This is a genomic window from Shewanella glacialimarina, from assembly GCF_020511155.1.
Taxonomy (GTDB): Bacteria; Pseudomonadota; Gammaproteobacteria; order Enterobacterales; family Shewanellaceae; genus Shewanella; species Shewanella glacialimarina.
Map to the genome: position 1 here is coordinate 3,690,971 of NZ_CP041216.1, position 115,343 is coordinate 3,806,313.

The 115,343-nt window shown below is 41.6% G+C and carries 94 protein-coding genes, 3 tRNA genes and 1 pseudogene (2 of these 98 running past the window's edge); 49 read left to right on the forward strand and 49 right to left on the reverse strand.

The window, feature by feature from the left end:
* The 3 genes from FJ709_RS16130 to FJ709_RS16140 form a co-directional block, all read left to right on the forward strand.
* Positions 1-72: the 3' end of a LytR/AlgR family response regulator transcription factor gene (locus FJ709_RS16130; protein ID WP_226411071.1), read on the forward strand. Its footprint begins 627 nt before the window's first position; only the last 72 of its 699 coding nucleotides appear in the window; its start codon lies beyond the left edge, outside the window; the stop codon is at positions 70-72.
* A 75-nt stretch (positions 73-147) separates the two neighbouring features.
* Positions 148-1,530, forward strand: a complete 1,383-nt coding sequence (locus FJ709_RS16135; protein WP_226411073.1) for an amidohydrolase family protein — start codon at positions 148-150, stop codon at positions 1,528-1,530.
* 503 nt (positions 1,531-2,033) lie between these two features.
* The gene (locus tag FJ709_RS16140; protein ID WP_226411075.1) at positions 2,034-4,025 is read left to right on the forward strand and encodes a methyl-accepting chemotaxis protein; all 1,992 of its coding nucleotides are present in this window, start codon (positions 2,034-2,036) and stop codon (positions 4,023-4,025) included.
* Between the two features lie 243 nt (positions 4,026-4,268).
* On the opposite strand, the gene FJ709_RS16145 is transcribed toward FJ709_RS16140, so the two are convergent.
* Entirely contained in the window at positions 4,269-4,529 is a 261-nt protein-coding gene (locus FJ709_RS16145; RefSeq protein WP_226411077.1) for a DUF5062 family protein, read from the reverse strand.
* Between the two features lie 288 nt (positions 4,530-4,817).
* On the opposite strand from FJ709_RS16145, the gene FJ709_RS16150 reads away from it, so the two are divergent.
* Positions 4,818-6,974 carry a M3 family metallopeptidase gene (locus FJ709_RS16150; RefSeq protein WP_226411079.1) on the forward strand — a complete coding sequence of 719 codons (2,157 nt, stop codon included), beginning with the start codon at positions 4,818-4,820 and terminating at the stop codon, positions 6,972-6,974.
* Between the two features lie 207 nt (positions 6,975-7,181).
* Here the strand turns inward: FJ709_RS16150 and FJ709_RS16155 are convergent, their stop codons facing one another.
* Entirely contained in the window at positions 7,182-8,900 is a 1,719-nt protein-coding gene (locus tag FJ709_RS16155; RefSeq protein ID WP_226411081.1) for a hypothetical protein, read from the reverse strand.
* Between the two features lie 562 nt (positions 8,901-9,462).
* On the opposite strand from FJ709_RS16155, the gene FJ709_RS16160 reads away from it, so the two are divergent.
* From FJ709_RS16160 to FJ709_RS16170, 3 genes are all read left to right on the forward strand, one after another.
* Positions 9,463-9,705: a type II toxin-antitoxin system RelB/DinJ family antitoxin gene (locus FJ709_RS16160; protein WP_226411083.1), complete on the forward strand. Its 243-nt coding sequence runs from the start codon at positions 9,463-9,465 to the stop codon at positions 9,703-9,705.
* Positions 9,695-9,979 carry a type II toxin-antitoxin system RelE family toxin gene (locus FJ709_RS16165; RefSeq protein ID WP_226411085.1) on the forward strand — a complete coding sequence of 95 codons (285 nt, stop codon included), beginning with the start codon at positions 9,695-9,697 and terminating at the stop codon, positions 9,977-9,979. The genes FJ709_RS16160 and FJ709_RS16165 overlap by 11 nt, the downstream gene beginning before the upstream one ends.
* 765 nt (positions 9,980-10,744) lie before the next feature.
* Positions 10,745-11,671 carry a restriction endonuclease gene (locus FJ709_RS16170; RefSeq protein ID WP_226411087.1) on the forward strand — a complete coding sequence of 309 codons (927 nt, stop codon included), beginning with the start codon at positions 10,745-10,747 and terminating at the stop codon, positions 11,669-11,671.
* 901 nt (positions 11,672-12,572) lie between these two features.
* Here the strand turns inward: FJ709_RS16170 and FJ709_RS16175 are convergent.
* The 3 genes from FJ709_RS16175 to FJ709_RS16185 form a co-directional block, all read right to left on the reverse strand.
* Entirely contained in the window at positions 12,573-13,325 is a 753-nt protein-coding gene (locus FJ709_RS16175; RefSeq protein ID WP_226411089.1) for a phosphoadenylyl-sulfate reductase, read from the reverse strand.
* Complete coding sequence (gene cysI, locus FJ709_RS16180) at positions 13,318-15,012, reverse strand: assimilatory sulfite reductase (NADPH) hemoprotein subunit (RefSeq protein ID WP_226411091.1); 1,695 nt, start codon at positions 15,010-15,012, stop codon at positions 13,318-13,320. The genes FJ709_RS16175 and cysI overlap by 8 nt, the downstream gene beginning before the upstream one ends.
* Positions 15,013-15,201: 189 nt before the next feature.
* Positions 15,202-16,995: an assimilatory sulfite reductase (NADPH) flavoprotein subunit gene (locus FJ709_RS16185; protein WP_226411093.1), complete on the reverse strand. Its 1,794-nt coding sequence runs from the start codon at positions 16,993-16,995 to the stop codon at positions 15,202-15,204.
* Between the two features lie 459 nt (positions 16,996-17,454).
* On the opposite strand from FJ709_RS16185, the gene FJ709_RS16190 reads away from it, so the two are divergent.
* Together FJ709_RS16190 and pntB are read left to right on the forward strand one after the other, a co-directional pair.
* Positions 17,455-18,981: a Re/Si-specific NAD(P)(+) transhydrogenase subunit alpha gene (locus FJ709_RS16190; protein WP_226411095.1), complete on the forward strand. Its 1,527-nt coding sequence runs from the start codon at positions 17,455-17,457 to the stop codon at positions 18,979-18,981.
* A gap of 11 nt (positions 18,982-18,992) precedes the next feature.
* Positions 18,993-20,480 carry a Re/Si-specific NAD(P)(+) transhydrogenase subunit beta gene (gene pntB, locus FJ709_RS16195; RefSeq protein WP_226411097.1) on the forward strand — a complete coding sequence of 496 codons (1,488 nt, stop codon included), beginning with the start codon at positions 18,993-18,995 and terminating at the stop codon, positions 20,478-20,480.
* Between the two features lie 146 nt (positions 20,481-20,626).
* On the opposite strand, the gene FJ709_RS16200 is transcribed toward pntB, so the two are convergent.
* Positions 20,627-20,851, reverse strand: a complete 225-nt coding sequence (locus FJ709_RS16200; protein WP_226411099.1) for an amphi-Trp domain-containing protein — start codon at positions 20,849-20,851, stop codon at positions 20,627-20,629.
* A gap of 169 nt (positions 20,852-21,020) precedes the next feature.
* Positions 21,021-23,225 (reverse strand): TonB-dependent receptor family protein, encoded by a 2,205-nt coding sequence (locus tag FJ709_RS16205; protein ID WP_226411101.1) that lies wholly within the window; start codon positions 23,223-23,225, stop codon positions 21,021-21,023.
* A gap of 309 nt (positions 23,226-23,534) precedes the next feature.
* On the opposite strand from FJ709_RS16205, the gene FJ709_RS16210 reads away from it, so the two are divergent.
* On the forward strand, positions 23,535-24,236 hold the full coding sequence (locus tag FJ709_RS16210; RefSeq protein ID WP_226411103.1) for a DUF3581 domain-containing protein: 702 nt from the start codon (positions 23,535-23,537) through the stop codon (positions 24,234-24,236).
* Between the two features lie 510 nt (positions 24,237-24,746).
* Here the strand turns inward: FJ709_RS16210 and FJ709_RS16215 are convergent.
* The 3 genes from FJ709_RS16215 to hldE all read right to left on the reverse strand — a co-directional run bounded on the left by FJ709_RS16215 (position 24,747) and on the right by hldE (position 27,957).
* Positions 24,747-25,226 (reverse strand): TetR family transcriptional regulator, encoded by a 480-nt coding sequence (locus tag FJ709_RS16215; protein ID WP_226411105.1) that lies wholly within the window; start codon positions 25,224-25,226, stop codon positions 24,747-24,749.
* A gap of 270 nt (positions 25,227-25,496) precedes the next feature.
* Entirely contained in the window at positions 25,497-26,432 is a 936-nt protein-coding gene (locus FJ709_RS16220; protein WP_226411107.1) for a hypothetical protein, read from the reverse strand.
* A gap of 94 nt (positions 26,433-26,526) precedes the next feature.
* On the reverse strand, positions 26,527-27,957 hold the full coding sequence (gene hldE / locus FJ709_RS16225; RefSeq protein ID WP_226411109.1) for a bifunctional D-glycero-beta-D-manno-heptose-7-phosphate kinase/D-glycero-beta-D-manno-heptose 1-phosphate adenylyltransferase HldE: 1,431 nt from the start codon (positions 27,955-27,957) through the stop codon (positions 26,527-26,529).
* Between the two features lie 103 nt (positions 27,958-28,060).
* On the opposite strand from hldE, the gene FJ709_RS16230 reads away from it, so the two are divergent.
* Both FJ709_RS16230 and FJ709_RS16235 read left to right on the forward strand, forming a co-directional pair.
* Entirely contained in the window at positions 28,061-28,987 is a 927-nt protein-coding gene (locus FJ709_RS16230; RefSeq protein WP_226411111.1) for an LpxL/LpxP family Kdo(2)-lipid IV(A) lauroyl/palmitoleoyl acyltransferase, read from the forward strand.
* A gap of 226 nt (positions 28,988-29,213) precedes the next feature.
* The gene (locus FJ709_RS16235; protein WP_404830064.1) at positions 29,214-30,092 is read left to right on the forward strand and encodes a L,D-transpeptidase family protein; all 879 of its coding nucleotides are present in this window, start codon (positions 29,214-29,216) and stop codon (positions 30,090-30,092) included.
* Positions 30,093-30,260: 168 nt separating this feature from the next.
* Here the strand turns inward: FJ709_RS16235 and FJ709_RS16240 are convergent, their stop codons facing one another.
* Positions 30,261-31,232 (reverse strand): bactofilin family protein, encoded by a 972-nt coding sequence (locus tag FJ709_RS16240; protein WP_226411115.1) that lies wholly within the window; start codon positions 31,230-31,232, stop codon positions 30,261-30,263.
* A gap of 118 nt (positions 31,233-31,350) precedes the next feature.
* Between FJ709_RS16240 and zapE the strand changes: the two genes are divergently transcribed.
* Positions 31,351-32,514, forward strand: coding sequence for a cell division protein ZapE (zapE, locus tag FJ709_RS16245; RefSeq protein ID WP_226411117.1), 1,164 nt, complete (start codon positions 31,351-31,353; stop codon positions 32,512-32,514).
* Position 32,515: 1 nt separating this feature from the next.
* Here zapE and FJ709_RS16250 read toward each other — a convergent pair whose 3' ends face one another.
* Positions 32,516-32,791, reverse strand: a complete 276-nt coding sequence (locus FJ709_RS16250; protein WP_226411119.1) for a DUF3081 domain-containing protein — start codon at positions 32,789-32,791, stop codon at positions 32,516-32,518.
* Between the two features lie 177 nt (positions 32,792-32,968).
* Here FJ709_RS16250 and FJ709_RS16255 point away from each other — a divergent pair, with 177 nt between their 5' ends.
* Positions 32,969-33,925 carry a sodium-dependent bicarbonate transport family permease gene (locus tag FJ709_RS16255; RefSeq protein WP_226411121.1) on the forward strand — a complete coding sequence of 319 codons (957 nt, stop codon included), beginning with the start codon at positions 32,969-32,971 and terminating at the stop codon, positions 33,923-33,925.
* 93 nt (positions 33,926-34,018) lie between these two features.
* Here the strand turns inward: FJ709_RS16255 and glnE are convergent, their stop codons facing one another.
* Positions 34,019-36,871, reverse strand: a complete 2,853-nt coding sequence (gene glnE / locus FJ709_RS16260; protein WP_226411123.1) for a bifunctional [glutamate--ammonia ligase]-adenylyl-L-tyrosine phosphorylase/[glutamate--ammonia-ligase] adenylyltransferase — start codon at positions 36,869-36,871, stop codon at positions 34,019-34,021.
* Positions 36,872-37,220: 349 nt separating this feature from the next.
* Between glnE and FJ709_RS16265 the strand changes: the two genes are divergently transcribed.
* The 9 genes from FJ709_RS16265 to FJ709_RS16305 all read left to right on the forward strand — a co-directional run bounded on the left by FJ709_RS16265 (position 37,221) and on the right by FJ709_RS16305 (position 45,514).
* Positions 37,221-38,186 (forward strand): hypothetical protein, encoded by a 966-nt coding sequence (locus FJ709_RS16265; protein WP_226411125.1) that lies wholly within the window; start codon positions 37,221-37,223, stop codon positions 38,184-38,186.
* 12 nt (positions 38,187-38,198) lie between these two features.
* Positions 38,199-39,098: a DUF350 domain-containing protein gene (locus FJ709_RS16270; RefSeq protein ID WP_226411127.1), complete on the forward strand. Its 900-nt coding sequence runs from the start codon at positions 38,199-38,201 to the stop codon at positions 39,096-39,098.
* A 5-nt stretch (positions 39,099-39,103) separates the two neighbouring features.
* Complete coding sequence (locus FJ709_RS16275) at positions 39,104-40,882, forward strand: polyamine aminopropyltransferase (RefSeq protein ID WP_226411129.1); 1,779 nt, start codon at positions 39,104-39,106, stop codon at positions 40,880-40,882.
* Between the two features lie 77 nt (positions 40,883-40,959).
* Positions 40,960-41,373 carry a YjfI family protein gene (locus tag FJ709_RS16280; protein WP_226411131.1) on the forward strand — a complete coding sequence of 138 codons (414 nt, stop codon included), beginning with the start codon at positions 40,960-40,962 and terminating at the stop codon, positions 41,371-41,373.
* 10 nt (positions 41,374-41,383) lie between these two features.
* Entirely contained in the window at positions 41,384-42,073 is a 690-nt protein-coding gene (locus FJ709_RS16285; protein WP_226411133.1) for a PspA/IM30 family protein, read from the forward strand.
* A 6-nt stretch (positions 42,074-42,079) separates the two neighbouring features.
* A complete protein-coding gene (locus tag FJ709_RS16290; protein WP_226411135.1) occupies positions 42,080-42,733 on the forward strand; it encodes a hypothetical protein in 654 nt (217 codons plus the stop codon).
* A gap of 18 nt (positions 42,734-42,751) precedes the next feature.
* Positions 42,752-43,078 carry a hypothetical protein gene (locus tag FJ709_RS16295; RefSeq protein WP_226411137.1) on the forward strand — a complete coding sequence of 109 codons (327 nt, stop codon included), beginning with the start codon at positions 42,752-42,754 and terminating at the stop codon, positions 43,076-43,078.
* A gap of 129 nt (positions 43,079-43,207) precedes the next feature.
* Positions 43,208-44,020 (forward strand): ion transporter, encoded by an 813-nt coding sequence (locus tag FJ709_RS16300; RefSeq protein ID WP_226411139.1) that lies wholly within the window; start codon positions 43,208-43,210, stop codon positions 44,018-44,020.
* Positions 44,021-44,326: 306 nt separating this feature from the next.
* Positions 44,327-45,514 (forward strand): HD-GYP domain-containing protein, encoded by a 1,188-nt coding sequence (locus tag FJ709_RS16305; protein WP_226411141.1) that lies wholly within the window; start codon positions 44,327-44,329, stop codon positions 45,512-45,514.
* A 156-nt stretch (positions 45,515-45,670) separates the two neighbouring features.
* On the opposite strand, the gene mrcB is transcribed toward FJ709_RS16305, so the two are convergent.
* The 3 genes from mrcB to FJ709_RS16320 form a co-directional block, all read right to left on the reverse strand.
* Positions 45,671-47,977 (reverse strand): penicillin-binding protein 1B, encoded by a 2,307-nt coding sequence (gene mrcB / locus FJ709_RS16310; protein ID WP_226411143.1) that lies wholly within the window; start codon positions 47,975-47,977, stop codon positions 45,671-45,673.
* A 45-nt stretch (positions 47,978-48,022) separates the two neighbouring features.
* Complete coding sequence (gene hrpB, locus FJ709_RS16315; protein WP_226411145.1) at positions 48,023-50,590, reverse strand: ATP-dependent helicase HrpB; 2,568 nt, start codon at positions 50,588-50,590, stop codon at positions 48,023-48,025.
* A gap of 255 nt (positions 50,591-50,845) precedes the next feature.
* Entirely contained in the window at positions 50,846-53,143 is a 2,298-nt protein-coding gene (locus FJ709_RS16320) for a putative bifunctional diguanylate cyclase/phosphodiesterase (RefSeq protein WP_226411147.1), read from the reverse strand.
* A gap of 261 nt (positions 53,144-53,404) precedes the next feature.
* On the opposite strand from FJ709_RS16320, the gene thpR reads away from it, so the two are divergent.
* A complete protein-coding gene (gene thpR / locus FJ709_RS16325; protein ID WP_226411149.1) occupies positions 53,405-53,974 on the forward strand; it encodes an RNA 2',3'-cyclic phosphodiesterase in 570 nt (189 codons plus the stop codon).
* Between the two features lie 97 nt (positions 53,975-54,071).
* On the opposite strand, the gene pepB is transcribed toward thpR, so the two are convergent.
* Positions 54,072-55,346, reverse strand: coding sequence for an aminopeptidase PepB (gene pepB / locus FJ709_RS16330; protein ID WP_226411151.1), 1,275 nt, complete (start codon positions 55,344-55,346; stop codon positions 54,072-54,074).
* A 153-nt stretch (positions 55,347-55,499) separates the two neighbouring features.
* Between pepB and sfsA the strand changes: the two genes are divergently transcribed.
* The 8 genes from sfsA (at position 55,500) to FJ709_RS16370 (ending at position 62,360) form a co-directional block, all read left to right on the forward strand.
* Entirely contained in the window at positions 55,500-56,204 is a 705-nt protein-coding gene (gene sfsA / locus FJ709_RS16335) for a DNA/RNA nuclease SfsA (protein ID WP_226411153.1), read from the forward strand.
* Between the two features lie 116 nt (positions 56,205-56,320).
* Complete coding sequence (gene dksA, locus FJ709_RS16340; protein WP_226411155.1) at positions 56,321-56,764, forward strand: RNA polymerase-binding protein DksA; 444 nt, start codon at positions 56,321-56,323, stop codon at positions 56,762-56,764.
* A gap of 69 nt (positions 56,765-56,833) precedes the next feature.
* The gene (gluQRS, locus tag FJ709_RS16345) at positions 56,834-57,721 is read left to right on the forward strand and encodes a tRNA glutamyl-Q(34) synthetase GluQRS (protein ID WP_226411157.1); all 888 of its coding nucleotides are present in this window, start codon (positions 56,834-56,836) and stop codon (positions 57,719-57,721) included.
* Between the two features lie 234 nt (positions 57,722-57,955).
* Entirely contained in the window at positions 57,956-59,266 is a 1,311-nt protein-coding gene (locus FJ709_RS16350; RefSeq protein WP_226416024.1) for a polynucleotide adenylyltransferase PcnB, read from the forward strand.
* A complete protein-coding gene (gene folK, locus FJ709_RS16355) occupies positions 59,266-59,754 on the forward strand; it encodes a 2-amino-4-hydroxy-6-hydroxymethyldihydropteridine diphosphokinase (protein WP_226411159.1) in 489 nt (162 codons plus the stop codon). Before FJ709_RS16350 ends, folK begins: the two co-directional genes overlap by 1 nt.
* A 62-nt stretch (positions 59,755-59,816) precedes the next feature.
* Positions 59,817-60,611, forward strand: coding sequence for a 3-methyl-2-oxobutanoate hydroxymethyltransferase (gene panB / locus FJ709_RS16360; protein WP_226411161.1), 795 nt, complete (start codon positions 59,817-59,819; stop codon positions 60,609-60,611).
* A 23-nt stretch (positions 60,612-60,634) separates the two neighbouring features.
* Positions 60,635-61,480 (forward strand): pantoate--beta-alanine ligase, encoded by an 846-nt coding sequence (panC, locus tag FJ709_RS16365; RefSeq protein WP_226411163.1) that lies wholly within the window; start codon positions 60,635-60,637, stop codon positions 61,478-61,480.
* Between the two features lie 355 nt (positions 61,481-61,835).
* A complete protein-coding gene (locus FJ709_RS16370) occupies positions 61,836-62,360 on the forward strand; it encodes a DUF4124 domain-containing protein (RefSeq protein ID WP_226411165.1) in 525 nt (174 codons plus the stop codon).
* Between the two features lie 241 nt (positions 62,361-62,601).
* Here the strand turns inward: FJ709_RS16370 and FJ709_RS16375 are convergent, their stop codons facing one another.
* Positions 62,602-62,799 carry a YheV family putative zinc ribbon protein gene (locus FJ709_RS16375; protein WP_226411167.1) on the reverse strand — a complete coding sequence of 66 codons (198 nt, stop codon included), beginning with the start codon at positions 62,797-62,799 and terminating at the stop codon, positions 62,602-62,604.
* A 140-nt stretch (positions 62,800-62,939) separates the two neighbouring features.
* On the opposite strand from FJ709_RS16375, the gene FJ709_RS16380 reads away from it, so the two are divergent.
* The gene (locus FJ709_RS16380) at positions 62,940-64,859 is read left to right on the forward strand and encodes an ABC transporter ATP-binding protein (RefSeq protein ID WP_226411169.1); all 1,920 of its coding nucleotides are present in this window, start codon (positions 62,940-62,942) and stop codon (positions 64,857-64,859) included.
* A gap of 119 nt (positions 64,860-64,978) precedes the next feature.
* Positions 64,979-65,464, forward strand: coding sequence for a TIGR02444 family protein (locus tag FJ709_RS16385; RefSeq protein ID WP_226411171.1), 486 nt, complete (start codon positions 64,979-64,981; stop codon positions 65,462-65,464).
* A gap of 60 nt (positions 65,465-65,524) precedes the next feature.
* On the opposite strand, the gene FJ709_RS16390 is transcribed toward FJ709_RS16385, so the two are convergent.
* Together FJ709_RS16390 and FJ709_RS16395 are read right to left on the reverse strand one after the other, a co-directional pair.
* Positions 65,525-67,111: a GMC family oxidoreductase gene (locus tag FJ709_RS16390; RefSeq protein ID WP_226411173.1), complete on the reverse strand. Its 1,587-nt coding sequence runs from the start codon at positions 67,109-67,111 to the stop codon at positions 65,525-65,527.
* 36 nt (positions 67,112-67,147) lie between these two features.
* A complete protein-coding gene (locus FJ709_RS16395; RefSeq protein ID WP_226411175.1) occupies positions 67,148-67,654 on the reverse strand; it encodes a TAT leader-containing periplasmic protein in 507 nt (168 codons plus the stop codon).
* 107 nt (positions 67,655-67,761) lie between these two features.
* Between FJ709_RS16395 and FJ709_RS16400 the strand changes: the two genes are divergently transcribed.
* From FJ709_RS16400 to FJ709_RS16410, 3 genes are all read left to right on the forward strand, one after another.
* Positions 67,762-68,766: a hydrolase gene (locus tag FJ709_RS16400; protein WP_404829971.1), complete on the forward strand. Its 1,005-nt coding sequence runs from the start codon at positions 67,762-67,764 to the stop codon at positions 68,764-68,766.
* On the forward strand, positions 68,763-69,005 hold the full coding sequence (locus tag FJ709_RS16405) for a YheU family protein (protein WP_226411177.1): 243 nt from the start codon (positions 68,763-68,765) through the stop codon (positions 69,003-69,005). Before FJ709_RS16400 ends, FJ709_RS16405 begins: the two co-directional genes overlap by 4 nt.
* 124 nt (positions 69,006-69,129) lie before the next feature.
* Positions 69,130-70,011, forward strand: coding sequence for a phosphoribulokinase (locus tag FJ709_RS16410; RefSeq protein ID WP_226411179.1), 882 nt, complete (start codon positions 69,130-69,132; stop codon positions 70,009-70,011).
* 275 nt (positions 70,012-70,286) lie between these two features.
* On the opposite strand, the gene FJ709_RS16415 is transcribed toward FJ709_RS16410, so the two are convergent.
* Entirely contained in the window at positions 70,287-70,976 is a 690-nt protein-coding gene (locus tag FJ709_RS16415; RefSeq protein ID WP_226416027.1) for a tetratricopeptide repeat protein, read from the reverse strand.
* Between the two features lie 441 nt (positions 70,977-71,417).
* Here FJ709_RS16415 and crp point away from each other — a divergent pair, with 441 nt between their 5' ends.
* The 4 genes from crp to FJ709_RS16435 all read left to right on the forward strand — a co-directional run bounded on the left by crp (position 71,418) and on the right by FJ709_RS16435 (position 74,491).
* Positions 71,418-72,053 carry a cAMP-activated global transcriptional regulator CRP gene (gene crp, locus FJ709_RS16420; protein ID WP_226411181.1) on the forward strand — a complete coding sequence of 212 codons (636 nt, stop codon included), beginning with the start codon at positions 71,418-71,420 and terminating at the stop codon, positions 72,051-72,053.
* 86 nt (positions 72,054-72,139) lie between these two features.
* Complete coding sequence (locus FJ709_RS16425; protein WP_226411183.1) at positions 72,140-72,487, forward strand: PepSY domain-containing protein; 348 nt, start codon at positions 72,140-72,142, stop codon at positions 72,485-72,487.
* Positions 72,468-73,145 (forward strand): response regulator transcription factor, encoded by a 678-nt coding sequence (locus FJ709_RS16430; RefSeq protein WP_226411185.1) that lies wholly within the window; start codon positions 72,468-72,470, stop codon positions 73,143-73,145. Before FJ709_RS16425 ends, FJ709_RS16430 begins: the two co-directional genes overlap by 20 nt.
* On the forward strand, positions 73,142-74,491 hold the full coding sequence (locus FJ709_RS16435) for an ATP-binding protein (protein ID WP_226411187.1): 1,350 nt from the start codon (positions 73,142-73,144) through the stop codon (positions 74,489-74,491). Before FJ709_RS16430 ends, FJ709_RS16435 begins: the two co-directional genes overlap by 4 nt.
* A 73-nt stretch (positions 74,492-74,564) precedes the next feature.
* Here FJ709_RS16435 and FJ709_RS16440 read toward each other — a convergent pair whose 3' ends face one another.
* The 26 genes from FJ709_RS16440 to orn all read right to left on the reverse strand — a co-directional run bounded on the left by FJ709_RS16440 (position 74,565) and on the right by orn (position 100,097).
* Positions 74,565-75,365: a DUF1338 domain-containing protein gene (locus tag FJ709_RS16440; RefSeq protein ID WP_226411189.1), complete on the reverse strand. Its 801-nt coding sequence runs from the start codon at positions 75,363-75,365 to the stop codon at positions 74,565-74,567.
* Between the two features lie 127 nt (positions 75,366-75,492).
* Positions 75,493-76,953: a succinylglutamate-semialdehyde dehydrogenase gene (gene astD, locus FJ709_RS16445; protein WP_226411192.1), complete on the reverse strand. Its 1,461-nt coding sequence runs from the start codon at positions 76,951-76,953 to the stop codon at positions 75,493-75,495.
* 9 nt (positions 76,954-76,962) lie between these two features.
* Entirely contained in the window at positions 76,963-77,982 is a 1,020-nt protein-coding gene (gene astA, locus FJ709_RS16450; protein WP_226411194.1) for an arginine N-succinyltransferase, read from the reverse strand.
* Between the two features lie 110 nt (positions 77,983-78,092).
* Positions 78,093-79,310 carry an aspartate aminotransferase family protein gene (locus tag FJ709_RS16455; protein WP_226411196.1) on the reverse strand — a complete coding sequence of 406 codons (1,218 nt, stop codon included), beginning with the start codon at positions 79,308-79,310 and terminating at the stop codon, positions 78,093-78,095.
* Between the two features lie 348 nt (positions 79,311-79,658).
* Positions 79,659-80,801, reverse strand: coding sequence for an HDOD domain-containing protein (locus FJ709_RS16460; protein ID WP_226411198.1), 1,143 nt, complete (start codon positions 80,799-80,801; stop codon positions 79,659-79,661).
* Positions 80,802-80,884: 83 nt separating this feature from the next.
* Positions 80,885-83,392, reverse strand: a complete 2,508-nt coding sequence (locus tag FJ709_RS16465; protein ID WP_226411200.1) for a S9 family peptidase — start codon at positions 83,390-83,392, stop codon at positions 80,885-80,887.
* Positions 83,393-83,527: 135 nt separating this feature from the next.
* On the reverse strand, positions 83,528-84,097 hold the full coding sequence (locus tag FJ709_RS16470) for an anthranilate synthase component II (RefSeq protein ID WP_226411202.1): 570 nt from the start codon (positions 84,095-84,097) through the stop codon (positions 83,528-83,530).
* A 77-nt stretch (positions 84,098-84,174) separates the two neighbouring features.
* Complete coding sequence (locus tag FJ709_RS16475; protein WP_226411204.1) at positions 84,175-84,627, reverse strand: ClpXP protease specificity-enhancing factor; 453 nt, start codon at positions 84,625-84,627, stop codon at positions 84,175-84,177.
* The gene (gene sspA / locus FJ709_RS16480; RefSeq protein WP_226411205.1) at positions 84,627-85,256 is read right to left on the reverse strand and encodes a stringent starvation protein SspA; all 630 of its coding nucleotides are present in this window, start codon (positions 85,254-85,256) and stop codon (positions 84,627-84,629) included. Before sspA ends, FJ709_RS16475 begins: the two co-directional genes overlap by 1 nt.
* Before the next feature lie 95 nt (positions 85,257-85,351).
* Positions 85,352-86,050, reverse strand: a complete 699-nt coding sequence (locus FJ709_RS16485; RefSeq protein WP_226411207.1) for a cytochrome c1 — start codon at positions 86,048-86,050, stop codon at positions 85,352-85,354.
* A complete protein-coding gene (locus FJ709_RS16490; RefSeq protein ID WP_226411209.1) occupies positions 86,050-87,264 on the reverse strand; it encodes a cytochrome b in 1,215 nt (404 codons plus the stop codon). The genes FJ709_RS16485 and FJ709_RS16490 overlap by 1 nt, the downstream gene beginning before the upstream one ends.
* Positions 87,264-87,854, reverse strand: a complete 591-nt coding sequence (petA, locus tag FJ709_RS16495; protein ID WP_226411210.1) for a ubiquinol-cytochrome c reductase iron-sulfur subunit — start codon at positions 87,852-87,854, stop codon at positions 87,264-87,266. The genes FJ709_RS16490 and petA overlap by 1 nt, the downstream gene beginning before the upstream one ends.
* A gap of 410 nt (positions 87,855-88,264) precedes the next feature.
* Positions 88,265-89,155 (reverse strand): protease modulator HflC, encoded by an 891-nt coding sequence (gene hflC / locus FJ709_RS16500; protein WP_226411212.1) that lies wholly within the window; start codon positions 89,153-89,155, stop codon positions 88,265-88,267.
* Positions 89,156-89,158: 3 nt separating this feature from the next.
* The gene (gene hflK / locus FJ709_RS16505; protein ID WP_226411214.1) at positions 89,159-90,316 is read right to left on the reverse strand and encodes an FtsH protease activity modulator HflK; all 1,158 of its coding nucleotides are present in this window, start codon (positions 90,314-90,316) and stop codon (positions 89,159-89,161) included.
* A gap of 33 nt (positions 90,317-90,349) precedes the next feature.
* A complete protein-coding gene (hflX, locus tag FJ709_RS16510; protein WP_226411216.1) occupies positions 90,350-91,657 on the reverse strand; it encodes a ribosome rescue GTPase HflX in 1,308 nt (435 codons plus the stop codon).
* A 24-nt stretch (positions 91,658-91,681) separates the two neighbouring features.
* On the reverse strand, positions 91,682-91,939 hold the full coding sequence (hfq, locus tag FJ709_RS16515) for an RNA chaperone Hfq (protein WP_226411218.1): 258 nt from the start codon (positions 91,937-91,939) through the stop codon (positions 91,682-91,684).
* 83 nt (positions 91,940-92,022) lie between these two features.
* The gene (miaA, locus tag FJ709_RS16520; RefSeq protein WP_226411220.1) at positions 92,023-92,949 is read right to left on the reverse strand and encodes a tRNA (adenosine(37)-N6)-dimethylallyltransferase MiaA; all 927 of its coding nucleotides are present in this window, start codon (positions 92,947-92,949) and stop codon (positions 92,023-92,025) included.
* Positions 92,946-94,886, reverse strand: coding sequence for a DNA mismatch repair endonuclease MutL (gene mutL / locus FJ709_RS16525; RefSeq protein ID WP_450103974.1), 1,941 nt, complete (start codon positions 94,884-94,886; stop codon positions 92,946-92,948). Before mutL ends, miaA begins: the two co-directional genes overlap by 4 nt.
* On the reverse strand, positions 94,886-96,208 hold the full coding sequence (locus FJ709_RS16530; protein ID WP_226411223.1) for an N-acetylmuramoyl-L-alanine amidase: 1,323 nt from the start codon (positions 96,206-96,208) through the stop codon (positions 94,886-94,888). Before FJ709_RS16530 ends, mutL begins: the two co-directional genes overlap by 1 nt.
* A 2-nt stretch (positions 96,209-96,210) precedes the next feature.
* Positions 96,211-96,669, reverse strand: a complete 459-nt coding sequence (gene tsaE, locus FJ709_RS16535; protein ID WP_226411225.1) for a tRNA (adenosine(37)-N6)-threonylcarbamoyltransferase complex ATPase subunit type 1 TsaE — start codon at positions 96,667-96,669, stop codon at positions 96,211-96,213.
* 164 nt (positions 96,670-96,833) lie between these two features.
* A complete protein-coding gene (locus tag FJ709_RS16540) occupies positions 96,834-97,289 on the reverse strand; it encodes a hypothetical protein (RefSeq protein WP_226411227.1) in 456 nt (151 codons plus the stop codon).
* A 382-nt stretch (positions 97,290-97,671) separates the two neighbouring features.
* Entirely contained in the window at positions 97,672-98,439 is a 768-nt protein-coding gene (locus FJ709_RS16545; RefSeq protein ID WP_226411228.1) for an EAL domain-containing protein, read from the reverse strand.
* Between the two features lie 619 nt (positions 98,440-99,058).
* Positions 99,059-99,134: transfer RNA gene (locus FJ709_RS16550), tRNA-Gly, on the reverse strand.
* 31 nt (positions 99,135-99,165) lie between these two features.
* Positions 99,166-99,241: transfer RNA gene (locus tag FJ709_RS16555), tRNA-Gly, on the reverse strand.
* Between the two features lie 31 nt (positions 99,242-99,272).
* Positions 99,273-99,348 (reverse strand) — tRNA-Gly (locus FJ709_RS16560).
* A gap of 203 nt (positions 99,349-99,551) precedes the next feature.
* The gene (gene orn / locus FJ709_RS16565) at positions 99,552-100,097 is read right to left on the reverse strand and encodes an oligoribonuclease (RefSeq protein ID WP_226411230.1); all 546 of its coding nucleotides are present in this window, start codon (positions 100,095-100,097) and stop codon (positions 99,552-99,554) included.
* A gap of 113 nt (positions 100,098-100,210) precedes the next feature.
* Between orn and rsgA the strand changes: the two genes are divergently transcribed.
* The 8 genes and pseudogenes from rsgA to FJ709_RS19705 all read left to right on the forward strand — a co-directional run.
* On the forward strand, positions 100,211-101,281 hold the full coding sequence (rsgA, locus tag FJ709_RS16570) for a small ribosomal subunit biogenesis GTPase RsgA (protein ID WP_226411232.1): 1,071 nt from the start codon (positions 100,211-100,213) through the stop codon (positions 101,279-101,281).
* A 97-nt stretch (positions 101,282-101,378) separates the two neighbouring features.
* Positions 101,379-102,245, forward strand: a complete 867-nt coding sequence (asd, locus tag FJ709_RS16575; protein WP_226411233.1) for an archaetidylserine decarboxylase — start codon at positions 101,379-101,381, stop codon at positions 102,243-102,245.
* Between the two features lie 9 nt (positions 102,246-102,254).
* Positions 102,255-103,127, forward strand: a complete 873-nt coding sequence (locus FJ709_RS16580; RefSeq protein WP_226411235.1) for a DMT family transporter — start codon at positions 102,255-102,257, stop codon at positions 103,125-103,127.
* 82 nt (positions 103,128-103,209) lie between these two features.
* Positions 103,210-103,929 carry a glycerophosphodiester phosphodiesterase gene (locus tag FJ709_RS16585; protein ID WP_226411237.1) on the forward strand — a complete coding sequence of 240 codons (720 nt, stop codon included), beginning with the start codon at positions 103,210-103,212 and terminating at the stop codon, positions 103,927-103,929.
* A 134-nt stretch (positions 103,930-104,063) separates the two neighbouring features.
* On the forward strand, positions 104,064-104,786 hold the full coding sequence (locus FJ709_RS16590) for an ABC transporter ATP-binding protein (protein ID WP_226411238.1): 723 nt from the start codon (positions 104,064-104,066) through the stop codon (positions 104,784-104,786).
* Positions 104,787-104,792: 6 nt separating this feature from the next.
* Positions 104,793-107,393 carry an ABC transporter permease gene (locus FJ709_RS16595; RefSeq protein ID WP_226411239.1) on the forward strand — a complete coding sequence of 867 codons (2,601 nt, stop codon included), beginning with the start codon at positions 104,793-104,795 and terminating at the stop codon, positions 107,391-107,393.
* Positions 107,393-108,574, forward strand: coding sequence for a lipocalin-like domain-containing protein (locus FJ709_RS16600; RefSeq protein ID WP_226411240.1), 1,182 nt, complete (start codon positions 107,393-107,395; stop codon positions 108,572-108,574). Before FJ709_RS16595 ends, FJ709_RS16600 begins: the two co-directional genes overlap by 1 nt.
* A 72-nt stretch (positions 108,575-108,646) precedes the next feature.
* A pseudogene (locus FJ709_RS19705) lies at positions 108,647-108,750 on the forward strand (molybdopterin dinucleotide binding domain-containing protein); the annotation flags it as partial.
* Positions 108,751-109,244: 494 nt separating this feature from the next.
* Here FJ709_RS19705 and fusA read toward each other — a convergent pair.
* Positions 109,245-111,338, reverse strand: coding sequence for an elongation factor G (gene fusA, locus FJ709_RS16605; protein ID WP_226411241.1), 2,094 nt, complete (start codon positions 111,336-111,338; stop codon positions 109,245-109,247).
* A 389-nt stretch (positions 111,339-111,727) separates the two neighbouring features.
* Positions 111,728-115,343, reverse strand: the 3' portion of a protein-coding gene (locus tag FJ709_RS16610; protein WP_226411243.1) for an ATP-binding protein. 938 nt of this gene lie beyond the right edge of the window; the window shows 3,616 of its 4,554 coding nt (coding positions 939-4,554); its start codon lies beyond the right edge, outside the window; it ends in the stop codon at positions 111,728-111,730.

Sequence of the window (115,343 nt, forward strand, 5' to 3'; positions counted from 1 at the left end):
GATTGCGATACCAGCGTCACCACCAGCCGCAGCGGTACCAGCAAGGTAAAACAGTATTTCAACCTAACCTAGCCATATCTCAGTGGCAGCAGATCTAGCTGCCACTGCCTTAAGACATCCACCTTAAAACAACAAAAGGAAAATGCCATGAAATTAATATGGAAGCTTTCACTCGCCTTAATTTTACTGCTCAACTATTTAGCACTAGGTTCAGATGCGAGCGCTGCAGAGCGTTGGTTCTTAAATGCCTCTGTGCTTGACCCTGATTCTAAAGAAGTCACATTAAAGAATGTGTTAATCCGTGATAATGAGATTATTCAAGTGACTGAGGCTATCCCTGTCAATGATGGCATTTTCCAAGAGGACTTGGCCGGCGATCTTATGTTGCCAGGCATGATAGACATGCACACCCATGCTTGGGGAAATGGCTCACTTACCCATAACGAGGGTTACCAATACATAGGCATAAGAGGTACTTTAAACGCCATGCTTTACGCTGGAGTGCACGGTGCGCTGGATTTATTCGGCAAGGAAGATCAACTGCTTGATTACCGCGATAACCAATACCCAAGCATAAGGGATGAAGCACAGCTGTTTGCCGCAGGCCCTTGCTTCACGGTAACAAAAGGCCACTGCTCCCAAATGGGCATTAAGACCCGCATTATCGATTCGCCTGAGCAAGTCCCGCTCGAAGTGCAAGAGTTGGCAGTTAAACGCCCCAATGTACTCAAAGTGGTCTTAGAGCAGGATCATCCTAGAAGACCCACTGTATCTAAAGAAACCCTGCAAGCATTTCTGGCTGAAGCCAGGAAACTAAATATCCCCTCAGTGGTTCATGTGGGAAGCTGGGAGGATGTGCGAACCGCGAGTGAACTTGGCGCGAATGCCATTACCCATCTCCCTCTTACGCCTATGCCAGAGGATATCCCTGCGTTGCTAAAAGCCAACGAAACCGCCATTATTACCACAGTCGGCGTGATCCTTGAAACTCAGCGATTATTCAAAGAAGTCCCTAAAAGTCATACCGATGAGTTAACCCGAACCTTGGTAAAACCAGCCATACTTGAGCAGTTCCCCGTTGAGAAAAAGAGTAAAGGTAAAGTTGACTGGCTAACATCAGAAAAGTGGCTTCACGCCAAGGTTAATGCCACAGATTCGCTCACTAAACTTGTTGCCCAAGGAGTCACCATCATTGCCGCCTCAGATAGCGCCAACTTAACTATGTATCAAGGGGTTGGCCTGCACGTTGAGTTATTTCATTTGCAGCAATTAGGCATGTCAGCCAAAGATATTTTACTCTCGGTAACCCATGAGGCTTATCAATTTTTGGGGATTAACTGGGGAATCAAAGCAGGCGCTAAGGCAAACTTTATCATTCTCCCTCTTGAAGTCAGCGAAGACATAACGAAAACGGTTGAATTTAAGCGCATTTATTTAGAAGGCCGTATTGTCGATAGAGAAAAGTTACTCACATACGCCACCCCAAGCAACTGGCAATATAGCAAGCTAATCCTGGGGATTGAAGATTAGTAAGTTAGAGCCTAAAAGCTCAAGCCACTGTGACTGTCCCTAGAATAATGCGACATGTAAATGTGACGTGTTATGACTGTCGTGGGTCGCCTCTGCTTTTAATGGCAACGTCCATAAAAGAGCGACTAAGACATAAAAAAGCGACTAAAAATAGTACTTAAAAATAGTGTTTAAAAAGTCCCACAAAAAAAGCGACCTCTCAGGAGTTCGCTTTTTTCATTTTAAGAATTTAATAATGGCTGACAGCGGTAATATTGGCAAATGTTCAGGGGATGAATAAGGTTTTTAGTCCAGTTACCAATACTGCACAGAGATTAAATAAATGGCTAATTGCATTTATCATTATTACCACACTATATGGATATTGTTAATTATATTTATATGGATTAAAGCATGGTTTAACTGCCGATAAAAATTTAACGACTATAATGTGATTAGCGTTAATTCGTGATGCTAAAGCGAAAGTAACATCCGGTTCAGTGAGCTCGTAAAGGGTATTCCTAATGGAAAAGCAAACGTTATTAATTTCACAAAAAGCGACCTACCTTAGTGTGGGTTTATTAGTCACAGCAATTGTACTTATTTATGTGGTAATGCAGACATTAGCATTACCGGTTATTCAAAAAGAGGTTGAAAAGAAAGAGCTATTACGTATTTCGGCCAGTGTTAATGAAGTAAGAATTGAACTCAGTAAAGGCGCTGTGTTGACCCAAAGCTTAGCCTCGTTAGCAGCAACTTTACCCTTAGATGAACAACAATTTTCGCTGCTATTTCCCCAAATAATTGACCAGTTTGGCAATGCCAATGTCGCTGGCGGGGGCATTTGGCCAGAACCTAACGCTTTTAGCTCAGGTGTGGCATTAAAATCTTTTTTTTGGGCACGAAATGCTTCAGGGCAATTAGACAAAATTGATGATTACAATAAACCGAGTGGTCCTGGCTATCATAATGAAGCCTGGTATATTGCGGGGCGTTCACTTAACACTGGACAATGCGGTTGGTCTGAAGCTTATGAAGATCCGGTCAGTGGCACGGCCATGGTCACCTGCACTGTCGCAATTAATCGAGCAGGTCAGTTTTGGGGAGTGGCAACCGTTGATTTAATGCTAGCGGGTTTAGATAAGCTGTTTAAGCGCCAAAACCAAGAGTCGGGCGGGTTCAACTTTGTACTTGGTCAAGACAATCAAATTATTAGCTTTCCAAGTATTCGCTCAACATCCCTTGATATGAAAAAACTCAATGATGTTGTCGCCCAAGATAGCAGCTTACAACCGCTATTAAGCGCAATCAACAGCGGCCAAACCATCATTCAACTGCCAGAGGGCGTTGTCGAAGGCAGTGGCTCTATGTTGGCGATAATGGATATGCCAGAAGAAGGCATGAAGATTGGCATAGTGCTACCTGACCCTATCATCCAAAAACCTATCAGTGATTTAAGCTTAAGCTTATACGCTACGCTTATTCCAATGCTGCTTTTTTTTGTTGGTATTCTGATTTTGAATGCCAACAAAGTGATGCAATGGGTGAATGAGACCACTGCGCAAATTCGCATGTTAATCAGTGGTGGTTCTGCTGCGACGCTCAAAATTGACAGGCATGATGAAATAGGTAATTTAAAACAAGCCGTTAACCAATACAGCGAACATCTTAAGGGCTTGCTTGGACAGATAGCAAACGAAGCAGTGGAGGCCAAAGCCCGAGCAAAACAGCTAAATGATATGTCCTCTATGCTAAAGCAACGCGCTGAGTCACAACTAACAGAAAACCACATGCTTGCCGCTGCCATCACAGAAATGTCAGCCAGCGCAGCAGAGGTGGCACGAAACACCAAATCAACCTCAGAAACCGTCGACGAATCCCAAGGTCTGGTTCAACGACGTATGGATGATGTTAAAGAAAATAGTAAAGCCAACCAGGCATTGTCAGAAGTACTTCAACAAACTGCCAATATTATTAATCGTCTTGCGTCGGACTCTCAACAAATGGGTACTATGTTAGATGTGATTAAAAGTATTTCAGAGCAAACGAATTTGTTGGCATTAAATGCCGCCATTGAAGCCGCTAGAGCGGGCGAACAGGGGCGAGGGTTTGCGGTGGTTGCAGATGAAGTAAGAACCCTAGCTGGCCGCTCTCAAGAGTCAGCCAGCAAGATAGAAGCTATGATAGCTCAGTTACAAACATCTGCTAGCCAGGGCGTGAATATTATCGTCAGTTCACAGTCTTTATCGAGTGAGTCTTTGACTCGATCAGAGAAAGTTATTGCAGGATTTAATGAAATTATCGAAGTGTTTAGCGGCATAAGTCGCAGCACTTCGCAAATAGCAGTAGCAGCCAGTGAGCAGTCAAACGTGTCGGGCGAAATTAACCAACTTGCCGAAAACATTAGAGTCAGTAATGACTTAAATGCCAAGGATGCGCTTGAATTAGCCAATGTCAGTAGCTCGTCATCAGAGTTATCAAATCGTCTGTATGATTTGAGTAAAGGCTATGCTTAGTGATCAGGCAGTAAGCTACAGGACTATTTTGCATATATAGCGTTGTCACCATAAGATGAGTGACATAGTCGAAAATAGCCCAACAAAAAAGCGAACTCTTTTAGGTTCGCTTTTTTCTAGCATTTAACAATCTCTAAAATGTAACCATTACTGAAAAGTAACAGACGCTGGAATGTAATAATCGCTTGAATGAAGCAATGCCAAGGCCATTAATACCGTTAACGGTATCCTTGAGAGTAAAGATCAGTTGAGTAATTCATGCTCTTTAGGCAGTTGCTTACTGATCCATAATATCAATTTATGCTTGCGATTCGGACCATCATCTTTATCTTCGGCTAAGGCTTGAATCAGGTTATCTTCAACCAATAATCGATAAATACATTCCACTTTATCTTTGGGTGAAATGCCTTTACCAAAATCAGCAAAACCCCGTTTTTGCGCGTAGCCCATGCCTATTTCCATTGCAAGTTTTAGCAGTTTTGTATCGTGTTTACCCGCTTTCATCTATCGCCCTTATCGTGCGTATTTATCATTATTAAGCTACGCGAATATCCATAAAATACCACTAAAATTTATGACTTAGATGCCTATATATCTCGCAAATATCACTATTGGTGGCATAGATTTTAAAAATTAATCTTAGTTAATATCATAACCCTATGCGGCAAGGCGAAGGCTTGGTATTGTATTGAGGTTATTATTTTATGTTTTTACGGCCACTATTCAACGCTACGATCATATTTTGAATAGGCGTAAAGCACCTCAATCGGGCAAAGACCCAAGGATATTTCAATGCGTAAAACCCTTATAACAACAGCAGTCAGTGCTGCACTAATGCTTGGCGCCTGTTCGGAGCAATCAGCAGACACTTCAATGACCAGCAAAACGACCGCAGAGGCATCAACAACAATGACAAAAACGCCTGCCGCTGCCGACAACGTGCTATTAACGCCAAGCCCTTTACAATATATGGCGCCGCAATTTGATAAACTAAAAGCGGGTGACTACTTACCTGCATTTGAACAGGGCATGTTAGAGCACAAAGCAGAAATTGCCGCGATTACCAATAACACTGAAGCCGCCACGTTTGACAACACCATTGTCGCGTTAGAAAAAACCGGTGTGATTTTAGACCGTACTCAACGCGCCTTTTTCAATCTTACCGGATTAATTTCTGACGACAATTTCATCAGTGTTGAAGAACAAATTGTTCCTAAGCTAACGGCACACCAGGACAATATTTATCTTGATGAAAAGCTTTTTGCCCGCATTCAAACTATTTATAAAAACAAAGCGACATTAACCGGCGAAGATTTACGCTTAGTAGAAGTTTACTACGAGCGTTTTGTACGTTCAGGCGCTGAATTGTCTGATGCAGACAAAAGCACAATGCGTCAGTTAAACGGTGAATTAGCCAAGTTTGAAACGAGCTTCTCACAAAACGTGTTGAAATCATTCACAGATGACGTGATCTTGGTTGAAGATAAAGCGCAACTTGACGGTTTATCAGATAACGACATCGCATCACTAGCCTCTGCGGCAAAAGCTGCCGGTAAAACGGGTTACATGATCACCTTAGTGAACACCACCACTCAGCCACTTTTATCTAGCCTTAAAAACCGCGATTTACGTAAAAAATTGTGGCAAACCTCTGCTTATCGCGCCATGGAAACTAACGCGCCGTTAAACATTAAAATAGCTCAGTTACGTGCACAAAAAGCGCAACTATTAGGTTACCCAACATGGGCGGCTTACTCACTAGGCGATCAAATGGCCAAAAACCCAGAAGCGGTTTACGGCATACTTGACGACCTAGCACCAAAAGCACTGGTTAAAGCAAAAATTGAAGCTGCTGATATTCAAGCTGAAATTGTTAAAGATGGTAAAGACTTTACCCTTGAACCATGGGACTGGGCTTACTATGCAGAGAAAGTACGTACCGCTAAATATGACCTAGACGACGGCCAGGTTAAGCCTTATTTTGAAATGAACACTGTACTAAATGACGGATTGTTCTTTGCGATGAATAAGCTTTATGGCATCACAGTTAAACCGCGCGCTGATTTACCTGTGTGGCATAAAGATGTGACTGCATATGAAATATTTAACCAAGACGGCAGCTCAATTGGCCTGTTCTATTTAGACCCATATGCACGCCAAGGTAAGCGTGGTGGAGCCTGGATGGATGAATTGGTTAGCCAATCATTCTTGAAAAATACTAAGCCAGTGGTCTATAACGTGCTGAATATTCCTAAGCCTGCCGAAGGTCAGCCAACACTGATGACATTTGACGAAGTGAGCACCATGTTCCATGAATTTGGACATGCTATTCACGGCTTATACTCACAGGTTAAATATCCAAGTTTAGCGGGCACTTTAACCGCACGTGACTTTGTTGAGTTTCCATCACAAGCCAACGAAGACTGGAGCATAGAGCCACAAGTACTAGCAAACTATGCGAAGCACTATCAAACCGGCGAGCCTATTCCTGCAGAGCTTCTTGCTAAAGTATTAAAGTCACATACCTTTAACCAAGGCTTTGGCACGGTTGAGTACTTAGCTGCGGCGCTGCTTGATATGGAATGGCACTCAATTGCTGCAGGAACTGAAATTAGTGATGTTGCCGCTTTTGAAAAACAAGCACTAGCAAAACACGGTTTAGATTACACGCCTGTAGCACCACGCTATAAAACCACCTACTTTAGCCACAGTTTCGGCGGCGGTTATTCAGCGGGTTACTACGCTTACTTATGGACTGAAGTGTTTGCCGCAGACGCGTTCTCGCACATGATGTCACAAGGTGGTTTAACCCTAGAAAATGGCCAGAAATATCGTGATGCTGTGTTGTCAAAAGGTAATAGCCAGGATCTAATGCAAAGCTATATCGACTTTGCCGGTAAAAAACCTTCAACTGACGCCCTATTAAAGCGTCGTGGTTTAGTTAACTAACCTCTGGGTTAAACAACTAACGTATACAATCAGTAACCTTAATAATCGACCTCAGAATGATATCTGGGGTCGATTTTTTACATCTGAATGTCCGACAATTTAAGCCTAGCATGCACTCGCTTTAGGTTTAGCTTTAGCGCTTCGGCCAATAAAAAGCCGTTCGCGATTAAGCGAACGGCTTTCCTATTTTCAAGCACTTGCTACAAATTACTTAGCGGCTTTAGTATTCACTTTCGAGCCAATCTCAATGCCTTTAGCATTAATATCAATCGTCATCTGCATACTCATATTGTAATCTTTCATCATAGACAACTCTGGCGGAATTTCTTCACCGCTTTGCTCTATCATGGTCATCATTGGCGATAACATTTTCTCGTAATCAACCGCCAAGTTAAGTAAACCATTTGAAGTTAATGCTTGCTTACCTAAACTATCCGCTAATTTTTGTGCTTCATCACCGGCAAACAATACCAAATGCTGACCTTTAACAGCCATTTTTGCTTGTACGCCAAACTCAGGTGGCAACATCAACAGTGAAGTGACATCAACCGCTTCACCGTCAGCCTTTAAATCAACCTGAGCTAAAGGTGGATACATAGGTTTAACCATATCAAGCAACAGGGTTGGGTTTTCAGCAGACATAGTCACTAACGCGTCTAACTTGTCAAAAGCTGGTGAACCATCAGTATCTTTTAACTGATAATCGATTACCGTTAAGCTTAACCCTTTAACGCCATTAGCCATGCCGGTCATCATACCAATCATGGCTGGGTTGAACTCTTCTAATGCATATTGGCTTCCAGCTAAAGGCTGACATTGGTAGCTTGGTGTTTTTAAATCTTTCCAAACCGCGTTTAAAGATGGTGCTAACTGAGCCACATCAATCCCTAAACCAAATGACATAATATGGTCGGCAGCATCAGCACCAAAATCAGGAATAAAACCACGCATTTTAGATAATGCATCCAGTATCACTGCATTTTTGCTTTCAATCACAAAACGCGCATCAAATGTACTTTCTTCACGCGATACAGAATAAGACTTAAATCCCATTACCGAACGAGGCCAGTTATTAGCAATGCCCATTAGCTCAGTTTGACACTGTTCGCTGTGAAGTTCGGCAAATGGATCTTCATCCTGCAGCGCTGCCAATTTAGTAATTTGCTTAGCCAACATGTTGCCATCGGTAGAGGTGATACCTTTCACTAACTCAACATGGTTGATAAAACTAATACTGTCTTGCATAAAGCCGTGTTGCTTGGCAATATCTTGTAGCATAGTGGTGGCAGAAATTGGGTTATCAACTTTTTTGGCACCTAACGCGGTTTGCAACAATTCAACTTGGTTAAATGAGGTGTTTAACGTAACAGTTAACCAACCTTTATCTTCAGCAAAGATAATATCCACTGTTTCATCAGAATCTTCACCGGTTAATCGATAAACACGGTATTCAAGCTCTGCGGTGGTGCCGACTGTGTGCGTTAAGCCACTTTCTTGCTCTGCGCGATCTAATTCAGCCCAAAACGCTTTCGCATCAGCCAATTGAAGCTTCATCACTGGCAAAGCACCTAGAGTATAAAAATAACTTTGCATCTCATCAGGTAAACCATAATGCGCTATCAGCTTGTCAGGCTCGGTCATCAATGTCAGATATTGCTTATAAAGACTTAAGAAAAACTTCTCGTGCGGCTCAGAAAAATCGCTCAACTCACCAAGCTGCTCAACTGAATAACCTTGAGCACTTCCCGCAGAGCTATACAGATAATCTTTAAAGGGAAAAGGGCTTAATTGCCCTGAAAACGCTAACGTATCTGCTGGAATATAATCCAGCATAGGATTTGCCACTACTGAGTTAGATTGTTGGCTAAAATAATATCCACCCGCACCAACCGCTAATACAGCAACTGCAACAGCCATTTTATTCATTTATAAACTCCAATTTATTCACTATTTAACTCTTCCATGAGAGTCACGAGGATTATCTGTTGGTCAAAAGTACCTATTTCCAACTTTCAAAGACATAGGTAAACGATTCAATAATTTAACATTAATTCGACCTTAACGCATTAGCTTAGGCTTCAATTTAATTATGATTATCATTTTAAATAGAGGCCGCTACTCGGGTTGAAAGGTGTAGTCAATAAGCTAAATTCGACACCTTTAGCTTAACCTGCAGGATTTAAAGATTGAGTGGAAAAAGATGATTTCAAGAACACTAACTTGGTTTTGCCCTTGCTCCTTGTTAGAGAACATCCAATTTAAACTTTGCTCGAACATCGTTATCACTAGTTTATGAAAGCACCATTTTGAGGTAAATCTATCTACTATTAACATCATAAAATCTTTTCGACACTACTCTGCATTTATATAATAGTTTGATATTTTTTGGCGCTTCGACCTAGGGGCGCTATCTGACAACATTTGGTGCTTGCTATTTGTACAGCAAACTCATAGCATGTAATTACATTTGTAACTACAGAGTCTGATTATGGGAACCATTAATATTCGTGTCGATGATGAGCTAAAAACACGCTCTTATGCGGCTTTGGAAAAACTCGGTGTGACGCCATCAGAGTTGCTACGCCAAACATTGGAATATGTAGCGCAAAGAGGGGTGCTGCCATTTAAGCCGGTACTGTTAACCGATGAGGACCAAGCCCTTTTAGAATTAGCAAAGGCTCGCTTGGCCGATCCACAACCTGGCGTGAAGGTTACTTTGGATGACCTATGAATTGGAGTTTGATCCCCGTGCTTTGAAGGAATGGCACAAGTTGGGTGATACCATTCGCCAGCAGTTTAAGAAGAAGTTGGCTGAGGTGCAGGTTAACCCTCGTGTCGAAGCCAATCAGTTACGAGAATTACCAGATTGTTACAAAATCAAGTTGCGTAGCGCGGGTTATCGATTGATATACCAAGTGCAAGATGAGCGGATCACTGTTTTTGTCGTAGCAGTTGGAAAAAGAGAAGGCGCTGAAGCTTACAAAGATGCTGATAAACGTTTGTAATTTAAGGATAGGGCTATATATCCATTTTTCATTCGTAACATTTATGGAAGATATTTGAATTTGTAACTAATCCGAAGGTACATTAGAACATTTTTGTCCAGAAATGTGCCTAGGATCGTAAGCCTGTAAATTATTTATGCCCCAAAGTTTGTTTGGAAATATGGCCTGCGGCCACCAACGTCGTGGCGCTTCACCCACACCAGACCAAGAGGGTATCAACAGCAATACCCTCTTGGATCACCCTGCCGCCCCAGACGAAAAATGCTGAAAAGCGCATAATTTTCGATGGGGATCGATCCAGCTTTAAACTTCATCTGTATCCGGCTTCGGCCATTGTCGAAAAGCCCTAACGCTTCCGATGAGCCGTCCCTGGCCCAACGAAAGCTAGCGTGGCATCCATGCCAAGCTGACGGCCTTTTCTCGATGACCTCAATTCAAACTGGACATCTCAGCTTATCTTATGGAATTGTTACAAATGAAGTTAAATCTAAGAAGCGAAAATATCATCTGTATAAGAACCTGCGGCAGAAAATGGATTAGATTGAAGTCACAGACTGATTTAACCTACCTTATACAACTTGTATTAAAACATTGAATTAAAACCATAAAGTAGATTAAAGTATGAAAACTTAAGGACAAAGTTGGGTAACCTCGAACATAATCATCGAGCACGCCATTTAGGGAAGAAAAAGCCATTCAATAGCATATGCCGATCTGCTCCCTTTTTAAAGTCTACTGTGACCATACTAATTTTAAGGATAATGAATGCTTAATTTCTTGAAATCAATACTAAATCCATATTCAATTGATAAAGTTCATCAACTTCGTGATGCTATTATAAATAACTGTAGTAATGAGACTTGGTTCAAAAATAGCTTTGACATAACTGATAACTTATACAAGCCAATCACCAAAAATATTGCTTGGGAAGATTCAAAAATAAATTATATGGCTCAGACAATGATTCTGTCTGAGGATATAAAAAAAGCATTAATTAAAAATTTTTTAATCGAGAATAGTTATTTACAAAAATTATCCCTGAGAAAAAGACAACTAGTTTTCTGTGATTCATATGGTGATATAAATATTGATGACTGGGTTAGAGAGTCTCAAACCTTTAGTCAAAAAAGGGAAATAGCTATAATGTCATACATTATCAATAAAACCCCTCCCGTGTTAAAACATGCTCTTGCTAGTATAGATCGACTTCAATATTTTCATAGTTTTGAAGAGTTTGAACAACCACTTCACGAGTTTATCATCCAAATTGTTGATGATATTGAATTCGATGATTTTGCTCATATTACAGTAGATGTTAATCAAGAAATAACACCTTATGAATATGAGAATATTATTGCTAGCCATTTATGTAACTTTGGTTGGAATGCCTACCATACTTCAGGAAGTGGGGATCAAGGTGCTGATGTAGTAGCCGAAAAACATGGTCTTAAATATGTATTTCAATGTAAATTGTATAATCAACCTGTAGGGAATAACGCCGTTCAGGAAGTTTCTTCTGCACGAGATTATTACGAAGCTTTTGGTGCTGTAGTTGTAACAAATAATGATTATACCAAATCTGCTCGACAGCTTGCTGAAAGCCAAAACGTATGGCTTATTCACGATAGTTATCTTGAAGAATGGAGTAATAATATTGATATTATGATTCTTGAAATTGCGGATGAAATTTAACTGCATGTATGTCTAAGAAATGATTATGTCCAGAAATGAGTTAACTCCTGTTTTTATATAGCTCTTTCCCGCAGCCATCAATGAAGCTAAATCGAAGAGACAAAGATTCAGGTGCAGATGAGCCAGCGAGTATCCAAAACAAGGATGTTTTGGTTAAGCCCACATGGAGGTGCTTGCGGCGTCTCGCTGGATCATCTGCACTTGTAGTTAATCTCAAACCTATGAGGATTTAATTGGATCTGGTTACACTTTTATAAAAACAAATCTTCCAACCCACTTCTGTCCAAATATAAGGTTGGTGATCTCAATTAAGTCTCGGATGCAAAATATGGGATTGTTTTTTTAAAGCTCAAAGGTTACGTAAAGACTATAAAGGTGAACCATGAGTGTTTGCGAGACGACCGTCCGCCCCATGGACGGGGCGGAAGATCTATATGGAGCGCTCTTGTTTAAATCAAAAGCTGCGCGTGTCGGTAAGTCAATGCCATGGTAAGCCTGTAAACAGAATTTAAGCCAAGCGCACTTTTCGCCCAGAAATGAAGTAACTCTTGTGTGATATAGGATCAAAAAAAACAGCTAGGATGAATAATATAAAGCCCCAACAAGCAATACTTGTTGGGGCTTAAATTTGATTGCTTATTACGCTAACAAGTCAATCAATGTGCTCGAGGATGCGAGCGAAGCTTTTGGAGGTACTTGGACTGCAAAAACAGTCCTAAAAAGTGTCTACAAAAAACTATCTACGGGAATGAGTAAATGTAGACGAGTATTGCGTACTCTGCCTAACTTTTTAAACAAAATTTAACTCTTTTTAGGGAGTATTTTAAAATTCATATACTTACTCAATTTACTCACGACAACTTACTCAACCGAAAACGGTCACAGTAACACTATCGAAAAGCTATATTTCGTAATGCAATCCACATTCACGCTTCATACCATTAAAACGGGTTTCTTCTTCAGTCATCCCAAGCTCTAATGGCTTACTTGAATGGGTATCACCAACCGACACATACCCTTGTTCCCATAATGGGTGATATGGTAAAGCGTGGGCGGTTAAATACTCATGCACATCTTTGTTAGACCATTCAATAATCGGCAGTAATTTATAACGATTACCGTGAATCGCTAGAATAGGCAATGCTTCTCGCGTACCTGCTTGTGTGCGGCGTAAACCCGCAAACCAAGTGCCCACGTTAAGTTCAGCTAAAGCACGTTGCATAGGTTCAACTTTATTGATGCGATTATATTGCTCAAGTCCGGCTAAATCTTGCTCCCACAACTTACCAAAGCGCGCCTCTTGCCATGCTGCGGTTTGATCAGCGCGATATACTTGCAAATTTAAGTCTAAACGCTCGGTTAACTGATCAATAAACTGATAAGTTTCAGGGAACAGGTAACCGGTATCAGTCAAAATGACCGGAATATCGGCTTGAACCTGACTGACTAGATGCAACATCACAGCAGCCTGAATACCAAAACTAGAGGATAAAGCATGCTCGCCTGGCAAAAATGCCAGACCCCATGCCACACGCTCAGCTGCGGTTAAAGCAGATAAAAACTGATTTATCTTTGCCAGTTCCGCTTGCTGAACCTCTTTAGGTTGAATGAGCAATGCCACTAACTGCTCAGGTCCTATAGAGAAATTACCCATGAAAATCCTTAGCGGCGTCTAAAACCGCCTTTACGACACCAATACGTACCGTAAAGTTACCAAAGGTCTCGCCCGCATCACGCTCAGTAGCGTAACGGCCAAACAAACCATCCAACTCAGCTAAAATTTCAGCTTCTTGAATGTTTTCTTTGTGCATTTTGTTTAAGCGGGTACCTTCGAAACTGGCGCCTAAATACAAGTTATAACGACCAGGTGCTTTACCCACTAAACCAATTTCGGCCGCAAAAGGACGCGCACAGCCGTTTGGACAGCCTGTCATACGCACCACAATAGCTTGTTCGCCAATGCCATGTTTTTGCTGTAATGCATCGATGTGATCGATAAATTCAGGGAAATAGCGCTCAGCTTCGGCCATCGCCAATGCACACGTAGGTAATGCCACACAGGCAATAGAGTGACCACGGGTTGCCGATAACACTTCACCCAATAGACCATGCTTACGCGCTAAGCCTTCAATTTCGGCCTTATCTTCAGCTGCGACACTGGCAATAATCATATTTTGATTAGAAGTCATACGGAAGTCGCCTTTATGGATCTTAGCGATTTCACGTAAACCGGTTTGCAGTGTTTTACCCGGTACATCTTTAATGCGGCCACTTTCGATAAACAAGGTTAAGTGCCACTTGTTATCAATGCCTTCAACCCAGCCGTAACGATCGCCACGATCACCGATAACGACATCACGTTTAGGTTCGAATTTAATGCCTGTACGCTTTTCAACTTCGGCTTTAAATGCATCGTAGCCATGATCAACTATGGTGTATTTAAGACGTGAACGTTTGCGGTTAACTCGGTTGCCCCAGTCACGTTGCACAGTCATCACGGCTTCAGCAAATTTAATCACATCAGCGGTTTTGATATAGCCAAAGTCATCGGCTAAACGCGGGAAGGTTTCAACTTCTCCATGGGTTGAACCCATACCGCCACCAGCGACTAAGTTAAAGCCGATTAGCTGACCATTTTCTTCAATGGCAATAAAGCCTAGGTCATTGGTGTAAACATCAACATCGTTATCTGGCGGCACAGACACAGCCATTTTAAACTTACGCGGTAAGTAGGTTTGGCCATAAACCGGTTCATGGGTTTCAGTGTCTAATAGCTTTTCTTCATCTAACCAGATCTCGGCATAAGCACGAGTGTGTGGTAGTAAATGATCAGATAGCTCTTTAGCCACGGCATAAGCTTGCTGATGCAGCTTAGACTGAACCGGGTTTGGGTTACACATTACGTTACGGTTTACGTCACCACATGCCGCAATAGAGTCTAGTGCAGCTCTGTCTAAGCCTTGGATCAAGGTTTTTAGATTACGCTTTGGAATGCCGTGGTACTGAAACGTTTGACGCGTAGTTAAACGAATACTGTTTGAAGTGGTTAGCGTTGATGAGATTTTATCCACATCTAACCATTGTGCTGGCGAACAAATACCGCCTGGCACGCGAGCTCGTAGCATGAAGCTATATAAAGGTTCTAGCTTTTGCTCTTTACGTTCGTTACGTAAATCACGGTCGTCTTGTTGGTAAAAACCGTGGAATTTAATTAACTGCTGATCGCCATCACTAAACGATCCGGTCACTTGGGTGTCTAAACCCTCTTGAATAGTACCGCGTAAATAATCACTGTCGATTTTTAGGTATTCGTTTACTGCTAATTTTTGCTCATCACTCATGGAGACAGCCTCTTAATTCTATATTCGCTAAGGCGTTGATCGTTTAATCTTAATGACTTAACGATTAATAACCTGGTACGACAATAATCTTGCTTAATCGCTTAGCTGCGGCATTGCTATTGACTCATCGGGTCGCAATACCTCTTTGCAGCTAAGCCTAATTCTGTTACTGATACTAATGCTATAAGGTTAGTACACGTCTTTCTGATAACGCTTATTACTGCGTAAATCTTCTAAGTAAGCTTCAGCTGCATCAGCAGTTAACCCGCCTTGTGATACTACAACGCCAACTAATGCTTGATGTACATCTTTAGCCATACGCTCTGCATCACCACAGATGTAAACATGGGCACCATTTTGTAACCATTGCCATACATGCTCAGCTTGCTGGGTAATACGATGCTGCACATAAACTTTATCAGCTTGATCACGTGAAAACGCTACATCTAAACGGCTTAAATCGCCACTTTTTAAATACTGCTGCCACTCAACTTGATATAAGAAATCTTGTTCAAAGTGTGGGTTACCGAAGAATAACCAGCTGTCACCCGTTACGCCGTCTGCGGCACGTTGCTGCATAAAGGCACGGAATGGTGCTACACCGGTTCCAGGGCCTACCATGATCACTGGGGTTTCTGGGTTTTCAGGTAAACGGAAATGATTATTCGGTTCAACATAAACCTTAACCGCTTGACCTTCTTCTGCTGATGCTAAGAAATGAGAAGCACCACCAAATCGGGCTTGACCCTGACGCTCATCCTCAACCAATGCAACCGTTAAGTGAACTTCAGTTTCTACTTCAGCCTGGCTAGAAGCAATTGAATATAAACGCGGTGTTAATGGGCGTAATACTTCAACTAATTGGCTTGCGGTAACGTTAGCTGGGTATGCGACCACTAAATCAGCCAGCTGGTTGGCGAGTACAAACTGACGTGTTTGCTCTTTATCTTCGCTTAATGCCAATAGCTCTGCACTGCCGCTAAATTCAGCCCATGCTTTTACTAAACCAGGGTATAACTGGGTTAGCTCTTTTTTATCTGTTAAGGCGTCAACAAGGCTTAAGGTTTCTTTACCTACGATGACTTGATCATCTGCAGATAAACCTAAACCTGAAATAATTTCATGCACAAGTAAAGTGTTATTGCTAAACCAAATGCCTAATGCATCACCGACTTGATACGAAATACCTGATTCACCAAGGTCAATTTCTACATGGCGTACATCACGGTCTGAATCGCGTCCGGTTAACTTTTGACTGACTAATACTTCAGCGGTATACGGTTGTTGCTTAGTAAACGCACTGCTGCCAGCTTGTGTTTGTGGTACAGAAACTATGCCTGCACCCACGCTTTGAATATGAGGTTTAACGGCTTCTAATACACTGTCTTGCCAATCTGACGCAGCCTGCTCGTAATCAACATCACATTCAGCCAATGGCAGTAATTGTTTTGCACCTAATGCAGCAAAACGAGCATCGAAATCTTTACCTGTTTGGCAGTATAATTCATAGCTTGAATCACCTAGCGCGAGCACTGAGTAATGAAGATTATCCAGCTTAGGGGCACGCTTTGAAGCTAAAAACTTATGCAATTCCATCGCGTCATCTGGCGCTTCGCCTTCACCATGGGTACTCACCACTGCTAGCAATAGGGTTTCTTGCTTCAATTGGCGCACATTATATTCGCCCATTGAGGCTAAATTAACTGCATAACCTTGTGCCTGTGCTTTAGCCGCTAATTCTGTTGCTACGCCTCGACCATTGCCGGTTTGACTACCATAAAGAATAGTCACTGTTTGGCTAGCACTTGCTTGTGTAGCTCCAGCCAGTAGGCTTTGGCTGTCATTAGCGTTAGCACTGGCAGCTAAGTAGCCACTTACCCAAGCTAATTGCACAGCAGATAACTCAGAGGTGAGTTGTTTTAGCTTATCGACTTGCCCTGGTGACAAAGGTGAAGCTAATGAAGATAGTTCGTTTAACAACATAAGACGGCCTTATAACAGTGTAATGTTTGTAAGCTTACTCCTGTCCGCTAAAAGCAAAAAAGAATAAAAAATAATTTTTTATTCCATTTAGGAATATGCAAAGTCGTTTTTTTAGGCTACAAAAGTGTGGGTTAGTTAAAAGTTTTTAATTTCCCTTAATTAAAACAGCATTAATTAACCCTGCAGCACTTGTTTGATTGCAGTGTCTACAGCAAGCTAAGAAGCTGGATTAACAATTGGTTATCTATCAAGTTAATTGTTCTCTGCATAAAACAACAAAACGATGCCCAAAAGGTACCGTCAACAGAGACCTATTGATGTTCATCAACTGATATCAATGCCAGCCAAATACGATCGATTTGTTGATCACGACCGTCAACGAATGATCATGTGAAAATATTATGCTATTTGGCGGGGGAGCCTTATCGCATTTTACTCATTAACCATCAGGGAACAGTCATGCAGATTGGAATACCGAGAGAAAGTATTGCAGGTGAAACGCGCGCTGCTGCGACGCCAGCCACAGTGGTACAACTTAAAAAGCTCGGCTTTAGTGTGGCCATAGAGGCGGATGTAGGTAAATTATCAAGTTTTGATGATGCCGCATTTGAACACGCAGGGGCTGAAATTGTCGCAGATGCTTATCAAGCTGACTTTGTTTTCAAAGTTAATGCACCTACAGACGATGAAATTAACAAAATGAAACCTGGCACTACCCTTGTTAGTTTTATTTGGCCAGCTCAAAATCCTGACTTAGTTGACAAATTAGCTCAGAAAAAAATTACCGTGATGGCGATGGACATGGTGCCACGTATTTCACGCGCTCAGTCACTAGATGCCCTATCATCTATGGCTAACATTGGTGGTTATCGTGCAGTTATTGAAGCCGCCCATGAATTTGGCCGTTTCTTTACCGGCCAAATCACTGCCGCAGGTAAAGTGCCACCGGCTAAAGTACTGGTTATTGGTGCGGGTGTAGCTGGCCTTGCCGCTATTGGTGCTGCGGGATCACTGGGCGCAATCGTCCGTGCCTTCGATACTCGCTTAGAAGTAGCCGAGCAAATTGAATCTATGGGGGGCACATTCTTAAAGCTTGAATTTGAGAACACCGAAGGCGGTTCATCTGACGGTTACGCTAAGGTGATGTCAGAAGAGTTTATTGCTGCTGAAATGGCGTTATTTGCCGAGCAGGCAAAAGATGTCGATATTATCATTACCACCGCACTGATTCCTGGCCGCCCTGCGCCTAAGCTGATCACCAAAGACATGGTTGATAGCATGAAGTCAGGTTCTGTGATTGTCGATTTAGCGGCGGCCACTGGCGGTAACTGTGAATATACCGTGACGGGCGAAAAATTTATCACCGACAACGGTGTAAAAGTCCTTGGTTACACTGACCTACCAGGTCGACTACCGGCGCAATCATCGCAACTTTATGGCACTAACCTTGTGAACTTGATGAAGTTAATGTGCAAGGAAAAAGACGGTAACGCGCTGCTTAACTTTGACGATGTTGTTATGCGTAATATGACGGTAACGCGTGATGGTGAAATTACCTTCCCGCCTCCGGCCATTTCAGTGTCTGCAGCACCAGCCAAACCAGCCGCAGCGCCTGCGGCCAAAAATGCTCAACCCAAAGCCCCTTCTAAGCTTAAGTATATTTTAGGCCTTGCTGGTATTATGGCATTTGGCGCAATAGCCACAGTTGCACCATCGGAGTTTTTGTCGCACTTTACGGTATTTATATTGTCATGTGTGGTCGGTTACTACGTGGTATGGAACGTGTCTCACTCATTGCATACACCGCTTATGTCAGTCACCAATGCCATTTCAGGTATTATTGTTGTCGGGGCTTTACTGCAAATTGGACAGGGTTCAACACTGGTCACAGTGCTGTCATTTATCGCAGTGTTAATTGCAAGTATTAACATTTTTGGTGGTTTTACCGTCACTCAGCGCATGCTGAAAATGTTCCGTAAAGATTAAGGGGAATTATCGTGTCAGAAGGACTGGTAACAGCATCGTATATTGTCGCGGCGGTATTCTTTATTTTAAGCCTTGCGGGGCTTTCAAAACAAGAAACGGCTAAAAACGGCAATTTATTTGGCATCATAGGGATGGTTATTGCCCTTGGTGCAACTATTTTAAACCCAAGTACCACAGGCGTTGTATGGATTATTTTAGCTATGGTGATTGGCGGCGCAATTGGCGTTCGCTTAGCACTGAAAGTTGAAATGACCGAAATGCCTGAGTTAGTTGCTATTCTTCACAGTTTTGTGGGCATGGCTGCGGTATTAGTGGGTTACAACAGCTTTATCGATTTACACCCACAGGCAATTAACGAAATTGTGGTGGCAATCGGTAATGACTTAGACACGACGCTTGCAACGGCTGAAGCGGCATTTGCTGAGGCAAGCCAAGTACAGCAGCAAAGTAAACATTTAACTGGGGCAATGCTTAATATTCACCTTGTAGAAGTCTTCTTAGGGGTATTTATTGGTGCAGTAACCTTTACCGGTTCTGTAGTGGCATTTGCCAAACTGCGCGGATTACTGCCATCAAAAGCACTGACCTTGCCACATCGTCATAAGATGAACTTAGCCGCGGTGATTGTATCGTTAGTGTTAATGGTGCAATTTGTGCAAACAGGCGGTGCGGTTACCCCAATCTTGATTATGACGCTAATCGCCTTTGCGTTTGGTTGGCATTTAGTGGCCTCGATTGGCGGCGCGGATATGCCAGTTGTGGTTTCGATGCTTAACTCATACTCAGGTTGGGCTGCAGCCGCTGCGGGTTTTATGCTATCAAACGACCTACTGATCATTGTCGGTGCATTGGTTGGTTCATCGGGCGCAATTCTGTCTTACATCATGTGTAAAGCGATGAATCGCTCGTTTATCTCGGTCATTGCCGGCGGATTTGGTAACGATGCTGTCGCCACAAGTGGCGATGAAGAAGTGGGCGAGTACCGCGAAACCAATGCCGAAGATGTTGCTGATATGCTGAGAAACTCTCAATCAGTCATCATCACCCCAGGTTATGGTATGGCGGTTGCGCAAGCACAATACCCGGTTGCAGAAATTACCCGTAAATTACGTGATTTAGGCATCAAGGTGCGCTTTGGTATTCACCCCGTTGCAGGGCGTTTACCTGGTCACATGAACGTATTGTTAGCCGAAGCAAAAGTGCCGTACGATATTGTATTAGAAATGGATGAAATCAATGAAGATTTCAGCAGTACTGATACCGTCTTAGTGATCGGTGCCAATGACACAGTTAATCCTGCTGCGATGGAAGATCCAAACAGTCCAATTGCTGGCATGCCAGTACTGGAAGTGTGGAAAGCGCAAAACGTGATTGGCTTTAAGCGTTCAATGAACACAGGTTATGCGGGAGTGCAAAATCCACTGTTCTTTAAAGACAATACTCAAATGCTATTTGGTGATGCTAAAGACAGCGTAGAAGCGATTCTAAAAGCGCTTTAATTACTGAGCTTTGCAACATAAAAATACCAGCCAACAGGCTGGTATTTTTTTATGTTTATAACCAGCAACAATACTGTTTTATATAGACTAGCCTTAATCAAGGTTCAGCTATTTATCGCCCATATACAATAATCAAGAGTAATAATTTAATCGTTTGACCATTTAATCTGGAATTCTATTTCTTGTTCTGAATCAATTCTTTCATGCTCTATATTGTAAGTGGCACGCACTGGCACATAAATTCTTTCACCGGCTATCTGGATCTCAAATTTAGTTCCACTTTCAAGTGAGTCAGCTAATCGCCTTAGTTTTGCAACAAATTCAGCTGTTGTGTATGTTTTTTCGATATCTCTGTCTGCTTTTAAACTCATTTTATTTACTCCGCAAATAACTGTTATCCATAACAAAATGAATCAACTTACCTAATCTTAATGATTCATTGACTCAATATAGCTAGTTAGGTACCAAAAAATATTATAAAAAAAGGAGGGCTAACATGGTTAGCCCTCCTGATTTTACTCGTTCACTATTACGCCAAGCTTAAAACTTATAGCTATAACCTAATGTTGCAGATTGTGGCTTACCAGAGAAAACTGAGCCATGAACACGCGTGGTCATGTAGGTTTCGTCAAATAAGTTATCTACATTTAAGTATACTTCTGACGCGTCGTTAATAAAGTAACGCGCTGATAAATCAAATACTGTTTTAGAAGCAATTAACTGATCAGCAGGAATATCACCCTGACCCGCTTTAGTGCGCATATCGTCGGTATAACGACCCGCCAATGTCACTTGCCAGCTTTCTGCTGCAACACCTGCTGATAGATATAACTGATTTTCTGGCAGATAAGTTAGCGAGTCACCTTTACTTACGCTATCCCAGCTTTCAAAGTCAGAGGTAAAATCAGAGCCAAACTCTGCACTGGTGTAGGTGTAGGCCATTTTAACAGGGAAGCTTAATTCACCTTTTTGGTTAAACTCATATCCTAAGCTCAACTCTAAACCCGTTACATCAACTTCACCGGCGTTGTACTGGTTATCAATGTTGTTATCATCACAACCTTGAGCCGCTGTACAGTTACCATGCATATTGCTGTAGTCACCATAGAATACGATAGCTTCTGATGTTAACGCATCTTGGTTATAACGAAGTCCCGCTTCATAGTTCCAGCTTTCTTCTTCTTGACCGTCAGCGTTACCAGGTGCAGCAGGAGAGAAACCTTTTTGTACGCCTGCTAATACGATAAGCGCGTCATTCACTTGATAAGTCGCTGATAAAGAAGGCATGATGGCGCTGAAACTGTTATCAACATCTTTACTCGCTTCACCATCACGGCCTGGGTTTGCTTTACCCCAATCTACGCGATTAGTGGTAACGTCTTCGTAGCGAACACCCGCGGTAATAGCAAAATCACCAATGGTCATACGATCTTGAACAAACAATGACCAGGCTTCTGCACTATCGATACGATTAGAATCTGTGCCCGGAATACCGCTTTTAGTGCGGTTCATTACTTGAGAAGTGTCTAATTGATAGGTATCAGCCCACTGATAACGGTCCATTTCATCTTCATGGTAACGCGCACCAAATGCAAGCTCATGGTTACCGACAAAGTAATTCAATTCAGTTTGTAAACCCTGAGATAAATAACTACGATTGTTCGCTTTAACACTCACGTCAATAGGTGCGGTAACTAAGCCCTTGTCAAAATCAGCTGCATTTTGTACACCGCCACTGCTTAAACTTGAACCACCCACTTTATCCGCTTTATACCAGTTACGGTGAAAGTCGTTATAGTAAGCCGTAGTATTAAGTGAAAGTGCATCATTAAGCTCAATCACATGATTTAACTGTATTTGCTTGTGCTCAGTGGTCATTTGATCTTTTTGTGACGCAGAATAACGCGTAAATGGCGTTGCAGCATAATCAGCATCAGTTAACCCCATATAAGTTTCGTTAGAAACCTCATCGGCGTACTTCAGTTTTAACTCTACAATTTGTTGATACTTAGCAGTTTCATCCGTTTTAATGCTGACTTTAGCAAGCGCATCATTTTTAACAAAACCAGTGTCACCGCCAACACCATTGATGTCACGGAAACCGTCAGCTTGGTAACGATAGATTTCAGCGACCGTACCGACGCGATCACCTTGACCACCGGCATAAGCATGTACTTTGCCAAAGCCATCTTGACCAGCGGCAACATCCACTTTACCCGCCAAATCAGCATCTGGAATTTGACGCGATAGCATGTTAATTACGCCACCTGTGGTACGTGGACCATATTTAACCGTAGAGCTACCTTTTAAAATCTCTACACTTTGCATACGACCAGAAGTAGGGAAATAATAAGCCGCTGGTGAAGAATAAGGCGCTGGAGCGGCTAATACGCCATCTTCCATAATAGTAATTTTTTCAGTACGATTTTGACCTGTACCGCGCATTCCGATATTTGGGCGTAAGCCATAGCCGTCTTCTTCTTGAATATACACACCTGGAATTGAAGCCAATGTACGCATAATATCGGTATACTTAAACTGCTCAATATCAGCTGCAGAGATAACATGCGCACTGCCCGGTACAGTGTTAATAGGATTGCGACTACCGAATATGGTTATTTGTTCAATGTTGGCTTGTTTAGTTACTTGCTTTGTGACGGCAGCTTTATCTGCGGCTGTTGCACCCATGCTCATCAATAATGCACTTGCTAAAACACTCAAACGTAAGGTGTTTGACTGGCTCATGTTAACTCTCCCAAATACTACTAACTACTAAAATACAAATAAAAACAATTCTTATTAACGTTAGCAATTGTGCGTAATTTTACTTAAGCGAGCCTTAAAATCAACAAATAGGTACGCTTTATTTACAAATAAGGTAGTCTTGTGGCGACCAATTTCACATATGTGAATTAGATCACCGCCAGTCAGTACAAAAAACATTCAGATTTGACTTTGTATCAAAAGATAACGAGTCATCGGGTGAGTATATTGCTAAATGTGCAGTAAACTACGGTGAAAAAATTAACCATTAATTATAAGACTCATTCCATCATGTTTTTATCACCTTATTATTCTAAGCAAGATCAAAGTGTTTTTATCGCGGCACAACAAGCCAGTGATTTTGCTAAACGGGTTGCTGGAGATTTCAACCCTATCCATGATGTCGGCGCAAAACGTTTTTGTGTGCCGGGTGACTTATTATTTGCACTGGTCTTAACCGAATATGGCTTAAGCCAAAACATGACATTCCAGTTTGCTGGTATGGTCGGTGATGGTGTTGAATTGTGCTTACCCAATGCTGGCGAAGATAAGTTCACTATCATTGATGCGAAAAATAAAGAGTACATGCACGTCACTCGCCAGGGGCAAGTATGTCAATGTGATATACAAACAGCCGCATTCATCAAAAGTTATGTCGCGTTTTCTGGATTAAACTTTATCCACGTATTGGTTCCTATGATGAAGCAACACCAGGTAATGATTAACCCTGATCGCCCTTTGGTGATTTACGAAAGTATGTCATTTCATCTTGACCACTTTGACTTTGATGACATTAGCCTACATTTAATTGATCAACAGTTATTAATTAATGGCAAACGTGGTGATGTCACCTTGACCTTTGAATTGCGTCATGAAAAACGTGTTATTGGTACTGGGAAAAAAACCTTAGTGCTAAGTGGACTGCGTGAATACGACGAAGAAAAAGCACAACAAATGTGTCAAAACTACCAATCCCGTAAAGACACTTTATAATCCTTCCGCTTGGCTTAAAAAACGCGCTTACTTGATGATAAATAAGCGCGATTATCCTTCAATTTCACTACCAATAAAAATACGCTAAACGATTGTTATTTAAATAACACCCAATGATTTCCTTACTACTTTATCAAGCCAGTATTCCCTATCAAAAACTGCCAATAAAACACTGTCGATAAACCATGAGATAAGTGCCGGTAACCCTAACAGCCTTGCCACCACTAAAATATTACTCCCCCTAAAATAACACCTAGTTATATAGATTATGTCGTCAATATCAGGATCAGTAGATGTGACTGCAGCAGACTAAATAAGCAATATATGTTGCTAGCGTTTTTGGGGGCATGGTGGGGATACACAATCATGCTCGCTGTAAAGCAAACATAACTTGTAGAACATAAGGATAGGTAGATTTAGCATACTATTTGAATTGGTCGCAGCGATTTTATATAAGCATTCAAATGGTCTTAGTGGACGTAAGGGAAGCCCACTCAGACAATTTATCAATTAAGCCGCTTTTTGTTGAGGCGTACTTTCTAGCAATAAAATAGCACTGTAACCTATTAAATGATTTACGCATTTTACGCCATCCTCACCTAACTCAGTTGACGCTATTTCTTGTGCAATATTGACTGCTTTAAAATATGTCACGTTATCATCGCTGGTACCACAAAGGCTAAAAAACAGTTTCAGTACTGCCTTATGCTCTTCACCCTGCACTGCTTTTTTCCATGATAACTCTAACGATGCAATAGAACTAAAATCGAGTGTATCAACAAATAGCTGCCCGATCCTATGATCTAAACGCACTAAAAACTCGGTCTTTTTTGGAAAGTGATGACTAATACCAGTTCGACTAATGCCAGTTGCATTTGACAAGGTTGTATATGACATAGCCTGAAAACCTATGGTAAGGATTTGTTTAAGGGCTTCATCTAAAATTTGATTTACGGTTTGTTCGGTTTCAACTCTTGAACGCTTGGCCATGCAACTGTGTCTCGCTAATAATTTGGGAGAAAATCTTACCAGACAGCATTAGAAAGTACCGCTAAAAATAACCCCAGAAACAACAGACTTGCCAACATTTACACGACAAAATGTATCAAAATTCAGCCATTTTGATACACCTGTTAATAATTTACCTTTAAAATTCAAAGAGTATTAATCTAATTCTCTACTAAGCAGCCCCTAACCAATTAGCAAAAATACAACAAAAAATTTCACTTTAAATAAATCATATAAATCAGTAGATAGCGCTTACAAATTTTGCGATGACTCTAAATATTGACTGCGCCATTTTTGTGCGGCTGGCTTTCCCATCAAAAAATCTAATGTCGGTTGAAGAATTTTGGCTAAATCGGGTTGGCGCCAAAACATATAGTTGGGTAATGGTTGCACCACACCGGCACCAAATGTACGTTGGATTAAACTTGAAAATTCGCTAATGTCTCTGGTGGAATAATTGGGTAGCTGGGGATAAATTTGCGCTATAAATTCACGATAAGGAATATCTTTTACGTATGGTTTCTGTGCATTCATTTGTAACAAATACTGCAATTGAGGGGCACTCCAGTGAGATAAGTTATCACTATCATGAATAATAGCTAAGTTACGACGATGCAGTTGTTGCAAGGCAAAATGTAGCTGTTGTGTTTGCGCTAAATGCCAAAATAAATAAACATCAGCTAACCACTCATGCTGGTAATCAGTTAAGTTTGACGGTAATTCCAGGCCCTGCAATGCAATATTATGCAAGTGTCCTATCTCATGCCATAAGCTTAATTGAGCTTGGTTAATAAGCTCAATACTAAAGGTTTCAAGCCCTAATGAGCCGGTCTGTTGCTTGGGCTCTCGGTCAGCTTGTATTACTATAACTCCCGCAATAGTTGGATGGTTAACAGCTAACACCATCGCACTTTTATAGCCCATAGATTGGCGAACATTCAGTGCTGATAATCCTATTTGTTTCTGTAGAGAGTGTGGTAATTCTTTGAGGCAGAAGTCAATATTGGCCAGCGGACAAATTAATGCCTGCTTGTTGAAAATATTAACCCATTCTGACGGGGTATCTACTGAAGATATTTGTTGCTGGTGAGTAATATAATCTAACTGCTCGGCATGCAGATTAACTGACTGAACAATACAAAACAGCAGGCCAACTAATTTGATTAATTGACCTGACTTGCCCTTCACATCGACACAAGAGTAAATGCATCGATAGCATTTAACCATATGAATAAAAAAGATATCAGTGAAGGGCAATTTCAGCCTTGAAAAAAGCGTCACACTATTTATTAGCCATAATGTTTTGAATAATTGCTGTCGTTGACACCCCTTCCTCAAAACCAAGTACTTCTACTTTACCACCATTAGCGATGACTTCTGCTCCGCCAGCAATATCTTCAATTTTATAATCCCCACCTTTTACTAACGAGTCAGGCAGTAAACGCGCAATAACTCGCTGTGGTGTGTCTTCAGCAAAAGCGACAACCCAATCAACTGACGCTAAACCAGCTAAAACCGCCATACGGCGATCAACCGGGTTAACTGGACGGCCATTTCCTTTTAAACGTTTAACCGATGCATCATCATTCACGGCAATAATTAATCGGTCACCAAGGGCACGAGCCTGTTGTAAATAGCTGACATGTCCCGCATGTAAAATATCAAAACAGCCATTGGTCATCACTATTTTTTCGCCACGTAAACGCGCTTGATCCATAGCATAGGCTAACTGGTCTTCACTCATGACACCAAAGCCCGACTCACCTTGATTAATTTTGAGGGCGCTAATCAGTTCAATACGACTTACTGTAGAGGTACCTAATTTACCGACAACAATACCCGCTGCGGTATTGGCAATGGCACAGGCTTGTGCAAGCGTCGCACCTGCGGCAATAGAAGTCGCCAATGCAGAAATAACCGTATCACCGGCTCCAGTAACATCATGTACTTCGCGCGCAACGGTAGGAATATGTAATTCAGGTTCATCCAGGGTAATTAACGTCATGCCTTTTTCAGAGCGAGTCACTAAAATGGCTTTAAAATCATGTTGAGTTAATAAGTTTTTTGCTTTTGCAATAAGATCATCTTCACAGGTAACAGTACCTACAACAGCTTCAAATTCACTCATGTTAGGGGTAATTAATGAAGCACCATGGTAGCGACCAAAATCACTTCCCTTTGGATCAACTAATACACTCACCCCTTTAGCGCGGGCTTTGGCAATAAACGCCTTAGGTTCGATAATGGCGCCTTTAGCATAGTCAGATAACACTAATACATCGATATCATCTAACAAGGCTTCAGCTTGCTGAAATAGCTGTTCACTGTGGCTAAGTTCAAAGGGCTCTTCAAAATCAAGACGAATTAACTGCTGGCTACGCGATAATACGCGTAACTTAGTAATAGTCGGTTTGCCTTCAACTGCCAGCCATTGTGGTTCAACCCCAAGGGTTCTTACCCCTAAAGTCAGCGCTTCAGCAGTTTCATCTTTACCAACTAATCCGGCTAGTTGCACTTTGCCACCTAAAGCAGCAACGTTTAATGCCACGTTAGCCGCTCCGCCCGGACGATCTTCAATTTGATTTATTTTCACAACAGGAACAGGGGCTTCTGGCGAAATACGTGCCGTTGGGCCAACCCAATAACGGTCAAGCATCACATCGCCAATCACTAAAACACGGGCATTTTCAAAAGCAGGAAGAGAAACCTTCATAGTGTAATCACTGTTTGTTGTAAAAAATTCCCTTGATTGTACCTAATTTTCACAGAGAAATGAGTTAGAATATTAAAAAAATTCATCGATAAACGAGTCATTTGTGATCGAAAAAGCCCAATTCACCTCAAAACTCTATCACCCTAAGTATTGGTTACTCTGGTTAGGCGTAGCAATCATGCGCATAACCCAACTTATACCGATTTCAATGCAAATGAAAATAGGCGCCGGATTAGGCCGTTTAGTAATGATTGTGGCGGGAAGTAGAACTCACACCGCTAAACGTAATATTAAGCTGTGTTTCCCCGACATGCCTGAAAATGAGCAACAGGCATTGCTAAAAAGTAACTTTGAAGAAACGGGTAAAGCACTATTTGATACCATTAATGCTTGGTGGTGGTCGGATGAAAAAGTACAAGCTCACATGACTATGACAGGCCAGGAGCATGTTGAAAACAGTTTGCAAAATGGTAAAGGCGTTATTTTATTTGCGGTTCATTGCTTACCGTTAGAAATGGGCGCTCGTGTTTTTGGTCAATTCCAACCTGGTATTGGAGTATATCGCCCGCATAACAATCCAGTGATGGAATATTTACAGGTAAAAGGCCGACTACGCTCTAACAAAGGACTAGTGCCTAAACGTGATGTACGTCAGATGATCCGCAGCTTGCGCGCACCGGATGTTATTTGGTACACGGCGGATCAAGATTTTGGCCGTTCAAGTGCGGTGTTTATTCCATTTTTTGCAGTGCCTGATGCAGCTACAATAACTGGGGCAACCTCGTTGGCTAAATTAGGTAAGGCAAACGTATTACCTTTTGTTGTTGAACGCACAAGTGACGATAAAGGCTATAAAATTGAGATATTGCCACCTCTAGATAACTTTCCTGGCGACAATGAACTTGATGATGCGATACGCGGTAATAAAATGATTGAACAAATAATTAATAGAAGACGTTCCCAGTATATGTGGCTTCATCGACGCTTTAAAACACGCCCTGATGAAAATAGTCCATCGCTTTACGACTAATAAAGATCCACTAAGTCGTCTGCTAGCTAATCCAGTATATTTAGAAATCAGATTTCTATCGGTTAAATATAATATATGAACCTAAAAATGGGTTGATATTTTAACCTGAATAAGTGACGATGCGCCCTGTTACAGCGTATCAGCTGCCACATAAAATAACCCTATTAAATAGGAATACCACAGCATTATGTTAAACCTTGTAAAATATGCCGTTTTTACTGCAACTATGGCAATAGTTAGCTTCAATAGTATTGCATTAGAATATCGCTTACCTGCCAAAGGCAGTTTATTAGTAGGTGAAAACCAACATTATGTGGTGCCCGAAGGTAAACTGACACTGGAAGATATTGCATCACAATTTCAATTAGGGTTAACCAATGTGTTAGAAGCAAACCCTGGTGTTGACCCATTTCTACCAACTCCAGGTAGCACTTTGGTGATCCCACATCAATTGATTTTACCTAATACCAAGCAGGAAGGCATAGTCATCAACGTGGCTGAAATGCGTTTGTATTACTATCCTAAAGGGACTAATACCGTTGAAGTATTACCTATTGGTATTGGCCAAATTGGTAGAGACACACCAGAAAGCTGGGTAACAACGGTACAACGTAAGCGCGCAAATCCAACCTGGACGCCTACCGCTACAACCCGTAAAATCTATGAAGCCAAAGGTATAACCTTACCGGCTGTATGGCCAGCAGGCCCTGATAATCCTATGGGGTTATACGCCCTTTATATAGGTAACCTTTTCGCTATTCATGGCACCAATGCTACTTTTGGTATCGGCTTACGGATAAGCCAAGGCTGTATCCGCTTACGTCATGATGATATAGAGCATTTATTTAACACAGTTCCTGTGGGCACCCGAGTCGAGTTTGTTAATCAACCGGTTAAATACACCGCTGAACCTGATGGCAATCGTTATTTAGAAGTACATCAACCACTGTCTAAAACACAAAATGAATTTGAATCTAATGAGCCGGTTGCATTAACCTTTAATAAAGAGACCACTCGCTTTATTGCACACGCTGAAACAGATTCTTTTGTACTAAAACGCTTATTAGAGCAACGTACTGGTATTCCAACACGTATCAATCCTTAAATATCTGTGCGACTAAACTGCGTTATATAGCAAAGCTTGTGCTTAATCATAGAAAGCTTGTATAAAAAAGACCCATATTATATGGGTCTTTTTTACTTTAATGAGATTTTCGCTAACGCATAATTGCACTTTGCCACTTTGCCACTTTGCCACTTTGCTGCTAGTCAATTAGTCATCTGCTTGTGTCTTATTCACCGCATCAGTAATCGCGCTAACCTTAGCGGCTATCTTGTCCTCTTTGTCTTCAGTGCTTTTTGAATCTGCAACGGCTTTCACTACATCTGAGGTTTTTATGTTATCGGCTACTTGCTCGGTTGCCGCCATTGACTCTTTAGATAATGTATCTATATTGCCTGACATTAGTGCATTGGATGTTTCCATTGCCTGTAAATCCTCCATTGCCACATTAGGATCCGCTAACCCAGCATTGATAAGTTCTTCCTTCTGTTCAACAAAAAACTGTTCAGTTTGAACATCATTCAATAACTTAACGGCATTACGCTCGGTTATTGATTGTACCGGTTCAGATGATGGGGTAAAAAGTGCAGGTTCAGAACTTACCTTTGGCGTTTGTGCAAACTGAGTTAATGCGCCAGATTGCCAGCCTAACAAAGCTGCGACAGCAACAGCACCAAAACCAAGTAAGACTTTATTGGAAGATGCCTTGGTTTTTTGATCTTTATTTAAGGACGCGCTAGTTGTTGTTTTGAGTGAATTGGGGGCCACTATTTCAGTTTGAAAATTATCGCTAGAGTTTGCTGGCTGAGAAATCTGACTAGCGTCACTATCACTTGATACAGGTAACACACCGGCATCAGGACCTTTTGTCCGCATACCAATAAATTGGCCACCATCATATATTTCCATATCGTGACTCGACACATCGGCCTCAACAACACCAGTGCTAATAATCACCAGTTTATTGCAAAACAATTTGCCTTTTAACGTGCCGCTTACACGTAACTCTTGGCAGTATACCTCGCCATCTATTACGCCACCGGGCTCTATTTTAACTTCATCACTAGAACGAACTACGCCGGTAATTTTGCCAGCTATCAATGCAGGACCTTGAATGTCGATCTCACCCTTGAGCGACATATCCGCCCCAATGTAAGTTACACCCTTGCTTTTATTGTTCATTATTTTATCCTTTACAGATTAGGGGTGTTGCAAATTTACATCAAACTGAGCATAAACGCGACCCATGATGAAATTGAACTGAGTTATACTAATGCCGTTTATTCCTTTGAATCCTATTATGACATTATCGCCCCTTTCACAGTACCAGGCCCTAAGCCAAATAAGCTTACAGCCTGATGCCGAGCAATCTGTGGCCTTGCAAGCATTAGACTCGCTGTACTATCAATTGCGCTCTTCAGGTAATAACTTTGATATAAAAGGGATTTATTTGTGGGGGGATGTCGGCCGCGGAAAAACATTTTTGATGGATTTGTTTTATCAAAGCATCACTAATACACCCAAGTTACGTCTGCATTTTCATCGATTTATGGCCATGCTGCACCAGCGTCTAAATCAAACCACTGGCATTAGAGATCCGCTCACCCACATCGCCAAAGATATTGCACAACAATATCGTTTGATTTGCTTCGATGAGTTTTTTGTTGCCGATATTGGCGATGCGATTTTACTAGCACGCCTATTTGAGACATTATTTGCCGAGGGGGTAATATTAGTCGCTACCTCTAACATTACCATTAGTGAGTTGTATAAAGGCGGCTTACAACGGGATCGCTTTCTACCCACTATTGAGTTACTGAAACACCATACCCAAGAGATCCACCTTAACGGTAGCGTCGATCATCGTTTGAGTGCCTATTCAGCTTGCGACCAGCAATGTCATCTACAGTCAGGTACTGCATTACATAACCCCTTATTTATGTTGCCGTCCAAGCTCGATGCGCCGAGTGTTTATAAGCTGTTACAGCACAATACCGCTTTAGCGATTGATAAAAACAAGCCATTTACGGCAAACATTATCTCTATTTGTCAGCGACCTATTCCGATAGAAAATGCCATAGACACTCTTGCTTGGTTTGAGTTTGACGCATTATGCAGTGGTCCCAGAAGTGCGCTGGACTATATTGAGTTAGCAGGACAATTTAAGGCAATTTTACTCAGTAAGGTGCCAGCATTAGGCGGTGAAATTCGAAGCTGGATTAAAGCACGAGGCACTGAAGATGGTGTTATCGCCACCAGCACCGGAGAAAGACAACTCGCCTATTCAATACAAGATGATCCAACTCGCCGCTTCATCAGCTTGGTGGATGAACTATATGATCAAAATGTCTGCCTTATAATACATTCACATATCCCGCTTGAAAATCTATACCAAGGCGGTGCATTATCATTTGAGTTTAAACGTACCTATAGCAGATTAATTGAAATGCGCCGCTGGTTGTAAACTAATCGCGGGTAAATTTTTCTACATCACTAAAGCGCTTTAAAAAATTATCTAACGCTTCGTTATTAGGGTAATCAAACTGGTATTTGTTATGAAAGAAAATATCTAACTTTACCTGCGCATCGCTTAAGGTAATGGTATAGCCATCAAAACCTGTTATCGCGTTAATGCCGCATAAGTGATAGACCGATTCAGCGGTATCTGATGTTTTCTCACCATATTGGGTCACTTTATTAAAGACCCGTAAAGCCCTATGGATATCAATTTCGTTTTTCATATCACTCTCTTCACGTTATCTAAGTCACTTTAGCCATTGAATATAGCACTTCATTGATCGTAAACATCATATCGCAGTTTCATTGATAAAACATTGCTATCAAATACGAATACAAGGCACAATCAGCCCATAAAATTATCGAATGAAATTTCATCCATAACGAGAACATGAGCTACTATGCCTGATATTGTCATTGCTTTTTTTGCCTTAGGTCTGCTTGCAGGATTAATTAAATCCGATCTTAAAGTCCCTAAAGCCACCTACGAAACACTGACCATTTTACTGATGTTAACCCTTGGCTTAAAAGGCGGTATGGCATTACATGGTGAAACGCATAACCTACAAATAAGTGAACTGGTTGCCATTATTGCGCTGGGTTTTATTATCCCTCTCACCCTATACCCCATTTTACGTAAAGCGATACAACTCGAACAAAAAGAAGCCATCAGTATTGCTGCTCATTATGGCTCGGTTAGCGCTGGTACGTTTGCGGTTGTATTAGCTATGGTCGATTATTCTGATTTACCTTTACGCCCTGAAACCACACTTTACTTAGTGCTATTAGAATTACCCGCCATTATTATTATGTTATGGCTGCACCGTCATTTAGAGGCTAAAAATAACCCTCAAATAACAACCGCTTCCTATGGCAGTGTTCTGCATGAAGCGCTGACCAGTCGCGGAGTGGTGTTACTGTGTGGTGGTGTGGTTATCGGCTGGCTTTATGGCACTGAAGGTATGGCGCCATTAACCCCCATTTTAATGGGTGGTTTTAAAACACTTTTAGCATTGTTCTTATTAGAAATGGGGATTAGCACAGCAAAAGTGTGCTTTCCACTGCCGTACAAGCAATGGCGTTTGTTAGCGTTTGCGGCAATCGCCCCCTTTGTTTTAGCCTGGGTAGGCATTGGCTTAGGCTTGATGCTAGATTTACCTTCAGGCAGTATTCTTGTATTGGCAGGGTTAAGCGCCAGTGCTTCATATATAGCCGCACCCGCTGCAATTAAAGCGGCAATCCCCGATGCCAGTATTGGTTTAGCTATGCTGGCATCATTGGGGATAACCTTCCCTATTAACGTACTTATCGGCTTACCTTTGTATCAAGTTTGGATTGAAAAATTAGTCGTGAGTTAATCACTGTCAACATCAGTTCAAAGCCATATAACAAAACAGGTTAACTTTATCTAAAGTTAACCTGTTTCAGTTTTAGCTATACCAGTTATGATATTAATACTTCATTTCAAGAATATGGCGATAAATTTCAATCACGGTATCGGTTTTATTCTTAACCAAGTCTTGATTAATTTGACTGCCCATTTGTTGTAACGTGAGCTCATGATTGTGATCTCTTAGCCAACAATAGGTTTGAGTTAAGTGCTGCGCTTGCATCACCGGCATCAGTTCTAAATCAGCCAACACTTCAAAGATGCGCACATTGTCTGACCATATGGTTAGCTCTTGGTATTGATGTGCATAAGCCAACACCATAAACTGGGCGATAAATTCGATATCCGCAATTCCACCCTCACTTTGTTTTAAGTTAAACATGCCAGCGCTTGCCTGCAGCAAGTGATCTCGCATTTTGATACGCATATCCCTTACTGCGGTGGCCAGTTCATTTTTATCGCGCTGAATTTGTAATACTTGCGCTCTTAGTAAGCTAAAACGATGGGCTAACTCATGGTCGCCAAATACAAATCTCGAACGCACTAAGGCTTGATGCTCCCAAGTCCATGCATCTTGCATTTGATACTCACCAAAGCGTTCAATTTCACTCACTAACAATCCTGAGGATCCCGATGGACGTAGGCGCATGTCAACTTCATACAATTCACCTGAGGTGGTACGAGTCGCAAATAAATGTACTATGCGTTGAGCTAATTTTAAATAAAAATGACTGTTGTCTATTGGCCGTTCGCCATCAGTCGTCCCCGCAATGTTATTACCGTGTAAGAAGACTAAATCTAAATCTGAACCATAGCCCAGCTCAATGCCGCCTAATTTACCGTATCCAATAACCGCAAAACCCATCTCATTTGGAGAGGTTCCTTGAGGCACACCGTGGCGTGCAGCAATTTGATGCCAAGCATGTAATACAACTTGCTCAATGATAGCTTCAGCCAAATAAGTGAGGTGGTCGCTCACTTGCATAACAGGTAATACTCCGGTGACATCTGCCGCGGCAATCTTTAGCTGTTGCGATAACTTAAACTGGCGCAAAGCTTCCATTTGCTGCTCCATATCATCTTCTGGCACACGCAGCAGATATTGTCGCAGCTCGCTTGGATAGTCATCAATCGACGTAATATCATATAGTTGAGCGGGATCGATTAGCTCATCTAACAGCATTGGAAAGTTGGCTAACTCTTTAGCTATCCACGGACTGGCACAGCATAAACTGACCAATTGTTGACGGGCGCCTGGATTTTCACATAACAATTCAAGATAAGTGGTGCGGGTTAATATTTTATCCAACACCTTAGATACCGGCTTAAATGCCAAACTGGGTTTAGTTTGAACCGTTAACTCTTCTAGCAATTTTGGCATTAACCGGTCTAGGGTTTCTCGACCTCGGGGGCCAATTGATCGCTTAGAAACGGTATTACGCCAGTCACTGAGAAGTGGCCATAATTCAGGGTCTTCAATTTGTTGTTCTTGCAATAAATTGTCAGCATGATCATCTTGCTGAATATTCCAAAACAAACTTGTCCAATGATCGCTATGTTCATGTGAATCACTGCCACCTACTGTGGCATTAAAATGACCATGAATTTTTGCCATAGCCGCTTCAATATGAGTGCGTAAATCCGTTTCGTTGGTTAACCCCATGCTGTAACATAAACGTTCCCAGTCCAATGAATTATTCGGTAATGTCTGGGTTTGTTTGTCATCAATGGCTTGCAGCAAGTTTTCAACTCTGCGCAATAAAATATAAGCATGTTTTAACTCATCAACAGCTAAGTATTCCAGTTGCCCTAAACTGTATAAAATATCAATCGCGCCAAATAAGCTTTGCTGACGCAGTGCAGGTTCACGTCCTCCCCGAATTAACTGAAAACTTTGCACCACGAACTCCACTTCACGAATGCCACCAGCGCCGAGCTTAATATTGTCGGTTAATTGGCGGCGACGCACTTCCTGGGCAATCATTTGCTTCATTTTTCGCAATGACTCAATCGCAGAAAAATCAATATAACGGCGATATACAAACGGACGTAATAAGCCATGTAACTCGTCACAGTAAGCGGTCCAGGGGCCAAGTACTCTGGCTTTTACCATGGCGTAACGTTCCCAGTCGCGTCCTTGTTCCTGGTAATAATCTTCAAGGCCGGCAAAGCTGACCACTAAAGGCCCGCTTTCGCCATAGGGACGTAGACGCATATCTACCCGGAACACAAAGCCATCGGCGGTGACTTGGTCAAGCAAGTTAACTAGCTTCTGTCCCATACGAATAAAAAACTGCTGATTAGCAATCGCGCGGCGGCCACCCACAGTTTCGCCATGTTCAGGAAAGGTGAATATTAAATCGATATCAGAAGAGAAATTAAGCTCTCGGCCACCTAATTTACCCATACCGAGAATCAATAAAGGCTGCGGTTTACCCTCAGCATCTGAGGGCGTGCCTAACTGCTTACATAAGTCATTATAAAGCCAGTCTCTAGCGGCAATAACCAGAGCTTCAGCCAGTGACGATAAATCAATTAACGATTCTTCTAGTTTTGAATAATTAGTAAAGTCTCGCCAGGCTAAACGCACCATTTGTTTATTACGATATTGCCGCAATGCTGACTTCACTTGATCTTCTGTGGTTAAATCAGCCAATATTTGATGTAGTTCTTTATCAAAGTCCGCGCGCACCACTTCATCAAGCAAACCGCTAAAAAGCTGTGGTATCCATTCAGAATTACGGCATAACTGATCAGCAATATAATCACTTAGCCCTAATACAGTGCGCAGCTCGGTTTGCTGAACATTAGTCAGCATCGTGGCCTCAGGCCAGAGCTCGACTAGTCTTAACCAGTAACTTTCTGCTGTTTGCTGTATTTGTGCAGATAATACCTTGTTACTTTGAGATGGCATGGCAATAATTGTCCTTTGATCAAATTCTCTGTTAGACATAATATGTCAAGAATGTTATATCTTGAATCAGAAATTTTATATAGCTTCAATTCTAAAATTAACAGACGAGTGACTAAATTAAGATGGCTTAGCATATAAACCGCCATCTTAAACATAGTCAAAAGTCATTTACTCGCCGATAACGAACTTATTACGCTTGATTTCAGCACTGTGAGCAGAACAAATAACGCTTTAAGTGCTTTTACTATTTGGAGTTAAGGTTAATATACTCAAGATACTATACCCTGTACTATACGCACATTAAAAATTGTGCCCTATGCACATGAATTTTATAACACTTGGAGAAAACATGGCTGGCAAGTTTCCCCGTGTATTCACGTTTTTCATCATGCTTTTTATCGGCCTAAATCTTTCTGGCTGCGGTGATGATCGACCTGAGCAAATCGCAAAATATCAACAATTAACCACACAGCGTTTAGCGCAACTAAAAAGCGGTCTTGAAAGTGGTCAATTACGCAATGCAACCTTGTTAAAGCAATACAGTGAATTGCTCACTAGGCAAAGTCCTGATCTTGCGCCGTTAATCAGTGAGCTGGCATTAGATGCCACCACCCTTGGGCCTATGTATCAATCTTTGCTGCGTCGCAATGCTGACTTGGCGAGTGCGGCTAACTTTATTGACTTAGACCAGCAACTAGCTGAAGCAGAAAACGTCTACCAAGCCACTGACACCAGCTTGTATAACGATATGTTGTCAGATCCGGTTAACGTGGTTGCCGATTTATCTCAAGGTAAATTAGCTCGAGTAAATTCTATTAGCCGTGAAGCGGCAGCGTTAGCCAATGGCAGTGAAGATTTTGGTCCTGGCAGTCAATTGGTAGGTAATCCGTCTTATGGCAGTTGGCAATCGAACTCAAGCGGTACATCGTTTTGGGCTTGGTATGGCATGTATGCGATGTTCTCTAATGTCTTCCAACGCCCTATTCGTTATGACAATTGGTCAAGCCGCCGTGGCTATAGCTACTACAATGATGTCGGCCGCTATCGCTACACCTCACCTCAGCAAGCAACCTCGCAGGCTAAAACCTATGAGCAAACCAAAAAAAGCTTCGCCAGCCAAGGTAAAAAGTTTGATAGCCCGTACGCTAAACCTCGTACAGGATCAACCAGCTTATCTCGTCAAAGTACTAGTGCCCCTAAAGCCAGTAGTACAACCCGTACAGCAAGCAATAAGTTTCGTTCAAACTATTCAAAAACGAGTAGTTTCCGTAATTCAAGTAGCCGCACCACTCGCGGCATTAGTCGTGGCAAATAGGTAGAACTGACAATGACATTTCTTCAACAATATGGCATCACAGAGCCACTACTCATTATTCTTGCGATTGATTTAACTATCGCAGTTATCTTATTAGCCTTAATGCGTTATTTGCAGGGCTGGTCAATTAAGGTTAATAGCACCCAAGAACTGGCAGTACGCGATAATTTTGCCTTTGGTATTAGCACTGCTGGCGCAGTCGCAGCTTTAGGTATTGTGCTAACAGGCGCAATAACCGGAGAAGCGGCAATATCATATACCACAGAAGCCATCGGCATGACCGCCTACGGTTTTTTCGGGCTAGTACTGATTAAGCTAGGGCGTTATCTACATGACAAAATTGCCTTAAATGAATTTAATAAAAGTGATGAAATACTTAAGGGTAATGTATCAGTTGCTATAGTAGATGCTGCAGCAGCTATCGCAACGGCGATTATAATTCGCGCCGTATTAATGTGGGTAGAAGACATCACTATCGACACTTTTATTGCCATTTTCAGTGCATTTTTAGTGTCACAATTAATCTTAGTTATTTTAACTCGCTTGCGTGAAAGCCGTTATGCCAAACGTAATCAAGATGCCTCAATGCAACAAGCGTTAAAACAAGGACAAACAGCTCTCGCCATACGTCACAGCGGTTATATGATTGCGATGGCACTTAGCTTTAATGCCGCCAGCCACTTTATTCTATACATTCCAACCGCCTATGTGGGTAATCTTATCGGCTGGTTAATTTTCTCTTTTGTGATGCTAGTGCTGATGAGTTTGGTCATCATGCTAGTCAAAAAGTTAGTCCTTGCTGGTATTAACTTAGCCGAAGAAGTCGAAAAACAACACAACATCGGTATTGCCGCGGTTGAAATGGCAATCAGCATTGCTGTTGCCCTAATCTTAACGGCATTAATGGCTTAACAACTATGTCTAACACTTTGCTTGAAACACAAACACCTCAATCAACAGCGGAGGATTTCAAGCAAAGTGATGCTGCCTCTCCAGCTTTACCTATAAATAAACGTATCACCTGGTTTGATGATGCCTTACTGCTGGGCATTATGGCACTGCTTGCCGGTTGTGGTTTAATCTATGAGTACCTACTTTCACACTATGCTGGAAGAATATTAGGTGCGTTAGAAGCCGCTATTTACACCATGATCGGCTTAATGATTGTCTCTATGGGAGTTGGCGCATTTGCCGCACGTAAAATCAAATGTGCTTTCACCGGTTTTGCCATCTTAGAATTAAGTGTCGCCTTGTGTGGCTCGTTCGCCATCATCATTACCGCGGCAGTTATTGGCTTTGGGCAACAACTGCCATTGGCTATTGCCAGTAACTTAGGTTTGCCACCAGATCAACTGCCTAACGGTGGCTTTATTGCCACATTACAGTCGCTAAGTGAATACCTTCCCTATGTTTGGGGAGTAATATTAGGCCTGATGATTGGTATGGAAATTCCGCTGATCGCCAGAGTCAGGCAGTCGCTTTCGGAAGCGCATTTACTCCATAACGCGGGGACGATTTACGGTGCGGATTACGTAGGTGCAGGGATTGGTGCTGCTATTTGGGTATTCTTTATGTTATCGATAGATATCCAACTTGCAGCCGCACTCACCGCCAGTGTAAACCTGATTGCTGGCGCTATTTTCATTTGGCGCTTTTGGCATAATATCAACCATGCAAAATGGCTACTTGTCGGGCATATCATTGCTAGCGTCTGCATTGGACTATTGGCAACCAAAGGGCCACAGTGGGAACAACACTTCAATAATTTGTTATACAAAGATAAAGTTGTATATGCAAAATCAACCCGTTTTCAACAGCTCACTTTTACCGAGCGGTTACGAGGTAATGGATTAGCCCCAGTTTATAATTTGTATATCAACGGCCGACTACAGTTCTCCAGTAGTGATGAGCACATTTACCATAACTTCTTGGTTCACCCGACCTTGGCAGCCAGTGCACGACATGACAATGTATTAATTATTGGTGGCGGCGATGGCCTAGGTTTAAAGCAAGTACTTGCTTGGGAACCTAAAACAGTCACCCTAATAGATTTAGATAAAGACTTAGTCACCTTATTTAAGTCACCTCCCGATGACATGCCAGCTTTTTTAAGCAAAGCAATGCTGGAATTGAACGGCAATAGCTTAAATGACCCCAGATTGACACTTATCAATGATGATGCCTTTAATGGGGTAGATAGCTTAATTGCGCAAGGTCAACACTTTGATGCCATCATTGTAGACTTACCAGACCCTAGTCACCCTGATTTAAATAAACTTTATTCCGATTTATTCTATCGTAAGCTAAATGAGCTACTCAGTGCCGATGGTATTATCACCGTACAATCAACCTCACCTTATCATGCCCCTAAAGCCTTTATCTCTATTGGCAAAACCCTAGCGTCTGCTGGCTTTAAGGTCGACCAGTTCCACCATAATGTCCCCAGCTTTGGCGAATGGGGCTGGAGCATTGGCAGTAAACAAGGTTTATCACCTAAACATAGGTTGGCGGCACTTCCTCAACTGCCTATTCAAAGCGACTGGCTCACCTTAGGCTTAGTCAACGGAGCATTCGAATTTCCTGGCAATTACTATGCTGAACAACAAGATGTCAAAATCAACCACATTGGCTCATTACAGCTTTACCATTATCATTTAGCTGCATGGTCTGAAAATGAAGTGATGAATCTTTTTTAATGGACACGATAGCACTTGACATATTATGTCTTGATGCTATCTTTAACACAGACATAATATGTCATATAAGGACAACTATGAACATCCACACTATTGCTAACCACTTAAATGGTCTTTGTGACAAAAGCCGTACCGGTTTTCAATTTGATTGTTACCCAATTGACGGGGAAGTAGAAGTGCTTCAAGTCAACGTTGTTGGCCGAGAAGAAATTCCGGTTTTTGTCTCAGTGACTGACAACCAAATATTGTGCATCAGTTACTTATGGGGCGAAGATGAAGTCAATCAATCACGCCGCGCAGAAATGTTTGAGACCATGTTAGAGCTCAACATTCCAATGCCACTATCTTCATTCGCAAAAATCGATGATAAATATGTGGTTTACGGTGCATTATCAGTCGAGTCCAGTATGGAAGAGATTGAGCAAGAATTAGCAGTACTTTCAGACAACTGTTTGGAAGTGATCGATGAACTCTCAGAGTTTTTGAATTAAGGAGTCAATTATGGGCATTTTAAATAAAATCCTAACCGCATTTCGTGGCGGCGCGACAGAAGTTGGTCAAAGCATTGTTGACGCAAACTCAACACGTATTTTTGAACAAGAAATTCGTGATGCAGAAAAACATTTAACCAACGCCAAGCGCGAGTTAACTGACGTGATGGCGAAAGAAATGCAAGCCAATCGTGAAGTTGACCGCTTAAAGCGCAGTATTGCTGAGCATGAAGGTTATGTCACTCAAGCGCTTGAGAAAGGTAATGAAGCTTTAGCAATTGAAATTGCAGAAAAAATCGCTCAACTTGACCAAGAGTTATCTGAGCAACAGACTGCCAATGATAGCTTTAGCTCGCATGCCGTTCGCCTTAAAGATTTGGTTAAGAAAACTGAACGACAGTTATCTGATTACCAACGTCAATTAAGCATGGTAAAGACCACTGAAAGCGTGCAAAAAGCCACTGCGACCATTACTGACTCATTCGCCTCAAGCAATTCAAAACTGCTTAACGCTAAAGATTCTTTAGAGCGCATCAAAGCTCGTCAACAACAGTTTGATGATCGCCTCAAAGCATCTGAAACATTAGCGGAAGAAAACAGCGACAAGTCATTACACGCCAAACTAGCAGAAGCTGGCATTGGTGAGCAAAAGTCGAGTGCTAATGCAGTACTTGATCGTATTAAAGCACGTAAAGGCTAATTGATTATGGGATTTTTAAGCGGCCTATTCGGCAAAAAAGAAGCCCCTAAGCGCCAGCTTGACCATCCCAATAAGCTGCTCAAGGGTGATATGTTAACCCTTGATGACAGCTTTGCGTTGCCCGCGCAATTGCGCGGACAGCAGCTAAAGGTTGAAGCTATCCACACTTACGAATATGAACGATCGCAGCAATGTGAATACTTATTACGTGGTCACAGTGGCAGCCCAATTTTTATGTCATACGTGGTGGAAGACGAAGCCTATTTAAGTTTTTCTATTAAAGTGAATCGCGACACAGTTGATAAGCTTTTTGACTTAGATGCTTTTGCTGAAATTTTTGAAGAACCAGGCAAAGCGACTCTAACCTTACAAACGCTATCAGCTGACACAGCTGAAGAGTTTGGTCAGTGGCTGTCCGACGATTATCATCAAGTGGAATTTGCCGGTTTTGGTTATTTTCACCGTGAAGATTACCGTGGTCAAAAGCCTCCACAGGATGAAAATGGTGCCCGCGGCGAAGCATTTGAAAGTTACTCACTCATTAATAACCAAGACACTCACGCGCTTGATATTGAAGTTTATGAAGGTGGCGACACTGAGGTCATGTTGACCTTATATCGCCCATTAACGGATATCCGCGAATACTGGCCTGCAAGCTAATCTAGGAGAGTCGACGCTATGAGCAAAGGTAAACCATTACCAGAGAAATGGTTAAATAATCAAAAAGCAGCCAAAGCCACTCAAGTGGCTTTTGATATTGATGAGCAATTTCAATATTCTATCCGTAAGGCCGCGCTAGATCGCGGTGTTAGTCCTTCTGATCAAATTCGCACCATTCTGGGTTTGTCGGTATCTAAACGCCCTAAGCGACCTAGACTGACGGTATCGCTAAGCGCTGATGATTATGTATTGTTAGCAGAAAAATATGCCTTACCATCAGATGCTCAGCTTGAAATCAAAAAGCGAGTCTTGGATGATCTGGTTCATTTTATCGATAAGAAATAATGACTCATTGTTTTACCGATAATGAATAAATACTTAAAACGCGTTAGACTTTTGCCTGGCGCGTTTTTTTATGTCAAAAATGCCACTTAACGAATCCAAGATCTACTTTTACTAAACGGACTTTTTTTGATGATCAAATCTAAGCGATGGGCTACTAAAAATATTAACTCGCTCAATCCTTTTGATTTTGCGATGATGATTTTATCATTTTTCTCGGTGATCATTGTTTTAGCATTGACCTTTGGCAAGCTCGAACCCGAGACCTATCGTATTTTATTGTATATCGACGGCGGTATTTGTTTTGTTTTTATGAGTCGTTTTTTTTGGGGCTTGTTTAAAGCACGCAATAAAGCTTACTACTGGCGCCATCATTGGATAGATTTTGTTGCCAGCATTCCCGCTATAGAAGCATTAAGAATTGCTCGCGTATTTCAAATACTGCGCGTTATTCGACTGATCCGCACCAGCCGCTCGATTTTTTTACCTTTGTTGAAGCAAAAAAAGCAAGCCACATTGGCAAGTTTGCTGCTAGCGATGGTTCTGATTTTAGCCAACGCTTCAGTACTGATACTGATCGTTGAGTCGGGTGTTGATGGCGCAAACATTCATACCGCAGAACAAGCTATTTGGTGGGCATTAGTCACCATTTCAACCGTAGGCTATGGTGACTTTTATCCCGTGAGTACTTTAGGGCACGTCATTGGCGGTATTGTAATTATCAGTGGCGTAAGCTTTTTTGGGGTAATTTCAGGTTATATGGCTTCAGTTTTTGTCTCCCCCGATGAATCGTCTGAACGCAATGAAGCACATCAAGAAGCGATTAAAAATGAGTTAGAAAATGCATTATTACGTATGGAAGCAAATCAAGCTAAAATGGAACAAAACCAAATAGCCATGCTAAATGAAATCGCTAAATTAAAAACTGATTTAAGTAATCACTAAACGACAGGTAATAATCACTGGGTAGATCAGTATTAAATAAATTAACTCGAGTTTCAAAAATCGACTTACTTCATACTATTAATCCATATAAGTCAGCTTATAAACGAATCAAGCCTGCAGGATCAAAATAGTAACTGAGCTAACCCCTTGGGTAAAATGACTATTATGAAGGTTAATAAATATCGTCATAACCTCATGCTTAAATAGGTAATCTCTCGCTGAATATGCTAAATTGATTAACAATGTTAATCAAATGTTGTCTTGACTCTACTCGTTTTCAGTCCCCTTTTTTGGAGTAATATGTGCATGAACGATTCTGTTGGATCAAAAAATGTCATTAAAATCCCAATTGATAAGCTTGTACTAGGGATGTTCATTGTGGCAATTGATCGCCAACAAGACAAAGTAGACGTGCTTAATCCAGGCCAAATAAAACACAGTGATGCCATCGCTAAACTGATAAAAAATAATATCACCACAGTATGGGTCGATATAGAACGCTCATCGGACACTTGTGGGCTAAAAACAACAAAATCAAGTGGCCTAAATCCTCTAGTACGAAAAGCCATTTCCTCCCGAGAGGATAAACGCACCTATGCTAAGAAACTCCTCACTGAAGCCAAAAGCTTAATTCAAAAGGTCTTATTAGAAACCTATGAAGGCAAAGCAATTGAAGTTGGTCCATTCGAGGCTGTTGCCGACAAGATGATTGAGTTGATATTAGATGATGCTGACGCCTTTAAATGTATCTCAGCACTGCGCACTAAAGATGCTTATTTGATGGAACATTCTATTAATGTTGCGTTTTTACTGGTGACATTTGGCTATCATTTGAACCTTGATACCGACTTACTTAGGCAAATGGCCGTTGGAGGTATTGTCCACGACGTAGGTAAAATTCAACTAGAAGATAGCATTCTGCACAAACCTGGCAAACTCACTCCGGATGAATTTGAACACATGAAACTGCACCAAGTCTATGCGATGGCCATCATGGATGATACCCAAGGCTTGTCGCAAATAAGTAAAGATGTTTGCCTAATGCACCATGAAAAAATTGATGGTCGTGGTTATCCTAAGGGTTTAGAGGGAGATGATATTCCTCTGCATGGGCGGATGAGTTGCATTGTTGACATTTTTGATGCCCTTACTGCAACACGTTGCTATAAAGAGGCCATGAGCCCAGCTGCAGCATTCAAAATTTTGATCAGTTTAACCCCATTTCATTTAGACCAAAAATTAGTTTATGAGTTTATCCGCTGCATTGGAATATACCCGGTAGGCTCACTAGTACTGCTGTCTAATGAGCAAGTCGGGATAGTTTGGCAAGCTAAAGGACGCGATGCATTACACCCAATAGTGAAATGTTTTTATTCGCAAAAAAATAAACGCTACAGCGAAGTCACTATGATTGATTTATTAAAATCTGAGGTTTATATAGAGCGAGGAGTATCTCCGAGTAGTTTAGATATTGACCCATCTTCATTTTATTAAGCATATTATTTATTGTTCTATACTCGCGTCACGAAACGGTGAGCATACAAGCAAACAGCTAAAATAAGCCATACGTTAATGCCGTGATGTTTATGCTGCACTCATGTTGCACTCACGCTGCAAATTGCAGCATGAGTGCCTTAACAAAAGTAGTCGTTACTCGCCTAGCAACTTTTGCCACCAAGATAATGATTCACCACAATTTGCTGCGGGTTTGTAACTGACCTGATGGGCGGGTAAGTTAACCACGTTATGACACTTAGGCTGCATAGCTGCACCATTTGTCTGGTCAAAATAACCATTCACAATGCCGTTCACCGGTGGCATACGTAAACTTAACGGCGGACGTTCATTTAAAAATGCCTGGTAAACCGCCATAGCGCCACTGCTGCCATATAAACCCGTTTTACTGTTATCGTCCTGTCCTACCCAAATAGCGGCGACATTTCGCTCGTCAAAACCCGCAAACCATGAGTCTCGGCTGTCGTTACTGGTGCCCGTTTTACCGGCCAACTTAACCCCTGGAAATGCAGCACCTAAGCGTTTAGCTGTGCCCTTTTGTACAACATTATGCATCGCATACTGAACTAAATAGTCAGTTGCGGGATCGATGGCTATTTCATTTGCTAAACGGTTGACCTCAAGCGGCGTATTTTGACTGTCTAACACCGCAGTGATAGAGGTCAGTTTACGATAGCGCCCTTCATCAGCAATGGTTTGATAGACCTGTGCGACCATTAACGGCGAACCGTTCACCGCGCCCAATAACATAGACGGATAATGCGGTATGGCCTCATTCCAACCAGCTTTTTGAATGGTTGTTGCTACGTTATCAACCCCAACCGCTAAACCCGCGTTCACTGTTGGTACGTTCATTGAATGGGTGAATGCCTCTAATAAAGACACTTCGCCACTGAATTTTTTATCCACATTATTGGGTGACCAGGTTTTACCTTGTTCATTTTTCAAGGTGAGTGGTTTGTCAGCTAATGGGCTGGCTAAAGTAAACTTATCCGCTTGAGCTAACGCTGCGGCATATACGAACGGTTTAATGAGCGAGCCAATTGGTCGGCGAATTTCTACAGCACGGTTAAAACCGTCATAGCTAGGTTGTTTATCCCCTACCATTGCAGCAATACCACCGGTGTATTTGTCTGTGACTACCATGCCAACTTGAACATTTTTAGCTCGCTTATCTAACGACTTTAACGTTGACACCACCGCTTTTTCAGCCGCATCTTGAGCCATAGGGTCAAGTGTAGTGTAGACCTTTATGCCTGACTGGCTTAATAAGCTATCGCCATAACGCTGACTTAATTCATTTTTTACCACAGCAAAGAATGCGGGCAGTTTCTGGTGAACAGATTTTTTCCCATCACGTAATCCCAAAGGAGATTCTGCCGCCGCCTTATACTGCGCGACGGTTAGCTTATCATGCTCCATTAAAATACGTAACACTAAATCACGTCTTTCTTGTGCACGTGCTGGATATCGCCAAGGGTTGTAATAAGATGGGCCTTTAATCACCGCGACTAAAAATGCTTGCTGCGCCACGGTTAGCTCAGCCACTGGGCGACCAAAATAGAACTGTGATGCCAAACCTATTCCATGTACACCACGGGCTTTATCTTGCCCCATGTAAACTTCATTTAAATAGGCTTCAAGGATTTCCTCTTTGCTGTAACGAAAATCAATAATAATCGCCATTAATGCTTCACGAGCTTTACGAATAAGTGAACGTTCACTGCTTAAAAAGAAGTTTTTAGCCAATTGCTGAGTTAACGTCGAGCCACCTTGTACGGTGCGGCCTGCGGTAATGTTAACCACGACAGCACGGGCAATGGCCAATGGGTTAACACCATGGTGATCATAGAAACTGCGGTCTTCTACTAACAATAATGAGTCGACAATTAATTGAGGCATTTCCGGAGTGCGCACAAATAAGCGGTCTTCGCCATCGCTGGCAATCATACGATCTAATAAAACAGGTTCTAAGTGGAATACTGCCAATTCACGTTTATCACTCATCCGCTCAACAGAATTTACCCCTAAGCTATCAAAACTTATCATCACGCGCTGTTCAGCTTGATTCCCCTCAGGGTGTAAAAAAGGCCTACGCCACAACTCTATACGCGTGCTCGATGCAGAAAACTCACCTACTTGGCGGGGATTAGCCACTTTGCGATAACCCAGTAATTTAAGCTCTGCCATAAGTTGTGGATGATTAATAGCAGCCCCAGGATAAAGTGCCATAGAACGACTGAAGACTTGTGCAGGTAAATGCCATTTCTGACCTTCAAATTTTTGGCCAATAATTTGATCAAGATAAATGGCATAAAAGGTCACCAATGCAATACCGACGAGTGACAGTTTCCACGCCAATGAAAGTAGACTTAGCAACCAGCCTTTTTTGTGCTTTGAGGATTTTGTTGTTGATGTCTTTGTTGCTTTATTTTTTGCCATGTTGCTCTACAAGGTTATTAATAAGATAAAAATAGCTTCAATGGCCTATAAGCCAGGAGTTTTCTTTTTGGTAAATTTGGTTGCCTTTGTATTGGCAGGGTCATCTGGCCATAAATGCTTAGGGTATCTGCCGCGCATTTCTTTTTTCACTTCGACATAAGGCCCTTGCCAAAAGCTGGCTAAATCGGCCGTTGTCGCAAGCGGTCGCCGCGCGGGTGACAATAATTCCATGGTTACGGTCAGTTTACCATTAAATAATACTGGGCTTTGACCCATGCCGAACGCTTCTTGTAGCCTAACGCTCAGTAAAGCCCTTAATTGTTCATACTCAAAATACGCCTGGCCATATTCATCCACAGGCAGCTGATATCGAATAGGCGCATGCGTTCCGGTAGACATCAGCCAGCTAGTAGGTGCTAGACTATTTAAAGTTTGCTGTTGCTCCCAGGTAAGGTGATTAATTAACAGTTTGCCGCAATCTAACTTAGTCAGTTGCGCTAAGCTGCGTACATCGGTTAAGTAAGGCATCAACCACTGAGTTGTACTGGCCATTAAACCGGCATCGGTATAATCGGGCCAAGGGTGTTTGGCTGACAAATCTGGCAATAAATGCGCGGCCATTATCACCCTTAATTGCAACTGCTTAACACTTTCATCCATATTTAAAATGGCTAGGCCTTTTTGTTGCACCAATGCCATTAATGCAGCTCGAATATCGGTTGAACTGATACTGGTGTCAGCCACAGATTTAAGCACAATACTGCCCAACTGTGTTTGGGTTTGCGCAAAGAAACGTCCTTTAGCTTCATCCCAGCCGCTCACCCTTTGCTGGGTCACTAAATGCGCAAGTTCATCATTTAATAAACGCTCATCTAACGCACAAGCTAGATACACTCTGCCTGCATTTCTACCTTGGGTTTCTTGAAAATCAGCCACCACTAACCATTGTGCATGAACGAGTGGATCTTGAGGGTCAAGGGTAACGCCGGTACCATTACTTAACACAAAACCTAACTGGCCTCGTGCTTTGGCTATGCGGTCTGGATACGCTAACCCCAAAAGATGGGCAATATCATAATCACTCGCTAGGTGAACAGACTGCTTAATATCTCCCTGTAGTGACAATTTCTTTTGCCACTGTTTGGCTTGTTGGCCTATTTGCCCCTGACAAGCCATCGACAAATAGCCACTAATATCAGCGCCTTTTGCGGGTAAACCTCTGGCTTCTATTATGCCTGCAATTAAGCAGGCTAATAATGCAAACTCAGGTGTACCATTAAGTTGTGCTAATGCTTTGGCGCTAAGTAACATATGCGCCAGACGTGGATGACACCCTAATTGGTGCGCCTCTCGGCCTAATGCGGTAATTTTATGCTCGCTATCCACCAGCTCAAGCTGATGTAATAATTGCCAAGCTAATTGCTCGTTCACTTTAGGGGCTGGAGTTAATAGCGCTAAATCGCTAAATTGCTTAGCGCCCCAACAGGCACAATCTAATGCTACGCTGGTCAGCTCAGACAACACGATTTCAGGTGATGTTGCCTTTAATAAACGCCCTTGTTCTTCCTGGCTCCACAGTCTAACCGCTGTTCCGGCTGATAAGCGCCCTGCTCGGCCACTTCGCTGCACAGCAGACGCTTGACTGATACGGGTTAAACTCAGGCGTGACACACCGGTTTTAGGGTTAAAGTTAGCACTGCGCTGATAGCCACTGTCGACCACCATAGTAATACCTTCAATCGTTAAACTGGACTCGGCAACGTTAGTGGCAAGCACTATTTTACGAAAACCTTTAGGGGCTATTTGAATCGCTTTATCTTGCTCAGCTGCGGTTAAGTCACCGTATAAAGGACACAATAAAATATCTTGGCTTAACTTTGGCTGTAATAAACTCGCTAAGCGATTTATTTCGCCTCTGCCAGGCAAAAAAGCCAGCAAAGAACCATTTTGCTGTGCACTATCACTTTTTGACTCAAGCATTAACTCGGCAATAATTTTAGCCATATGGCTAAGCCAATCTGGTGAAGACCCTATAGGGGAGTATTTCACATCAACAGGAAAGCTTCTTCCTTCGCTGTATATAACCTGCGCCTCAGGCATTAAAGTTTGCAGTGGCAGCGCTTCTAGGGTTGCTGACATTGCCAGAATAATCAGATCTTCACGCAATGATGATTGTACTTCTAACGCCAAGGCTAAACCAATATCAGTGGGCAAATGGCGCTCATGAATCTCATCGAAAATAATCATCTCAATGCCATTTAACTCAGGATCATCTTGGATCATCCGCGTTAAAATACCTTCGGTGACCACCTCAAGTTGAGTCTTAGCAGTAACCTGGCTATCACCCCGCACTCGATAACCCACTTGCTGACCAAGGGGTTGATTGAGTTGCTGTGCAATAAAGCGCGCCACATTACGAGTCGCTACTCGACGAGGTTCCAGCATTAATATTTTGCCCTTAATTTTACCCGATTGAAGTAAAGCTAAAGGCAGTGCCGTTGATTTACCTGCACCTGTGGGAGCTTGTAAAATAATTTGATTATGAGATGAAACCGCATGCAAAATATCAGGCAATACAGCGGTAATAGGCACATTTAAAACAGCAGGAGTCATGTTGGTTACATCAGCCATAGGGCTAGTTAAAGTCAAATTATTTAACAAAGTGTAAATGATTTAAGGGGGCCTTAGGAGCTACAGTTAATGTTTTAATGCGTGCTTTTATTTATGCTTACATCGAACATATATGTTCACAATAATGGGGTACGGTCAAATCCATTAGTCAATTTAAAGCCATGATTCATATTGCCATCAATATTTTATATTGCGTCATTTTACTGTCCCTGTGCACTATTGCAAACTCGCAAAGGATTAAATATCGTAAATCATATTATCAAGTCCACGAACCGCCAGCCAAGGTGAACGAATACCGGACTTAAGTGTGGATAATGGGCAAGGTTTATTAATCGCATATCCCTGGGCATAATCAACACCCAATGTTTTTAGTTTTACGCCGATTTCAGCGGTTTCGACAAACTCGCCAATCACTTCGAAATCCATATCTTTACCTAGTTGGCAAATCGCCGAAACAATGGCTTTATCTCTGCGATCGGTACACACGTTTACCACAAACTGTCCATCAATTTTAACAAAGTCTACATCCAAGGTTTTTAAGTAAGCAAAACTTGAAAAACCTGAGCCAAAATCATCTAATGCCAGTTTACAGCCTAACGGACGCAACAAATCAATTAATGCGGTTGCTTGTTCTAACTGACTGACTGCTGCGGTTTCAGTTATTTCGAAACACAGTTTATCAACCAACTCAGGCTCAACCATTAAACGCATTTCAAGCCAGCTCATAAACTTTTGGTCCGCCAGCGACATGGCTGACAAGTTAACTGAGACCATGGATAATTCTCGCCAAATATTGAGGTTTTCGCTGCCCCATTTAAGCAAATTATCAATTACCCAACGATCGACTCTTGATGCTAAGTTATATCGTTCTGCCGCAGGTAAGAAAATCGCCGGAGAAACAAAGCTGCCATCCTCTAGCACCATGCGCAGCAAAATTTCCATATGCAAACCCACTTCATTATGATTAAGGGGCTCGATTAACTGGTAAAACAACTCAAACTGGTTAAGTGCTAGAGCACCGGTAATATCGACAGAAGCAACCATTTGAGTATAAAGAATATGTACTTGCGGATCGTCTGAACTAAAATAATGCCAACGATTCCGACCTTCTTGTTTAGCAAGCCGACATGCTGCGTCGGCCTGACTCATGACTTCATAAATATCTTTAGCTTTAGGATCAAATGTCGCAATTCCAATGCTCATGCTGACATTATGTTTCACCTTTTTCCATGTAAACTCATGTTCACAAAGCTGTTGGCATATTCGCTTAGCGACTTGTTGAGAAGACACTTCATCTGAGTGATACATTAAAATACCGAACTCATCACCGCCTAATCTAGCAACCACATCTCCTTTGCGTACCAACTGCTTAAGGCGTTTAGAGACTTGCTGCAATAACTCATCGCCAGCCTGGTGACCACTTAAATCATTAACAACTTGAAACTGGTCTAAATCAAGAAAGGCCACGCAAGCAGGAATAGCTTCATCGCTGGCAAGTAACTCATCTAACATACCTTCAAATTGCACCCGATTAGGTAACCCGGTTAACGCATCATGATTTGAGTGAAATGTCAGTTCGTCAGCTAAACGATAACGTTCGGTGACATCTTCAACCATTAATAATAGTTGTTGCTGCGAATTTAATGCGTGGCAAAAACTCATTTTATACCAATGGGTTGATATACCTAATTTTAGCGGCACCTCACACCAAGCTTGTCGAAGCACACCTTGCCTAACAATATGTAATGTATCTTGTAATAGCGCGTGATCATCATCTCGAAGACAATCAAACAAACTCTGGCCAACTTCAAACTTCAGCATGTTTTGCGATACTTGATTTTGTAGTACTACTAAATTTTTAACATCAATTAATGCACACGCCATCGGCAAATGGCTGAATAGCTCTTGGTATTGTTTTTCTTTATTAACCAATAAAACCGATAATCGTTTTAGCTCAAAAGCGGCTGCTAAATGAAAGCAGTGTTCATCTAACACCGATTGCCAAAAACTTTCACAGCTTTGCGGTTGAGAATCAATTGTTACCGTGGTTTGTTGTAATGACATTGCAATAAGCACCACACTGACATTACCCACACTGGCCGCTGGAGTTATTTCTAAATGTGATATTGCTAAATTTTTATCAATTGACTGTGCAAAAAATTGACAAATGAATTGTTCTTGTTCTGTTGTAGCTGAAGAATGTTGCTGATCAATATGTAATGGCTTTGATAAATTGAGTACCAGATCAATCAAGTCTTTGTTTTGTTCAATCGCTTGAGTTAATAAGTTTTGCTGTGAGAAGTGTTTGGTAGAATGACTAGCAACCTTATATGTTGAAGTATCGACGATATCAAGACTGGGTGAAAATGTGTTATTGCTATGACTACTTTTAATAGCGAACACGATATCGCAACTAAGTTGTTTGCATATTAGCGCTAGCACACTATCAATCATTAACATTGACATCGGGCTATCCATTTCTAAAGACTCATAGGTCAAAGCCTGTTTCAATAAATTCTGGGTGCTTTCAGCCATTAATCAACTCAATAATAAAGTTCGCGAGATATATTCTTTACAGCCATTGGTCAGAGGGTATAGCCGATATATTGTTCATATAGACATAATGCCATCTTCCTTGACTGCCCAAAGTATTTTGTTCTATTTACACATGTTACATACTTTTCGTATAGCTTCACCATGATTAACACGGTCAAGATTAACAATAGTCGAAAACCTTGTTTTCGTCAGTACCCCGTTATGCTAATTAATCTGTTTCTAAAGATAGTGAGATAAATAATGAAATCAAGTCACCCAATAGCTGCACAAAGATTATTTATTGGATTTAGCGTCAACAAAACAGATAATCGTCAATTTTTTGATATACAGCAAAAGCTTACAACATGTATTAATACAGAAGCTTTACCCGTAACACAATCAAATATGCATATTACTTTAGCTTTTCTTGGCCAAGTGAGTCATTCATCCACACCCAGACTATTGGATGCTTTAGATAAGCTAATAAAACCTGTATTTCATTTAACGTTAGACACACTTTGCCTATGGATTCAGCCAGGCATAATATGTGCCCAGGGCATTGCCGACGACATACTGCTTAACATGGCTGATGCCGCTCAACAAGTTTGCTTGCACTTAGGTCTTCACCAAAGCCAATGGCACTATCGACCACATATCACCTTGTTTAAAAAAGCTGACAGACTAGATTATGCGCAACAAAGATTAATTAATCTGGATCATAAGTTACCCATCACAGTCTCTCCAACACATTTACACTTGTATCGTTCAGTTAGAACCAAACAAGGCGAGCAATATAACATATTGCACAGTTGGCCATTACAAAACGATTGATTGTCAGCGATAAAAAAAGCCATCTTTCGATGGCTTGAGTTCAAACATTTATCTGATACCTTAAATACCGTTTAGCTTAAGGTATTAAGGTCAGCTGTTATCGCTTCAGAATTTCAGCCACTGTCAGTACACCATGGGTTGTTGCGCCTGCGCTAAATAACCCTGTAGCAGAGGACTCAAATGCCGCCGCTAAATCAATATGCAGCCAGTTTGCCTCAGGTGTTACAAAGCGCCATAGGAAACCTGCTGCATTTGATGCTCCACCTGCGCCGCCACCTTTAACTGGACGACTATTGGCCGTATCAGCGTAAGCAGATGGGCAAGTGTCGCGGTGCCAAGGATCTAACGGTAATGGCCACACATTTTCACCCACTGCGGCTGCACATTGTTGCGCCATTTTTATCGTTTCGGTTTGTGGTGAAAATATTGCGTTATATTCGTTACTTACCGCCATAACTGCAGCGCCGGTTAAGGTCGCTGCATCGATAATTAATTTAGCGCCTGACTCTGAAGCAGCCTGTAAACCATCAGCTAATACCAAACGGCCTTCTGCATCGGTATTAACAATTTCTACTGTGGTGCCATTTTTATAGGTTAAAATATCGCCTAATTTAAATGCACGGCCACTGACTAGGTTTTCCGCGCAACATAAATACAGTTTGACTCGTTTGTTCAAAGCAGACTTGATGGCTAAACCTAAAGCAGCAGTCACAGTTGCAGCGCCGCCCATATCACACTTCATCGCCAACATACCTACCGACGACTTTAAGCTATAACCGCCGGAGTCAAATGTGATGCCTTTACCCACAAGCGCAACATCAACGGGAGCATCAGCCGCAAGCGGATTAAAATCTAATTCTAATAATGCCGGTGGACGCTCACTGCCACGGCCAACCGCATGAATACCAACCCATTTTTTAGCTAACAAGTCTTGACCTTCAACAATATTAAAGGTCACTTTATCGCCACCAATGTCTTTTAGCCAATTTGCCGCTTGGGTAGCCAGTGACACTGGCGAAAGATCTTCAGGGGTATCGTTAATTAACTTACGGGCAAACGCAGCGGACTGCGCACGATCTGTTAGTATTTGCTGTTGTTGGTCATCACCACACCAAACCACTTCATAGCCAGGTTTGGCGGTGGCAAAGCCTTGGGCGAACACCCACTGTAAATCAACAGTCCATAGTTCACCTTGAAGCTGAACTTGGTTAATGCCTTGATTGCGAATTTTACGGGCAGCCATTTGCACTTGGCGAAGCGGTGCATTCCCACTTAAATGAATGAAGCTATTTTGGCCTTCAAAAGTGACATCGGACTTGCCCCAATGAGTTGCGGGAGCTTCTTGAGTTAAAATGACAGTCATAAATTGCATGATAAATTCCTTGTTTGCAGCATTTTCGCGGTACGTCACCATAGAATAATAATGTATTCAGCCGAATAACGAAATTGACAATAGTATATCAGCTGTCACATTCTTTTATCTAATGGTGTATGGTGGCCATTATTTGTCGTGAAATGAATTTATATGGACTTCACTCCCCCGCTACAACATGGCCGACTCATTAAACGCTATAAGCGTTTTCTGACCGATATCATTTTAGATGATGGCAGCGAAATCACCATTCATTGCCCTAATACTGGTTCAATGAAAAACTGCTTATATCCTGGTCAAAGTGTGTGGTTCTCTGAATCAGATAACCCGAAACGAAAATATCGCCACACATTTGAAATAATGCAATCGGATCAAGATCATTTAATCGGCGTAAACAGTGCTAGAGCCAATGCCCTTGCCGAGGAAGCTATCAATAGTGGCGTTATTACCGAGCTAACTGGTTACTCCACTTTACAGCGTGAAGTGAAATACGGTGAAGAAAATAGCCGCATCGACATTCTTTTAACGCGCAAAGACCGGCCTAAGTGCTATATTGAAATCAAGAGTTGTACCTTGTTAGAGCAAGGTGAAGGTTATTTTCCTGATGCCGTTACTACGCGGGGACAAAAGCATCTAAGAGAATTAATCCAAATGGTACAACAGGGTCATCGTGCGGTATTATTGTTTGTGGTGCAGCACAGTGGAATATCAACAGTGAAACCCGCCGCACATATCGATCCTCAGTACGCAGACTTACTCAACAAAGCGATTAACCAAGGCGTTGAAGTACTGGCATATCAAACCCTATTGTCACCCCAAGCCAGTAGAATTATCGGTCCATGCAAAGTGATGGTGTGAATTAAATAAAAAAGATTTATACCGTAAAAAATTTGCCACGCTATACAGATTCTGGTATAGATAGCGCCGTAAAAAATAAGCCGCAATTAAACGCAAACGATTACAGGAGATGCGTTATGCCTGAAGGCACTAAGAAACTTGGCGTACTCGCTATCGCAGGTGTAGATCCTTACCAGGAAAAAGCTGGTGAAGAATATATGAATCCCACGCAACGTCGTCACTTTAAAGTGATACTCGAAGCATGGCGTAACCAATTGCGTGAAGAAGTTGACCGTACACTGACTCATATGCAAGATGAAGCTGCAAATTTTCCAGATCCTGTTGACCGCGCAGCTCAAGAAGAAGAGTTCAGTTTAGAGCTTCGTGCTCGTGATAGAGAACGTAAGTTGATCAAGAAAATTGAGAAAACACTACAATTAATCGAAGAAGACGATTTTGGTTATTGTTTCTCATGTGGTATCGAAATTGGTATCCGCAGACTTGAAGCAAGACCTACCGCTGATCAATGTATTGACTGCAAAACGTTAGCAGAAATCAAAGAAAAGCAAATGGCTGGTTAAATACGTTTAGGGCGAGATCACTCTCGCCCTTTCTATTTAATTTGCCCTCACTTCAAAACGGCTTAAGATATGTCATATATCGGACGCTTTGCGCCATCGCCATCAGGCTCCCTTCATTTTGGATCATTAATTGCCGCACTCGGTAGTTATTTACGTGCCCACAGTTTAAATGGCCAATGGTTAGTCAGAATGGAAGATATCGATCCTCCGCGGGAAGTTAGCGGTGCCAGTGATGACATACTGCGAACGCTTGATGCCTATGGCCTACATTGGCATGGCAAAGTGTTGTATCAAAGTCAGCGAACTCAAGTCTATCAAAACACCATAGAGAAACTTGTTGCTCAAAACCAAGCATATTATTGCCAATGTTCCCGTAAAATGATTCAAACTATGGGAGGCGTTTACGATAGCCGCTGTGGTGTAGCCAATATTAAAGCAGCACACAGTTCAGGTGCTATCCGTATTCGTAATAGCGCTAAAGTCAGTTTTTTTGATGATCTCAATCGCGGTCACATTAATGTTAAAAGTGGTTTTGCGGGTGAAGACTTCATTATCAAACGCAGTGATGGCCTATTTGCATATCAACTTGCTGTCGTCATTGATGATGCTTTTCAGGGAATAACTGAAGTCGTCAGAGGCAGCGATTTGTTAGAAGCCAGTTGTCGACAAATCAGTTTATTTCACCTATTAGATTTACCAACACCTGATTGGTTGCACCTACCACTCGCTTGTGCAAAACCAGGATTTAAACTGTCCAAGCAAAACCATGCGCCAGCAATCAATATACAAGCTCCACAACAAAGCCTGAATGCCGCCCTAGACTTTTTAGGTCAACCTAAAGTTGATATTGACCATGTAGATAAAATGCTCGCTCAAGCGGTAGCACAGTTTTCCTTAGCCAATGTGCCAAAGCACAGTGAAATTATCTTAGCAAAACCAGCTGTCGCGGTAGATTAGCACTAAACAACTGTTGGAAATTTCTCAACATCACTTATCACACAGTTATCTACTCATTGGCGCACAATTGGTATATCATACCCGCCAGATTTTTAATCAATTAATTTAGCGTCAACGAGGTGTATTATTTTTCGCCGTATTAGTCAGTTCTGCAAGAATTTATTTGACAATAATAAAGCAGCGCCCGAGCTCGACCAGCCGTTAGAAGAACAAAACGGCTTACGTTTGGATATCATTTCACGTGATAGCCACGATATTTCGCGCCGCCAGATCAGCGAAAATGCATTAAAAGTGCTTTATCGACTGCACAAGTCAGGTTTTAAAGCCTATTTAGTCGGTGGCGGAGTTCGCGATATTCTATTAGGGCTGGAGCCTAAAGACTTTGACGTTGTGACCAATGCCACTCCAGATGAAATCAAAAAATTATTCCGTAATTGCCGCTTGGTCGGACGTCGCTTTCGCTTAGCACATATTGTTTTTGGACGTGATGTTATTGAAGTGGCAACATTTCGTGGACATCATGGCGAAAATAGCGACACAATTTCAAAGTCAAATGCCGAAGGCCGCCTATTACGTGACAACGTATACGGTGAAATTGATGAGGATGCTGAGCGTCGCGACTTTACGGTTAACGCCTTATATTATGATATTAGTGATTTTTCTATCCGCAGTTATGGCGGTGGCATTGAAGACTTACAGGCACGTAAAATTAAGTTAATAGGCGATCCTGAAACCCGTTATCGTGAAGACCCTGTTAGGATGTTGCGCGCGGTAAGGTTCGCCACAAAACTATCGATGGTAATTGATCCTATATCTGCCGCCCCAATTAAATCATTAGCACCACTATTAGCCGATATTCCAGCAGCACGTATGTACGAAGAAGTGTTAAAACTTTTCTTTGCAGGCAAAGCTCAAGCTAATTATCAAATGATGCAAGATTTTGATTTGTTCGGTCCACTATTCCCTCAAATACAAGGGGTTATAGCTGACTTGCCTAAAGGCCATGCGGCTAAAATGCTCAACGCAGTTATGCGCAGCACCGACGATCGTGTTAACCAAGATAAACCTGTTACGCCAGCATTCTTTTATGCGGCAATACTATGGTATCCACTAAAGCAACGTGCTGACGATATCGCCCTTGAAAGTGGTTTGCAATTATACGATGCCCATGTTGCCGCTATGGGCGATGTGATGGAAGAGCAATGTCGCACTATCAGCATTCCGCGCCGTTTTAGCACACCTGCAAAAGATATTTGGCAGCTACAGCTTAGATTTGAACGAAGCCAAGGTTCGCGCGCATTTAAATTATTAGAGCACCCTAAATTCCGTGCAGCGTATGATTTATTGTTACTGCGAGGTGAAGTTGAAGGTGGCAGCGTAGCCAAACAGGCTGCGTGGTGGAAATCATTTGTTGAAGCTGATGAAACACAACGTGGTGATATTGCTAAAGGCTCAGGCAAAACAAGCTCAAACCGTAATCGCAATACAGCACAGCGTAAAAGAAAGCGCAAACCTGCTGTTAAAACGGATTCAGCAGCAGAATAATGACTCTAGTTTATGTCGCATTAGGGGCTAATCTTGCAGAGCCAGAGCAACAGCTAAACCAAGCTGTTGCTGCGTTAAAAAAGATTGCTGTCACTGGTGATATCACAGTGTCGAGTTATTATCGCTCAACGCCCATGGGTGATGTTGTTCAACCTGATTATGTTAATGCAGTAGCCTGCTTTAATACTCACCTTGAACCCATTGAATTACTCAATAGCCTTCAAAATATTGAACAACAACAAGGTCGGGTACGTAATGAACGTTGGGGACCAAGAACATTAGATCTTGATCTATTATTATATGGTTTACACATCATTGATATACCAAGATTACAGGTCCCGCATTACGGTATGAAGGAACGCAGCTTTGTGTTAATCCCGCTGGCTGAAATTGCTGAAGACTTAATTTTGCCTTGTCATCAGGCACTTAAATCACTACTGACACCAGAAATGCAGCAGTCTTTGCACAAAATACCGAATAAAAGTTGATTTCACCACTTTAGAGTATATGCTCCACAGCGTATAAATTTGAATTGTATTAAGAGTCTACTATGTCAAAAGTCACTAGTTCTACCCTATTGAAGTTCAAAAAAGAAGGTAAAAAATTCACTGCACTAACCGCATATGATGCCAGTTTTGCAGGTGCCTTTGACAGCGAAGGGATTGATGTTTTATTAGTGGGTGACTCTATGGGAATGGTGTTACAGGGTCATGATGACACCTTACCTGTTACCGTTGCTGATATTGCCTATCACACAACATGCGTACGTCGCGGTATAAACCGTGCTTTACTGATCGCTGACATGCCTTTTATGAGCTATTCAACCGCAGAACAAACCATGCAAAATGCTGCAATATTAATGCAGGCTGGCGCTAATATGGTCAAAGTTGAAGGCGGTCACTGGTTACTTGAAAGTGTTAAAATGCTCACTGAACGCGGTATCCCAGTTTGCGCTCATTTAGGATTAACGCCTCAGTCTGTCCATGTATTTGGTGGTTTCAAAGTCCAAGGACGCGATGCAGATAATGCTCAACGTATTTTAGATGAAGCCAAAGCTTTACAGGCAGCTGGTGCTCAATTATTAGTCCTTGAATGTATTCCGGCAACCTTAGCTAAAACAATCACAGAAGCACTTTCAATTCCGGTTATCGGTATTGGCGCTGGAGCAGATACTGACGGTCAAATCTTAGTTATGCATGATGTTTTAGGCATATCGAGTGGTTACATTCCTCGCTTTTCAAAAAACTATCTTAAACAAACTGGCGAGATCCGCAGCGCCATTCGCGCTTATATTGACGAAGTAGCCGACGGTTCATTCCCAGCTGAAGAACACATTTTTAATTAATTATTTCGCAGGTTTAATTCATCATGATCACCACTGCCGCCATATCTGACATTCGCGATCAAGTAAACGCTTGGCGCATTAAAGGCGAAACAGTTGCATTTGTCCCAACCATGGGTAATTTACATCAGGGTCATATTACCCTTGTTAGTAGAGCACTGAAACAAGCTGACCATGTTGTTGTGTCTATTTTTGTTAATCCACTTCAATTTGGTATAAATGAAGACTTAGGCGCTTATCCACGCACCTTAGCGGCAGATAAACAAGCCTTAGTTGACGCTGGCGCTGCATTATTATTTACCCCAACACCAGAGACTATTTATCCTAAAGGCTTAGATAAACAAACTTTTATAGAAGTACCAGAAATCGGTGATGAGCTTTGCGGCGCAAGTCGTCCAGGCCATTTCCGTGGTGTCGCGACGATCGTGAATAAACTGTTCAACATAGTTCAGCCAGACATGGCTTTTTTTGGCAATAAAGACTTTCAACAATTATTGGTCATTAAAACCATGGTCGCAGACCTATCGTTACCAATTAATATTATTGGCGTAGAAACGATTCGTGAGCCATCAGGTTTAGCCATGAGTTCACGTAATGGTTATTTAACCACTGAAGAAAAAATAAATGCTGCAGCGCTTAAACAAGCATTAGATAAAATGGCACTCTGTATTCAACAAGGTATTAGTATTATTGAGGCCAGTCATCACGCCACTGCATTACTTATTGAAGCTGGCTTTACCCCAGATTATCTTGAAGTCCGCAATAGTCACAATTTGCAACCCGTTACTACCGAAGATAAAAATTTGGTGGTTGTCGCAGCAGCATATTTAGGAAAAGCGCGTCTTATCGATAACTTAACATTTGATCGATAGCATCTATCACTAGGATTCTAGTGTTGAATGAAAATCGACACTATTGACTCAAGCAAAATCAGCCTCTGGCAAGCTTTAAGCACTAAAAAACATTCCCAATAAACACTATCACGCCTTTCTAAGTCATTTTTCGCTAAGAAAGGAGTGATTTTGAGCGGCATAAATAGTAAAAAACACTTCTGTAGTAGATATTACATGCGTCAAAAAAAAATCAATTGTCAATAAACTGGTTTTATCGTTACACTTGCGATGTTTATTTAACATAAATTTATCTAACATATTTATGTGATAAAGCTGCGATGGTTCTATACTAACTACCGGTATATGATGGATTTACAGAAGGATATGTGGCCGCATGGCAAGAACTATATATTTATTGGTGCTTTTACTCAGTTCTTTTATGGTGCAGGGGAACACTAATGCCATCTATAAATGTATGAAAGATGACAAAGTCGTATTCAGCCATAGCGTTTGTCCGGAAGCATTCCGCCAACATAAAATTGAATACGAAAACGGTATCACTACTGAAATCGATTCAGATAAACGTGAAATCAAAATTGATCCCCTCAAAGCACTCCTGAACAAGCAAACCATTTCAAAAGAAAAATTACTCCAATTACTTGAGGGAGAGATCTATCGTCTTAAGCAGGAAAATAGCTACTTTGAAATTCTGCGAGCAAGTGAAGTGCAAAAATTAGATCGTAAACGTTTTTGGCAAACTAAAGCCAAAGATGACCCTAGCTATGGGTTAGAATTACAAGAGATTAACCAACGCTTCGACGAACTCATACTCAGTAATAACAATGTGATTAAAGTATTAAATCAGCATAAATCAAAAATTGAAGCTGAAGCGTCACCAGATGAGTTAATGAGTCAGTAAGATCTGTATTGTCATCTGCCTGTTAAACATAAATCAAATCTATGGATTTTCGTTCCATCGGTTAGTTCATTAATAATGACCTTGCGGTATTCAGGCAAAACTCTTTATGTTTGTCGCAAGGCGTTTATTGCTAATAAGCCTAACATAAAGGATGCGTTTACCTCCCCTAATGTATGACTGGCATTAGGGGCAAAAACGTATTAGCCCCATCCTCACAACATAATAAAACACCCTTTCATCCTTACTCAGGCTTAAATACTCCGATCATATTACCGGTTGATTTTTTAGGCACTTCGATATCAGTTTGCTGCTCACGATAGTCACAATCGGTGCACTCAATCGTTTCAATGTTATTTTCTTTAAATAATAAAATACTGTCTTTCGCGCCACATTTAGGGCATTTAGCCCCCGCTACAAAACGTTTTTTTATTTTTGTCATCAGACACTCTCAATTCGGGTTAATTAGATCACAGTGGCTATTTTGCCATGGAAGCGTCGTATACGTCCTGTCATTGTGGGAAATAAATCGCGAATACGGTATTATCCACCCACTTTATTTTACAGCTTCAAGTTGCGTTCATGATCAGTATTAGCCAAGCACAATTAATTCGAGGCAGTAAAACCTTACTCGACGAAACCTCTGTGACGATTTACCCTGGTCACAAAGTGGGTTTAGTCGGCGCAAATGGTACCGGAAAAACGTCATTATTGGCATTGATTTTAGGTCATTTACACCTAGATAAAGGCGAGTTCTCACTACCCGCAAATTGGCAAATATCCTCTGTCGCCCAAGAAACCCCGGCGCTTGATGTATCTGCATTAGAATATGTTTTAGATGGCGATACTGAGTTCCGCCAGCTTGAAGCTCAACTCATCACCGCGCAAGATGAAAATGATGGCAATGCCATCGCCCTTATTCATGGTAAAATTGATGCCATTGGAGGCTACGCTATCCGCGCCCGAGCGGGTGCACTATTAGCCGGTTTAGGTTTTGGCGATGTTGAACAAAGCAACCCAGTTAAAAGCTTCTCAGGTGGCTGGCGGATGCGTTTAAACCTTGCTCAAGCGCTATTATGCCGCTCAGACTTATTATTACTCGATGAACCTACCAACCACTTAGATTTAGATACCATGTATTGGTTAGAAGGTTGGATTAAGTCTTATCAAGGCACCTTGATTTTGATTTCCCATGACCGCGACTTTATTGATGCCATCGTGGATGAAATTATTCATGTTGAACATCACAAACTCAACTTCTATAAAGGCGGCTACAGCGCATTTGAGCATGTACGAGCTGAACGTTTATCACAGCAGCAAGTAGCCTTTGAACGTCAGCAAAAAGAACGTGCACATATGCAGTCTTTTGTTGACCGTTTTCGCTATAAAGCCAGTAAAGCCAAGCAAGCTCAAAGTCGCCTAAAAGCGTTAGAACGCATGGCTGAGCTTCTGCCATCCCAAGCTGACAATCCATTTCAAATGGCGTTCCGTGAACCAGAAGCCCTACCGAACCCATTGATAAAAATGGAACAGGTTGCTGTGGGTTATGGTGATAAAACGATTTTAAGTAAGGTGCAACTTAACTTGGTGCCTGGTGCTCGAATTGGTTTGTTGGGCCGTAATGGTGCCGGTAAATCAACCCTAATTAAGTTACTTTCAGGGCAACTTCAGGCTTTATCGGGTAAGTATGAGCCTAACCCAGGACTTAACATTGGTTACTTTGCTCAGCATCAAATTGAATTTTTGCAACTAGATGATACACCACTACAGCATTTGTCTCGTCTCGCTGCGCCCAGTGTTCGCGAGCAAGAATTACGTAACTTTTTAGGTGGATTTGGGTTTAATGGTGATATGGCATTATCACCTGTAAGACCTTTTTCCGGTGGTGAAAAGGCCCGTTTAGTACTGGCATTGCTAGTATGGCAGCGGCCTAACCTGCTGCTATTAGATGAACCCACCAACCACCTTGATTTAGAGATGCGCCATGCCTTAACCATGGCACTGCAAACCTTTGAAGGAGCAATGGTTATCGTGTCGCACGACCGTCACTTATTACGCCTCAGCTGCAGTGATTATTACCTTGTCGATCAGGGTGTGGTAAAGCCTTTCGATGGTGATCTAGATGATTATCATCAATGGTTATTAGATGCAGCAAAAGCAGCCCAAGCTAATCAAAAGTCAGAAAACACCAATACTGATACACCACAGATTGACAAAAAACAGCTAAAAAGAATTGAAGCAGAATTACGCCAAAAGGTATCACCGTTAAGAAAACAGCAAACAAAACTAGAAACTGAACAGCAAAAATTTACTGACCGTTTAGCAGAACTTGAAGTAACATTAGCCGATGGAAGCCTGTATGAAGCTGAAAATAAAGCCAAAATGACGCAGGTGCTCAATGAGCGCACTAAACTGACTCAGGCGATGGATGAAAGTGAAATGGCTTGGTTAGAAATACAAGAGCAAATTGAAGAAATAGAGCTGTCATTCAAAGCTGATTAATGGGTTAAATAATCTCAACAGCTTATGCGCATTGTGTACCATTTCACAGTATTCAATGCGCTATGCTAATTGTTAACAGAATATTCAGAGATTGATATATGGCTGACAGGCAACCTTCGATGACAACATTTCATAATGACATCTGGCAACAATGCGAGCAAAAGTACCTGTGTGACCCACAGGCTTATATTGCGCTACAAGACAATTACCAGGTGAATGTCAATCTGCTACTACTAGCACAGCAGCTAGATCAGCAATCTTATCCGCTTGGTATTAATGATTGGCAACAATTATCCCGTGTAATAGAGCCATGGGAAGCTGGCGTATTAAAACCTTACCGCCAGTTGCGGCGGTTGGCTAAAGCGCATTTGACCACAGATGAATATCAAAAAATGTTACAGGTTGAATTGATGTTAGAGCGTAAATCACAAAAAATGTTGCTACAACATATCAATCTCATTCAAGCTGATTCAACAGCATCTGACAAAACGATTAAAGATGATCCTATCAATACCACTATCAATGGCGCACTTAATACAGCTAACCACAACAGCTATCACTATTTAAGCCTATTTGGTCTAACACTGTCACATCTTCCGAGCTAGCAGTAAAACATTAGTAGTAAAACAAACGGCTTGTGTCGGTTTATATACTAGCCATAACCGTTAACTGGCCTTCAACTTTTCAGCCAACATAGTGGCATTTCTGGCCACCATGCCATAAATAGATAACTGCGGATTAGCCCCTAAACTGGTTTGGAACATTGAGCCATCAAACACAGACAAATTAGTAAAATAATGCGATTGACCAAAACTATCCACCATCGCTTTTGTGGTGTCCTCTCCCATTGGGCAGCCGCCCATCACGTGTGCAGATGCCACAATAGTTTTGAGCAAACGTAAGTCCATTGAACCAATCACTTCCTGCGCTTGCTTCCAAGAAGTTAAGAAGTCTAATCCATCATTCATCGGCAATACTTTTTTTGCCCCTGCGGCAAATTGTAACTCCGCCATGGATAAAAAAGCTTTTCTTGCAACGGCCCAAAAATCATTTGATAACGGGTAATCTAATGCGAAACCATGATCGGTCAAACGCACCTGGCCTCCTATGCACTGCTCATTGAATCCATCGCGAACCAAAGCAATCATCACTTGCATTTTGTTGAAGTTAGCCATCAATTGAGCATGACTTTGACCAAAACCAATGGTTTTAGATGCGATCAACACAGGGTGGATAGGCGCCACTTCTAACTTATAACCTAAGTCTCCCGCTGCACCATCTCGCCAAACAAACTGATCTGAATAAATAGACTGAGGTGCGCCGCTATGGCCATTAATTTGCTCATCAAAAAGACCACCAGACAACAGCGAAGGATGTAAAAAGGTTTTGCCTAGGAGCTTGTGTGGGTCAGGCACATTAGATCGCATTAAAATAGTCGGGGTATGGATTGCGCCAGCACTTAAAATATAGTGCTTAGCACTGAATGTTAACTCAACACCGCTGGGCTTTAAGCCTTCGGTTAATGCTGTTGCCGTTAACCCATTAACTTTATCGCCACTGTGCTCAAGTTTAGTCACTTTAGCGCGTGAAATTAAGGTCGCACCTTTATTTAATGCCGCAGGAATGGTGGTCACTAGCATAGATTGCTTGGCGTTAACCGGACAGCCCATGCCGCAATACCCCGTATTCCAACACCCGGTTACATTTCGTTTAATAACCGTATGTTCCCAGCCAAGTTTCTCGCAGCCTTCGCGCAGCACCCCATTATTACGATTAGGTTCATGCTGCCATTCGGTAATATTCAGCCGTTGTTCCATTTTCTCAAACCACGGTAGCATCTCTTCTACTGACGTGTTGATAACTGAACGCTCCGATGCCCAAAAATCGAGTGTTTGTTTCGGTGTACGAATCGAGGTGGTCCAGTTAATGGTTGTTGAGCCACCTACTGCTCGGCCTTGAAATATGCCGATGCCTTTATCCGCGGTTTTCATCGCAGCGGCTTGTTGATACAAATTAGGGTATGCGTGGCGCTCTTCCATATCAAAATCTTTAGAAGATTTAAGCGGACCACCTTCAATCATAATAACCGTTAGGCCTGCCTCAGTGAGCACTTCAGCGGCTGTTCCACCACCGGCGCCGGTTCCGACAATAATAACGTCGGCTTCAAAATGTCGATTTTGCTGCAAGGTGCTGGCATCAATGTGCTGCCAACCTGAATCTAAACCTGTGGTAATAGGATCAATAATAGCCAATTGAAGCGTCTCCTTTGAGCAAACAAGCTGGGTTATTTAGGCATTAAGCAAAAAAGTGGGCTTTGCATAACCTAATTTTCCCCAATGAGCTGGGGTAGCATAGTAACTGGCTAAAATTAATTCGCGTAATCCAAGATAGGCTGTCTGTACCATGTCTAAGTAATGGAAGCGCCATGCTTCAAGCATATTGGTTAAATCGACTGGCGAACGCATCATTAATGGCGTCATGCTGCCAGTCAGTATTAACAAGCCTAAACGGCTTTCAAGCAACGCTAACAGCTCACTTAACTCAGCTTGCTGATCTGTCGGCAACACATCAATAGAAGCCTGAATAGCATCAATAGTCGTATCAATTGCCAATTTTCGTTGGCTGGCGACTTCCGGTAAAGCGCCATCTAACAACACAGGAATAAGCACACTGAATAACACCCGATACTGAGAATCACCACCAATAGCAATAGGGTCTGATGGGTATAAATTAATGCCTAAAGCGAGTACAGCAGTGCCAGCAAAAGCACCGGTAAGAAAGGTACGACGTTTCATTTTCTTCCCCCTATTATTTTTGTTGTGATAATTTTATCTGTGTTACAGTGACACTAATCATATTTAAACACACGTTTAAACTTTCACAAACACTCGTTGAATGACTCATGTCGATAAAAAGCCCTTTTACTCCCCCCTGGTGGGCCGCTAACCCACATATACAGACTATTTTGCCAGTAATGTTCAAAGTGGCCAAACCAGATACTTTTCGTCAAAGGCAAGAGCTTCCTGATGGTGATTTTATTGATTTAGACTGGTTAGGTCAGCCACAAAATGGTGATCCAATTCTAGTCATTACCCATGGGTTAGAAGGTAGCACTGAGTCACACTATGTTCGTAGAATGTTAGTAGAAGCAAACAAAGCCAAATTATGCTCAGTGGTACATCATCATCGTGGCTGCTCTGGCGAACCCAATCGCTTAGCAAGAAGTTACCATAGCGGTGATTTTGAGGATTTAGCTTTTACGTTACAGCAACTTAAAATGTATTACCCTGATTCACCTTTATATGCGGTTGGTTATAGCTTGGGCGGCAATGTGTTAGCCAAATACCAAGGCAGTAAGCAAAATCAAAGTTTACTCGATCGGGCGGTTATCGTTTCAGCACCGCTAACGCTCAGTGCCTGCGCTAAAAAATTAGAGAGTGGCTTTTCAACAGTTTATCAATCACATTTGATTAAGCGTTTGCAGAAAAAAATGCTCGAAAAACTCGATAATCATAACTTAGTCGCACAAATGCCGCTGAGTAAAGCTGAATTACAGCAACTGAATACCTTTTATCAATTTGATGACAAAGTTACCGCACCGTTACATGGGTTTGCCGGCGTTGATGATTATTATACCCGTTCAAGTGCCCTGAGCTTACTAAAACACATTAGTAAACCCACACTTATCATTCACGCTAAAGATGATCCCTTTATGACTGAAGCAGTTATTCCCACACAAGATGAACTCTCTGCTGAGGTAAACTACGAGCTGCATTTATCCGGTGGCCATGTCGGCTTTATCGATGGCGGTTGGCCTTGGAAACCTCGATTTTATCTTGAGAAACGCATCATTAATTTTTTGCTTACAGACCCACAAGTATCGAGTAGAAAAGGTGATACAGCATGATTATTCCCTACAGCGCATTACACGGTTTAGAAGGTGATACTCTGAACAATTTAATCAAAGAGTACTTGTTCACTCAGGTAGAAGATGGCAGTTTTAGTGAACTCGATAGCCAGCAACTTTTAAATATGATGAAGCAATGTAAGCAGGCTTTAAAGCAAGGTGAGTTAGTGGTTGAATACAGTGAAGAGGATGAGTCGGTAGCCATTCGTCATATCAAAAATATTATTCACTCAAAATAATAAAGCCTGTGAGCATTGACCAAAAGGTCTTAACTGCCGTATAAATGTTAGCCCAACGAGTACAAAGCCCATGCATATCGCTTTGTTACCCCATGTTCAACATGATAATTTCTAGGCAGGAACAATGTCAGCTAAACATCCTATTATTGCTGTGACGGGCTCATCTGGTGCCGGCACAACAACGACTACAACGGCTTTTACCCATATTTTTCGTCAATTGGGAATTAATGCCGCATTTGTAGAGGGTGACAGCTTTCATAATTTTACCCGTGCTGAGATGGAAGTGTTAATCCGTAAGTCTCAAACTGAAAATCGTAACATCAGCTATTTCGGCCCAGAAGCAAATAACTTCATCAAGCTCGAAGAATGCTTCGAAAGTTATGGCACTAAAGGAACTGGTAAAACCCGTAGCTATCTGCATACCTTTGATGAGGCAGTGCCCTTTAACCAAATGCCTGGTACTTTTACCCAGTGGCGAGACTTACCCCCTAATACAGATATGCTGTATTACGAAGGTTTACATGGCGGAGTGGTCACTGATGATGCCGATGTGGCTAAGCATGTAGATTTATTGATAGGCATGGTGCCCATTGTTAACCTAGAGTGGATCCAAAAAATTATTCGCGACACTAATGACCGTGGTCACAGCCGTGAAAAAGTCATGGGGTCTATCGTTCGCAGTATGGATGATTACATCAACCATATGACTCCACAGTTTTCTCGTACCCATATCAATTTTCAACGCGTGCCTACGGTTGACACATCGAATCCATTTAGCGCAAAAGATATACCAAGTTTAGATGAAAGCTTTGTTGTGATCCGCTTTCGCGGTATGAATAATGTCGACTTCCCCTATTTCTTGAACATGATACAGGGGGCATTTATGTCTAGGGTCAACACCTTAGTAGTACCTGGTGGCAAAATGTCTCTAGCGATGGAGCTGATTCTGACACCGTTAATTCGTGATTTGATGGATAAACGCTTAGAGTTACAAAAGTTAGATTAATTTAACATCTCATTCCTGTAAATTATTCAAAACATACTGAATTAATAGACACTTAAGTTTGCATTAAGCTAGATATATTAGGCTACAACTATCGGGACTTCAGGCGAAAGAACGATAGTTGATATGCTCAGATGTTAATTCCCCCCATCTCGATCTGTTAGCATCTTGAGCATGTCAGCGCTTAAAGCCTTTTTATCATTCAAAATTTTGTAGTATAACACTCCACTTACACATATCTCCTCTAGCATTAACATCTCCAAATTTATGGATAAAAATTAATCCATAAGTGGGATAATTTCTCTGTAGGCTTGATTATTTTGATAACTTTTTAAACGCTGTAAAAACTCATCACTTTTGGCTACCTCAGGGTAAAGTTTTAATGCATCAATGGCTTTTTTCTGTACACTAATGGCCTGAATAAAATCACCTAACTCAGCATAACCTGCCGCCAAGTTGTCCAAAATAGTCGGATCGCCTTGATTTGTTTCAAGCAGTTTAAGTGACAAACTTACCGCTTTTGAGCCATCACGATATTCAGACTCAGGACAAGTTGCCAAAATCCAGGCGATATTACCTAAAGAGACATCATCACCGGCAGCACCAAACTGAGTTAGCGCTTTACCACAATTGCGCTCTACGCCATCACCACCAGCAGAATAAATAAAGCCTAAACGAAAATGTGCCCACTTATCACCTTGCTGGCTCATGTCTAAATACCATTTTTCAGCTTTAAGTAAATTGCGGGGAATTAATTTACCTTCAAACGCTAAATCAGCAATAGTCTGTTGTGCCTTAATATGTTGTTGATTTGCAGCTTGCTCAACCCACATAAAACCTTCTGTAATATTTTTATCAACGAATCGTCCTGATAAATACATCAGTCCCAGTAAAAATTGAGCATCTGCATCACCTTGAGCGGCCTTTAATTGAATATGCACCACTCTTGATTGGGTGTTCGACTGCATAGTTTGCGGCTGTGAAAATGCCTGTACCTTAGACAATAATAAACAGCAAAAAATAATACAACCCAAACTAATCTGGAATAACTTCTTCACATCCACCTCATAAACCACAGCAATAACACCTTAAACATAAACCAACTCAGGTTGGCATTACAATAAACCATAATAGAAGATTCACCACAACTAACGATACTCCTACTCATGAATATAAGTTAATCATATAAAAATAGCTTAGCGGCGCTGAAAACGATTGTGACTTAAGTTCTAATCTGGCACTTTTATTGACTTAACTCTCAAATCCGATCAAATAAACCTACATTTTAAAAAGTTAATATAAAATGCACAGTCGTTAAACTAGATCTCCATCAAGGTTTTATCTATTTAAATAGCGTAAAGTACTTAATTAGAGATTACTTATTTTTCAATCAATCGAGGAACATCAATATGGCTCTGATTGGTAAGCCAAAACCGGATCCAACTTTGGAATGGTTTCTATCACATTGTCACATCCATAAATATCCAGCTAAAAGCACGCTAATTCATGCTGGCGAAGATTCTGATACTTTATACTATATCGTTAAAGGTGCGGTTGCCGTATTGATTAAAGATGAAGAAGGCAAAGAGATGATCCTTTCTTATCTTAACCAAGGTGACTTCATCGGCGAGTTAGGTCTGTTTGAAGAACAAGCCGAACGTACCGCATGGGTCCGTGCTAAACAAGCATGTGAAATTGCCGAAATCTCTTACAAGAAATTCAAGCAATTGATTCAAGTAAACCCTGAAATTCTGATGAAACTATCAGCACAAATGGCGCTGCGCTTACAAAGCACGAGCCAAAAAGTAGGTGATTTGGCCTTCTTGGATGTGGCTGGTCGTATTGCGCAAACATTATTACATCTTGCCAAACTGCCAGATGCAATGACTCATCCAGATGGCATGCAAATTAAGATTACTCGTCAAGAGATTGGTCAAATTGTAGGTTGTTCACGTGAAACCGTTGGGCGTATTTTGAAAATGCTTGAAGAGCAAAACTTAATTCAAGCACACGGTAAAACGATAGTGGTTTACGGTACGCGTTAAGTTAAGCTTCAGCTTGATTTAAGCCAAGATTATTAAAGTGGTGTCAGTTTATCTGCACACCACTTTTTTTATGCCTTGGAGAGAGTATGTCCATGTTTATCACTATTGGCTTATTCAGCCTTAGCACATTAAACGCTAACTTCAATAATACTCAAACCTTGTATGAGGCAGACCATAATCATGTTCAAAAACTGGTTAGCGCAGGCCATATACGTTCTTTAGATGAATGCCTTAACTGGCTAGCTCAATATTGTGATGTTCAGCTAGTAGATGCACAATTATTTCAAGAAAAAGATAAGTGGCGGTATAATTTACAGCTAAAATTAAAACAAGGCCACACTGTAAATCTGCAATTTGATGCACAAAGTGGTACTCTAAATTCGTTAACTCAATTACCTAGTGAATGCACGCAACATGAAACTGCTACTCGTTGAAGATAATCCACTTTTAGTGGCTGAATTAGAAAAGCAACTTAAACAAGCCGGCTATGTTACCGATGTAACAGATAAAGCGGTTGAAGCTGACTATCTTATCAAAGAAACTCAATATGATTGTGTCATACTCGATATTGGTTTACCCGATGGAAATGGGTTAAATCTTATCACTAGTTGGCGTGAAAAAGGCATAGTCACACCTGTTATCATGCTGACAGCAAGATCACAGTGGCACGAGAAAGTAGAAGGGTTTAATGCTGGTGCTGACGATTACCTTGGCAAGCCATTCCATACTCAAGAATTACTTGCTCGCATACAAGCACTGATAAACCGTGCCCATGGCCGAGCAAATACTGCCTCAAAACAGCTTTGCTACGCAGGTGTTACATTAGACGAAAACGAGCAAAAAGTGATTGTCGCGGAACAAGAGTTTGAGCTAACAGCAATGGAATTCAGGCTGCTTAAAATATTTCTGATGTCACCCAAGAAATTACTATCAAAAACACAACTAACCGATAAGTTGTATCAATTTGACGATGAAAAAGAAAGTAATGTAGTTGAAGTCTATGTGACTCACTTGCGCAAAAAGCTGGGTAAAACGGCGATTGAAACACGCCGAGGACAGGGATATATCTTCCATGGCATAATCGAACAATGATCTCGATTCGCTCTAAGCTCAGCCTCTGGTTAACCGGGCTGATAGTATTAAGCACAATCATCGGACTAATGTTGTTTGAGTCCATGCTCAGAGAAGCATTTCACGATTCTATTATTAACCGCTTAGAGGAAGATCTTGAACACGTTATTCTGGCCACAAGATTACAGGATGGCCAAATAGAAATCGATCATCAGCAACTGTCTAGTTTTTACAAACCAGCCTATTCAGGCCGTTATTTCCAACTTAATTTACCGAACCAGGTGATTAGGTCTCGTTCACTTTGGGACGTTGAGTTAGAAATAGAACCATTAGCCGATTCACAAAAACGTGTCTGGCAGGCAAAAGGCCCGAAAAATAACGATATGCAGTTGCTATCTATTGGCATTGGATCTGATGACACCCCTAATACGGCCACATTAACCGTGGCCCAGGATTTAAGCATAGGTAGGCGGGTATTTAGTGAGGTTTTTGGCACTAAACTGGCTATTAATATTGGTATGCTATTGGCAATGATAGCGGGTATTTTTATTATTCTACGTCAGTCTTTTAAACCGGTAAAAAAGATACAGCAGTCGTTAGCCAAATTACGCCAAGGGGAAATAAGCGCCCTAGAGACTCAACATATACCTTCAGAAATAAAACCCTTAGCAGAAACCTATAACCAGCTACTCGACTATACCGCCAAACAGATTGAACGTAGTCGCAATAACTTAGGTAACTTAAGCCACGGGTTAAAGACCCCCTTAGCTATTATGCAGCAGCAAGTAGAAGCCTTAGGATTAACAGATCCAGATGCGGCAATAGCAATGCAACAGCAGTTAGACCAAATCAGAAAAATGATTGAAAGAAAGCTCGCTGCTGCAAGAGTCACCGGCGATATGCTTCCTGCCGCTCAAATGACTGTCGATAAAGATTTTACCAGTTTACTGAATACCCTTAAAAAAGTTTATCGGCATAAAACTGTGATTGAGAATATTCATAACCCGCAACAGTTATCACGTATTCCTATTCACCGTGAGGATGGAATGGAGCTGTTTGGTAATTTACTTGATAATGCATTTAAATGGACAGATTCCTGTGTGCAATTATCATTAAAAAAACAGCACAATCATTCAATTACTATCACAGTCGAAGACGACGGTTCAGGCGTACAACAAGATCAATTAGCTTTGTTAACCGCCAGAGGAAAACGCTTAGACGAGGATGTTATGGGCCATGGCTTAGGTTTATCTATTGTGAAGGAAATTTGCGAGCAGTATGGCTTTCAGCTGCAATTTAACGCCAGTGAAAATTTCAGTGGTTTGGCGGTATCCATCGTTATTCCACTCAATAAGCCTGCAATCTAAAACCCAATAAGCGCACAAACACTGGACATAAAAAAGCCCCACATTGTGAGGCTTTTAGTAAACAGAATATCGATTACATCATCGCATTAGTACTTTCAAAAATCTTATCAGCAGACGCCGCAACAAATCCAGTATATAGCTTACCATTGTCCATTGGATAACGGCGGGCAAATTCATAAAAACAACTTGGAATTTCTGCATCACCATCGGTAAAGCTAACAACCACTTTATCTGCCATGGTAGAAGATTGCTCTAATAACACTTCAGGTGTGCCTTTAATTTCACCACCTGAAGCATTCAGTAAAAAGCCTGCGTCTTTCAAAGCTTGGTTCACATCTTCGATGCGCTCAAACTCTGGTAAATCATTTATTGATACTGTGAAATGGTTTGCTCTATAACCAATAGCAGCAACCCAGGCCGCATATTCACTTTCAGCCAGTAATGCTTGATAAGTGGCTTTATCAAGCTGCCAGTGACGGCCTGAATAGATGAAGTTATCTGCAACGGTTGCAGCAACATCAATCTGCTCAATAAAGCCTTTAATGGTTTGTTGCAGCGCAGGGCTAAACTCTTCCACTAACAATTCAGAAATAAACACTTTAGGTTGGCTTGGATCTGGATGTTCAAAATGCTTCGCTATCAGCTTTTTCTGCTCAAACTTGTAATCACCGCAATCAACATAACCAATAGAGGTAAAATGCTTGGCCAGCACGCTAAGATTCACTTTAGCAATGTTAAACGTACGCAGAGCGATATGATCATTAATGATCGGCGCACCTTTACTCAGCAATTGGTGAATTTTGGCTGCTGATGGGGTCATTTTTATATAGTCTTGCCAGATAGCCGCAAATAACGAATTGACGTCAGTATGCATGGTAAAATCCTTCTAAAAAGCAGATCTTAATTGAGGTCGGGCAATAAGAATCTGTTAAATCACGCTAATTGCGCTTCAAGTATTTGCTTAAAGCGCGCTGGAACTTTGTCTAAAAATCAGACTAAAGTTAAATCGATAAACCAGGGCTTAAACTCGCTGGAAAACTGACACTATCAGCTTCCATTGAAGCGACAGGGTAAGCACAGTAGTCTGCAGCATAAAATGCGCTAGCTCGATGATTACCTGAAGCACCAACACCACCAAACGGTGCAGCACCAGAAGCACCTGTAATTTGTTTGTTCCAGTTAACAATGCCTGCACGAATACGCGCTAAGAAGTAATCGTAATCTTCTCTGCTGTCAGCTAATAAGCCAGCTGACAAACCATAACGGGTATCATTTGCAAGACGAATTGCTTCATCAAAATCACTGTAGCGAACTAACTGCAGTAAAGGTCCAAAATACTCATCATCTGGCAGTTTGGCTATCGCCGATACGTCAATCAAACCAGGAGAGACAATGCCCGTACCTGCTTCAACTTGTTTCAGTTCAATCAAGGACACGCCACCTAAAGATTGCAATGTCGCTTGCGCAGCAACCATGCCACGCGCTGCCGTTTCAGAGATCATTGATCCCATAAATGGCTGTGGCTGAGCATTCCAGGCACCGACTTTAATTTGTTTTACAGCAACGATAAGTGCAGCAATTAACGCATCGCCTTGAGCACCTGTTTCAACATATAAACGACGAGCACAAGTACAACGCTGGCCTGATGAAATATAGGCTGACTGAATAATATCGTGAACTGCCGCTTTAGTATCGCTAACGCCTTTAATGATTAACGGATTATTACCGCCCATTTCTAAGGCTAATATTTTACCTGGATGACCGGCATATTGTTGATGCAATATATGACCAGTTCGTGAACTACCTGTAAAGAATAAACCATCAATTTGAGGGTGAGAAGCAAGTGCTTTACCGGTATCAACTTCACCTTGAACCAGGTTAATAATCCCTTTTGGTAAGCCTGCTTTTTCCCAGCACTTTAGCATTAACTCAGCGACTTTAGGCGTTAATTCAGATGGCTTGAATACAACAGTATTACCCGCTAATAAGGCCGGTACGATATGACCATTAGGTAAGTGCCCAGGAAAATTATACGGGCCAAACACAGCAACAACACCGTGAGGCTTATGACGTAATACTGCACGACCTGCGGGTAAATCATTGGTCTCAGTGCCAGTGCGCTTGTCATGGGCTTTAGCTGACAAACCAATTTTTCCAATCATAGCGGCTGCTTCTGTCGCGGTTTCCCACTGTGGTTTACCCGTTTCTTGGGCAATAGTTTCAGCCATTTCAGCTTTATGGGCTTCTAACTGATCACGGTAAGCTTCAACAATCGCTAAACGGCCTTGATAGCCTAGCATAAACCAATCAAACTGTGCAGCACGTGCGGCGTCAACCGCGCTGTCTACTTGAGCTGCAGTGGCTGTTTTGCCGTGCCAAATAACTTCGCCGTTGGCTGGGTTAATTGATTGCACATCATGGCCTTCGCCAGCTAACCATTTACCTTGAATAAATTGAGTCATCGTATATTCCTATAATGAAAGCACGCGAATTTGTTGACCGTCTTCCACCATTAGCCCTTGGGCAAGTTCTGGTGATAGAACAACATTATCGTGCTCATCAGATACTTTTAGCTTTGCCGCGGTTGCGCGATAATCAGCAAGCTTGGTATTTGAAATTATGAATTGGGTGTCGGTATGATGCGCTTTGCCAATTTCAACTGTTAATAAACGACTGCGTTTAACCGACTTAATATCGCTTAATCCACATTCAACCGTTGGGCCACCATCAAAAATATCGACATAGTTTCTAAACTTAAAGCCTTCAGCTTGCAGTAAACGCAAAGCTGGTTTGGTGTTTTGATGTACTTCACCAATCACTTTCTGGGCTTTTTTAGGCAGCAAGCACACATACACTGGGTTGCGCGGCATCATTTCAGCCATAAAGGCTTTTTTACCTAAACCTGACAGGTAATCAGCTTCAACAAAATCAATGCCAAGAAAATGCTTCTGGAGCCACTGGTAAAAAGGCGAGTCACCTTTGTCATCGCTGACACCCCGCATTTCAGCAATCACAGTCTCGCCGAAGCGGTGTTTATGCTGCGCCAACAATAAAAATCGTGAACGAGATAACATGCGACCATTATTGCCTTTACGGTATGCATCCTTTAAAAACAAAGTACATAATTCTGCCGCACCGGTATAGTCATGACATAACGTCAGGGTTTCAACTTCATTACGAACAGCAATTTGTTGTGAATGATAGACCTCAGTACCTAATCTGTAATGATAGAACGCATCTTCCATACCCACTGCGGCTTCAATACCACAGGTACCAACAACTTGTTGTGTGCTTGTGTCCTCAAGGACCATTAAATAGCTTTCATCGAAAGGCTTTTTAACGTCTTTGGAAAAAGATGCTTCAGCCCTCGCAATCTTCGAACGCAGTAATTCTTCATTTACTGGTAAAGAAGTAAATCCGTGGCCAGACGCTACAGCAATATCGTAGAGTGCTTGATAATCGTTGGCACGGATCGGACGTATGATTAACATCTAAATCTCCTCATGGTGCTAGATGAATAAGGCGTTCACAACTAAGGTAGACGCCTTTATCTAACACTGACCCAAACAAAAGGAGCGCAGCAAGCTGTACTCCTTTTGTATTAACCTGCAACCACTTTGGCTACAGCACGTTCAAAACGCGCTAAACCTTCAGCGATATCAGCTTCTGGGATAACCAGTGATGGAGCAAAACGAACCACATTGGCACCAGCCATAAGGGTCATAACCCCCTCTGCAACTGACGCGACTAAGAAATCACGGCTACGACCTTCATATTTTTCGTTTAGCACAGCACCTAACAACATGCCTTTACCACGGACTTCACTAAATACATGATATTTAGCATTAATGGCAGCAAGACCATCACGGAATAATTGCTCACGGTGCTTGACGCCGTCTAAGACTTCTTTGGTATTAACCACATCCATTACCGCATTACCTATAGCACACGCCAATGGATTACCACCGTATGTTGAGCCGTGGGTACCTATTTTAAGGTGTGCGGCAATTTTAGCGGTTGTTAGCATAGCTGCGATTGGGAAACCGCCACCTAATGCTTTGGCACTGGTTAAAATATCAGGCACGATATCAGTACCCATATAAGCAAATAGTTCACCAGTACGGCCCACACCTGTTTGCACTTCATCAAAAATAACTAATGCATCGTGTTTATCAGCAAGTGCACGTACCGCTTTTAAGAACTCTGGATCGCCATTAATAATGCCGCCCTCACCTTGTAAAGGCTCAAGCATAATTGCACAGGTCTTGTCAGAAACAACGGCTTCTAATGCTGCAATGTCATTGAACGGCACATGGGTAATACTTTGTGGCTTAGGACCAAAACCATCTGAATAAGCTGCTTGACCACCTACAGTGACGGTGAAGAAAGTACGACCATGAAACGCTTTATCAAACGCAATAATTTGATCTTTTTGTGCGCCGTGGTTATCTAAAGCATAACGACGTGCTAATTTTAAAGCCGCTTCGTTTGCTTCTGCACCAGAGTTGGCAAAATAAACACGTTCAGCAAACGTAGCGTTAACTAATTTTGTGGCTAATGCCAAAGCTGGTTCGTTCGTCATCACGTTCGATAAATGCCACAGTTTCTCGCCCTGCTCTTTTAACGCTGAAACTAATGCAGGATGACAATGTCCTAAACAGTTAACGGCTATACCACCAGCAAAATCGATAAATTCATTACCGTTTTGATCCCAAACACGGCTACCTTCACCTTTAACGGGAATTACCGCTGCAGGCGCATAATTAGGCACCATGACTTCATCAAATTGGGCGCGGTTAAGATTCATTTCAACAGTCATTCCATTTCATCCTTCATTTTGTGTAAACGGCCGCAAAGCCGCTATATATCGTCGTTTTCTTTGTTATATAGTCGTGAAACGACGACTGCTTGTATACAGTATTAGTTATTATTAACGAAAATGTGATCAAAATACCAGTTATCGACAATTAACTTCTGTTAAGACGTGCCTGAAACTGAATAAAGATTGATAAAAATGACTAAACGAAGCGCTTTAATAGGGGCTTTACAGCATAAGTAGTCATAAAAAAAGTTATTTGACTGCTTTTACCGTCACAATTGGTCAATTGTGCATAATTACACACTATTAACATTGTTATATGCATTGCGCTTGGGTAGACGAAGCGAATTAAGTTAGATCTAACTTACGGTAGTTTTGCGCTTTTAGACGGATCACTTCTTGTTGACTAAATTCATAATAATCAAGCATCACTTTTCGCTCTTGTGGTGCGAGTAATTGATGTTCTTCTAATAATATTATTTTAGCAAAGCAACTTGCTTTGGCTACGATAGATGCATCAATCGATAACTCATTAAAATGATAATCTTGATCTAATTCTTTTAACACTTTGGTAATCGAGCTTTGTTCAAAATCTAGCTGTTCAAGTAATTGCCAGTTTAAGTGATGCCCATGATCAATAACTTGGTTAAAAACTTGCTGTGCAGGAAACTCTGTCGCCATCACAGCATCATAAACTTCTTTATCGCGGCTGCCACTAGCCTCTCTCAGCCAGGTGCCCCAATACTTTTCAAATAATCGTGCGCTATTAGATAAAATAACTGAGGTGCCTAATTGATACAAAAGTGCGCAGGTGTAGCTGATATGTGTAGGACGGTTATGCAATATCGCTAACGCTTGCGCAGCAATAGCGGTAATCATGCTGTATCGCCACAACTTTCGGGTTGTCCAAAGTAGATTGGCATGACCACTTGGTAGCCAATTTCTGATACAAAAATAGGGGATCAACAAGCGTAAATTTTCTAAACCGATATAATTCAATATCAATTTAATATCCGTGACCTGTACATCTGAGTTTTTGGGACGTCTGTGTGTAGATGCAGGGCTGTTTATCAAGGTAATAAGATCCCTCGTTAACCAAGGAAGGCTAGCTATAATAGGCCGGATACGATTAATATTAGGATCTTTTTCTAGTAGCAAATCAAGCAATAAAATTTGACTATCTTGTATACCTGAGCTGGCTAACAAACTGTCTAGGTTGGTTAGCTTATGTTCAACGGCATTATTAACGGTATCGACAAGTTGAGCAGAAATAGCCTTATAAATAGCTTTAGCTTCAGCCTGCTTATCTAACCTAAGCTGAATAGCTTTACGCTCGATATCTAATTTATTGGCATCTTGTTCCAGTTTTTCATTAGCATCATCCTCCATGGCGGCCGCTTTATGCTTGCCAACAATAAGGTGTTGATATAGACGCCGTTCAATTTCAATCAATTTACCAGGACGCACGCCACCCGCTGTTGATACTGTCACTCAAATAAACCTTGTAATTAATTATAGATAACATAATAAAAATTAAGGCTTCCTAAAGGAAGCCTTAATTTGATTAACCAAGGTTATTTCTTTAACTCTTGTTCAAATAGTTTATAAATTCGACGATATTCATCTAACCAGCTTGATGGCTGTTTAAAACCATGGGGTTCGACAGGATAAATTGCCGTTTCAAACATCGGTTTTTCAAGTTCAATTAAACGTTGCACTAGGCGCACGCTATCCTGGAAGAAAACGTTATCATCCAATACACCTGTCATAATCAATAACGGTTTTTGCAATCCATCAGCATGTTCAATTGGCGAACTACGCTCATAGGCAATAGGGTCGATATCCGGTGTATTGAGGATATTAGAGGTATACGGCGCATTATAATGTGCCCAATCCGTTACAGGACGTAATGCAGCTCCTGCCTGGAATAACTCTGGTTCATTAAATAATGCCATAAAGGTTAAGAAGCCACCGTATGAACCGCCATAAGTACCGACTTTAGCCGCATCAACATTGACGTTATTTGTCATCCAAGACACACCATCTTTTAAATCTTCAACTTCAGGTGTGCCCATATTACGGTAAACGGCTGTTCGCCAATCGCGACCATAACCTTTCGAACCACGAAAATCCATGTCCATCACCACATAGCCCTGTTGCGCTAACATGTTGTGGAACATAAATTCACGGAAGTATCCTGAAAAGCCATAATGGGCATTTTGCAGGTAACCTGCCCCATGATTAAAAATAACAGCTGGGTATTTGTCAGCGCCTTGTGCCTCGAAGCCTTGAGGTAAATACACTCTGGCGTAAACATCACCCGCACCATGGTTGGAAGGCACTGCAACGACTTGAGGGGCTTGCCAAGCATATGATTTGAACGCATCACTTGTGTAATCAGTTAATTGAGAAATTTTTCCGCCAATAGGCTGAAGGTACAACTCGTTAGGTTTAATGAGTGACGAAGCATCAAGTAGTAAAGATTGGCCATCTGGGCTTAACACATACGATAAAGTACCAAACCAGTTAGTCAGCTGCTGAATTTTTCCAGATTCAATTTCTACACGGTAAACGTTATAACTACCAGGATGATCGGCATTAGCCCGATACACAATATGCTTAGCGTCTGGCGATAATGTCACATCATCAACCACAAACTTACCTTGAGTCAGTGCTCGTGCTTTTTGGCCCACTGTTTTTACATATAAATGTGAATAACCCGTTTCTTCTGATAAAAAGTAAAAGCTATCAGAGTTAGGCAACCAACCATATTGATTGAAATTATAGTTAACCCATGCATCGTCATGTAAGCGATGTTCAGTTGTTAAGGATCCTTTATCTAGATCAACTGAAGCTATCCAGCGATCTTTATTGTCAACGGCTTCTATCATAACAAGCAGTTTATTTTTTGTTGGGTGCCATTGAATCGCGCTTTGGCTCCACTCCCAATCTTGCATTAATTGAATTAAACGTGGTGATTTTTTGCTTTCATATTTCTCATCCTTAGCCACTGCATTTTCTTGTTTAACGTCAGCAAGCACATCTTCATCAAAACCCGTTAGCCCTTCGATGGTAATATCTTTTTTAACATGTTCAGTTAAATCTAATAATACTAAACGTTGACCAGGAAATTTATCTTCGGCAACTCTAGATCTCGCTGGCACAGCATCAACATAGCCATCTTGCCCAAGATAATTAGGCATAATGTCGTGTTCTGCTCGCCAGGAATAATTTTTGTCAGTTAAGGCCAAAATGGCATAGCGTCCATCAGCCGACAAACTGATATCAGAAACCACTTCAGAATCACCTAAATACCAGGTCTTGGCAGCAAAGCTAGGATCGGCATCCGCTAACTGTTGTTGGTATTGTTGCTGTGCTTTGGCGTTATCATGCTGCAGTGCAACATATTCGATTAAACGATGTTGCTGCTTAGCAATATAAGAGCTTGGATCCTGGATTAGTTTAGGCTCATTTGCCATTTGGATATTAGCAATCTGTTCAATCAATCCTGATGACTGATGTAAACGAAAAATATTATTTCCCTGCCAGTAAGCTAAATCACCATTAGAAAGAAAACGCACACCGCTTATGGCAGCATTTTGTTTAGTCACTTGCTTGATTTCACCATCAGTTAAATCTTTAACAAAAAGGTTGCCCTGGTAAAGGTAGGCTTTTTTAGTGCCAGCTAAATTAAGTACCGCGTTTTTTTGATCGGCTAAATGCAGTTGATCTAAATTTAGTTTACTAGCCGTTTTTTGATCTACACCTTGTAGGTAATAATCCGCTACAGGCGCTTGGTGGGCTTGGCGTTTATAATAAACGGACTGGCTATCGTCTGACCAATAAGCATCTTGGGCAAAAATGCCCATCCAATCTGGGTTAGCCATGATTTGGTTTAACGTTAATGGCTGTTCGGCTTTTGGTGGCTGCTCTAAGGGTACTTGAACAAATAAGTTATTGCTCAGGGTATTAGTTTGAGCAGGGGCTTGTGCTGTAGCGCTGCATCCACTGACAAGTGCCAGTGTTAACGCACTAAAAGCAAAACGACGAATGAAAGGCGAAGTGATCGCAAAACCAGACATAATTATCCCTATAATGAAGATGTTATTATTTTAGGGATACTTTATAGCACAATTGTATACGATATTTCGCGCAGATTTATGGGGAAAGTTGTAACAGAATGACTTTATAAATCGCATTATAAAACCACTTTTACATCATTGGCGAAGAAAATTAGCCAACAATTCATGACCCTGTTCGGTCAATATTGCCTCAGGGTGAAATTGCACACTGTAAAGCGGCATATTAAGATGGCTCATACCCATTATCTCACGGCCATGAATGGGGTCGTCGAACCAGGCATCAAGGACAAAACCTTCAGGCAATACATCAACAAGTAATGAATGATAACGAGCAACGGTTAACGGCTGATTTAACCCTTGAAATAAACCTTTACCAGTATGCTTTATGGCACTGGTTTTTCCATGCATAACCCGCTTTGCGCGTACCACATTAGCACCGAAAACCTGCGCGATAACTTGATGGCCTAAACACACCCCAAGAATAGGTAACTTGCCGGCAAAATGGCGAACAACATCAAGTGAAACTCCAGCCTCATTAGGGGAACAGGGGCCGGGTGATATCACAATGTGCGTCGGTGATATACTCTCTATATCAGCAAGAGTAATTTCGTCATTTCGCTTAACCACTATATCTTCACCTAGTGCTTGAAGATATTGCACTAAATTAAAGGTAAAAGAATCGTAATTATCTATCATTAGCAACATGTAACTGTCCAACTAAGTGGATATAACACCATTAAAAAAACCAGCCAAAGGGCTGGTTTTTAGTAGACCTTATGTTGTTATTTTACAACAGTGAGGTGGCTTTTACGCTTAGGTTTGTCATCAGTTTTTTCTGGTACTGATTTATCTATCGTAGTATCAACAGAAGCTAAACCTGGTGATGTCACTTTAGTCTCATCATCAATAATATAAGCATCTTCTATATCAAATACGGTACCAGAACCATTTTCACGCGCGTAGATAGCAATAATAGATGCCATAGGCAAGTAAACTTGCTGAGGTACGCCGCCAAAACGGGCACTGAATTCAACTGCGTCATTATTCATTTGTAAATTAACTACAGCACCTGTGGCGATATTTAATACAATTTGTCCATCTTTAACAAATTGCTGAGGTACTTGAGTATCTTTTACAAATGCATCAACCACAACATGCGGCGTAAAGTGGTTATCCATCAACCACTCATAATAAGCCCGCAATAAATAAGGACGGTTTGGAGTAATGCTTTTCATTACATACCCATGCGCATTTCGCGCTCAGCCTCTGTTAATGATGCTTTAAATGATTCACGCTCAAAAATACGTGTCATATAAGCATTAATCTCTTTGGCAGTACGAGGATCTAAATTGATACCTAATACAGGCAGACGCCACAATAGTGGGCCTAAATAACAGTCAGCTAAACCAAAGTCTTCGTTCATGAAGTAAGGCATTTCAGCAAATACTGGTGCCAAAGCAACTAAACTTTCAGTTAACTCTTTACGAGCAGCATCAGCTTTATCACCATTGCGAATACGATCAACAAGTACGTACCAATCGGTATCGATGCGATGCATCATCAAGCGGCTTTGACCGCGTGATACAGGGTAAACAGGCATAAGTGGTGGATGCGGGAAACGCTCGTCCAAATATTCCATGATGATACGAGATTCATATAACACTAATTCGCGGTCAACTAACGTTGGCACAGAGTTATATGGATTTACTTCAAGTAAATCTTCTGGCATTTCACTTGGGTCTACCTGTAAAACATCAACGGTAACCCCTTTCTCAGCCAATACGATACGCACTTGATGGCTATATAAATCATCGGCACCTGAAAACAGTGTCATGATAGAGCGTTTGTTGGCAGCTACAGCCATTTATACTCTCCAGAAATCTAAAAAAACAAAACAAACGAGGGGCTAAGCCCCTCGTTTACATTACGCGGATAATACATTTTACCCGTTATTTGATGCTAGTGCACATCTTTCCAGTATTCTTTCTTCAACAAGTAAGCAATGATGAAGAAAATAAACAGGAATCCGAGTACCCACCAACCTAATGCTTCACGCTCTAACTTAACAGGGTCGCCTGAATAAACGAGGAAACCGGTTAAGTCACGTACAGCTTGGTCGTACTCTTCAGCAGACATTGAGCCACCTGTAGTCACTAGATTGCCATGTTCATCTTTTACACTAAGACCTTGAAGATCTTGTAAAACATGTGGCATACCGACTAGTGGAAATACTGTGTTATTAACACCAAATGGACGGCTTTCATCAGCGTAGAAACCTTTTAGGTAAGTGTAAACCCAATCGGCACCACGTACGCGAGCAACTAAGGTTAAGTCTGGTGGCGCTGCACCGAACCATTTAGCTGCATCAACCGTAGGAATGGCGTTTTCCATTAATTCACCCATTTTAGCATCGGTGAACATGTACTTGTTACGCATATCGTCTGTTGAAATACCTAAATCGGTAGCAACACGGTCATAACGTTGGTACTGAGTACTGTGACAACCAGAACAATAATGTTGGAATAAATCCAAACCACGCTCTAGTGATGCTTTGTCATGCAGGTCAACGTTAGCACTTTCTAAATCAACTTCATGTCCACCTGCTGCCATTGCGAGCGATGGCAACAATGTAACTAATGCTATTAATAACTTTTTCATTAGTGAGTCACCCTCGTAGGTACTGGCTTTGTTTTCTCATTCTTACTATAGACCCACAGGGCTACGAAGAAACCAAAGTAAGTGAAAGTGAATATACGTGCCGCAATAGTTAGCTCAGGAGTTGCAGGAACCACACCTAAATAACCTAAGATAATGAACGACACAGTAAATTGTGCAATGTTGATCTTGTGAATCAAGCTACGGTAGCGAATAGACTTAACTCTACAACGGTCAATCCAAGGCAGAATAAATAATACTGCAATAGACAGTCCCATAGCGACAACACCCAATAACTTATCAGGAACTGCACGTAAAATGGCATAGAATGGTGTGAAGTACCAAACAGGTGCTATATGAGCAGGAGTTTTCATTGGATTAGCCGCTTCAAAGTTTGGCTTTTCAAGGAAGTAACCGCCGCCTTCAGGCATGAAGAACAACACATAACAGAACACGATTAAGAAACCAGCTACACCCATAATATCTTTTACAGTGTAGTAAGGGTGGAATGGAATACCATCAATAGGCCATCCGTTCTCATCTTTGTTCTTTTTAATTTCAACGCCATCAGGGTTATTTGAGCCGACCTCATGTAATGCGATTAAGTGTAAGAACACTAATACAACTAATACAAGTGGAAGCGCAATAACGTGTAACGCGAAGAAACGGTTTAGTGTTGCACCCGAAATAACATAATCGCCACGGATCCAAAGTGTTAGGTCATCACCAATAAAGGGAATAGCACCAAACAATGAAATAATTACCTGCGCACCCCAGTAAGACATTTGTCCCCAAGGTAATAAGTAACCCATGAATGCTTCAGCCATCAGCACAAGGAAAATCAACATACCAAACAGCCACAATAGCTCTCTTGGCTTTTGATAAGAACCGTAGATTAATCCGCGGAACATGTGCATATAGATAACAAAGAAGAACGCCGATGCACCAGTAGAGTGCATATAACGTAACAACCAACCGTACTCAACATCACGCATGATGTATTCAACTGAAGCAAAAGCACCTTCAGCTGTTGGTACGTAATTCATCGTTAACCAAATACCCGTCAGCAGCTGGTTAACTAGAACTAATAATGCTAATGAACCAAAAAAGTACCAAAAGTTAAAGTTCTTTGGTGTCGCATACTGCCCTATATGACGGTTATAGGTAGCCGTCATTGGAATGCGCGCATCGATCCAATCAATAATGTTCTTAACCATTACGCAGCTCCCGTATCTTCACCGATAATTACGTTGGCATCATCGATATATTTATGCGGCGGGACTACGAGGTTCAATGGAGCAGGAACACCCGAAAACACGCGACCAGCCATGTCAAATTTAGAACCATGACACGGACAAAAGAAACCAGATGTGACACCCTCAACCTGCTCACCAAATGAATCAGGCAAATAAGTTGGAGAACATCCTAAATGGGTACAAATACCAACGGCAATAAAGAATTCAGGCTTGATAGAACGTGCAGGGTTAGTTGCATATTCTGGCTGCTGCATTTCTTCAGATGCTGGGTCACGTAGTTGGCTGTCTAATGTTTGAAGAGTATTTAGTACAGCTTCTGTACGACGAACTACCCAAACCGGTTTTCCGCGCCATTCGACACGAATTAACTGACCTGGCTCTACTTTACTAATATTTACTTCGACCGGCGCACCTGCAGCTTTCGCTTTGGCACTCGGATTCCATGACTTGATGAAAGGAACCGCTACAGCAACGGCTCCTGCACCACCAACTACGGCGGTTGCGGCTGTCAGGAATCTGCGACGTCCGGTATCGACTGGCGCATTGCTCATCCACTTATCTCCCAGAGGGTGTTGGAATTTTTATATTTCAATAGTTTAACCTCTAAAAAAGGTAGTGTTAAACTATCATAGTTTGAGGCAGGGCTCATTATAGCGAAAAATTAGAAGCAGATCATAGAGAAAACACACAACTAAATTGCGGATTAAGCCACTTTGGCTTAAAAATATTATTTTTTCTGCTTTGAAGATGTTGTTTTCGTATTAATAAAGCAACATAAAAACAAGCTAACACACTGGTTTAAATAACTAAATAATCAACAAAGATTAACTAATTTAGACAAAGGTAGCGAGATGAAAAAAATAATTATTTTTATATGAAACGATCAATAACTCTACCGAACTTCAGACACAAAAAAGCCCGATATTCATCGGGCTTTTACTCGCAAACTAACAAGTTAGCTTTATTTTCCGTCCATCGACTTCATGTACTTGAAAAAATCACTTTCAGGTTCTAACACCATAATATCTGAATTACCGGAAAAACTTTCTTTGTAAGCTTCTAAGCTACGTAAAAAGCCGTAAAACTCAGCATCTTTGTTATAAGCATCAGCGTAAATCTTAGCCGCTAGCGCATCACCTTCACCACGAATGGTTAATGCATTACGTTCAGCGCCTGCGACCTTAACTGTCACACCGGCATCGGTCGTTGCACGGATGATTTCAGCTTGCTCTTTACCTTGAGCACGATGCTCTTTTGCCACAGCTTGACGCTCGGCACGCATACGTTGGTAAATACTATTACTCACGTTAGCAGGTAAATTGATTTGCTTAACACGCACATCAACAACCTCAATGCCTAAGTTTGCTGCACTTTCAGAAGCATTTGTTAATGCATCAATTTGCAGTTCATCGCGCTTACCAGAGACAATTTCTTTAATTGTACGGCGACCAAACTCAGTACGTAAATCATTACTGATTTTTGCTTGTAATAGCTTTTCCGCGTTGGCTTTAATACCTGCGTTTGTTGAAAGATAATACTTTTCAAAATCACTAATACGCCATTTAACGTATGAATCAACCATTAGATCTTTCTTTTCAGAAGTCACAAAACGATCAGCTGCGCCATCTAGAGTTTGAATGCGAGCATCCATATACCTAGGTTTATCAATAACAGGCCACTTAAAGTGTAACCCTGGAATGAAGACACGCGTAACGTCTACGCCGTCGATATTGTCTTTAACAACTTTACCAAAACGAGAAACTATCGCACGTTCGCCTTCATTGACAACCATGACAGATGAAAAACCAAGACCTAAGATAACAACAAGAAGAATTAAACCTAATCTACCCATGAGTTACCCCCTCCCTTGACGAGTGCGATCTTCACGAGACAAGCGTCCATCTGTAGTAGTACTTGTCATCGGGATATTGGCACTACCTGATACTGAATTAATATGACGCTCAACTTCTGGCTCAGCGGCTTTACCGTCAGCTTTACTGTTGTTCATCAACTTATCTAATGGCAAATACATTAGATTACCGTTGTTTTTAGCATCAATTAATACTTTGTTGGTACCAGACATCACTTCTTGCATTGCGTCTAAATACAAACGCGTACGAGTTACACTTGGTGAAGCTTTATATTCAGGTAATAACTTCTCAAATCGAGCGACTTTACCTTCAGCTTCAAGAACAACACGTTGTTTGTAAGCACTAGCTTGCTGTGACATACGTTCAACTTGACCTCGAGCTTTTGGCTCAATCTCACGAGAATAAGCTTCTGCTTCACGGATAAAGCGTTGCTCATCTTCCTGCGCAGAAATTGCATCATCAAATGCATCTTTCACTTCTTCAGGCGGACGTGCTGGTAAAAAGTTAACGTCACGAATTTCTAAGCCTATTTTATAAGGTTCAATAATTCGCTCTAACTCTTTCCAGGTATCACGACGAATTGCGTCACGCCCAGTGGTTAAAATGTCATCCATACGGTTGTGACCAATGACATAACGCAGCGCGCTGTCGGTGGCTTCACGCAAACTTGCGTTGGCATCAACAGCACTGAACAAGTATTCATATGCATCTGACACGCTATATTGAACCACAAGCTCAACTTTCACGACGTTTTCATCAGATGTCAGCATACTGCCCGATGCAGGAACCGAACGGAACGTTTCCACATCAACGGTTGTGACTTCATCAATAAAGGTTGCCTTCCAGTGTAAACCAGAGCTCACTTCACCAATGTGTTGACCGAAACGGAGTAATACACCACGCTCAGCTTCTTTAACTGTGTATAGGCCAGACAATGCCCAAATAATCAGAGCAATCAAGGCAAACACAATCAATATAGATGAGTTAAATGGCTGGCCTGGAGCGCTATTACCGCCCTTGCCACCAAAACGTTTTGATAAGTTACGAAATACTTCGTCTAGATCTGGTGGTCCTTTATCGTTACCACCCTTATTTCCCCAAGGGTCTTTACTTCCCTTGTTACCGGGCTCATTCCAAGCCATTTAGCACTCCATAATTGGATGAAATAAATGAGATTAACAAGAAACGTCTACTTCTGAAGCATCAAAAATAAATGTCTCTAATTCCCCCTGACTCTGTTTCAGTAATCGGCGCCAATCGGCTTCCGACACGCGAACAGATAAAATACAGTTCCCCAGATCGTCATACTCTTTCTGCTGTATTGCATCCAGTCGATAAAACTGGCCAAGATAATGTCCAGCAGAAGCTGGTATTTTCAAAGTCTGCTCATAAATCACTGTCCCGATCAACTCGGTAATAGCCTGTAAAAGCAGATCAAATCCAATCTGTTTTTGTGCAGATACCCAAACGCGCTCAGGTTTGCCTTCATCGTCATAATCTATACGAGGGGCAAAGTCCTCAAGTAAATCGATCTTATTGCATACGACTAATTGTGTGATTTCATCAGCTTCAATTTCCTCAAGTACGCTTTGTACCTGATCGAAATTTTCAGTCATATTGTCATCAGCACAATCCACTATATGTAATAGTAAATCTGCCTGGCGTGTTTCCTGCAGGGTGGCTTTAAAAGCCGCCACTAGGTCATGGGGTAAATGACGAATAAATCCAACGGTATCAGCTAATATCACTGAACCATCTGGTAAATCTAATTTACGTAGTGTTGGATCAAGTGTCGCAAACAATTGATCTGCTGCATAAACATCAGATAATGTTAACGAATTAAACAATGTCGACTTACCGGCATTGGTATAACCCACTAATGCAACGGTAGCCATATCACTACGTTTGCGAGCTCGACGACTTTGCTCACGTTGTTTATCTACTTTATCTAGGCGTTTATTAATATTCTTAATTCGGCCTCGCAGTAAACGTCTATCGGTTTCAAGCTGAGTTTCCCCAGGCCCGCGCATACCGATGCCGCCTTTTTGTCGCTCAAGGTGAGTCCAACCTCGGATCAGGCGCGTTGACATGTGGCGCAGTTGCGCTAGCTCCACCTGCATCTTACCTTCGTGAGTTCGGGCACGTTGAGCAAAAATATCTAATATTAATGTAGTACGATCTAACACTCGACACTGGCAAACCACTTCGAGGTTACGCTCTTGAGCTGGGCTCAATGCATGATTAAAAATCACTACATTAGCTTCTGTTGCAGCTACCATCGCTGCTAACTCTTCTGCCTTACCTGAACCGATGAAAAACTTTCGGTCTGGCGAACGACGATTGCCTGTTATTACCCCTACCGAGCGTGCACCTGCAGACTCAACTAATAGTTGTAACTCCAATAAATCTTCACGACGTTCTTCGTCAGAAAATTCGATATGAACAAGTACAGCTGTTTCTCCAGCTTCATAACGATCAAACAAGAAGCAGTATCCTTTTTAAGTTATTTATTCCGCATCATCCTCATCAGAAGCATTAGTGCCTTGATGACTTGTCACATTAAATGGACGGGCTGGAACGACTGTCGAAATGGCATGTTTATACACCATTTGACTCACTGTGTTTTTCAACAAGATCACGAATTGGTCGAAAGACTCAACCTGTCCCTGAAGCTTAATACCGTTTACTAAGTAGATCGAAACGGGTACACGCTCACGACGAAGAGCGTTTAAAAATGGGTCTTGTAAAGATTGCCCCTTAGCCATTTTGTAATTTCCTTTTTCTTTTTAAAATATGTAATTCAAGTTTTATTCTTTAGTTTGAGTATTATACAGTAACAGCTAATTAGCTAGCAGCATTGTCGCATAAGTGTAACTAAATTCATTTCATCGCCACTTTCAAGCCATTGTAAATCAGGCCAACTTCTCAACCATGTTAATTGACGTTTGGCTAATTGCCTAGTGGCAGCGGTAGCTTTTTCGACCATAGTCGCATGATCAACCTCATTATCAAGGTACTCCCAGCACTGCCTATAACCGACACAACGCATAGATGGCATATCTAAATGCAAGTCGCCACGGGACTTTAATCGCGCGACTTCATCTATAAAACCTTGGTCTAACATAAGCAGAAAACGCTTGGCAATCAACTCATGCAATACTTTCCTGTCTGTTGGCGCAATCGCAAACTGGATTACATCATACGGTAGATCATCTGACTTAATCTGAGTTAACTCTGTCATAGTCTTACCCGTTATGCGAAAAACTTCTAATGCTCGCGACAATCTTTGTGGATCATTAGGATGAATTCGCTCACCTGAAACTGGGTCAATTTCACACAGTTGTCGATGTAATGTTTCCCAACCTAAGCTTTCGGCCTCAGCTAAAATTTGTGTTCGTATCGTCTCATCTGCTGCGGGTAAAGGCGATAAACCTTCTAATAATGCTTTGAAATACATCATAGTACCGCCGACTAATAAAGGCGTTTTACCACGGGCAACAATTTGCTCAATCTGTTCTAGTGCATCACGACGAAAATCAGCCGCAGAATAACTCTCACTAGGGTCTAAAATATCAATCAAACGATGCGGTGCCTGCGCCAACTCTTCAGCTGTTGGCTTTGCGGTACCAATATCCATTTGACGATAAATCAACGCTGAATCGACTGAAATTAACTCACAGTTATGCTGCTGAGCCATTTGAATGGCCAATGCAGTCTTTCCTGAAGCTGTGGGCCCCATCAAAAAGATGATTTTTGGCCGTTCGACTTTATTCACGCGTTATCTTTAATCCATGCTTGCCAAGGTAATGCTTTGGCATTGGCTAATATTGTTTGCTGAGTTGCCTCTGTAAGTAGACAAAACTTTTGCCAAATAGTTTGCGGGGCAATAAACTTATCGTTTGATTGCTGTGCAATCCAAAGCGCTAATGCTTCATTATTTGGCTTTACTGCTGCCATCCATTGTAATAGCTCTGGTATCACAGTAGCTAACTGGCTATCTCTCAAATATGGGGGCACTTTTTTAATAATCAACTGCCCGTAGCGAATTGTTAACTCAATACCGAGTTGACGCAAAAAAGGTTCACCCTGTTCAAGTATTAATTGCCAGTCAGGATCGGCTTTTATCGATACAGGCATTAGTAGCGGCTGGCCGATTAACCCTGTCGCTAATTTGTGCAAAATTTCCTGTTGAACAACGGTTTTTTGCACTTCAATAATTGGCATTAATTTTAATTCACTTTCAGACACTATGACCCAAAATTGGTTATTTAACACATTCGGCATAGGTTTTACTGTTGAAGTATTTGGCAACATACCGGCAGAATAGTGACTAGTATCTGTATTTTGGCTAACGTCATCGGATACTTGTAGAAGTTGTCCATAACTCTCAATCGTTGTTTGACTGATATGTTTATTAGGTAATTGTGTGTATGGCTTAGATGTTGAGGCTTCCCCACTAGTATTAACATCATAACGCGGCTTACTGTTAGATGAGTTTCCGCCAAATGATTGGCTTGCTTGCCCAGGTACACGCATGCTACCGAATTGACTGATACTATTGGGACGGCTAGGCTGCTCGCTTGTAAAGTGCCTGTCGGATAAGTCTGTTCCTACTGACTCTGAGAGTGAGAAGTGCTCAGCTGTAGACTCATTCTGCGGATAAGTATTGGAGTTAGAATGATCTTCTCCTGATGGGTCCCGCGTAGGGATCAAATCACGTATTTGTATTAAAGCAGACTGCAAAGCTTGTAATATAAAATCATGTACATAACGTGATTGATGAAACCTTACTTCATGTTTTGCAGGATGAACATTTACATCAACTTGATGTGGGTCTAAATCGAGCATCAATACATATCCAGGTTGATGTTCCACACCTTGCTCTGCAAATGCTTGTTTTACAGCATGATTTACTAAACGATCGCGCACTAAACGACCATTAACATAAAAATAGCTACTATCACTAATGACATTATCAAACGGCGACTGTAAATAACCTTGTAATGATAAGCCTGCATGCTCACATGACACAGTTAGCGCGTTTTCAGCAAATTGACGGCCACATATCTGACCCAAGCGTTGTTGGTGCTGTATTTCGGTGTTAGCGGGACGATATTGACGAACTAACTTGCCATTATGGGTCAAGGTAAAATGAATATCACATCGAGCTATGGCAATACGCTTTAACCATTCATCAATATGGGTAAACTCTGTTTTATCACTTTTTAAAAAACGTCTTCTGGCTGGGGTGTTAAAAAACAAGTCGACAACATCAATCGTCGAACCTTGAGGGTGCGCCGCCGGCGTCACTTTAACATCCATTTGTGAGCCTTCAGCAAAGGCCTGCCAAGCTTCAGTTTGTTCTGCGGTTTTTGAGGTTAACGTCAAGCGTGCAACTGAGCTAATACTCGCCAGTGCTTCACCGCGAAAACCAAAACTCATGATGGCTTCTAAATCATCTAATGTGTGCACTTTAGAAGTGGCATGACGCGACAAGGCTAATGCAAGTTCAGCTTGGGGAATACCGCACCCATTATCACGGATACGAATCAGCTTACTGCCGCCTTTATCGATTTCTATATCAACCCTTGTCGCCCCTGCATCTAGACTATTCTCGACCAGTTCTTTTACTACCGAAGCTGGACGCTCAACCACTTCACCAGCGGCGATTTGGTTTGCAAGTTGAGGGGGAAGGAGTTGGATAGCCATCATTATGCTCTTGGGATCACCAAGTGTTGGCCGATACGCACAACATCTGACCTTAAATTATTTGCCTTTTTAAGATTATTAACACTCACACCATAGCGTTTCGCGATAACCGACAAAGACTCACCGGATTGAACTTTATGCTTAGTATTGGCACTCTGAGACAGTAATGTGCCTGAAGGTGGATTGGTTTCAAAATATCGCACGACACCTTTATGAATCGCATTAGCCAGCTTTTGTTGGTGATTATAATTAACGAGTAGTTTCTCTTCACCTGGGTTTGAGATAAACCCCGTCTCAATCAAAATAGACGGAATATCCGCCGCTTTTAATACCGCCAAACTCGCCGCTTCTGGCTCTTTTTTATGAAGGTGAGTAACGCTACCAAGATCACGCAAAATATCTTTGGCAATATCATTACCCATTACCATCGAATTATTTTTCTGCATGTCGATAAGCGTTTGCACTAAATATTTTTCAACATCAGAATTTTGAATAATATCACCCACACCACCTAGCAACTCTGAATGCTTTTCTGTTTGCTCAAGTAATCGACCTAATTCACTGTCAGCTCGGCGCATCGATAACACCCACGCAGATGCTCCTCTAGGCTGAGGCGATGTAAATGCGTCAGCATGAATAGATAATAATAAATCCGCTTTACTGCGGCGTGCTAACTCTGAGCGACGGTTTAAGTCAACGAAGTAATCTCCGGTACGCGTCATCACAGCTTGCATACCAGGAGTCGCATTAATTTTATCCGCAAGGCGTTTTGAAATATCTAGTACAACGCGCTTTTCATAAATACCTGTAGGACCAATAGAGCCAGGGTCTTCACCACCGTGCCCAGCATCAATCGCAATAACGATATTACGGTTCGTACCCGAAGAGTGGGTAGTAACTTTAGCTCTTGTTTCTGCGCTAAAGGAATCATCTAAATCCACCACCAAACGATTACCGTAGGGAGCTGTTGGCGATAGCGTAAACAAGTTAGATTTTATTGGTTTATTGAGGTCTAAAACTAGCCGTAAAATACCTTTTCCAGGTGATTGACTCACCCTAATACGTTTAATTAATTTACTATTATTGCTTAATCTGTCTAATTGGACTTTATTGCTGGCATTTTTAATATCCACAACTAGGCGTTCAGGATTGGTTAGCGTAAACGATTCATATTGAGGCGCTTGCGATAAGTCAAATACCACACGAGTTGATTCTGGTGCTGCCCAAATGCGCACACTATCGAGCTCATTAGCACTGTGTGCTGTAAACGAGGTACTTATTATTACCCAGCAGGTAAGATGAAGAATGGCTTTATGTAGAGTCATTATTATTTTAATTTTTTCAAAATTGTTTGCCCAGAAGCAGACAAAGCGTTAATTTCAATTTCTCGTTGATTATTTTTATAGCGTAAATGCAAATGAAGATCGGCATCAGGCAACATACCCTGCCCATGCTCAGGCCACTCAACCAAACAAATACTGGTTTTATTAAAATAATCACGAATTCCCATAAATTCGAGCTCTTCAGGGTCAGCGACACGATATAAGTCAAAATGAAATACATCAAAGCCATCAAACTCATAGGGCTCAACTAAGGTATACGTTGGACTTTTAACCGCACCTTTATGACCTAAAGATTGAATAATTCCGCGGCTCAAGGTAGTTTTACCTGCGCCTAAGTCTCCAGTTAAAAAAATCGTTAATGGCGGCATTAGTCCTTGAGCAATAAATTGTCCAATTGCCACTGTAGCTTGTTCATTTTCAAGATTTTTAACAATAGAAGTCATATCAAACAGCCAAAAGCATTATAAAAGAGGTTCAAAGCCACAATATACCAGAGTTCTATATTTATCTCCTACAGCTGCATGTGGCTTTTTTCAACAAATAAAAATGCCAGCAATATCATTGCTGGCATTTTTGAGTCAATCAAAAGTTAAATGTTGGTTAAAGCCTAAATATCATCCATACGAAGTACACTGTGTACTAAACGCTTCTGCTGTGTTTTCGCAACACGGATCACATCAAGCAGTGCACTTTTCGCATCATTGCAAGAGGTTAATTCTGCAGTCTTTTCAAGAAACTCAATTAATCGATTTTCAAGATCAAGATGCAACTCTAACACTTGCTCTTCATCCATATTGGCTGGTAAAACAGCGTCATCACAACGCTTGATAAAATCCTCAAAAACAACATCTTGATACCAGGTATCAAGAATTTTAGCTGGCGCATCTTCAATATAGCTCTCTAGCGTATCGTGGATATGCTTCTCATGCTGCTGAAAGTATTCCAACATTAACTTCACGCGAGAAGAGTCTGCGTTACGGTGTAATCGTTTGTACAACTTGCCCATATTTAATCGACATTTGGCAACATACTCAAGTAATTCACTTAATTGTTGAATACGCATATATCACTACCTCACTTTACAGCCTGAGATTATCAGGGATAACTTAATTAACTTCATTATTAGAAATTTCACTTAACAAGTATTTGAGCAAAGTCATATTTTTGATTGTTTGATGTTTTTATATTAGGGATTAATGAAGAAATGCGTGCTGGATCACTTAACGGAATTGAGGAAGATTTTAGGAGTATTGATGTCTTACTCAACATGGGGGTGATTGGGATATCTATGGGCCCCATCGATCGTGGATACTGTTTTTGGCGATATCAAAATTTATCGATATCAAAAATAAGGCATAATTTATAATAGGGGCTAGTATATATTTGGAACTCAGCGCTGTAAAAAAGCGCTTATATTAACCGTTGAAAATGTCTATATTCAACATTCAAAGCATGTCGAAGTTCACTTCAGGTAAACACTTGAATCCAGGTTGCGCAAACAGGTAGCCTTGCATTAGTTTAACACCCGCCTCTTTAAGAAACAGATATTCTTCCTTCGTTTCAATACCTTCAGCTAAAGGCGTAATGTTTAGTTCAGTAAGTAAATTTAAAGTATTTGTCACAATTGACTGACGCACTTTATCTTTGTCTATATTTCGAATTAATGCCATATCTAGTTTTACAATATCAGTCTGAAAATCTGCCAATAAATTAAGGCCTGAGTAGCCAGAGCCAAAATCATCTGTGGCAGTTTTAAAGCCAAGCTTTTGGTAGTATTCAACAATTTCCTTTAAATGTTTGCTGTCTTCCACTTTTTCAATTTCTGTGAATTCGAACATAATGTTTACTGTTGGAAAATTATACTTTTTAGCGGCGTCTAAGGTCGTTCGAATGCAGCGCTCTGGGTTATAAATCGCATTAGGTAAAAAGTTGATGCTTAGCATCGAGCTTATGTTTAACTCCGACGCTAAAGCGATCGCTTTAATACGACAAAGCTGATCGAAAACATACCGATTGTCAGCAGTAACCTGAGACAATATGTCATATGCGGACTCATTATTAATCCCTCTAACTAATGCTTCGTAGCCATAAATACTTTGTGTGCTACAGTCAATAATAGGTTGAAAGGCCATAGTAAAATCAAAGTCTAAATTATTTTCCTTTGCACAATTAGTACATAGCGATCGCTCAGTGTTGATCGACTCTATATTCATTAGACAACCTTTTTAGTTTTTGAGTTAGTTTAAGATTAGTATGCCATGAAAACATACGCAATATTTGCATAAATAGAATACACACATTCAATCGTTCCTATGAGTAGCATTATTATATTTATTTGACTAGGCCTTTAACAGGAGTTGGACAGAAGAGTTGGCTCCTTCTTGTGTTTATTGGAAGTTATTCGTATATACGGCTACTTTTTATAGCCCGAGTAATGTGAAAAGATACGTGCGCTCTCACTTAGTCAACTGAGCTAATATCGCATTTCAAATTAGGTATTTAAACTGAGAAAGTGATTTTGCAGCGACCATCTCTTCATTAAGAGTGGTTCGAACTGATGACCTATACCTTGGCAAACAAAAAGGTATCGCAATTTTTAAAATCGCAACTGAGCTAATTTTTATTGCTATTTTAATGATGTAAAGTGAGAAAGTTTTTAAGGAGGTATGTGATTTTGGAGCGACCCTCTCTTCATAAGGAGTGGTTCGAACTGATGACCTATACCTTGGCAAACAAAAAGGTATCGCAATTTTTAAAATCGCAACTGAGCTAATTTTTATTAGCTATTTTGATGATGTAAAGTGGGAAAGTTTTTAAGGAGGTATGTGATTTTGGAGCGACATATCAGGTTCGAACTGATGACCTATACCTTGGCAAGGTATCGCTCTACCAACTGAGCTAATGTCGCATATCAAAAATCATTTTGTAAATTTAGATTTTGGAGCGACATATCAGGTTCGAACTGATGACCTATACCTTGGCAAGGTATCGCTCTACCAACTGAGCTAATGTCGCATATCAAAAATCATTTTGTAAATTCAGATTTTGGAGCGACATATCAGGTTCGAACTGATGACCTATACCTTGGCAAGGTATCGCTCTACCAACTGAGCTAATGTCGCTTACTATTTGCTTCATTTGTAACAGTCAGCAAGGTATCGTCTTTCTACCTGAACCAACTGAGCTAATGTCGCTTAATTTCAAATTCCTACTTTCTATGACTCAGAGCTTAACACTCTGTAGAAAGTTGAGGCCGCATTATAGGTAATATTTAATATGCTGCAACCCCTTTTTGCACTCTTTTTGCAAAAACTGAATCGTTTGGTTAAATTTTAAATACCTGACCACGATAATACTGCAATTCAGCAATAGATTCTTTGATGTCTTCTAATGCCTGATGAGTATTCTTTTTTGTAAACCCATTCATAGTTTCAGGGCTCCAACGACGGACTAATTCTTTAATGGTGCTGACATCGACATTGCGGTAATGGAAATAGTCTTCAAGCTCTAACATATACTTGTTCAAAAAACGGCGATCTTGACCAATACTATTACCGCACATAGGTGATGCGCCCTTAGGTACATAGTGAGATAAAAACTCAATCGTTTGATCAATAGCATCTTGCTCACTGTGTTTACTGGCTTTAACCCGATCAATTAGACCTGACTCACCATGATGTTTTTGATTCCAATCATCCATTCCCGCTAGCACTTCATCGGTTTGATATATGGCTAAAACAGGTCCTTGGGCAATGATATTTAAATCTTGATCCGTCACTAACGTAGCAATTTCAATAATTCTATCGACTTCAGGCTCAAGCCCTGTCATTTCAAGATCAACCCAAATCAAATTTTTCGCATCTGCAGCCATATCGTTCGCCTTATTCTATCTATTGCCCTAATTTCAGGCATTTTTATTTCATTGCGTGTATCATAATCCTTTTAAGACACAAAAAAATACCTTTAATTGATGAAGATCTCTCTGTGAGTAAAAAGAAACCCCTAAGCCAAGGCCAATTAAGGCGCATGCGTGCAAATCAATCAAAACGATTAAATCGCACCGATTCAGCCAGCGACAGTGCTGATATTCAAGATCATTTATTAACACCTGAACAAGCCGGTGTGGTGATATCTCGTTTCGGTCAACATGCTGATATTGAAACCCAAGACGGCATTATAACCCGCTGCAATATTCGCCGCGCGGTCACCAGTTTAGTTACAGGTGACAAGGTTATTGTACGTTTAGCCACTGAAGTGCAATCAAACGCCAACATTGGCGGCATTGTGGAGGCTGTTCATCCGCGAAAATCATCTCTTACACGCCCTGATTTATATGATGGCGTGAAAATTATTGCCGCCAATATTGATCAAATTCTTATTGTGTCATCGGTATTACCTAGTTTCACTACCCAAATTATTGATCGCTATCTGGTGGCCTGTGAAGACACTGATATTGCACCGGTTATTGTGCTAAACAAAATCGATTTATTGAATGATGAAAACCGCCCTGAGATTGAACAAGCCTTAGCCCGCTATCGCGACATTGGTTACCAAGTGTATCAACTGAGTAGCCATACCGGTGAAGGCATTGCAGATCTTAAAGACTTACTAAAAGATAAAGTCAGTGTGTTTGCAGGACAATCTGGCGTCGGTAAATCATCGGTCATTAATGCATTAATGCCTGAAGCTGACTTACTTATCGGCGATGTGTCTGGTAATTCTGGTTTAGGTCAACACACTACTACAACCGCAAAACTATTACACTTTGCCAGTGGCGGCGATTTAATCGACTCTCCGGGTGTGCGTGAGTTTGCTCTGTGGCATTTAGATGCTCAACGAGTGGGATGGTGTTTTATTGAATTTAGAGAGTTTTTAGGTACTTGTAAGTTTAGAGACTGCAAACATGGAGATGACCCGGGATGTGCGCTACAAACGGCTTTAAAAGAAGGCAAAATTACCCAAGACAGGTTTTATAACTATAACCGTATTATTGCTAGCCTTGATGAACAGAGACATGCACGACACTTTCGTGCCATTGATGATATTTCGAAATAATGAATGTCGACGTTAATTTAGCGAAACATGTTTAAGTCACTTAATTTACTAACACATATTCATCGTACAAAACTAATAAAAAAGTAAGGAAATAAAATTGGACTCATTAAAAATTGCTTTGCAATACATCATGCCAAAACATTTTTTATCACGCTTAGTCGGTAAGTTTGCAGCAGCAGAAGCTGGAGTACTGACTACCGTATTTATTAAGTGGTTCATTAATCAATACAAAATTGACATGTCAGAAGCAGCTAAAAGTGAGCCTGAAGCTTACAACACCTTTAATGCCTTTTTTACCCGTGAATTAAAACAAGGTTTACGCCCAATAAACCAAGACGCAACCATCATGGCGCACCCAGTTGATGGTGCTGTTAGCCAATGTGGCCCAATTGAATCTGGCAACATATTCCAGGCCAAGGGGCATAGTTACACTTCGCAAGCTTTACTCGGTGGTGATAAAGCCGATGCCGACCGTTTTGACGGCGGTGATTTTGCCACTATTTACCTTGCACCAAAAGATTATCACCGTATTCATATGCCGATTACCGGCACCTTGTCTAAAATGACTTATGTACCAGGCGACTTGTTTTCAGTTAACCCACTTACCGCGCAAAATGTGCCAGGGCTTTTTGCCCGCAATGAACGTGTGGTCGCTATTTTTGAAACTGAAATAGGCCCATTAGCCATGGTATTGGTTGGCGCAACGATTGTAGCTAGCATTGAAACCATTTGGGCTGGCACAGTTACACCGCCCGGTGGCAAGCAGGTCTTTAGTTGGGATTATCCAACCACAGGCCCTAAAGCGTTAACGTTAGAGAAAGGCGCTGAAATGGGCCGTTTTAAGTTAGGCAGTACTGTGGTGATGTTATTTGCTCAAGATGCCATTGATACCTTCGCTGATGGCGTAGAACCTGGCGAAGTGACTCGTTTAGGTCAAGCGTTTGCAAACATTAACCTTAAATAGCGCTCAAAAGTGACTACCGCTCAACCTCGATCTGGGTTAGTTGAAGTACATCTAGCCGTATTACTGTTTGGTGGTACGGCGCTTTTTTCTAAGCTTATTCCGCTAAGTGCGCTTAACATTACCTTTTTACGCTGTATCGTCGCAGCCTTTGTTCTAGCTTTACTGGTAAAGGCCAGCAAGCAAACCCTCAAATTACGTCATAGCAAAGATTACCTTATTGCCATTTTACTCGGTGTTCTCGTGAGTTGTCATTGGGTAACGTATTTTGCCGCAATGCAATTATCATCTGTTGCCATTGGTATGATTGCCTTCTTCACTTATCCAGTGATGACAGTGTTAGTCGAACCTTTAATCAACCGTACCCAACTTAAATGGGTCGATGTAGTTTCCGGCCTAGCCGTATTGATTGGGGTCATTTTATTAATCCCCGAACCTAATCTTGACAATGACATTACCTTAGGCATTTTAGTCGGCGTGTTGTCTGCGGCGTTATTCACCGCCCGTAACCTGCTACATAAACGTTACTTCACAGGCTACAGTGGCCCGCATGCGATGTTTTATCAAACTTTAGTTGCAGTGATGTTTTTAAGCCCATGGCAAGATGTCAGTATGGCAGATCTTAATCAGCACACTGTAGGATTGGTTATTCTGTTAGGAGTGGTATTTACCGCTGCGCCGCATGCTTTATTCACTACTGCGCTGCGGTATTTAAGTGCTAAAACGGTCGGATTAGTATCCTGTTTACAACCATTTTATGGCGCGATATTGGCATTAATCGTTTTGGGTGAACAGTTAAGCACTCAAACCTTAATCGGCGGGGCTATTATTGTGGCAACGGCATTATTTGAAACTCAACAAAGCCATAAGAAAAACAAACTTTAACCTTTCAATACTAGCCATATCTTTGTAATTGGGGCAAATTAACACCATTGTATTGTGCTTACCACCAACCAGAGAACGTACCATGCTTATATTTGCCCACCGTGGGGCCAGTGGTTATCATCCCGAAAACACTTTGATTGCAATGCAAGCAGCATTGGATTTAGGTGTAGAAGCGATAGAACTCGATGTCCATAATGTTGAAGGGCAATTGGTGGTGTTTCATGATCGTCGCTTAGAAGGTAAGTCTAACGGTCACGGTCTTATCCGCCAATCTACATTAAATCAATTAGCTAAGCTTAATGTTAAACACCAACCTATACCCACTTTATGGCAGGTGCTTGAACTGATTAAAGGCCGCTGCATCGTCAATATTGAGCTAAAAGGCGATAATACTGTACCGCCACTGCTGGTTTTATACCCTCAGGCTATTTCACTATTAGGCTTCAAACCCGAACAGCTATTAATGAGCTCATTCAATCATCCCTACCTTGCCCAAATCAAACAAGCATTACCCACGGCTTACGTGGCACCGCTATTGGGTGGGATCCCGCTCGATTTAGCCAAAATCGTCACAGATTTACAAGCATACTCTGCGCATATAGATTTGAGTTTTATCAGCCAAGCATTAATCGATGACGCCCACCAGCGTGGCGCTAAAGTGTATGTTTATACGGTGGATAACCCTGATGACATTCGTGCCTTAAAAACGATTGGCGTTGACGGAGTATTCAGTAATTACCCAGACAAGGCCAAAGCCGCACTGGCTGAACCCAATGGCAATTATGCAGGTTGGTTTGAATAGTGATCCTTATAAAATAACAACTGCTAATGAAAAAGGCCATCAAGACTAAATTGATACGCTGATCGTCAGCACCAAAAAGGACGTATTGCTTTAGACTGATATCGCACCTAAAGCGCTACAGCACAGGGATAAAAATGAGCATTATTGTTGCACTTAAAAATATCAACAAAGGTTTTAAAGACGGCGGCACATTTCATCAAGTACTTGATGACGTCAGCCTGACGTTAAGCCAAGGGCAAACAGTGGCATTAACTGGCCCTAGTGGCAGTGGTAAAAGTACTCTGCTAAACATTATCGCCGGTTTTGAAACACTAGACTCAGGTCATTTATCATTAGCATCATCACCGGATATCCTTCGCGCACAAAATCTTAATGACACGACAGACTGGCAAGATGCACACTGGAGCCTATACCGTAGACAATGTTTAGGTGTGGTATTTCAGCAATTTAATTTACTCACCCCATTGAATGTCAAAGACAATATTAGTTTTGCATTAGCGTTAAATAACCAATCTTGGAATGATTGGTGTGATGAATTATGCCAGCAGCTTGGGCTCACTGAATTACTCTCAAGGGCGGTTGAAACCTTATCCGGCGGTCAACAACAACGTGTCGCTATAGCTAGGGCATTGGCACATAAACCACAACTTTTGCTCGCTGACGAACCCACCGGAAACCTTGATGAACAGGCTGGCATGCAGGTCATGTCATTATTAACTGAACTGGCAAAGCAAGCTAATACTTGTATATTAATGGTGACCCACAGCGAACAATGCGCTCGATTTATGCAAACCCGTTGGCATTTACAGCAAGGCCATATTGTTGAAACCCATGCAACTCAAAGCCTCACGGTATAATTGCTTATGACACTTTCATTGTCCCTTATTAAGCGCTGCCTAGTGGTTTTCAGCCGCCATTATCGCCAAGCTCCTATTCAAGCCAGCGCTATTTTACTCGGTATTATGCTGGCGGTAACCTTACTGATAGGCGTTAAAGCCACTAATGAGAATGCTAAACAAAGCTATGGTGAAACAACCGAATTATTGAGCCAACGCGCCAGTTTTTACCTTACCGATAAAGATCAAACTGGGATCGATGAAGCCGCTTATTTTGCCTTACGCCAAGCTGGTATTCCGGCACTAGCAGTCATTGAAGGCATAGCAAGTGATCCACAAGGGCGATCATGGAAGGTCAATGGCAGTGACATTATGGCGGCTGTGTCAATGCAACCTCACCAAGATGGCCAGTCATCAAAGGGCAAGCAAACAACACCCGCCATTCCATTACAGCGCTTATTAGCCGGTTATCCTAGCGTAGTAATATCTGACAATCTTATCGAAAGAATCAATGCACTGACCCAAGGGCAGCTCATTTTAAATGACATTCCAGTAGAGCTTATTCCAATAGAAGCCAGTCTCGGTTTGGGTAATAGCATGTTGGCGGATATTTCTTTTGCGCAACAATTATTAGATATGCCCGGTAAGTTAAGTTATATCGCCATCTTTTTTCCGCTTGATAAATCACCATCGGTTATCGACTCGCAGCGAAATCAAATCATTGCCGCTTTAGAACAGGCTGGATTTGATAGCCGCCAGGTACTCATAGACAATCAAGATGATGGTGAATCTCTTAGTGCACTGACAGCAAGTTTTCACCTCAATTTAGATGCTATGAGCATGTTGGCATTTGTTGTCGGGTTATTTATTGCTTACAACGGCGTGCGCTACAGCCTAATGAAACGGCAAAGGCTGTTTATTCAGTTACTGCAAATGGGTATAGGTCGTCATAACTTACTCATCGCGCTGATTATTGAAATTATCTGTTTGGTGATTGTCGGCAGTATTATCGGTTTTATCATGGGACTGCAATTATCCCAGTGGTTACAACCTATGGTCGCGATGACATTAGAACAAATATATGGCGCAAAATTACTGCCCGGTTTATGGCAATGGCAATGGTTTGCACAAGGATTAGGGTTAACTTCAGTTGCCTCGCTTGGAGCATGTTGGCCATTGTTATTACAATTATCACGTATGCCCTTAGCGCAGGGGGCACAACGCCAAGCACAGTTAATACCTTATGAAAAACTGTTTAAACAACAGGCGTTAACCGCCTGTATATTATTAGCAAGTAGCGCGATACTGTTTAATTTTACCTCTCAATATAAGCACAGTTTGATATTGCTCGGTATTGTTACCATTGCCATTCCGTTATTGTTACCCATGACAATCAGCATTGGCGTGAGATTACTATTACCTTTAATGCCAAAAGGTCTATGGCAATATGTGGTAGCAGAAACAAAAGAGATTATCGCGCCATTATCATTGGCGATGATGGCTATATTGCTGGCCCTTTGCGCCAATATTTCAATGAACACCTTAGTCGGCAGTTTTGAAGTCACCTTAAAACAATGGCTAGATGCCCGACTTCATGCCGATTTATATATCCGGCCTAATCCGAATGCGCTACTGGATGTTAATGCTTTTCTGGATGCCGAGCCCAAAGTGACTGCTGTTTATAAACAATGGCAGACAGAAGCTAAATTGCAACGCGATCAATCTAACCTTAGCAACATAATTCCAATTAATCTGGTCAGTCGCGATTTTTACTCGATTAAAAACACCACTGTATTTAAATCGCCAGACAATTTAGATGAGTCATTTTGGAACGAATTTGAGCAGGGTAAAAACGTCTTCATCAGCGAGCCATTATCGATAAAATATCAACTTAATATCGGTGATAAAATCAATATTGATAAACTGAGCAAGACTACTAATACCTTATTATCAACACCCGTTGCACAGGCCAATAGCGACATGTTCACTATTGGCGGCATTTATTTTGATTATGGCAACCCCATGGGCGAGCTAATCATTTCACCCAATTTATGGCAACACTATCATTTACCGCCCAACCCCATAAGTTTGGCAGTGGATTACCAAGGCGATAATGAGCTACTTCAGCAAGCATTGATCAGTCAACAAGGACTTTCATCGGCCAGTATGTATAGTCAACAACGAATTAAAGATGAAGCCATTAAAATGTTCACCAAAACCTTCTCAATCACAGTCGTGCTTAATAGTCTGACATTGCTGGTCGCAGCCATTGGATTGTTCAGTGCTTGCATGATGCTAACTCAGGCAAGACTAGCGCCATTAGCGCGTTTGTATGCTTTGGGGGTGAGTCGCAAACAGCTCAGAATCATGGTGACATCACAAATGATGTTAATTGTATTACTAACCTGCTTACTCGCCCTGCCAATGGGGGCAATATTAGGCTACTTATTGATTAATAAAGTCACCTTGCAAGCTTTTGGTTGGACGATTGCCATGATATGGGATTGGCAAGCTTACGGCAGAGTGGTGATGATTGCGATGCTAAGCTGCTTAGTTTCAGTAGCATTGCCGCTATATTGGCAAACCCGTAAGCCGCTGATCAGCAGCTTGCAGCAGGAGACATTATAATGAGTTGCTCAAATAGCAAGTTAACAAAAATGCTGCTAACCACTTTTACGCTTATGTTACTGGGATGTCAGCCTAGTACTGAATCATCAGAAGGTACCAGTAAACCCGCTACGGGGATATCGATGGGTAAGCTTTTGGCCGCCGATGAAACCTTACTGCAATACAGCCAGGTTAGTCCCGCCAATACACTTGAATTTCCACAGGATCATCAACCCCATGAAGGTTACAGGATTGAGTGGTGGTATATTACGGCCAACTTAACCACTCAAAATGGCGAAGCCATTGGTATTCAATGGACTCAATTTCGCAGCGCATTAAGCCCACCGACTCCACCTAAGGCTCAATCTACTGATCTACATAACAATATATCACCTAAACAGTCTCCTTGGGCGACCAATCAAATGTTTATGGCCCATGCTGCGCTAACCAGTAAAAGTGAGCATTACAGCGCAGAGAAGTTCTCCCGCAGTCATCCACAGTTTGCACAGGTATCCGCCAATCCGTTTGCAATTTACTTAGATAATTGGCGTTGGCAAAGTCATAACAACAGCCCATTTCCCGCCAGCTTAAATGTTGAAAGTGAGCAGTTTAGTTACCAATTGAGTTTAGACAGCCAAAGCCCATGGCAATTACAGGGTGAACAAGGGTTTAGCATTAAAAGTGCTGACGGTAAAGTCGCCTCCCACTATTACAGCCAACCTTATATAAACGTATCAGGCACAATTAACCGTAACGGTAAAACTGACATAGTCAGCGGCCAAGCCTGGTTAGACAGAGAGTGGAGCTCACAGCTGTTAACCGATAGTCAGCAAGGTTGGGATTGGTTTTCTATTCGCCTTGATGAAAAACAGACTTTAATGATGTTTAGATTAAGAGGTGAACAACCACAGGATAGTTTTTACAGTGCCAGACTTATGCAGGCTGATGGCAGTGGCCGTAACATTACCAGCGCCAGCCATCATAACGATATGAGTATGCAGCCTATTGCTTGGCATACCAGCAAAAATTCGCGCTACCCAACTGGCTGGAAAATTGATATTGAAAGCGAAAACATTCATATCACCACCCAAGCACTTAATCCCAATAGTGAAATGTTGTTGTCGACAACGTATTGGGAAGGCCCTATAAAAATCGAAGGCACGCACTCAGGTGTGGGCTATATGGAATTAACCGGGTATTAATACCGAAGCTCATATTGTTAGAACTACAGCACGAACACTCCTTTATGAGTATGTTGATTTAATTAAGCCTAACCAAATGCACAAATATTTATCCATCCGCAAGATACCACACACGTGGGTTAAGTCGTGGTGATGAAGTCATAGTGGCTTCTCCTCAGGGTGAAATCAAAACACGCAAGCAATATTCGCTTTGACTGCCCCCGTCGAATGGGTAACGCTAGCGGACTATCTGCCTAAGACGTCTTTCTTTGATTTTTTCGCAGCCTTCTTTTCCTTAGCGGTTAACAATGGTTGCTTTTTCACATCTTTTTTACTGTCTTGTCCTTTGCTCATAATATTTTCCTTTAATAACAAATGCATTACCTAAAGTCAGCTTGAGTCAACTTGAGGACAGTTTCTAGCTTTTTACATCAATGTAAACTTGTGATGCCAATAAGTAGAACAAACAGTATGGACCTAATAAAGCCCAACTGAAAGAGGTTAATGCGATTAGCTTGTCAATGGCTTGCTATGTAAGCTCCCATAAGTACTTAACTTAAGTGCTGCGAAAAATGTAAATAATAATATTTTTCTGATGCTCTTTTATCTTATTTTAATCATACCAAGCCAAATTAAAAGCATAAAAAAACCGCTGCCTAGGCAACGGTTTTTTTCAGCGATAAGTTAAGAATTACTTCTTAGCTTCTGCAGCTTTACGCTCTTTAACTTGCGTAACAACTTTCTCAGAAACGCTGTTAGGACATTGTGAGTAGTGAGCAAATTCCATAGAGAATTGGCCACGACCTGAAGTCATAGTACGTAAAGAACCGATATAACCGAACATTTCTGATAACGGTACTTCAGCTTTAATACGAACACCAGTCATACCAGCGTTTTGATCTTTGATCATACCGCGACGACGGTTAAGGTCACCAATTACGTCACCCACGTTGTCATCTGGGCTGAACACGTCAACGTTCATGATAGGCTCAAGAAGTTGTGGCTTAGCTTTAGCGATAGATTGACGGAACGCGCCTTTAGCAGCGATTTCGAACGCGATAGCTGAAGAGTCAACTGCGTGGAATGCACCATCAGTTAATTCAAATTCAACGTCTAACACTGGGAAGCCAGCGATAGTACCTGTGTTCATCATGCTACCAAAACCTTTCTGAACCGCAGGCCAGAATTCTTTTGGAACGTTACCACCAACAACAGAAGACTTAAACACAAAACCTGTGTTTGCAGCACCTGGACGGATTTTATAGTCAATTTTACCAAACTGACCAGAACCACCAGACTGTTTCTTGTGCGTGTAGCTATCTTCAACTTCTGCTGTGATAGTTTCACGGTAAGCAACCTGTGGCTCACCAACAATTAGTTCAACACCGTAAGTACGCTTAAGGATGTCTACTTTAATGTCTAAGTGAAGTTCACCCATACCTTTAAGGATGGTTTCACCAGAATCTATGTCAGTTTCAACACGGAAAGATGGATCTTCTGCAATCATTTTACCGATAGCGATACCCATTTTCTCACTGCCGCCTTTATCTTTTGGCGTTACAGAGATAGAGATAACTGGCTCTGGGAATACCATGGCTTCTAGTGTACAAGGGTGCTTAGGATCACATAAAGTGTGACCAGTTTGCACGTTCTTCATACCAACGATAGCAATAATATCACCAGCTTGCGCTGAATCAATTTCTATACGTTCGTTAGCATACATTTCAACCATACGGCCAACACGCTCAGATTTGCCAGTGAATGAGTTAAGGATGGTGTCACCCTTCTTCAAACGACCAGAATAAACACGTACGAATGTTAATGCACCAAAACGGTCATCCATAATCTTGAATGCTAATGCTTTAAACGGAGCATCAACGTCAACGATTGCGAATTCGCCATTTTCGTTACCTTCTTCGTCAGTTAGCGGTTGTGGATCAACTTCAACTGGATCTGGAAGATAGTCAACAACGGCATCAAGCAATAACTGCATACCTTTGTTCTTGAATGCGCTACCACAGTATGTTGGGAACACAGCCATTGTACGAGTACCAGCACGGATACAACGCTTAACATCTTCAATAGATGGTTGAACGCCTTCCATGTAAGCTTCTAATAAGTCATCGTCTTGCTCAAGAGCAGTTTCGATTAGCAGTTCACGGTATTCTTCAACTAAATCAACCATGTCTGCTGGCACATCAGTAATTTCGAAGTTTTCTGGTAAACCAGAATCATCCCAAATGTGCGCTTTACGAGTCAGTAGGTCAACAACACCACTGAACTCATCTTCGATACCGATTGGTAAAACCATCACTAATGGGTTAGCCGCTAAAACGTCTTTAGTTTGCTTAACAACATTCAAGAAGTCAGCACCCATACGGTCTAACTTGTTTACGAAGATGATACGCGCAACTTCTGAATCGTTAGCATAACGCCAGTTAGTTTCTGATTGAGGCTCAACACCGCCTGAACCACAGAATACGCCGATACCGCCGTCAAGTACTTTAAGCGAACGATATACTTCAACTGTGAAGTCTACGTGGCCTGGAGTATCAATAACGTTGAAACGGTGATCATTCCAGAAACAGCTTACTGCTGCTGACTGAATGGTAATACCGCGCTCAGCTTCCTGTTCCATGAAGTCAGTTGTAGATTCGCCATCATGCACTTCGCCGATTTTGTGGATCTTACCGGTTAGCTTAAGGATACGCTCGGTGGTCGTGGTTTTACCCGCGTCAACGTGAGCGAAGATACCAATGTTTCTGTATTTGGATAATTCGGTCATGATTCAACTTTAATGATTAGTTTAAGAAGTAGACGGAGCATGCGAAAAGTACCGACACACCGCACATCAGGTTATTTTAGGCGCATATTGTAAATTGGAACCTTGCTGGGCGCAAATAGGAGTTGCAATATTTATGGCTTTTCATCAAAAAAAAACACCAAATAAGGCAATTAATCTATACAAAACAGCAAAATAAAAAAAATCGAATATTTTTTAACCAAACAAGAAAAAAACCACCATTTGGTCAAAATATTGCAATTCACCTACCTTAAAGCCAATTAAGATATTTTTTATTGAAAAATGGAGCTGATTTAAACAAAAAAATACCCGCACTTGGCGGGCATTTTTAGCTAACTGGCAAAATTTGCTTATCCTAGCTAACTAAGCCGTTATGCCTCAACCGGTGAGATAACAAACAATAGATCATTTTGTGAAACTTGTTGACCGTTACTGTTTAAAATACGCTCTATACGGTATGTCTGATCTTCAGGATACAAGACAGCATCTTGACGGTTAAAGCCGGCTAATGTCACTTGCGAGAACATCTTCATAGCCTCTGTTAAGGCTAAGGTTTGATCCACAGTCACTATGTCGCCTTCTTTAACAAAATCAGCTTCACCCGGTGCTGGTGAAGTGTAGAAAATACCTGCGCCCTGTGCCAATACTTTCAGCTCATTACTTTCACCAACACGTAACGACTCAGTATCTACTTTAACGTTTTCTGCCGCAGCTTCCATTTCCGCAATAAGCTCAGGAATATCTAGCTCAGCCATTAAGCGTGGTAAGTAGTTAGTGTCGTATACGCCTTCATTGAAAGTGCGATCTTTAAGAATACGCTTCAACAACGGAATGTTGGTCGCAATACCTTTGATCACGACTGTATCTAAGTACTCATACATTTTCTTGATAACATCTTCACGATCGATACCACGAATAATGATTTGTGCAATTAAACTGTCGTAGTATGGTGATATTTCTTTACCGGCTTCAGCAATCGAAATCAGCTCCACATCATCACGCTTTGGCATTATACATTCAGTGATCATACCTGGGTTAGGTAATAGCTGCAGAATACCATGACTGTCTAAGGCGGCTTTCTCGGCCGTCACACGTACTTCCATCGCATAGCCTTGATCAACCGGCTGAAGGTTTTCAATTGAACGACCTGCGGCGATATCAAACTGTGCACTAACGATATCAATACCTGAAGTGGCTTCAGTAACAGGATGTTCAACTTGCAGACGTGTATTCATTTCCATGAAGTACACTTCATTGGCATCTAAGTTGTAAATAAACTCAACAGTACCGGCGCCCATGTAATCAGTTGCGACACCCAATGCACGAGTATATTCCATCACGCGTTGCTTCAGTTCTTCTGGCAACATAGTTGAGCCAGACTCTTCAATCACTTTTTGGTTATTACGTTGCACAGAACAATCGCGAATACCCAATACCTTGGTATTACCGAATTTATCACGTAGCAATTGGACTTCGATATGACGTAAGGAGGTGACATACTTCTCTAAATACAAGTCGCCATTACCAAACGCAGCTGCGGCTTCTGTCGCCGTTTTTTGGAATAAACCAATCATATCCTCGGCGCGCTTAACTACCTGAATACCTTTACCACCACCACCTTGCACAGCTTTAAGTAGTACTGGATAACCAATTTCAATTGCCACATTTACCGCTTGCTCAGCATTAGTCAAAATACCATGGCTACCTGGAACAACTGGGACATTTTGCGCTTGAGAGGTATGAATCGCGTTAGACTTATTACCCATAGTGGTCATTGAATGCACACTTGGGCCAACAAAGTTAACACCGTTATTCACACACAATGCTGCAAATTGTGGACTTTCTGATAAGAAGCCAATACCAGGGTGAAGCGCATCAACATCTTCGTAGTCAGCCACTCTTAATACTGAATAAGCGTTTAAGTAACTTTCATCAGAGGTGTTACCACCAATACAAACCAGTTTATCGGTTTCTTTTAGCATATCCGCAGGCACAGAAGTCATATCTGGATCGGATGCAACTAATACTACGTTGATATTATTATCATGTGCTTTGCGAATTAACTTAACCGCAGTACAACCACGGGCATGAATAAGCACTGTGTTAATAGGTTTCATTAATGCACGAGGATCATTTTGAAGAATAACTTCTTCAACCTCAATTACTTCAGGCACTAGCGAAGATAGGGCTTTATCAATAACGTCTTCAATACGCGCTGTTGGCAATGGCATTAATGGATCGATACCCGTCAACAAACCGTCTAATGTGTCGCTAAATGGGTTGTACACTAAGCCCGTCATTGCACCTGGCACTTTGGATAAGTAATTCGACAGTGTCGCGGTAGACGGTAAATATGCTGGTACCACCATTTGGCCTGCAAATGGCATATTAGTGCCAGACAAATAGTAAGTTTGTACTAACGGATGCGTCACAAAACTAGCCTGCGCACCACCAGTACAGTCACCAAAACCAAACATCAATACAGGTAATTCATTATCACGAATAAAACGTGTAATACGGTCATTTACCACAGCCATTGAGAATAGTGCTGCTGCACCTTCTTTGGTTTGCATACCACCAGAGCTAATAAAGCAGATAACCGGCAGTTTACGCTTTGCACATTCAATTAATAGCGCACTAAACTTCTCAGCGCTGGCCATATCAAATGCACCCGCTTGGAAGGCGATATTTGATACTGCCACACCCACGCGTAGTTTTTTACCTTCGTGCTTAAAATCAGCAAGACCTGTTATCAAACCACAGGGGCGAATTTTCTTATCAATGGCATCTTCAATCGATAAACGGAACCCAGGGAAGTTAAGCAAGTTAGCCGACATTTTGTCTGCATTAATTTCGTCAAACTGAGTAAAGAATTTGGCAACCACATTCTCCCAACCCATTTTGCCTTTTTGCTTCTCTTCACGAAGGACCTTCTGGATTAATAAATCTTGATAACCCATGGTCAAACGGTTCCAGAAATCTTTACGACGACCAATACGTACAGGGTTAATTGTCCCTGTGTATTTGTCGTGGTCATCTTCACTGTCGAAGTATTCTGGTAATAAACGTTCAAAGAAGTAAGTCAAAATAACGAATAATGAATCGTTAAGTTGTGGGAAACCAACACTTTTCCATTGTTCTACACGGGTTAATAACTCAGCACGATTTGATTGTGCCATAAAGTATTTAAGCCATTTGTAGAACTTAGCTTTGTCATTGGCTTCATCATTAGTTGAAAGTGCATTATCAATCGATTTATGCAGTAATTTATCAACTGATGCACGCGCCAAGCTTTTCGACATCATCGCTTCTTTCGAAATAGACGCTAAGCTGCCCACAACGTTGTCATACAAGGCATTAAAGATCAGAATATTGTGACAGTGCCAAATAAAATCTTCACGAAGTTCATCATTAACCACTACATCTAATACGGTCAGTTGATTTAGCTCAGGCCATGCGGCTTGCGTTGCTGATTTTGGCAATGACTCTAAATGCTGAATTAAGCCTTTAAAGTTGTTAGCTGCGTTACCTTTCCAACGGTGGAATAAAGACCAGGCGAGATTAAAAATTAATGCCTTACGCGCTTTTTTATAGTTCTCTTTCGGCTCACCCAAAATAAAGCGAGTAATGACGTTACGTTCAGTAGACACCTCACTGCGTTTAGTCGAGAAGTTGCCCCATAACTTATTAAGATCTTCATCATAAACAAGCTTATCAGGGTTTGTTAACCAAGCTTGGAACACACGCTCTTGCTCTTGCTTAATTCGCTCAAGCAAGTCACCTTCCGGTACACTCACTTTTGATAAACGACCATACTGCTCAAGCGAGATAGAATGGATACGGCTACGTAAGGTCAGGTAACGTAAATAACGGTATGCACTACCAAAAATATTATGGTGCATAGTCGGGTTGCTTGCCACAGCCAAACCGGTATTATTTTCAAGGGTAACGAGATTCTTAGACGGCGCTAAGAAACGCTGTAAACTG

Coding starts and splice junctions, on each gene's coding strand:
- FJ709_RS16430 (WP_226411185.1), top strand. CDS start 72,468: ATGAAACTGCTACTCGTTGAAGATAATCCACTTTTAGTGGCTGAATTA.
- FJ709_RS16475 (WP_226411204.1), bottom strand. CDS start 84,627: ATGAAAAGCATTACTCCAAACCGTCCTTATTTATTGCGGGCTTATTAT.
- FJ709_RS16440 (WP_226411189.1), bottom strand. CDS start 75,365: ATGCATACTGACGTCAATTCGTTATTTGCGGCTATCTGGCAAGACTAT.
- hflK (WP_226411214.1), bottom strand. CDS start 90,316: ATGGCTTGGAATGAGCCCGGTAACAAGGGAAGTAAAGACCCTTGGGGA.
- FJ709_RS16175 (WP_226411089.1), bottom strand. CDS start 13,325: ATGGGTAATTTCTCTATAGGACCTGAGCAGTTAGTGGCATTGCTCATT.
- pepB (WP_226411151.1), bottom strand. CDS start 55,346: ATGCAATTTATGACTGTCATTTTAACTCAAGAAGCTCCCGCAACTCAT.
- FJ709_RS16135 (WP_226411073.1), top strand. CDS start 148: ATGAAATTAATATGGAAGCTTTCACTCGCCTTAATTTTACTGCTCAAC.
- FJ709_RS16435 (WP_226411187.1), top strand. CDS start 73,142: ATGATCTCGATTCGCTCTAAGCTCAGCCTCTGGTTAACCGGGCTGATA.
- sspA (WP_226411205.1), bottom strand. CDS start 85,256: ATGGCTGTAGCTGCCAACAAACGCTCTATCATGACACTGTTTTCAGGT.
- FJ709_RS16545 (WP_226411228.1), bottom strand. CDS start 98,439: ATGAATATAGAGTCGATCAACACTGAGCGATCGCTATGTACTAATTGT.
- FJ709_RS16290 (WP_226411135.1), top strand. CDS start 42,080: ATGGGATTTTTAAGCGGCCTATTCGGCAAAAAAGAAGCCCCTAAGCGC.
- FJ709_RS16400 (WP_404829971.1), top strand. CDS start 67,762: ATGTCGATAAAAAGCCCTTTTACTCCCCCCTGGTGGGCCGCTAACCCA.
- FJ709_RS16300 (WP_226411139.1), top strand. CDS start 43,208: ATGATCAAATCTAAGCGATGGGCTACTAAAAATATTAACTCGCTCAAT.
- FJ709_RS16275 (WP_226411129.1), top strand. CDS start 39,104: ATGTCTAACACTTTGCTTGAAACACAAACACCTCAATCAACAGCGGAG.
- FJ709_RS16150 (WP_226411079.1), top strand. CDS start 4,818: ATGCGTAAAACCCTTATAACAACAGCAGTCAGTGCTGCACTAATGCTT.
- cysI (WP_226411091.1), bottom strand. CDS start 15,012: ATGAGTGATGAGCAAAAATTAGCAGTAAACGAATACCTAAAAATCGAC.
- FJ709_RS16455 (WP_226411196.1), bottom strand. CDS start 79,310: ATGACTGTTGAAATGAATCTTAACCGCGCCCAATTTGATGAAGTCATG.
- FJ709_RS16595 (WP_226411239.1), top strand. CDS start 104,793: ATGACACTTTCATTGTCCCTTATTAAGCGCTGCCTAGTGGTTTTCAGC.
- FJ709_RS16155 (WP_226411081.1), bottom strand. CDS start 8,900: ATGAATAAAATGGCTGTTGCAGTTGCTGTATTAGCGGTTGGTGCGGGT.
- tsaE (WP_226411225.1), bottom strand. CDS start 96,669: ATGACTTCTATTGTTAAAAATCTTGAAAATGAACAAGCTACAGTGGCA.
- FJ709_RS16160 (WP_226411083.1), top strand. CDS start 9,463: ATGGGAACCATTAATATTCGTGTCGATGATGAGCTAAAAACACGCTCT.
- FJ709_RS16200 (WP_226411099.1), bottom strand. CDS start 20,851: ATGAGTTTAAAAGCAGACAGAGATATCGAAAAAACATACACAACAGCT.
- panC (WP_226411163.1), top strand. CDS start 60,635: ATGATCACCACTGCCGCCATATCTGACATTCGCGATCAAGTAAACGCT.
- FJ709_RS16145 (WP_226411077.1), bottom strand. CDS start 4,529: ATGAAAGCGGGTAAACACGATACAAAACTGCTAAAACTTGCAATGGAA.
- hrpB (WP_226411145.1), bottom strand. CDS start 50,590: ATGACTCCTGCTGTTTTAAATGTGCCTATTACCGCTGTATTGCCTGAT.
- glnE (WP_226411123.1), bottom strand. CDS start 36,871: ATGCCATCTCAAAGTAACAAGGTATTATCTGCACAAATACAGCAAACA.
- gluQRS (WP_226411157.1), top strand. CDS start 56,834: ATGTCATATATCGGACGCTTTGCGCCATCGCCATCAGGCTCCCTTCAT.
- FJ709_RS16170 (WP_226411087.1), top strand. CDS start 10,745: ATGCTTAATTTCTTGAAATCAATACTAAATCCATATTCAATTGATAAA.
- FJ709_RS16405 (WP_226411177.1), top strand. CDS start 68,763: ATGATTATTCCCTACAGCGCATTACACGGTTTAGAAGGTGATACTCTG.
- FJ709_RS16415 (WP_226416027.1), bottom strand. CDS start 70,976: ATGCAGTCGAACACCCAATCAAGAGTGGTGCATATTCAATTAAAGGCC.
- FJ709_RS16185 (WP_226411093.1), bottom strand. CDS start 16,995: ATGTTGTTAAACGAACTATCTTCATTAGCTTCACCTTTGTCACCAGGG.
- orn (WP_226411230.1), bottom strand. CDS start 100,097: ATGGCTGCAGATGCGAAAAATTTGATTTGGGTTGATCTTGAAATGACA.
- FJ709_RS16490 (WP_226411209.1), bottom strand. CDS start 87,264: ATGGTTAAGAACATTATTGATTGGATCGATGCGCGCATTCCAATGACG.
- FJ709_RS16395 (WP_226411175.1), bottom strand. CDS start 67,654: ATGAAACGTCGTACCTTTCTTACCGGTGCTTTTGCTGGCACTGCTGTA.
- mutL (WP_450103974.1), bottom strand. CDS start 94,886: ATGATGGCTATCCAACTCCTTCCCCCTCAACTTGCAAACCAAATCGCC.
- FJ709_RS16255 (WP_226411121.1), top strand. CDS start 32,969: ATGCCTGATATTGTCATTGCTTTTTTTGCCTTAGGTCTGCTTGCAGGA.
- FJ709_RS16380 (WP_226411169.1), top strand. CDS start 62,940: ATGATCAGTATTAGCCAAGCACAATTAATTCGAGGCAGTAAAACCTTA.
- FJ709_RS16590 (WP_226411238.1), top strand. CDS start 104,064: ATGAGCATTATTGTTGCACTTAAAAATATCAACAAAGGTTTTAAAGAC.
- FJ709_RS16215 (WP_226411105.1), bottom strand. CDS start 25,226: ATGGCCAAGCGTTCAAGAGTTGAAACCGAACAAACCGTAAATCAAATT.
- zapE (WP_226411117.1), top strand. CDS start 31,351: ATGACATTATCGCCCCTTTCACAGTACCAGGCCCTAAGCCAAATAAGC.
- FJ709_RS16320 (WP_226411147.1), bottom strand. CDS start 53,143: ATGGCTGAAAGCACCCAGAATTTATTGAAACAGGCTTTGACCTATGAG.
- FJ709_RS16285 (WP_226411133.1), top strand. CDS start 41,384: ATGGGCATTTTAAATAAAATCCTAACCGCATTTCGTGGCGGCGCGACA.
- dksA (WP_226411155.1), top strand. CDS start 56,321: ATGCCTGAAGGCACTAAGAAACTTGGCGTACTCGCTATCGCAGGTGTA.
- mrcB (WP_226411143.1), bottom strand. CDS start 47,977: ATGGCAAAAAATAAAGCAACAAAGACATCAACAACAAAATCCTCAAAG.
- FJ709_RS16485 (WP_226411207.1), bottom strand. CDS start 86,050: ATGAAAAAGTTATTAATAGCATTAGTTACATTGTTGCCATCGCTCGCA.
- FJ709_RS16190 (WP_226411095.1), top strand. CDS start 17,455: ATGCAGATTGGAATACCGAGAGAAAGTATTGCAGGTGAAACGCGCGCT.
- FJ709_RS16205 (WP_226411101.1), bottom strand. CDS start 23,225: ATGAGCCAGTCAAACACCTTACGTTTGAGTGTTTTAGCAAGTGCATTA.
- FJ709_RS16210 (WP_226411103.1), top strand. CDS start 23,535: ATGTTTTTATCACCTTATTATTCTAAGCAAGATCAAAGTGTTTTTATC.
- hldE (WP_226411109.1), bottom strand. CDS start 27,957: ATGAAGGTTTCTCTTCCTGCTTTTGAAAATGCCCGTGTTTTAGTGATT.
- FJ709_RS16280 (WP_226411131.1), top strand. CDS start 40,960: ATGAACATCCACACTATTGCTAACCACTTAAATGGTCTTTGTGACAAA.
- astD (WP_226411192.1), bottom strand. CDS start 76,953: ATGACTCAATTTATTCAAGGTAAATGGTTAGCTGGCGAAGGCCATGAT.
- hfq (WP_226411218.1), bottom strand. CDS start 91,939: ATGGCTAAGGGGCAATCTTTACAAGACCCATTTTTAAACGCTCTTCGT.
- FJ709_RS16465 (WP_226411200.1), bottom strand. CDS start 83,392: ATGTCTGGTTTTGCGATCACTTCGCCTTTCATTCGTCGTTTTGCTTTT.
- fusA (WP_226411241.1), bottom strand. CDS start 111,338: ATGACCGAATTATCCAAATACAGAAACATTGGTATCTTCGCTCACGTT.
- FJ709_RS16250 (WP_226411119.1), bottom strand. CDS start 32,791: ATGAAAAACGAAATTGATATCCATAGGGCTTTACGGGTCTTTAATAAA.
- FJ709_RS16425 (WP_226411183.1), top strand. CDS start 72,140: ATGTCCATGTTTATCACTATTGGCTTATTCAGCCTTAGCACATTAAAC.
- hflC (WP_226411212.1), bottom strand. CDS start 89,155: ATGGGTAGATTAGGTTTAATTCTTCTTGTTGTTATCTTAGGTCTTGGT.
- FJ709_RS16470 (WP_226411202.1), bottom strand. CDS start 84,097: ATGTTGCTAATGATAGATAATTACGATTCTTTTACCTTTAATTTAGTG.
- thpR (WP_226411149.1), top strand. CDS start 53,405: ATGAAATCAAGTCACCCAATAGCTGCACAAAGATTATTTATTGGATTT.
- FJ709_RS16530 (WP_226411223.1), bottom strand. CDS start 96,208: ATGACTCTACATAAAGCCATTCTTCATCTTACCTGCTGGGTAATAATA.
- sfsA (WP_226411153.1), top strand. CDS start 55,500: ATGGACTTCACTCCCCCGCTACAACATGGCCGACTCATTAAACGCTAT.
- FJ709_RS16305 (WP_226411141.1), top strand. CDS start 44,327: ATGAACGATTCTGTTGGATCAAAAAATGTCATTAAAATCCCAATTGAT.
- panB (WP_226411161.1), top strand. CDS start 59,817: ATGTCAAAAGTCACTAGTTCTACCCTATTGAAGTTCAAAAAAGAAGGT.
- FJ709_RS16265 (WP_226411125.1), top strand. CDS start 37,221: ATGGCTGGCAAGTTTCCCCGTGTATTCACGTTTTTCATCATGCTTTTT.
- FJ709_RS16375 (WP_226411167.1), bottom strand. CDS start 62,799: ATGACAAAAATAAAAAAACGTTTTGTAGCGGGGGCTAAATGCCCTAAA.
- FJ709_RS16540 (WP_226411227.1), bottom strand. CDS start 97,289: ATGCGTATTCAACAATTAAGTGAATTACTTGAGTATGTTGCCAAATGT.
- FJ709_RS16270 (WP_226411127.1), top strand. CDS start 38,199: ATGACATTTCTTCAACAATATGGCATCACAGAGCCACTACTCATTATT.
- FJ709_RS16370 (WP_226411165.1), top strand. CDS start 61,836: ATGGCAAGAACTATATATTTATTGGTGCTTTTACTCAGTTCTTTTATG.
- FJ709_RS16295 (WP_226411137.1), top strand. CDS start 42,752: ATGAGCAAAGGTAAACCATTACCAGAGAAATGGTTAAATAATCAAAAA.
- FJ709_RS16385 (WP_226411171.1), top strand. CDS start 64,979: ATGACAACATTTCATAATGACATCTGGCAACAATGCGAGCAAAAGTAC.
- FJ709_RS16235 (WP_404830064.1), top strand. CDS start 29,214: ATGGCAATAGTTAGCTTCAATAGTATTGCATTAGAATATCGCTTACCT.
- astA (WP_226411194.1), bottom strand. CDS start 77,982: ATGTTAATCATACGTCCGATCCGTGCCAACGATTATCAAGCACTCTAC.
- FJ709_RS16240 (WP_226411115.1), bottom strand. CDS start 31,232: ATGAACAATAAAAGCAAGGGTGTAACTTACATTGGGGCGGATATGTCG.
- FJ709_RS16140 (WP_226411075.1), top strand. CDS start 2,034: ATGGAAAAGCAAACGTTATTAATTTCACAAAAAGCGACCTACCTTAGT.
- crp (WP_226411181.1), top strand. CDS start 71,418: ATGGCTCTGATTGGTAAGCCAAAACCGGATCCAACTTTGGAATGGTTT.
- FJ709_RS16410 (WP_226411179.1), top strand. CDS start 69,130: ATGTCAGCTAAACATCCTATTATTGCTGTGACGGGCTCATCTGGTGCC.
- folK (WP_226411159.1), top strand. CDS start 59,266: ATGACTCTAGTTTATGTCGCATTAGGGGCTAATCTTGCAGAGCCAGAG.
- petA (WP_226411210.1), bottom strand. CDS start 87,854: ATGAGCAATGCGCCAGTCGATACCGGACGTCGCAGATTCCTGACAGCC.
- FJ709_RS16600 (WP_226411240.1), top strand. CDS start 107,393: ATGAGTTGCTCAAATAGCAAGTTAACAAAAATGCTGCTAACCACTTTT.
- FJ709_RS16165 (WP_226411085.1), top strand. CDS start 9,695: ATGACCTATGAATTGGAGTTTGATCCCCGTGCTTTGAAGGAATGGCAC.
- FJ709_RS16585 (WP_226411237.1), top strand. CDS start 103,210: ATGCTTATATTTGCCCACCGTGGGGCCAGTGGTTATCATCCCGAAAAC.